At 39.8% G+C, this 115,343-nt stretch carries 110 protein-coding genes, 4 tRNA genes and 3 rRNA genes (2 of these 117 only partly in view); 39 read left to right on the plus strand and 78 right to left on the minus strand.

Translation table 11 applies throughout. From position 1 onward, the window contains the following. Positions 1-1,372 carry the 5' portion of a choice-of-anchor I family protein gene (locus AC0JIQ_RS15370; RefSeq protein ID WP_474202139.1) on the minus strand. 473 nt of this gene lie to the left of the window's left edge, so only the first 1,372 of its 1,845 coding nucleotides appear in the window; the start codon lies at positions 1,370-1,372; its stop codon lies beyond the left edge, outside the window. A 163-nt stretch (positions 1,373-1,535) separates the two neighbouring features. Between AC0JIQ_RS15370 and mdtD the strand changes: the two genes are divergently transcribed. The 5 genes from mdtD (at position 1,536) to creB (ending at position 6,782) form a co-directional block, all read left to right on the plus strand. Further along, positions 1,536-2,930: a multidrug transporter subunit MdtD gene (gene mdtD, locus AC0JIQ_RS15375; RefSeq protein ID WP_474202140.1), complete on the plus strand. Its 1,395-nt coding sequence runs from the start codon at positions 1,536-1,538 to the stop codon at positions 2,928-2,930. 37 nt (positions 2,931-2,967) lie between these two features. Beyond that, the gene (locus AC0JIQ_RS15380; RefSeq protein ID WP_474202141.1) at positions 2,968-3,936 is read left to right on the plus strand and encodes a hypothetical protein; all 969 of its coding nucleotides are present in this window, start codon (positions 2,968-2,970) and stop codon (positions 3,934-3,936) included. A gap of 14 nt (positions 3,937-3,950) precedes the next feature. Continuing rightward, on the plus strand, positions 3,951-4,712 hold the full coding sequence (locus tag AC0JIQ_RS15385) for a glycoside hydrolase family 25 protein (protein WP_474202142.1): 762 nt from the start codon (positions 3,951-3,953) through the stop codon (positions 4,710-4,712). Between the two features lies 1 nt (position 4,713). Next, on the plus strand, positions 4,714-5,769 hold the full coding sequence (dinB, locus tag AC0JIQ_RS15390; RefSeq protein ID WP_474203278.1) for a DNA polymerase IV: 1,056 nt from the start codon (positions 4,714-4,716) through the stop codon (positions 5,767-5,769). A 296-nt stretch (positions 5,770-6,065) separates the two neighbouring features. Continuing rightward, complete coding sequence (creB, locus tag AC0JIQ_RS15395) at positions 6,066-6,782, plus strand: two-component system response regulator CreB (RefSeq protein WP_474203279.1); 717 nt, start codon at positions 6,066-6,068, stop codon at positions 6,780-6,782. Here the strand turns inward: creB and AC0JIQ_RS15400 are convergent, their stop codons facing one another. Further along, positions 6,783-7,640: a hypothetical protein gene (locus AC0JIQ_RS15400; protein WP_474202143.1), complete on the minus strand. Its 858-nt coding sequence runs from the start codon at positions 7,638-7,640 to the stop codon at positions 6,783-6,785. An 80-nt stretch (positions 7,641-7,720) separates the two neighbouring features. On the opposite strand from AC0JIQ_RS15400, the gene creC reads away from it, so the two are divergent. The 4 genes from creC to AC0JIQ_RS15420 all read left to right on the plus strand — a co-directional run bounded on the left by creC (position 7,721) and on the right by AC0JIQ_RS15420 (position 11,370). Then, on the plus strand, positions 7,721-9,187 hold the full coding sequence (gene creC, locus AC0JIQ_RS15405; RefSeq protein ID WP_474202145.1) for a two-component system sensor histidine kinase CreC: 1,467 nt from the start codon (positions 7,721-7,723) through the stop codon (positions 9,185-9,187). Between the two features lie 75 nt (positions 9,188-9,262). Further along, complete coding sequence (gene creD, locus AC0JIQ_RS15410; RefSeq protein WP_474202146.1) at positions 9,263-10,675, plus strand: cell envelope integrity protein CreD; 1,413 nt, start codon at positions 9,263-9,265, stop codon at positions 10,673-10,675. Positions 10,676-10,737: 62 nt separating this feature from the next. Then, on the plus strand, positions 10,738-10,935 hold the full coding sequence (locus AC0JIQ_RS15415) for a hypothetical protein (RefSeq protein ID WP_034600758.1): 198 nt from the start codon (positions 10,738-10,740) through the stop codon (positions 10,933-10,935). An 81-nt stretch (positions 10,936-11,016) separates the two neighbouring features. Continuing rightward, complete coding sequence (locus tag AC0JIQ_RS15420) at positions 11,017-11,370, plus strand: RidA family protein (RefSeq protein ID WP_005218802.1); 354 nt, start codon at positions 11,017-11,019, stop codon at positions 11,368-11,370. A gap of 4 nt (positions 11,371-11,374) precedes the next feature. On the opposite strand, the gene AC0JIQ_RS15425 is transcribed toward AC0JIQ_RS15420, so the two are convergent. The 6 genes from AC0JIQ_RS15425 to AC0JIQ_RS15450 all read right to left on the minus strand — a co-directional run bounded on the left by AC0JIQ_RS15425 (position 11,375) and on the right by AC0JIQ_RS15450 (position 18,426). Continuing rightward, a complete protein-coding gene (locus AC0JIQ_RS15425; RefSeq protein WP_004659496.1) occupies positions 11,375-11,908 on the minus strand; it encodes a DUF2726 domain-containing protein in 534 nt (177 codons plus the stop codon). A gap of 305 nt (positions 11,909-12,213) precedes the next feature. After that, on the minus strand, positions 12,214-14,595 hold the full coding sequence (locus AC0JIQ_RS15430; RefSeq protein ID WP_346511822.1) for a YgiQ family radical SAM protein: 2,382 nt from the start codon (positions 14,593-14,595) through the stop codon (positions 12,214-12,216). A 166-nt stretch (positions 14,596-14,761) separates the two neighbouring features. Next, positions 14,762-15,271: a hypothetical protein gene (locus AC0JIQ_RS15435; RefSeq protein WP_474202147.1), complete on the minus strand. Its 510-nt coding sequence runs from the start codon at positions 15,269-15,271 to the stop codon at positions 14,762-14,764. Between the two features lie 65 nt (positions 15,272-15,336). Beyond that, positions 15,337-16,572 carry an MFS transporter gene (locus AC0JIQ_RS15440; RefSeq protein WP_474202148.1) on the minus strand — a complete coding sequence of 412 codons (1,236 nt, stop codon included), beginning with the start codon at positions 16,570-16,572 and terminating at the stop codon, positions 15,337-15,339. A gap of 78 nt (positions 16,573-16,650) precedes the next feature. Further along, entirely contained in the window at positions 16,651-17,904 is a 1,254-nt protein-coding gene (locus tag AC0JIQ_RS15445) for an esterase-like activity of phytase family protein (RefSeq protein ID WP_474202149.1), read from the minus strand. Positions 17,905-18,021: 117 nt separating this feature from the next. Next, complete coding sequence (locus tag AC0JIQ_RS15450) at positions 18,022-18,426, minus strand: helix-turn-helix domain-containing protein (RefSeq protein WP_005218810.1); 405 nt, start codon at positions 18,424-18,426, stop codon at positions 18,022-18,024. A gap of 81 nt (positions 18,427-18,507) precedes the next feature. Here AC0JIQ_RS15450 and AC0JIQ_RS15455 point away from each other — a divergent pair, with 81 nt between their 5' ends. From AC0JIQ_RS15455 to AC0JIQ_RS15475, 5 genes are all read left to right on the plus strand, one after another. Then, complete coding sequence (locus tag AC0JIQ_RS15455; protein WP_474202150.1) at positions 18,508-19,005, plus strand: DUF2938 domain-containing protein; 498 nt, start codon at positions 18,508-18,510, stop codon at positions 19,003-19,005. Between the two features lie 3 nt (positions 19,006-19,008). Continuing rightward, positions 19,009-19,572: a flavodoxin family protein gene (locus tag AC0JIQ_RS15460; protein WP_005218812.1), complete on the plus strand. Its 564-nt coding sequence runs from the start codon at positions 19,009-19,011 to the stop codon at positions 19,570-19,572. Between the two features lie 4 nt (positions 19,573-19,576). Then, complete coding sequence (locus AC0JIQ_RS15465) at positions 19,577-19,807, plus strand: DUF2798 domain-containing protein (RefSeq protein WP_004659510.1); 231 nt, start codon at positions 19,577-19,579, stop codon at positions 19,805-19,807. Between the two features lie 188 nt (positions 19,808-19,995). Continuing rightward, positions 19,996-20,559, plus strand: a complete 564-nt coding sequence (locus AC0JIQ_RS15470; RefSeq protein WP_474202151.1) for a lytic transglycosylase domain-containing protein — start codon at positions 19,996-19,998, stop codon at positions 20,557-20,559. A 399-nt stretch (positions 20,560-20,958) separates the two neighbouring features. Then, positions 20,959-21,438, plus strand: coding sequence for a lytic transglycosylase domain-containing protein (locus AC0JIQ_RS15475; protein ID WP_474203280.1), 480 nt, complete (start codon positions 20,959-20,961; stop codon positions 21,436-21,438). A gap of 61 nt (positions 21,439-21,499) precedes the next feature. Here the strand turns inward: AC0JIQ_RS15475 and cysK are convergent, their stop codons facing one another. From cysK to AC0JIQ_RS15530, 11 genes are all read right to left on the minus strand, one after another. After that, complete coding sequence (cysK, locus tag AC0JIQ_RS15480) at positions 21,500-22,501, minus strand: cysteine synthase A (RefSeq protein ID WP_474202152.1); 1,002 nt, start codon at positions 22,499-22,501, stop codon at positions 21,500-21,502. 109 nt (positions 22,502-22,610) lie between these two features. Further along, positions 22,611-23,270, minus strand: a complete 660-nt coding sequence (locus AC0JIQ_RS15485) for a hypothetical protein (RefSeq protein WP_474202153.1) — start codon at positions 23,268-23,270, stop codon at positions 22,611-22,613. A 112-nt stretch (positions 23,271-23,382) separates the two neighbouring features. Continuing rightward, positions 23,383-23,883, minus strand: coding sequence for a hypothetical protein (locus tag AC0JIQ_RS15490; protein ID WP_346511831.1), 501 nt, complete (start codon positions 23,881-23,883; stop codon positions 23,383-23,385). Positions 23,884-24,026: 143 nt separating this feature from the next. Further along, a 5S ribosomal RNA gene (rrf, locus tag AC0JIQ_RS15495) occupies positions 24,027-24,141 on the minus strand. A gap of 159 nt (positions 24,142-24,300) precedes the next feature. Then, a 23S ribosomal RNA gene (locus AC0JIQ_RS15500) occupies positions 24,301-27,191 on the minus strand. 359 nt (positions 27,192-27,550) lie between these two features. Further along, positions 27,551-27,626: transfer RNA gene (locus AC0JIQ_RS15505), tRNA-Ala, on the minus strand. A gap of 55 nt (positions 27,627-27,681) precedes the next feature. Further along, positions 27,682-27,758 (minus strand) — tRNA-Ile (locus AC0JIQ_RS15510). Positions 27,759-27,817: 59 nt separating this feature from the next. Next, positions 27,818-29,354: ribosomal RNA gene (locus tag AC0JIQ_RS15515) — 16S ribosomal RNA — on the minus strand. Together the 16S, 23S and 5S rRNA genes with 2 tRNA genes alongside form the textbook arrangement of a ribosomal RNA operon. 702 nt (positions 29,355-30,056) lie before the next feature. Continuing rightward, positions 30,057-32,033, minus strand: a complete 1,977-nt coding sequence (locus AC0JIQ_RS15520; RefSeq protein WP_474202154.1) for a BCCT family transporter — start codon at positions 32,031-32,033, stop codon at positions 30,057-30,059. A gap of 153 nt (positions 32,034-32,186) precedes the next feature. Next, complete coding sequence (locus AC0JIQ_RS15525) at positions 32,187-32,882, minus strand: ion channel (RefSeq protein ID WP_046739247.1); 696 nt, start codon at positions 32,880-32,882, stop codon at positions 32,187-32,189. A gap of 45 nt (positions 32,883-32,927) precedes the next feature. Then, the gene (locus AC0JIQ_RS15530) at positions 32,928-33,524 is read right to left on the minus strand and encodes a TetR/AcrR family transcriptional regulator (RefSeq protein WP_241307767.1); all 597 of its coding nucleotides are present in this window, start codon (positions 33,522-33,524) and stop codon (positions 32,928-32,930) included. Between the two features lie 85 nt (positions 33,525-33,609). Here AC0JIQ_RS15530 and AC0JIQ_RS15535 point away from each other — a divergent pair, with 85 nt between their 5' ends. Continuing rightward, positions 33,610-34,818 carry an oxygenase MpaB family protein gene (locus tag AC0JIQ_RS15535; protein ID WP_474202155.1) on the plus strand — a complete coding sequence of 403 codons (1,209 nt, stop codon included), beginning with the start codon at positions 33,610-33,612 and terminating at the stop codon, positions 34,816-34,818. 51 nt (positions 34,819-34,869) lie between these two features. Here AC0JIQ_RS15535 and AC0JIQ_RS15540 read toward each other — a convergent pair whose 3' ends face one another. Together AC0JIQ_RS15540 and AC0JIQ_RS15545 are read right to left on the minus strand one after the other, a co-directional pair. Next, entirely contained in the window at positions 34,870-36,585 is a 1,716-nt protein-coding gene (locus AC0JIQ_RS15540; protein WP_034602099.1) for a cation acetate symporter, read from the minus strand. Between the two features lies 1 nt (position 36,586). Further along, positions 36,587-36,919 carry a DUF485 domain-containing protein gene (locus AC0JIQ_RS15545; protein WP_050041932.1) on the minus strand — a complete coding sequence of 111 codons (333 nt, stop codon included), beginning with the start codon at positions 36,917-36,919 and terminating at the stop codon, positions 36,587-36,589. Positions 36,920-37,103: 184 nt separating this feature from the next. On the opposite strand from AC0JIQ_RS15545, the gene AC0JIQ_RS15550 reads away from it, so the two are divergent. Further along, complete coding sequence (locus AC0JIQ_RS15550) at positions 37,104-40,598, plus strand: hybrid sensor histidine kinase/response regulator (RefSeq protein ID WP_474203281.1); 3,495 nt, start codon at positions 37,104-37,106, stop codon at positions 40,596-40,598. A 314-nt stretch (positions 40,599-40,912) separates the two neighbouring features. Next, the gene (locus tag AC0JIQ_RS15555) at positions 40,913-41,674 is read left to right on the plus strand and encodes a hypothetical protein (RefSeq protein WP_288401017.1); all 762 of its coding nucleotides are present in this window, start codon (positions 40,913-40,915) and stop codon (positions 41,672-41,674) included. A gap of 47 nt (positions 41,675-41,721) precedes the next feature. Here AC0JIQ_RS15555 and AC0JIQ_RS15560 read toward each other — a convergent pair whose 3' ends face one another. From AC0JIQ_RS15560 to def, 3 genes are all read right to left on the minus strand, one after another. Then, on the minus strand, positions 41,722-43,809 hold the full coding sequence (locus AC0JIQ_RS15560; protein WP_474202156.1) for a TonB-dependent copper receptor: 2,088 nt from the start codon (positions 43,807-43,809) through the stop codon (positions 41,722-41,724). A 73-nt stretch (positions 43,810-43,882) separates the two neighbouring features. Continuing rightward, the gene (locus AC0JIQ_RS15565) at positions 43,883-44,293 is read right to left on the minus strand and encodes a DUF2946 domain-containing protein (RefSeq protein WP_474203282.1); all 411 of its coding nucleotides are present in this window, start codon (positions 44,291-44,293) and stop codon (positions 43,883-43,885) included. Between the two features lie 50 nt (positions 44,294-44,343). After that, the gene (gene def / locus AC0JIQ_RS15570; RefSeq protein WP_004665178.1) at positions 44,344-44,874 is read right to left on the minus strand and encodes a peptide deformylase; all 531 of its coding nucleotides are present in this window, start codon (positions 44,872-44,874) and stop codon (positions 44,344-44,346) included. A gap of 120 nt (positions 44,875-44,994) precedes the next feature. Here def and AC0JIQ_RS15575 point away from each other — a divergent pair, with 120 nt between their 5' ends. The 3 genes from AC0JIQ_RS15575 to tsaC are packed head-to-tail and all read left to right on the plus strand — an operon-like array spanning position 44,995 to position 47,893. Beyond that, positions 44,995-46,146, plus strand: coding sequence for a LysM peptidoglycan-binding domain-containing protein (locus AC0JIQ_RS15575; RefSeq protein ID WP_474202157.1), 1,152 nt, complete (start codon positions 44,995-44,997; stop codon positions 46,144-46,146). Positions 46,147-46,159: 13 nt separating this feature from the next. Further along, complete coding sequence (dprA, locus tag AC0JIQ_RS15580; RefSeq protein ID WP_474202158.1) at positions 46,160-47,290, plus strand: DNA-processing protein DprA; 1,131 nt, start codon at positions 46,160-46,162, stop codon at positions 47,288-47,290. Between the two features lie 33 nt (positions 47,291-47,323). Then, positions 47,324-47,893, plus strand: a complete 570-nt coding sequence (tsaC, locus tag AC0JIQ_RS15585; protein WP_474202159.1) for an L-threonylcarbamoyladenylate synthase type 1 TsaC — start codon at positions 47,324-47,326, stop codon at positions 47,891-47,893. Between the two features lie 392 nt (positions 47,894-48,285). Here tsaC and AC0JIQ_RS15590 read toward each other — a convergent pair whose 3' ends face one another. Both AC0JIQ_RS15590 and AC0JIQ_RS15595 read right to left on the minus strand, forming a co-directional pair. Next, positions 48,286-49,206 carry a DMT family transporter gene (locus AC0JIQ_RS15590; RefSeq protein ID WP_474202160.1) on the minus strand — a complete coding sequence of 307 codons (921 nt, stop codon included), beginning with the start codon at positions 49,204-49,206 and terminating at the stop codon, positions 48,286-48,288. Between the two features lie 97 nt (positions 49,207-49,303). After that, positions 49,304-49,975 carry a TetR/AcrR family transcriptional regulator gene (locus AC0JIQ_RS15595; RefSeq protein WP_474202161.1) on the minus strand — a complete coding sequence of 224 codons (672 nt, stop codon included), beginning with the start codon at positions 49,973-49,975 and terminating at the stop codon, positions 49,304-49,306. A 129-nt stretch (positions 49,976-50,104) separates the two neighbouring features. Here AC0JIQ_RS15595 and AC0JIQ_RS15600 point away from each other — a divergent pair, with 129 nt between their 5' ends. The 4 genes from AC0JIQ_RS15600 (at position 50,105) to AC0JIQ_RS15615 (ending at position 53,561) form a co-directional block, all read left to right on the plus strand. Next, positions 50,105-51,325, plus strand: a complete 1,221-nt coding sequence (locus AC0JIQ_RS15600) for an MFS transporter (protein WP_474202162.1) — start codon at positions 50,105-50,107, stop codon at positions 51,323-51,325. Between the two features lie 13 nt (positions 51,326-51,338). Continuing rightward, positions 51,339-52,112, plus strand: a complete 774-nt coding sequence (locus tag AC0JIQ_RS15605; RefSeq protein ID WP_474202163.1) for an AraC family transcriptional regulator — start codon at positions 51,339-51,341, stop codon at positions 52,110-52,112. Positions 52,113-52,230: 118 nt separating this feature from the next. Next, entirely contained in the window at positions 52,231-52,776 is a 546-nt protein-coding gene (locus AC0JIQ_RS15610) for a glutathione peroxidase (protein WP_005218837.1), read from the plus strand. 173 nt (positions 52,777-52,949) lie between these two features. Beyond that, positions 52,950-53,561 (plus strand): hypothetical protein, encoded by a 612-nt coding sequence (locus AC0JIQ_RS15615; protein WP_474202164.1) that lies wholly within the window; start codon positions 52,950-52,952, stop codon positions 53,559-53,561. Positions 53,562-53,592: 31 nt separating this feature from the next. Here the strand turns inward: AC0JIQ_RS15615 and AC0JIQ_RS15620 are convergent, their stop codons facing one another. From AC0JIQ_RS15620 to AC0JIQ_RS15680, 13 genes are all read right to left on the minus strand, one after another. Further along, complete coding sequence (locus AC0JIQ_RS15620; RefSeq protein WP_474202165.1) at positions 53,593-55,737, minus strand: hypothetical protein; 2,145 nt, start codon at positions 55,735-55,737, stop codon at positions 53,593-53,595. 41 nt (positions 55,738-55,778) lie between these two features. After that, entirely contained in the window at positions 55,779-56,360 is a 582-nt protein-coding gene (locus tag AC0JIQ_RS15625; protein ID WP_474202166.1) for a hypothetical protein, read from the minus strand. 53 nt (positions 56,361-56,413) lie between these two features. Beyond that, positions 56,414-56,893, minus strand: coding sequence for a DUF2846 domain-containing protein (locus AC0JIQ_RS15630; protein WP_474202167.1), 480 nt, complete (start codon positions 56,891-56,893; stop codon positions 56,414-56,416). Positions 56,894-57,027: 134 nt separating this feature from the next. Continuing rightward, a complete protein-coding gene (locus tag AC0JIQ_RS15635) occupies positions 57,028-57,447 on the minus strand; it encodes a F0F1 ATP synthase subunit epsilon (protein ID WP_004665198.1) in 420 nt (139 codons plus the stop codon). A gap of 17 nt (positions 57,448-57,464) precedes the next feature. After that, on the minus strand, positions 57,465-58,859 hold the full coding sequence (gene atpD, locus AC0JIQ_RS15640; protein ID WP_004665200.1) for a F0F1 ATP synthase subunit beta: 1,395 nt from the start codon (positions 58,857-58,859) through the stop codon (positions 57,465-57,467). A gap of 30 nt (positions 58,860-58,889) precedes the next feature. Further along, complete coding sequence (gene atpG / locus AC0JIQ_RS15645) at positions 58,890-59,759, minus strand: F0F1 ATP synthase subunit gamma (protein ID WP_004665202.1); 870 nt, start codon at positions 59,757-59,759, stop codon at positions 58,890-58,892. Positions 59,760-59,836: 77 nt separating this feature from the next. Then, positions 59,837-61,381 carry a F0F1 ATP synthase subunit alpha gene (gene atpA / locus AC0JIQ_RS15650; protein WP_004773229.1) on the minus strand — a complete coding sequence of 515 codons (1,545 nt, stop codon included), beginning with the start codon at positions 61,379-61,381 and terminating at the stop codon, positions 59,837-59,839. 42 nt (positions 61,382-61,423) lie between these two features. Beyond that, on the minus strand, positions 61,424-61,960 hold the full coding sequence (locus tag AC0JIQ_RS15655; protein WP_474202168.1) for a F0F1 ATP synthase subunit delta: 537 nt from the start codon (positions 61,958-61,960) through the stop codon (positions 61,424-61,426). A gap of 12 nt (positions 61,961-61,972) precedes the next feature. Next, the gene (locus AC0JIQ_RS15660) at positions 61,973-62,443 is read right to left on the minus strand and encodes a F0F1 ATP synthase subunit B (RefSeq protein ID WP_004665208.1); all 471 of its coding nucleotides are present in this window, start codon (positions 62,441-62,443) and stop codon (positions 61,973-61,975) included. A 39-nt stretch (positions 62,444-62,482) separates the two neighbouring features. Next, positions 62,483-62,728, minus strand: a complete 246-nt coding sequence (atpE, locus tag AC0JIQ_RS15665; RefSeq protein ID WP_000424060.1) for a F0F1 ATP synthase subunit C — start codon at positions 62,726-62,728, stop codon at positions 62,483-62,485. An 82-nt stretch (positions 62,729-62,810) separates the two neighbouring features. Continuing rightward, complete coding sequence (gene atpB, locus AC0JIQ_RS15670) at positions 62,811-63,686, minus strand: F0F1 ATP synthase subunit A (protein ID WP_004665210.1); 876 nt, start codon at positions 63,684-63,686, stop codon at positions 62,811-62,813. Between the two features lie 99 nt (positions 63,687-63,785). Further along, positions 63,786-64,184, minus strand: coding sequence for an ATP synthase subunit I (locus AC0JIQ_RS15675; protein WP_004665211.1), 399 nt, complete (start codon positions 64,182-64,184; stop codon positions 63,786-63,788). A gap of 170 nt (positions 64,185-64,354) precedes the next feature. Then, a complete protein-coding gene (locus AC0JIQ_RS15680) occupies positions 64,355-65,194 on the minus strand; it encodes a metal ABC transporter substrate-binding protein (protein WP_005155299.1) in 840 nt (279 codons plus the stop codon). Between the two features lie 215 nt (positions 65,195-65,409). On the opposite strand from AC0JIQ_RS15680, the gene AC0JIQ_RS15685 reads away from it, so the two are divergent. From AC0JIQ_RS15685 to AC0JIQ_RS15715, 7 genes are all read left to right on the plus strand, one after another. Further along, positions 65,410-65,907, plus strand: coding sequence for a transcriptional repressor (locus AC0JIQ_RS15685; protein WP_474202169.1), 498 nt, complete (start codon positions 65,410-65,412; stop codon positions 65,905-65,907). Next, the gene (znuC, locus tag AC0JIQ_RS15690; protein ID WP_474202170.1) at positions 65,880-66,668 is read left to right on the plus strand and encodes a zinc ABC transporter ATP-binding protein ZnuC; all 789 of its coding nucleotides are present in this window, start codon (positions 65,880-65,882) and stop codon (positions 66,666-66,668) included. The genes AC0JIQ_RS15685 and znuC overlap by 28 nt, the downstream gene beginning before the upstream one ends. 3 nt (positions 66,669-66,671) lie before the next feature. Further along, positions 66,672-67,481: a zinc ABC transporter permease subunit ZnuB gene (znuB, locus tag AC0JIQ_RS15695; protein WP_474202171.1), complete on the plus strand. Its 810-nt coding sequence runs from the start codon at positions 66,672-66,674 to the stop codon at positions 67,479-67,481. 164 nt (positions 67,482-67,645) lie between these two features. After that, the gene (locus AC0JIQ_RS15700) at positions 67,646-68,566 is read left to right on the plus strand and encodes a Dyp-type peroxidase (protein WP_474202172.1); all 921 of its coding nucleotides are present in this window, start codon (positions 67,646-67,648) and stop codon (positions 68,564-68,566) included. Positions 68,567-68,695: 129 nt separating this feature from the next. Beyond that, positions 68,696-70,573: a M48 family metalloprotease gene (locus AC0JIQ_RS15705; protein ID WP_474202173.1), complete on the plus strand. Its 1,878-nt coding sequence runs from the start codon at positions 68,696-68,698 to the stop codon at positions 70,571-70,573. Between the two features lie 159 nt (positions 70,574-70,732). Continuing rightward, on the plus strand, positions 70,733-72,538 hold the full coding sequence (gene argS, locus AC0JIQ_RS15710) for an arginine--tRNA ligase (RefSeq protein ID WP_474202174.1): 1,806 nt from the start codon (positions 70,733-70,735) through the stop codon (positions 72,536-72,538). A gap of 193 nt (positions 72,539-72,731) precedes the next feature. After that, positions 72,732-73,337, plus strand: coding sequence for an SPOR domain-containing protein (locus tag AC0JIQ_RS15715; protein WP_004756646.1), 606 nt, complete (start codon positions 72,732-72,734; stop codon positions 73,335-73,337). Between the two features lie 56 nt (positions 73,338-73,393). Here AC0JIQ_RS15715 and AC0JIQ_RS15720 read toward each other — a convergent pair whose 3' ends face one another. From AC0JIQ_RS15720 to guaA, 9 genes are all read right to left on the minus strand, one after another. Continuing rightward, the gene (locus AC0JIQ_RS15720) at positions 73,394-74,047 is read right to left on the minus strand and encodes a glutathione S-transferase family protein (protein WP_474202175.1); all 654 of its coding nucleotides are present in this window, start codon (positions 74,045-74,047) and stop codon (positions 73,394-73,396) included. 97 nt (positions 74,048-74,144) lie between these two features. Beyond that, entirely contained in the window at positions 74,145-74,543 is a 399-nt protein-coding gene (locus tag AC0JIQ_RS15725) for an OsmC family protein (protein ID WP_287690729.1), read from the minus strand. Beyond that, on the minus strand, positions 74,540-75,487 hold the full coding sequence (locus tag AC0JIQ_RS15730) for a pirin family protein (protein ID WP_474202176.1): 948 nt from the start codon (positions 75,485-75,487) through the stop codon (positions 74,540-74,542). Before AC0JIQ_RS15730 ends, AC0JIQ_RS15725 begins: the two co-directional genes overlap by 4 nt. Before the next feature lie 144 nt (positions 75,488-75,631). Next, positions 75,632-75,910, minus strand: coding sequence for a DUF2798 domain-containing protein (locus AC0JIQ_RS15735; RefSeq protein ID WP_474203283.1), 279 nt, complete (start codon positions 75,908-75,910; stop codon positions 75,632-75,634). 2 nt (positions 75,911-75,912) lie between these two features. After that, a complete protein-coding gene (locus tag AC0JIQ_RS15740; RefSeq protein ID WP_004665235.1) occupies positions 75,913-76,218 on the minus strand; it encodes a DUF3861 domain-containing protein in 306 nt (101 codons plus the stop codon). Between the two features lie 23 nt (positions 76,219-76,241). Further along, a complete protein-coding gene (locus AC0JIQ_RS15745; RefSeq protein WP_474202177.1) occupies positions 76,242-76,631 on the minus strand; it encodes a Fur family transcriptional regulator in 390 nt (129 codons plus the stop codon). Between the two features lie 14 nt (positions 76,632-76,645). Then, the gene (locus AC0JIQ_RS15750) at positions 76,646-77,173 is read right to left on the minus strand and encodes a PadR family transcriptional regulator (RefSeq protein WP_474202178.1); all 528 of its coding nucleotides are present in this window, start codon (positions 77,171-77,173) and stop codon (positions 76,646-76,648) included. A 172-nt stretch (positions 77,174-77,345) separates the two neighbouring features. Next, positions 77,346-78,263: a restriction endonuclease gene (locus AC0JIQ_RS15755; RefSeq protein ID WP_474202179.1), complete on the minus strand. Its 918-nt coding sequence runs from the start codon at positions 78,261-78,263 to the stop codon at positions 77,346-77,348. A gap of 147 nt (positions 78,264-78,410) precedes the next feature. Next, the gene (guaA, locus tag AC0JIQ_RS15760; RefSeq protein ID WP_004665243.1) at positions 78,411-79,979 is read right to left on the minus strand and encodes a glutamine-hydrolyzing GMP synthase; all 1,569 of its coding nucleotides are present in this window, start codon (positions 79,977-79,979) and stop codon (positions 78,411-78,413) included. A 443-nt stretch (positions 79,980-80,422) separates the two neighbouring features. On the opposite strand from guaA, the gene AC0JIQ_RS15765 reads away from it, so the two are divergent. Then, positions 80,423-81,649: a DUF445 domain-containing protein gene (locus AC0JIQ_RS15765; RefSeq protein ID WP_171062483.1), complete on the plus strand. Its 1,227-nt coding sequence runs from the start codon at positions 80,423-80,425 to the stop codon at positions 81,647-81,649. 46 nt (positions 81,650-81,695) lie between these two features. On the opposite strand, the gene AC0JIQ_RS15770 is transcribed toward AC0JIQ_RS15765, so the two are convergent. Further along, the gene (locus AC0JIQ_RS15770; RefSeq protein WP_474202180.1) at positions 81,696-82,064 is read right to left on the minus strand and encodes a NirD/YgiW/YdeI family stress tolerance protein; all 369 of its coding nucleotides are present in this window, start codon (positions 82,062-82,064) and stop codon (positions 81,696-81,698) included. Positions 82,065-82,210: 146 nt separating this feature from the next. Next, on the minus strand, positions 82,211-82,633 hold the full coding sequence (locus AC0JIQ_RS15775) for a DoxX family protein (RefSeq protein ID WP_004665250.1): 423 nt from the start codon (positions 82,631-82,633) through the stop codon (positions 82,211-82,213). Positions 82,634-82,869: 236 nt separating this feature from the next. On the opposite strand from AC0JIQ_RS15775, the gene AC0JIQ_RS15780 reads away from it, so the two are divergent. Then, positions 82,870-83,508, plus strand: a complete 639-nt coding sequence (locus AC0JIQ_RS15780) for a DedA family protein (RefSeq protein ID WP_474202181.1) — start codon at positions 82,870-82,872, stop codon at positions 83,506-83,508. A gap of 1 nt (position 83,509) precedes the next feature. Here AC0JIQ_RS15780 and AC0JIQ_RS15785 read toward each other — a convergent pair whose 3' ends face one another. The 5 genes from AC0JIQ_RS15785 to AC0JIQ_RS15805 form a co-directional block, all read right to left on the minus strand. Further along, a complete protein-coding gene (locus AC0JIQ_RS15785) occupies positions 83,510-84,100 on the minus strand; it encodes a threonine transporter RhtB (RefSeq protein ID WP_042862441.1) in 591 nt (196 codons plus the stop codon). Positions 84,101-84,309: 209 nt separating this feature from the next. After that, positions 84,310-84,702: a hypothetical protein gene (locus tag AC0JIQ_RS15790; RefSeq protein ID WP_004665256.1), complete on the minus strand. Its 393-nt coding sequence runs from the start codon at positions 84,700-84,702 to the stop codon at positions 84,310-84,312. A 9-nt stretch (positions 84,703-84,711) separates the two neighbouring features. Then, positions 84,712-85,554, minus strand: a complete 843-nt coding sequence (locus tag AC0JIQ_RS15795; protein WP_004665257.1) for a ParA family protein — start codon at positions 85,552-85,554, stop codon at positions 84,712-84,714. 80 nt (positions 85,555-85,634) lie between these two features. Further along, positions 85,635-86,027, minus strand: a complete 393-nt coding sequence (locus AC0JIQ_RS15800; protein ID WP_005155351.1) for a SirB2 family protein — start codon at positions 86,025-86,027, stop codon at positions 85,635-85,637. Positions 86,028-86,036: 9 nt separating this feature from the next. Then, a complete protein-coding gene (locus AC0JIQ_RS15805; protein ID WP_004665260.1) occupies positions 86,037-86,345 on the minus strand; it encodes a BolA family protein in 309 nt (102 codons plus the stop codon). A 189-nt stretch (positions 86,346-86,534) separates the two neighbouring features. Between AC0JIQ_RS15805 and AC0JIQ_RS15810 the strand changes: the two genes are divergently transcribed. Together AC0JIQ_RS15810 and AC0JIQ_RS15815 are read left to right on the plus strand one after the other, a co-directional pair. After that, positions 86,535-86,610: transfer RNA gene (locus tag AC0JIQ_RS15810), tRNA-Gly, on the plus strand. Between the two features lie 44 nt (positions 86,611-86,654). Further along, a tRNA-Gly gene (locus AC0JIQ_RS15815) sits at positions 86,655-86,730 on the plus strand. A gap of 133 nt (positions 86,731-86,863) precedes the next feature. On the opposite strand, the gene AC0JIQ_RS15820 is transcribed toward AC0JIQ_RS15815, so the two are convergent. From AC0JIQ_RS15820 to AC0JIQ_RS15835, 4 genes are all read right to left on the minus strand, one after another. Then, positions 86,864-88,300: an amino acid permease gene (locus tag AC0JIQ_RS15820; protein ID WP_046739275.1), complete on the minus strand. Its 1,437-nt coding sequence runs from the start codon at positions 88,298-88,300 to the stop codon at positions 86,864-86,866. A 190-nt stretch (positions 88,301-88,490) separates the two neighbouring features. Beyond that, on the minus strand, positions 88,491-88,850 hold the full coding sequence (locus AC0JIQ_RS15825; RefSeq protein ID WP_474202182.1) for a RidA family protein: 360 nt from the start codon (positions 88,848-88,850) through the stop codon (positions 88,491-88,493). A gap of 10 nt (positions 88,851-88,860) precedes the next feature. Beyond that, the gene (gene alr, locus AC0JIQ_RS15830; protein ID WP_474202183.1) at positions 88,861-89,964 is read right to left on the minus strand and encodes an alanine racemase; all 1,104 of its coding nucleotides are present in this window, start codon (positions 89,962-89,964) and stop codon (positions 88,861-88,863) included. Between the two features lie 24 nt (positions 89,965-89,988). After that, entirely contained in the window at positions 89,989-91,245 is a 1,257-nt protein-coding gene (locus AC0JIQ_RS15835; RefSeq protein WP_474202184.1) for a D-amino acid dehydrogenase, read from the minus strand. 136 nt (positions 91,246-91,381) lie between these two features. Here AC0JIQ_RS15835 and AC0JIQ_RS15840 point away from each other — a divergent pair, with 136 nt between their 5' ends. Beyond that, positions 91,382-91,849, plus strand: coding sequence for an Lrp/AsnC ligand binding domain-containing protein (locus AC0JIQ_RS15840; protein WP_005218880.1), 468 nt, complete (start codon positions 91,382-91,384; stop codon positions 91,847-91,849). Positions 91,850-91,916: 67 nt separating this feature from the next. On the opposite strand, the gene AC0JIQ_RS15845 is transcribed toward AC0JIQ_RS15840, so the two are convergent. The 7 genes from AC0JIQ_RS15845 to AC0JIQ_RS15875 all read right to left on the minus strand — a co-directional run bounded on the left by AC0JIQ_RS15845 (position 91,917) and on the right by AC0JIQ_RS15875 (position 97,300). Beyond that, positions 91,917-92,285 carry a ribonuclease E inhibitor RraB gene (locus AC0JIQ_RS15845; RefSeq protein WP_004665271.1) on the minus strand — a complete coding sequence of 123 codons (369 nt, stop codon included), beginning with the start codon at positions 92,283-92,285 and terminating at the stop codon, positions 91,917-91,919. Positions 92,286-92,396: 111 nt separating this feature from the next. After that, positions 92,397-92,897: a GNAT family N-acetyltransferase gene (locus AC0JIQ_RS15850; protein ID WP_474202185.1), complete on the minus strand. Its 501-nt coding sequence runs from the start codon at positions 92,895-92,897 to the stop codon at positions 92,397-92,399. Between the two features lie 238 nt (positions 92,898-93,135). Then, positions 93,136-93,441, minus strand: coding sequence for a class I SAM-dependent methyltransferase (locus AC0JIQ_RS15855; protein WP_474202186.1), 306 nt, complete (start codon positions 93,439-93,441; stop codon positions 93,136-93,138). A gap of 194 nt (positions 93,442-93,635) precedes the next feature. Next, a complete protein-coding gene (locus AC0JIQ_RS15860; protein WP_474202187.1) occupies positions 93,636-94,301 on the minus strand; it encodes an RluA family pseudouridine synthase in 666 nt (221 codons plus the stop codon). Between the two features lie 177 nt (positions 94,302-94,478). Continuing rightward, positions 94,479-94,931: a hypothetical protein gene (locus AC0JIQ_RS15865; protein WP_474202188.1), complete on the minus strand. Its 453-nt coding sequence runs from the start codon at positions 94,929-94,931 to the stop codon at positions 94,479-94,481. Between the two features lie 561 nt (positions 94,932-95,492). After that, positions 95,493-96,380 (minus strand): DMT family transporter, encoded by an 888-nt coding sequence (locus tag AC0JIQ_RS15870; RefSeq protein WP_346511629.1) that lies wholly within the window; start codon positions 96,378-96,380, stop codon positions 95,493-95,495. A 119-nt stretch (positions 96,381-96,499) separates the two neighbouring features. Further along, positions 96,500-97,300 (minus strand): helix-turn-helix transcriptional regulator, encoded by an 801-nt coding sequence (locus AC0JIQ_RS15875; protein ID WP_474202189.1) that lies wholly within the window; start codon positions 97,298-97,300, stop codon positions 96,500-96,502. A gap of 68 nt (positions 97,301-97,368) precedes the next feature. Here AC0JIQ_RS15875 and AC0JIQ_RS15880 point away from each other — a divergent pair, with 68 nt between their 5' ends. After that, positions 97,369-97,728, plus strand: a complete 360-nt coding sequence (locus AC0JIQ_RS15880) for an Mpo1-like protein (RefSeq protein WP_099949383.1) — start codon at positions 97,369-97,371, stop codon at positions 97,726-97,728. A gap of 65 nt (positions 97,729-97,793) precedes the next feature. On the opposite strand, the gene AC0JIQ_RS15885 is transcribed toward AC0JIQ_RS15880, so the two are convergent. From AC0JIQ_RS15885 to AC0JIQ_RS15915, 7 genes are all read right to left on the minus strand, one after another. After that, the gene (locus AC0JIQ_RS15885; RefSeq protein WP_004956784.1) at positions 97,794-98,372 is read right to left on the minus strand and encodes a DUF4126 domain-containing protein; all 579 of its coding nucleotides are present in this window, start codon (positions 98,370-98,372) and stop codon (positions 97,794-97,796) included. 125 nt (positions 98,373-98,497) lie between these two features. Then, positions 98,498-98,641, minus strand: a complete 144-nt coding sequence (locus AC0JIQ_RS15890) for a zinc ribbon-containing protein (protein WP_004665293.1) — start codon at positions 98,639-98,641, stop codon at positions 98,498-98,500. A gap of 111 nt (positions 98,642-98,752) precedes the next feature. Next, complete coding sequence (locus AC0JIQ_RS15895; RefSeq protein ID WP_474202190.1) at positions 98,753-100,162, minus strand: hypothetical protein; 1,410 nt, start codon at positions 100,160-100,162, stop codon at positions 98,753-98,755. 82 nt (positions 100,163-100,244) lie between these two features. After that, positions 100,245-102,851 carry a Fe/S-dependent 2-methylisocitrate dehydratase AcnD gene (gene acnD / locus AC0JIQ_RS15900; RefSeq protein WP_474202191.1) on the minus strand — a complete coding sequence of 869 codons (2,607 nt, stop codon included), beginning with the start codon at positions 102,849-102,851 and terminating at the stop codon, positions 100,245-100,247. Next, on the minus strand, positions 102,851-104,008 hold the full coding sequence (gene prpC, locus AC0JIQ_RS15905; RefSeq protein WP_474202192.1) for a bifunctional 2-methylcitrate synthase/citrate synthase: 1,158 nt from the start codon (positions 104,006-104,008) through the stop codon (positions 102,851-102,853). The genes acnD and prpC overlap by 1 nt, the downstream gene beginning before the upstream one ends. A 98-nt stretch (positions 104,009-104,106) precedes the next feature. After that, positions 104,107-104,988, minus strand: a complete 882-nt coding sequence (gene prpB / locus AC0JIQ_RS15910) for a methylisocitrate lyase (RefSeq protein ID WP_004956800.1) — start codon at positions 104,986-104,988, stop codon at positions 104,107-104,109. Next, the gene (locus AC0JIQ_RS15915; protein WP_004665303.1) at positions 104,981-105,691 is read right to left on the minus strand and encodes a GntR family transcriptional regulator; all 711 of its coding nucleotides are present in this window, start codon (positions 105,689-105,691) and stop codon (positions 104,981-104,983) included. Before AC0JIQ_RS15915 ends, prpB begins: the two co-directional genes overlap by 8 nt. Positions 105,692-106,134: 443 nt before the next feature. Here AC0JIQ_RS15915 and AC0JIQ_RS15920 point away from each other — a divergent pair, with 443 nt between their 5' ends. Both AC0JIQ_RS15920 and AC0JIQ_RS15925 read left to right on the plus strand, forming a co-directional pair. After that, positions 106,135-107,340, plus strand: a complete 1,206-nt coding sequence (locus AC0JIQ_RS15920; protein ID WP_474202193.1) for an amino acid aminotransferase — start codon at positions 106,135-106,137, stop codon at positions 107,338-107,340. 254 nt (positions 107,341-107,594) lie between these two features. Beyond that, entirely contained in the window at positions 107,595-108,965 is a 1,371-nt protein-coding gene (locus AC0JIQ_RS15925; RefSeq protein WP_474202194.1) for a phosphohexomutase domain-containing protein, read from the plus strand. A gap of 62 nt (positions 108,966-109,027) precedes the next feature. On the opposite strand, the gene pgi is transcribed toward AC0JIQ_RS15925, so the two are convergent. The 5 genes from pgi to AC0JIQ_RS15950 all read right to left on the minus strand — a co-directional run. Next, positions 109,028-110,698: a glucose-6-phosphate isomerase gene (gene pgi, locus AC0JIQ_RS15930; RefSeq protein ID WP_474202195.1), complete on the minus strand. Its 1,671-nt coding sequence runs from the start codon at positions 110,696-110,698 to the stop codon at positions 109,028-109,030. 2 nt (positions 110,699-110,700) lie between these two features. Continuing rightward, entirely contained in the window at positions 110,701-111,960 is a 1,260-nt protein-coding gene (locus tag AC0JIQ_RS15935; RefSeq protein WP_474202196.1) for a UDP binding domain-containing protein, read from the minus strand. A gap of 17 nt (positions 111,961-111,977) precedes the next feature. Continuing rightward, complete coding sequence (galU, locus tag AC0JIQ_RS15940; protein WP_474202197.1) at positions 111,978-112,853, minus strand: UTP--glucose-1-phosphate uridylyltransferase GalU; 876 nt, start codon at positions 112,851-112,853, stop codon at positions 111,978-111,980. 11 nt (positions 112,854-112,864) lie between these two features. After that, entirely contained in the window at positions 112,865-114,739 is a 1,875-nt protein-coding gene (locus AC0JIQ_RS15945) for a polysaccharide biosynthesis protein (protein WP_474202198.1), read from the minus strand. A 148-nt stretch (positions 114,740-114,887) separates the two neighbouring features. Next, a protein-coding gene (locus AC0JIQ_RS15950; protein WP_474202199.1) for a DegT/DnrJ/EryC1/StrS family aminotransferase crosses the window boundary here: on the minus strand, positions 114,888-115,343 show its end. The gene runs 720 nt beyond the window's last position; 456 of the gene's 1,176 nt are visible here — the last part of the coding sequence; its start codon lies off the right edge, out of view; its stop codon occupies positions 114,888-114,890.

Consider the following 115,343-nt stretch of genomic DNA (forward strand, 5'->3'; position numbering starts at 1 on the left):
CCAGATAACCATCTGCATCCAGTTTTGGTGTACCGTCTTGATTCATTTGGTATCCTTTGGTCCACGTCACTTTTAAACGACCTAATTGACTATCTTCACGACAGCCTTTTGCATCTGTTGTCGTTGCGCCACAATAACCAAAAGTTGATGCATTTAATCGTGCACCTTTTACGCCTACAGCTATTTTCTGTAAATGCGCTGGATACTCATCTTTGACTTTATTGGTAAAGCCACTACTCTTAAACAGATCTTTAACGCGAATTTCTTCTACAAAGCCCTTACTGGTATCACCACCAAAATATGCCTCAGCGTCTTTTAACCAAGCTCGTGAATCCCCTTCATTGGCAGTCACCAAATAAGTTTGGCCATTCACCTGATAATTCGCAATCGAATCTGGTTGATACATTCCCACTAAACCTGCCCACGGTTTGATATTAATAATTCCCTTATCTTTATCTTTGGTATCAATAACACCATCACCATTACAATCTGTTTTTGGATCACAATCCCGATCACTCACATCTAAAGCATTCTCAACCAAACTATGGTCTTTATAGCCTAATGGATAAATATCGGTGACTTTCTGTTGCGCGATATCTATTCTCGCAATTGCATTATTTTCTTGTAACGTGACCCAAGCGGTTTTGCTATCTGCTGAAATGGTTATATATTCAGGTTCTAAATCTTGAGCAACGCTGGCATTTGGACCAAAGATACGTACTCCTTTGGCCAATAAATCTGACTTTTGATTATTCCATGCACTAAAACCTGCCACACTGGCTTTAGGTTGTTGAATATTGCTGATATCAATAATGCTGATTGAACCTTCAGGATCAACCGAATAATCATCATTCGGTTCTGCTTCATTTGCGACTAAAACCGTTTTAGCATCTGGACTAAAAGTCAGCATATCAGGTAAAGCACCCACACTCACTTTGCTAATAAAACTGAGATCTTTGGCATTAAAAAATACCACCATTCCTGCATCCGTTTTATTCTCAGCTTGTACTGCAATCGCAACAATGCCATTTTTCACAGCAACACTATTTACTTCAGAATTTGCTAAATACGTTCGTGCTGAAAGCTCTGCAATGTGTACAGGCTGTGCTGGTTTAGATGCATCTAAAACATCGACTAAACCTTTTTGTGCATTGACTACAAATAAGCGTTTACTTGCCGCATCATACGCAGGAATCTCAGCTGCACTTTTAACAAACACCTTGGTTTCATAACGCCCTAACAAACTTAACTTAATTGTTTCAGGCGTTGCTTCTACAACCTCTGTTGAGCTCGTAGCGTTATCATTCTCATTACAGGCAACCAACCCGACAGACAACAATGTTGTCAATAAAACTGAAATCTTAAATTTCATCATCAAATTCCATACCCTTATTTTGTATGGTTAATTTAGTGATTTGAGATGCAAGTTCGATGACACTTTAATGTCAGTTACATGACCACTCTTTGACAATTTTGGTCTTTATTTCCAATAGGGTTGCATTAAACTAGAACCGATTTCTTATGTGTCAGAACTCATGACAACGACAACACACCAAGCTGTACAGCCCGAATTTCGATGGTTGGTCATATTGGTTTCGATTGGCTTTTTTATGCAAGCCTTAGACACCACCATCGTGAATACTGCAATACCAGCAATGGCGATTCAACTGAATGAAAATCCATTACAAATGCATAGTGTGATTGTCGCCTATGTATTATCTGTTGCAGCCTGTATTCCCTTAAGTGGCTGGTTAGCCGATCGTTTTGGGATTCGTAATATTTATCTCAGCTCTATGGTGGTTTTCAGCCTGGCCTCATTAGGATGTGGCTTATCGCAAAACCTAGAACAACTGTTGTTTTTTCGTGTGATTCAAGGTATCGGCGGTGCATTACTGATGCCTGTAGGTCGTTTGGCATTATTAAAGCTGATTCCACGCTCCCAATTTCTTTCAGCCATGAGTCTCATGAGTTTGGCAGGGCTAATCGGTCCACTGATGGGACCTACATTAGGCGGTTGGTTAGTTGAAGTCGCAACATGGCATTGGATTTTTCTGATTAATCTTCCGATGGGTATTCTCGGTATGATCATGACATTTAAAATCATGCCCAATCAAAAAGAGCCGACGGTGAAAACTTTCGATTTCAGCGGTTTTATCTTATTAATGGTCGCGATGGTCGGCTTATCCTTAGGCATTGAAAATATGGCCTCCTCACAATATTCAAATCTTGTGAGTATCAGCCTATTGTTGATTGGTATAATTGCCACAGTTAGCTATGCCTATCATGCGCATACCCATCAAAATGCGCTATTTCATGGACGGTTATTCCGTTACAAAATCTTCTCGATCGGTGTATTAGGTAATTTCTTCGCACGTTTGGGCAGCAATGCTATTCCTTTTATTTTACCTTTGATGTTACAAGTTGCCTTTGGCTTTGAACCTTTCATTACAGGATTAATGATGATTCCATTGGTCTTGGGTTCATTATTTTCGAAACCAATTATTCGTCCATTAATTCAACGTGTAGGGTATCGTCGTTTTCTACTCACCAATACCATCTTGGTCGGATTATGTATTGCGAGCTTCTCATTAATGACAGCAGTTACCCCACTGTGGTTGAAAGTCTTACACTTGTTTATTTTTGGTACATTAAATTCGCTACAGTTTGTAGGCATGAATACGCTCACCCTCAAAGACTTGCCTCAACACGATGCTAGCAGTGGCAATAGTTTTTTATCAATGATTATGATGCTGTCTATGAGTATTGGTGTCGCAATGGCAGGCACATTGATTAATCTATTCAGTCAGCACTTTTCAACGACATCGATTAGCAGTGCTTTCCATACCACATTGATTACACTGGGTTGTATTAACATCATTACTGCGATCATCTTTTGGCAGATCCCGAAAGAAACTACGGATGAGAGCTAAAATTTTAATAAGATGAAAAAGAATAAGGAAACATGAGATGATTATTCCAAAGTATTGGGCTGAAGCGAAAACAAAAACAAAATTTGAAGGAAAACAGTACACCATCAAACGCTTTGGTTGGTCAGATCAAAGCCTTGAGGCAGCGCAAATACATGCTGAACAACGTGTTATAGCAGCGATTGAGCAAATAAAAGTAGATCAAAATATTCGCAGAATCGATCATAAAGTTGCCTATAACGGTGCTGAAGGTCTCCCGATCCGAGAAGAGATTGTTGCACAACATAATGATGTGATTATCACGCGCAACACCTATGGGGCTTTATGTTTAAATACACCTGATGTGTTATTTGCAGATATTGATTTTATCTATCATCCTAGCTCTAAACTTTACATGACGGTATTTTTTCTATTACTGGTTATCTCAAGCTTGTGCGCTGTCTATTTTAGTTCGTGGCTCATCTTTGGGCTTGGGTTCGTAGTATCACTATTATTGCCGCCCTGGATCAGTAAATGTTTGTTCAAACTGCAATCGAAATTCACTGGAACGCCAGAGCAACAGGCCTTAGAGAAAATTAAAACTTTTTCTCAACATCATCCTACATGGCATTTACGTGTTTATCGCACACCAAAAGGTTATCGTGTTTTGGTGATGCATCAAACCTTTGAACCTCGAGGTGAGGATGCGCAGACCTTATTTCATGCTATTTATGCCGATCCGCATTATGATCTGATGTGTCGCAATCAAAATTGCTTCCGTGCACGAATTAGCCCTAAACCGTGGCGCATTGGGGTTGAGCGTTTACGCCAAGGTGTTTGGCCTGTCAAGGATGAACGCTTAGCACAACGAGAAAGTTGGGTACGGCACTACGAGCAACATGCTAGACATTACGCTTCATGTAGATTTATAAAACAATTCGGTAGTCAAACGATTCATGAGAAAGCAAAACGAGTACAATCGCTGCATGACGAATACTGTAAATCTAGCACTCAACTCGATATTGCATAGTACAAAACCTCATTATGGCAAAGAAAATACCGAAGTATCCTGTCTCTCAGCATTATCCAGCACTGACTAGTATTGCTTTAACAGTGATGCTCGGTATCGTCAGTTATTTTGGATTGTTCTATCAACAAAAAGCCGTAGCACAAGACTATTCAATCCGTGGATTTGATGTATCACATCATCAAGGTGAGATTAACTGGAAAAAGATCTCTCCGATGCAATACCAATTCGTGTATCTCAAAGCCACCGAAGGTGGCGATTTCAAAGATCAAAATTTTCAGCAGAATTGGCTCAAAGCACGTGAAAGAGGTTTACATGTCGGTGCGTATCATTTCTACCGTCTCTGCCGTGATGGCACCGTTCAGGCTGAAAATTTTATCGCTACTGTGCCAAAGAAAGCAGATGCCTTACCGCCTGTGATTGATCTTGAATATGATAGTAATTGCATTAATACCTATACCAAAGAGCAGTTACTCAAAGAAATTCAGATCATGAGTGATCAACTCCATAAACATTATGGCAAACAACCTATTTTTTATATTTCCAAGACTTTTTACCACATTGTCTTGATGGGTAATTTTAGCAATACCCCATTATGGGTGAGAGATTATGAGGGTAAACCTGAATTAAAAGATGGACGACAATGGCTCTTTTGGCAACATAGCCAAAGTGGAAACATAGATGGAATTCCCAAACCTGTTGATCTGAATGTCTATGCAGAGTCACCGAAACAGTGGAGAATCTTTTTAAAACAACAAGGCATCGTAGATGCCAAGTGAACTGCGCAAAATCATCCACATTGATATGGATGCCTTTTATGCATCGGTCGAACTCAGAGAACGCCCTGATCTCAAAAACTTGCCTGTAGTGATTTCATCACACCACCCTCGTGCTGTAATTGCTGCAGCATCCTACCCCGCTCGCGTATTTGGCCTACGCTCGGCGATGTCGATGGGACAAGCCAAAAAACTCTGCCCACAGGTTATCGTGATTGAGCCTAATTTTGAAAAATATCGTGACGTCTCAGCACAAGTTCATCAGATATTCCAACAATACACCCCTCTGATTGAACCACTTTCATTAGATGAAGCTTATTTAGACGTGACTGAGAATCTAAAAAACATTCCGAGTGCGACTGAGGTCGCTGCACACATTCGTGCTGATATTTTTGCGGTGACAGGACTCACTGCGTCCGCTGGTGTAGCTCCCAATAAATTTTTGGCAAAGATCGCCTCTGATTGGAACAAACCTAATGGTTTATTTGTGATAAAACCCCATCAGGTACTCAATTTTATTCAGGATTTAGCCCTCAATAAAATTCCAGGGGTCGGTAAAGTCACTCAAGAAAAATTAAGTCAACTAAATTTACACACGCTCGGTGACCTACAAAAAATAGAAGAAAATATACTTATTCATCATTTTGGCAAATACGGAAAACAACTGTATTTATATGCTCAAGGGATTGACCATCGTCCCGTCAAAGCTGAGCGAGAACGCCAACAAATATCAAAAGAGATCACTTTTGATGATGATTATACACTTGAACAATGTCATCACACTTGGCAACCCCTAGCTGGGCAAGTATGGCGTAGTCTAAATAAAAAACAATTAACTGCTCGAGGAGTCAATGTAAAACTTAAACTTAAAAACTTTCAGGTTTTACAACACAGTAAAAGCTTCAAACAAGCACTACAATCTGAACAAGACTTAGCACAAGTCATCTTTCAACTACTGAATGAAATGCATATTGACCCGACTTTTCAATTCCGCTTAGTCGGTGTTGGCGTCTATCAATTACAACTCATGCAACAAGAATCTCAACTTTCTTTATGGTAGTGGCGTTTTTTTACACAAAAGCATATCCCAAACTAAAATTTATGTTTGCTTTTTATGCGGTTTTCAGTACTCTAGGCGGCGCGGTAACATTATCCTTGTTGCTTGCCCTTGCTAAAGAAATCCTCGCTTTTAGCATTTGCTCCTGTGGTTAGCGTGACGATCAAATCCGAATATTACAGGGCACTTCAGGTGTCCTTTTCTTATTTATCTTTTATAAAAATTCTCAACATTAGTTCTCTCGATCCAGACTTCAGTTAAACTAACATCATAAAATTAGAAAATATTGATTACTGATTATTATGAATCAAAAACAAATTCTCTGTATTGAAGACGAAGCCGCAATTGTGTTGCCACTACGTTATGCGCTTGAACGTGAAGGATGGAGTGTCAGTTGGGCAAATACAGGAACGCAAGCACTCGATTTACTCTCTCAACAGACTTTTGATTTTATTATTTTAGATGTAGGTTTACCTGATCTCAATGGTTTTGAAGTCTGCAAACAACTGCGTAAAAAATATCAAACACCTTTATTATTTTTAACCGCTCGCGATGATGAAATTGATCGAGTTGTCGGTTTAGAAATTGGTGCTGATGATTATTGTACCAAACCTTTTAGCGCACGTGAAATTGTGGCAAGAATTAAAGCAATATGGCGCAGAATGGAAGTGCAAACGCAAAATATTCCACCACAACCACCAACCATTCAAACAGAAATTAGTCTACACTCAGCTACATGGATATGTAATCCACAATCTCTACAAATTCAATATCATGGGCAAATGCTGCAACTGACGCGATATGAATATCGTTTGTTATTTTTACTGATTCAGCATCCAGAACAAGTGTTTAGCCGTCAGCAACTCATGGATCATATTTGGGAACATCCTGAGCATAGTTTGGAACGAACAGTGGATACGCATATTAAAAGTTTAAGGCAAAAGCTTAAACAGATTACCCCCGATGATCCTATTCGAACGCATCGAGGGTTTGGGTATAGTTTAGTTCAAAGTTGATTAAATACTACAGTCATTCCTATTTAATTTTATTTTAGTTGCTTCAGTATTATCTGAATAATAATATTTAAGATTGATTTCACCGCCTTTATCTAAAAGGTCTTTCATTTTTGTATCAGCGCAGACACCTTTTATAATTTGTGGAACACCATTAACTTCTATCCAATTAGAAGGTAGATCATTCGATGTAAAATGGATTAATCGATAGATAAAAGTTAGTTGTTTATCTTTCGCAATTACATCTTCTAAACTTGTTTCTCTATCTACCTTCATAGGTAGTTTATTTTTCATCATATTAGCACCTAAAGATAATTGTAAAGCCAAATCATCTTTAATGCCTTTCTCACATAAGTTCTTTGGTGAAACTGTAAAATATTCTTCTGTAATATAAAGTTTTTTATCAGCTTTTCTTGAAACAACCATATAATAATCTGCATCAGAGTAACAATCTTTATTACTATATTTCGTTGCTAATATTTTTGCAGAATCTGTATTTCTAATAATTTTCACATTACTAAAATTCGTTTGATAGGCCATATTTCTTAGAATATCTATATTTTGATTCACTAGTTCTTTTAATTTTTTACCAGACATGCTCATTGTCCGCTCTATACCATCGGCTGAAATTTCTTTTGAATGAACTTTTGCATCATCTGCATACATTTCTAGCCCGTCAAGATTCATCATATTAGATAATTGCTCATACTTTTTTAAAAACATCATATATTCTTGGTCTGGGTTAATTGCAAAGCAGCCTGAGCTACATAAGAAACTAAAAATAAAGATTATCTTATTCAAAATTATTTCCTTAGCTTTATCATTTGTAAAAATTATAGTAATAAATATTAATGTGCTCACAATTATTTTTCAATTTAGCAACGCTATTTATTTTTAATAAGATTAAAATAACGCACAGCAATTAGAACCACACTTTTATTATGTCCATCTTTATCCGCATTTGGTTTTTCTTTAGCTTGGTGGTGGTACTGAGTCTCAGTTTTATTGCTTATACCCTCACCCAACAAGTCAAACCCAATGTACGACAAGTGGTTGAAGATACACTGGCTGAAAATGCCAATATTATTGCGCAACTCATTGCCGAAGATGTTCATCAACAACAAGTAAATACCCTAGAGTTTGATCAGAAGATTCAAGCTGCATTATCGCGTCAACTTGATGCGACGATTTGGCAACATAAAAAAAATCAAATTAACCAACAGCTTTATATTACTGATCAGCATGGTATTGTGATTTATGATTCCGAAGGGAAAGCGGTTGGACAAGATTACTCTAAATGGAATGACGTTTATTTAACCTTACGTGGCAAATATGGCGCACGTTCTACCGCAACCAACCCCAATGATCGCAATAGTAGTGTCATGCACATTGCCGCACCGATTATTTATCAGCAACAGTTGCTCGGTGTGTTGAGTATCGGGAAGCCTAATCAATCCGTACAACCTTATATTGAACGTGCCGAACAACAACTCATTCATCAAGCACTTTGGATCGCAGCACTCAGCTTATTACTTGCCAGCATGGTGGCTTATTGGCTTAAACATAGTATTGATAGAGTACGACGCTATGCCCAAGCACTTGCGCCTGTGAATCAAGCACCGTTTTTCTATTCTGCCAAAGAACTAAATCAAGTGACCCAAGCCCTAAGTGACATGCGGGAAAAGTTGGAAGATCGTGCCTACGTCGAAAATTATGTCAATACGCTTACTCATGAGTTGAAAAGCCCACTAACTGCCATTCAAGCCAGTGCAGAATTATTACAGGATGATCTACCTTTAGAAGATCAACAGCAATTTGCAACACATATTGTGCAACAAGGTCAGCGTCTACAGTCCCTAATTGAACGCATGCTATTACTGACACGACTTGAAAAAAATCAGCATGTTTTAGAATTTCAAATGCTCAATCTAAGCGCACTGATTCAACAATGTTTTCAGCAACAACAAAGTGTATTACAGCGTAAACGAATACAGCTAAGGCTTGATCTTCCTGAATATTGCTCAATTTTTGCTGACCCATTTTGGTTAAAACAAGCCCTCAACAATCTATTGGATAATGCGAGAGATTTCTGCCCTGAACAAGGTTTGATTGCCGTTCAATTGAAAGAGCATAGCATTACGAACAGTATTGAAATTTCCTTGTTTAATGAAGCTGAAGCGATTCCTGAATACGCCTTAAAGCGTGTTTTTGAGACTTATTTTTCGCTGCCACGTCCACATAATCAACAACGAAGTACAGGAATTGGTCTTAGTATCGTGCAGCAAATTATTCAACAACATCAAGGCAAAATTAGCATTCAAAATATCTCAGCTAACGCTCCCAATTTCTTAGAAAATCATCGTTCTGGCGTACTGGTCACTCTGAAACTTCATACAAACTTCACATAAGCTTCAAGCGAAACTCATCCGAAGCGCATCTCGATTCAGGATACTTGTCATATCACAATGACAATGGATTCCACCATGCGCCATAATTTTATTTATCTGAAAATAGCAGCAATTCTGTTCCTAATTTTGGTTTTTTATATTGGTCTTTTCTTTATTTCAAATTTGGTAAACGAACGCCAAAGCTATCAACAACAAGTAATTCGGGACATTGCCAATGAACAAATTCGACCACAGCAAGTCATTGCACCTTATTTAAAACTTCCTTATCAAGTTCAAACCACATGTACCAATCAAGAAAAGAAGACCTATGATTGTACTCAAACCGTTTTTGTTAGTTTAGGGGCAGAAACAGCAGACTGGACAGCACAATTTGACGTATCAGACAGTACTTACAAACGTAATATTTATAAAGCCATCAGCTATCAGAATACGATGTCTGGTAAAGGGGTATTTAAAGCGGTCGGCAATGAATCTCAACGCAACTATCTCTGGGATCAGGCTGAAATTATTTTCCCAATTCAGGATGCACGTGGGTTAAATGCCAAACCCATGTTTAATATTGATGGCAAAGCCTATAAATTCGATTTTGCTGAACAAAGCCAAGGTCAGCAAGGTTTTGATTTGATGCATATCACAGCAAAGCAATATCCTGAGTTAATCCAAAAATTTCAACAAGGGTTTAAATTTAATCTACAATTCAAGCTAGAAGGACTCAATAAATTTACATTTCTCCCCACCAGTAATGAAATGACCTATCAAGCCGCAGGTAACTGGGGCGATGTCAAATATGATGGACAAAGTTTGCCGTTTCAAAAACCCCGTAAAAAACAACAATTCCAAGCAAACTGGAAGAATATCGCTTTAGGCAAACGCAATTTAGACAGAATTTCCATGTGTGAAAACAGCCAATGCTTTTATCAACTTCTCAACAATCAAAGCTATCCTGTCAGTGCTGTAGATGCTGCCTATGCTGCCTATGCTGCTAAAGATACATCTACAGCCAATGTTTCAGGAATTTCTGCTCAGTTTTTGGAACCCATTAATATATATACCCAAACTGATCGTGCCATTAAATACGGCATCATGATCATTATTATTACCTTTGGGTGCTTCTTCTTATTTGAGGTCTTAAAAAGCCTTAAAATTCACCCTGTCCAATATGCGTTAGTTGCTATGGCACAAGGCGTGTTCTTTGTATTGTTACTTTCAATCAGCGAATACTATGCTTTTGCATGGGCTTATCTGGTCGCTGCAATTGCCTGTATCAGTTTAATTACATGGTATTTGTACTTTGTTGTTCAAGGTTATAAAGCAGCATTTCTATTTGGTCTTTTGCTGAGTACGCTATACGGCATGATGTATCTACTTCTGCAATCTAGCGGTAAAACCTTTTTATTTGGTTCTATTCTTTCCTTCATTCTTATCGCCTGCGTCATGTTTATTACTCGTCATGTCAATTGGTATCAATCAGAACAACAAACCATATAAATCGAGTTGGGTGAAATTCTCATTTCGCCCAAGCACTAAATCATATTGATAGGAATAAAATGATGTACCAAACTACTTATTCAGCATTAAGCCAAATAAAACAGCTCTGCCCAATGCACAGTTCTATCGCAACTTGTCTAAATCGGCTACGCCAAGCCAAAATCCAATTTCTTAACCTCGGTAATATGATTATTTGTCCACAACAACATTGTATTTTGTTTTTTCAACAGCGGAATTTGATGGAAATAGAAACTTATTGAGTTGGGTTTAAACAAAATTACACAGCAACAAAATGTCATCAAGTACAATTCTAGTTATCCATTTTAATTAGGTAATTCTTTATGACTGTGCAAAGACTGCATGTCACTTCACGTTATTGCGAAGTCGCAATTTCAGGAAATTTAGTTCATTTAGCAGGTCAACTAGCAGATGATACCAGTGTCGATGTTACTGCACAAACACAACAAACTTTAGATAATATCGATCGTTTACTCGCAGAAGCAGGTACAGACAAAACGCATATTTTATCTGTACTTATTTTTCTAAAAGACATTGAACAAGATTATGCAGCAATGAATGCGGTTTGGGATGCATGGATTGCTGAAGGTCATCCCCCAGCACGTACCTGCGTAGAATCTAAACTGTATGCACCTGATGTTTTAGTTGAAATGACCGTAACAGCAGTACGTCCATAATCAATTAAGATGATTTTGCTGCTAGAACATTATATTTCATAACTCGTTCCGTGTGCGGCATTGTGGTTGCTGTGATTGAAACAGGCATGATCGGTTCAAATAGATCAGGAACTAAGTTCTCACGTAACTCTTGCTCCGTTGGAATACTGCTATAGCGCAATACTCGATAACCCGCTAATTCTAATAAGCTGTCTTGATAATGCTTTTGATGCAGACGATTCACATATGACTCGTCTGCAATCTCAATAATTGCAAGCACTTGATGTTGCTGATCGAGTACGACAAAATCAGCAACTAAACCTTGATATTTACGGCGCGTATGCGCAAATTTTGTTGTTAATAGCGCATCAAAAGAAACATGCGCCAAAATGGTATGACGAGGTAATACAGCTTGTAAACGCATCAAGGTAATTTGCTCAGAAATATTGAGAATACCACGGCGTTTTAATGGACTATCTTGACGCCGATTAGGATGTAGGCGTCGAAACACAAGTGCTGTAATCAACAGCAATCCAACTATTGTTATGAAATAATACATTTCTAACGAATCCCTTTAGATTTTTTATAATCATTTTGGCTTTGAGCCATTTTTTTAATCAGTAACAACGATAGTTAAAGTCATTTTAGCAGTGTAACTTAAATTTTTTTAATCGTGTTTCCCTCGTCGACCAAAGTCGTAAAAGCATCGTGCATCTATATTTATAATCATCAGTAGGCAAATATTCAAGCAGATATTGTCAGTATATGTTTCGATAAATTGTACTTTTATAACTAGATTGTGACTACCCTAGCATTTATGTATAAAAAAGAAGGCATCATGAATGATGCCTTCTTTTTATTCATTTAACGCTTTGACTTCACTTTAGGTTTTGGTTTTCCTGAGAATGGTTTTTTGTCGCCCGTTTCACGTGGTGGTAAACCTGTATGTTGCGTTAAGATCTGCCCTTTTTGTGGACGTTTCTGACCTGATTGTGGCTGAGATTGCGCTTGACCACGTTTCGCTGAATCACCTGCAACAGTTGAGTTCTTTTTACGTGCCGATTTATATTCACCTTCAGCCGTACCTTGTGGCTGATAGGTTGGGATCAGATGCTGCTTCGAATTACCAATTAAATCCGAACGTCCCATCTCTTTCAGTGCTTCACGTAACAAAGGCCAGTTATTTGGATCATGATAACGCAGGAATGCTTTATGCAGACGGCGACGCTTTTCACCTTTCACGATATCGACATTTTCAGTATAACGTGCCACTTTAGACAATGGATTTTTGCCTGTGTAGTACATCGTGGTCGCAGTGGCCATTGGTGATGGGTAGAAGGTTTGTACCTGATCAGCACGGAAACCATTTTTCTTCAACCAAATCGCCAAGTTCATCATGTCATAATCGGTGGTACCCGGATGCGCTGCAATGAAATATGGAATGAGATATTGTTCCTTACCTGCTTCCTTACTGAAACGCTCAAACATTTGTTTAAAGCGGTCATACGTCCCAATTCCAGGTTTCATCATCTTCGACAATGGACCTTGTTCAGTATGCTCAGGTGCAATTTTTAAATAGCCACCAACATGATGCTGTACTAATTCTTTCACATATTCAGGGTTCAATACCGCAAGGTCATAACGTAGACCAGAACCAATCAAAATCTTCTTCACACCTTTGATTTCACGCGCTTTACGATAAAGCTGAACAAGAGGTGCATGATCAGTATGTAGGTTTTGACAAACCCCTGGATAAACACAAGATGGCTTACGACAGTTCTTTTCAATTTCAGGATCATTACAGTGCAAACGATACATGTTTGCCGTTGGGCCACCTAAATCCGAAATAATTCCGGTAAAGTTTGGCGCAGTATCACGGATTTTTTCAATTTCACGTAAAATTGAATCTTCAGAACGGTTTTGAATAATACGACCCTCATGTTCAGTAATTGAACAGAAGGTACATCCACCAAAACAACCACGCATGATATTGACCGAGAATTTGATCATATCAAAGGCTGGGAAACGTGCATTTCCATAAGAAGGATGCGGTAAACGTGCATAGGGTAAATCAAACACATAATCCATTTCCTCAGTGGTCAGAGGAATTGGTGGTGGGTTGATCCAGACGTCCCGCTCACCATGACGCTGCACCAAGGCACGTGCATTACCCGGATTGGTTTCAAGATGCAAGATACGGTTGGCATGGGCATAAAGCACCTGATCATCAGCAACGGCTTCAAAAGAAGGTAAACGAATCACTGCCAATTCACGTGGAGGTAATTTATGTTTAATCGCTTTTGATGGCGCAGGCTTTAACTGCACAATCTGTGTATCTGGATCGAGCTGATCGCCTTCACGCACGATTGGATTGGCAACGATTTCTTTTTGGAAGTTTTGATACTGCGCTAGCGAGTTACCTTTTTCTTTTTCAACTTCACAGCCATCAATATCTTCAGTCATGACATAAGGATTAATAATTGGATCGACACGTCCAATGGTATCCACGTCATTACTGGCAATTTCAACGAATTTGGCTTTAGATGCTTTATTATGCTTATTAATAATAAATGCTGTACCACGAACATCTGTAATTTCGTGGATTTTCTCACCTTTGGCTAAACGATGCATCACATCGATAATCGCACGCTCGCCATTACCATACATCAATAGATCAGCTTTTGAGTCCATCAAAATAGAGCGGCGAACTTTGTCAGACCAATAATCATAATGTGCAATACGGCGCAAGCTTCCTTCAATACCACCGAGTAAGACAGGAACGTCAGGAAAAGCTTCACGGCAACGCTGACAGTAAACTGTTGCTGCACGATCTGGGCGCTTATTTGCTTCATTGTTTGGCGAATAGGCATCATCGGAACGAATTTTACGATCTGCCGTATAACGGTTGATCATTGAATCCATATTCCCTGCGGTCACGCCCCATGCAATGGTTGGCTTGCCTAGAACGCGGAAGCTCTCTGCGTTGGTCCAGTCTGGTTGCGCGATGATGCCGACACGAAAACCTTGTGCTTCAAGTACACGCCCAATTACGCCCGAGACAAAAGATGGATGGTCAATATAGGCATCACCACAAACCAAAATAAAGTCACACGCATCCCAGCCGAGTTGATCCATTTCTTCTCGTGACATCGGCAAAAATGGTGCGGGTTCAAAACACGACGCCCAATATTTGTCGTAATCAAACAGCGCTTTTGGCGCGGTCTGCATAGTGTAGGCAGTAGACATGGCTTGCGAATCTCGGCTAGCAGATGGAGGAGAGACATCTAAAGATGAAAGCCGATCATTTTAGCATGAATTCAATTCATTTTTATAGATCAAAAAACAAACAGAAGCGTTTCCCCAAAAAGTATTTGTAACTTATTGAGGAAATAGCATCATAAGATGTTGATAATTACTCTTCTTCGTTCAAGAAGCCTTCTTTAATTCCAGAAGGTAAATCTTGATGCCACCACGTATAAATAGAAGCTTTAATTTCTTCATCTTCATCAGGATCATTCAATGGTTCATCATCTTCACGGATAAGCTCATCGCCATTAAATTTGAACCAAAACTCCCATGGATCATCATCACCACAACCCCAAGCTTGTGCATGAATATCAGGTAATAATCCTTTTAAAAATAATAAAATATTTTCAATGTTTTCATCGCCATTTGAGCCATGTGTAAAATCTAGTACAGCAAACCCATCAACATAGTGCAATGTCTCTGGCGCAAGATCATGTTCAATCGAATCAATCAAATCAACTAGCTGTTGAGTAATCTCATCCGCTTGCGGATTAATGAGTAAAGCTGTCTGAATGAACTTTTCTTCATCTCCGTGATGTGTCGTAAATAAGACCTCTAATTGTCCCATGATTGTTGAGTCAGGATGTTTATAATAAACACGACTATGTAATTCCATCTTATTTTCCCCAATTTTAAGATGATATATATGCCCAATGATGCACTTGCTTAACCTACTAAATTTCAATGACTTTTATCAAGTTTATGCGACTTTAGTTGTCGTTTTATTTTCATTAAATGTATCGCGAGCGCAAAACCAATCACTAAAACGATACCTACGCTCAAATTAATCCCCACCCAACCAAAGTTTTCCCAAATCAAGCCGCCACTACTGCCCAGCAAACTTGAGCCCATGTAATAGCAAAAGAGATAAAGTGAAGAGGCAACTGCGCGATATTGTACCGCCTGAACGGATACCCAACTACTGGCTGTCGAATGTGCCGCAAAAAATGAAAAGGTAAAAATGGTAAGACCCAACAGAATTGCCCATATTGATGAGATAAGTGTAATAAATAAACCTATAATCATACTAAACAATAAAACAGGTAATACTTTAGCGCGTCCATACTGAAAGCCCCATTGTGCGGCTTTAGGTGAACTATAAATCCCTGCCAGATAAGCAATTGAAATCAAACCGATCCATGTTTGCGATAGATGAAACGGAGCTTCTAATAAGTGATAACTGATATAGTTAAAGACCGTGACTAAGCAGCCCATTAAAATAAAGCCTTGGGCAAATAAAATTTGTAATTTGGAGTCTTTTAAATTCTGCTCAAAAGCAGCTTTAAAACGTGAAAATCGGAATGGAAATGGCTTGAAATGCTGTGATTTGGGCAACAATAAATAAAATAGACAAGCAATAATAAAATTTAGAAAACCAATGATATAGGTAGCAGATTGCCAAGAAATGAAGTCAACCAATACCCCTGCAATTAAACGTCCGCCCATGCCGCCAATCGCTGTGCCAGAGATATACAATCCCATCGCAAAACCGATATCTTTCTGCGCAATTTCTTCGCCGATATAAGTCATTGCAACGGCTGCGACCCCACTCACGGCTAAACCAATGAGAATACGAGTACTGAGAAAAATCTCCCAAATTGGAAACGAAGCACTAATCAATAAGAGAATCGAAACGAGGAATAAGGCACAAACCATGATCGGTTTACGTCCAAAACGATCAGAAATAAAGCCGGTGAACAGTAAACCTATTGCTAATGCAATGGTCGAAAAAGAGAGTGGAAAACTACTGTGGGTCGGGCTAACATGAAAGAAGTCTGCAAAAATCGGCATCATCGGTTGTACACAGTACAACGATGAAAAGGATGCAAAACCAGCAAAAAATAAAGACCATAAAATCGCAGTAAACGATTTTGAACCATATTCGATATGGGTTGGACGTGTAACTGATTCAGACATGAGGACTCCTTATGCCTGAACAGTATACGCTTTCAGCCAAAATGCGGAATGATCATTTCGGCTAATTTTACCCGACGTTTAAAATAATGCTTTTGGTAAACGGATTTGAATAATTTCATTATCATCAGCTTGTTTCGCATTGCGTCCTGATGATCCTGGGAAGTTATTGTCATTCAATACAGTCAACGTTGTACCATTTTCAATAATCACATCTTCAATGGTTTCAAATGGGAAAGCAAATACAGAACCTGTGCCAATATCTCCTTCTCGTACTGTACCAAAAAGAGCATTCGGATTAGATATTTTGATTAAATCGACGAGATCTTCACGTGCAACCGCTTGTTTCGGTTCGTTAAATTTCATACGAATCAGCTTCTTATAACCGCCTAAATTATTTTGACTTGCATCACGTTCAATGATGATACCTTCTTTGTCATTAAATAATTGGAAATCACCAATGTTAGTGGCTTTACTGTTCAAAGCAAACCAATAGTATTGTCCAGTATATGCTTTTTTCTGTAGATCAAATTGAGAGATTAAAAGTTGTCCTGTAGCATCATTCACCAAGGGTTTTTCAAGCAATGGATATAAATATTTACCATCAGGTGAAATCGCCATACCTTCAAAACCACCACTTCGTTGGACTAAAGGTTCAACATAGTTGATATTGGCTTTATTGAACTGATTTTGTGGTGAACGCAATTCTTGCGTTGAATTTAATGGATTTGGTAGTGGAATAGGTGCATCTAACAATATTCCCTGTGCAGAAAAATGTAACAGATAAGGACCAAATTCATCCCCAATCCAATACGTCCCATCGGCCGCACGTTGCATCGATTCAGGATCAAAATCCGCTCCCGTCAATAAGCGGTCTGCGGTATTTCCATTCACGATCTCAAAAGAAATACGTTTATTAGGATCACGTAACTGAATAAAGCTTTGTACAGTAACCTGCCCTGTGCCCTTGGTTTTGGTTCTAAAGTCAGCTTTTATCTTATAAATGCGTAATAAGAAATCAGCGGAATTGTCTTGTGTACCAAAGCCATTATCTGCCATCGCCATATAACTATCATCATCATTTTTTAAAGCAGCAGAGAAGCCTTGCACAGGTTGCCCTTTAAATGGAGGATAAATACCATTCGCGCCACTCGCTGCTTTACCAGAATCAGGTCCTACCGCATAAGTTGCTACAGGAAGTTTGGCAAAAGCGATAAGCGTTGGTTCAGTAACTTTATCTGTAGAAGCCGTTTGATCTTGATGATTATCATCATTACAAGCGCTTAAACCCAAAGCACTACAACACAAAAGCATCACTAAAATTTTCTTGTTCATAATTTTATACGTTTGGTAAAATTAGAAAAAATTTAACCAAGCTTTGATGACGCTTTGACTGCAATAAAATGAAATCTTTATGGCGAAATAATGACATTTCCTTAGAGTGTGTCCTCCCTATAACTTAGTGGGTTGATATTCGCCTGAAATCGCTGCTTTTAAAAAATTTTGAAAGGTTGGACACTGCATATGATTCTCTGCAGGGCATACAGCAGCATGCTTTAGCCCCTCACTGATAAAATGTAAACGTCTTGTCATTTGTTCCAATTGTTCCGCTTTGTCTTTCAACATTTTCCGATCAAGTTCAGGTTTCCCATCTTGTCCAAACATGCTTGCAATCTCATCCAGAGAAAAACCAGCTGCTCGACCTAATGCAATTAAAGCCAATTGATCTAATACCTGTTTTCCATATTGTCGCCGCAAACCATGTCGTCCTATCGATTTGATCAATCCTTTCTCTTCATAAAAGCGCAATGCAGATGTTGTGACATGTGCTCTTTTTGAAACTTCACCAATATCCATAAATACCTCTTGACTTAAAGTTGACTTGAACTTGCACAATAAATTTATCAACTTTTATTTGGAAAAGATCAAGGTGGTGAAATGAATATTTTTAAAATATTGCTCTGCATTTTGAGTCTCGGAATTGGCGCAACACTGATCATGGATCTTTGGTTATTGATATTAAAAAAATTCAATATCCCAAGCTTAAATTTTGCCTTACTCGGTCGATGGGTCGGGTGGATTTTTCGTGGAAAAATTCAACACAAATCAATTGCTCATAGTCCTGAAATTCGACATGAAGCTCTAATCGGTTGGGTTGCACACTACAGTGTTGGAATTATTTTTGCTTTCAGCTTTATTTTGATCGTTGGACAAAACTGGCTCTCACAACCGCAATTATTACCTGCACTCTTATTTGGTGTCATTACGGTTTTGATTCCTTTCTTGATTATGCAACCCGCAATAGGTTCTGGTGTGGCTGCATCTAAAACACCACACCCTTTTATCAATCGTATTAAGAGTTTGATTAATCACAGTATCTTCGGATTTGGATTATTCCTCACCGCTAAATTATTAAATTTTTTAATTGAGAACTGAATCATGAAAACGATTGCAATTATTTATCATAGCCGTCAGGGACATACGCAATTTATCGCCGAACAAATCCAAATCGGCGCTGCACAAATCAAGGGTATAGAAATCGATTTATTTACTGCTGAATCATTAATGTCTAAACCAGAGCTTCTCATACAATATGATGGACTCATTTGGGGGAGCCCGACATATTTAGGCGGCGTTTCAGGCACATTAAAACAATTAATGGATATGACAGGAGGTTTATGGAAAAAACAGAGTCTTACAGGCAAACTAGCAGCAGGATTCACCGTTTCATCACTCCCAGCAGGCGATAAACAATCAACGTTGATTTCACTTTTTACATTTTGTATGCAACACGGAATGTTATGGATGGGTAATCCGATTTTACCTGAACAGCATCAAGGAATCGCTTACACCGAAGCTGCAAATCGTCTAGGATCATGGTCTGGACTTATGGCACAAGCAGAGCATGCTAGCGCAGCAAATGCTTTTGATTTCGGTGATATTAAAACCGCTCGGTTATTCGGGCAAAACTTTGCTTTGCAGTTAAATACAATTCAGAGGTGATCCAGTGAAAGCAGCCACATTACTATTTCCACTTATTTTGTCTTGTATGATGTCATTCATCATCTCAGGCATCACCACCTTTAAAGCAGTGGGATTGGTCAATCATTTCTTTTCGATGTGGATGTCAGCATGGATCATCGCATGGATGTTTGCCTTCCCAAGTGTATTAATCTGTGCGCCTATCGCCCAAAAACTGGTTGCTTGGATTATTAAAACTGCAAAATTAAGGCACTAATCTAAAGAGAGTTGATGAATCTAATCAAATAGACAAGCTTTGACTTAATGTTGAAGCTTGCTCTAAAGGATTGAGTCAAGTCTGAGATATAAAAAGCAAACCTTTTTGCCAACTAAGCATTATTGATCTAAAACAACGTGTTTTCTATTATCCGCTAGCTTTTATATGCTGGATCACTTTTCCTCTCAATGATGACTCAAAATTTCTTTCATTTTTCTTTATCTAAAACCACCTTCATTAACTTGTGTATTATTCTATTTAGCAGCTGTATAACTGCGGCTTGTACAAATACAAAAGTAGCCACCATCAATCACACCCAGCAATTTTCAAAAGGCATTCAAAATGCTTTTTCAGTTCATCCGACAACTGCAAATCGTGTTGCTCCAATGATTTTACAAAGTGCTGAATCTTATAATATTTCCCCACATTTACTTGCCGCATTAATTCGACAAGAATCAAGCTATATTACACATGCGACATCTTCAGCCAATGCTGTTGGCTTGACCCAAGTTCGTCCCAAGTTTTGGCAACAAACTTGTTTAGGCAATCTTTATGATGAACAAATTAATATTAATTGTGGAGCTTATATTCTCGCCAAATACTATCAAGCAACTGGAGATTGGATGACGGCATTAGGCTACTATAATGTTGGCCCTACAGGTTACAAAAACAGTGTTTATATGAGGAATCAAGCACATCGATATGCAAATTCAGTAAAACGCCATGAAAAAACATTAAAGGAAGCACTATAGTTACATCATGTACGTTTAAACGTACGCGAGTTGGGGTAATTAGCGAATATACGACTAAAGTTTAATTATCTATGATATGAATCATAAAGAGATAGGATGTCTCATTCAGAACAACAAGAAACACAGGATGTGGTCGTTGACAGGAGTTAACGGCAAGAAACCAAATATGAAAAAGCCTCGACAGGATGTCGGGGCTTTTTCTATTGATAAAGAGATATTCACATGATCATAAAGTAACTGTTATTGACTCATTTATTCGTGGTTAATACCATCCATCTAACTTCATCGGAACGGTTCATTATTTTGCAACGCATATTCATTCATAAAGACCACAACAAACTTATAAAAAATCTATATGGATTTACTTTAAAGCTAGGGTTGATCGTGATTGCAATCAGTATGGCTGCGTGTAGCAGTTTAAGCGGATCATTCGCCAATCGCTCTACTCAGTTGTCATCTGGACTACAAACAGCCTATTCTGTTTCTCCAAATACAGCAAATCGCTTATCCCCAATGATCGTGCAAAATGCAGAGCGTTATGATGTATCACCCACTTTACTCGCTGCGCTCATTCGCCAAGAATCAAATTATAATAGTTCAGCACGCTCCCCTACAGGTGCGATCGGTTTAACTCAAATAGTTTCGACTCATTGGCGCCAGTCTTGTCCAGGCAATCTTTATGATGAAAATACTAATATTAATTGCGGTGCATATATCCTATCGACCTATTATAAATCAGCTGGCAGTTGGTCAAAAGCCGTAGCGTATTATAATGTTGGGCCATCAGGTTATGAACGAAGTTTCTGGACACGCCATAAAGGTAAAAAGTATGCTCGTTCAGTAAAACGTCATGAAAAAACCTTAAAAAAAGCCCTATAAAATAAAGAGTAAATAAAAAACCATGCTCTTAGGCATGGTTTTTATTGGCTGAATAATGAAATTACGCTTCGTCAAACAAACCTTCAAATAACACTGAAGACAAATAACGCTCACCACTATCAGGTAAAATTACAACAATCGTTTTGCCTGCATTTTCAGGACGTTCAGCAATTTGTGCTGCCGCCGCCAATGCTGCACCGCTTGAAATACCCACTAAAATTCCTTCTTGCGTTGCACATTTTCTTGCCCACTCAATCGCATCCGCACTATTCACTGGCAACACTTCATCGACCAAGTCTAGGTCTAGGTTTTTAGGAATAAAATTCGCACCAATCCCCTGAATTTTATGCGGTGCTGGTGTGATGCTTTCACCATTTTTAGTTTGGGTAATGATTGGTGATTCCGCTGGTTCAACCGCAACTGAATACAGTGGCTTATTCTGAATTTGCTCAAAATAACGAGAAATCCCTGTAATCGTACCACCTGTACCTACACCAGCAACCAAGATATCCACTTGACCATTAGTTGCCTGCCAAATTTCAGGACCAGTGGTGTCTGTATGAATTTGTGGATTGGCTGGGTTTTCAAACTGTTGTGGTAGGAAATAAAGCTCAGGATTTTCAGTCGCTAAACGGACGGCTTCGTCAACAGCACCTTTCATACCCTTAGCAGGCTCGGTCAAAACCAAATTCGCCCCTAAAGCTTTTAATACTTTTCTGCGCTCTAAGCTCATACTTGCTGGCATAGTTAAAGTAATAGGATAACCTTTTGCTGCTGCAACAAATGCTAAAGCAATACCTGTATTACCACTAGTCGGTTCAACAATATGCATACCCGTTTTAAGTACACCACGTTTTTCCGCATCCGCAATCAACGCTGCACCAATACGGCATTTTACTGAAAATGCAGGATTGCGGCTTTCAACTTTTGCCAATACTGTAGCATCTGATTTAATCAAACGATTGATACGAACTAAGGGTGTATTGCCTATGGCTTCTGCATTATTCGAGTAAACTGCTATACCTAAGTTGGCAGGCGTTGGAAATTGTTGATCGGTAGACATGTTATTTCCTTATTAGATTTGGAATGATTCTTAAGCATTATAAAACTGGCTACACTCATGATGATAGTGGAAAAACTTTAGTACTTCAGATTAAGTACTTAGCTTTATTCTAATGCTTAAAATTATTCACAATATTATTAAGTTTCTCTCGCATACTAGATATCACCTTGTGATGACGTACTAAAACTGTTTTAGAGCCATGAAAATCTTCAGGGTCGAGAAAAATTTTTGGTAGATCTCTAACTAAAACACCTCTTTCTCTAGGTGTAAGTATCTCTAAAGCATGGTTTTTTATTGCTTCAACCATTTGGTGCATTCTTGGATTAGCTCCTTGCTCTAATAGTAAATCTAGAGTTAATTCAAACTCCTCCAACGAGGGAGCACCTTCAAGTACTGGAGCTATAATTTGTGTCAGTGGTGCCATATTCTGAGCTGGTAATCTATATGTATATAAAGTATCTAAAGCCATTATCTTTTTGTTTTTATCAGAACCTAACCACTCTTTTACTTTACTCCAGGGCACTCCTAATAAAGCAGCACCCTCTCCCCAATGAGTTGACAATGGAGATTCAATATTATTTTCAATCCAATCAATAGCTTCAGAACAACCTGTATATGCTAATAATTTAGAGTTAGATGATCTAAGGGCTGTACTTTGTTGGATTAAAATATCAATTAACCAATTAAACGTTTCCTTAGCTCCCTGCTTCCTTAACATCTCAGCCATTGGCTCTGACAAATCACTTAAATCTGCTTGCAGTAGGTCCATAGTTTTAATTATTTCTCTCTTAATTATAAATAATCCAAATCTTGAGATTGATCAGCTTTTCAATCATAAGATACTGTCTGCTTTAAATACAAATAAATAGCTTTCTCAATTTTTATAGCTCTTCCCAAGTAGCAATTAAGTCTTTTGCTGTAATAGACCAGACATATTTCCCTACCCATTCAATATTATGAGTGAACATTTTCTCATTATGTTCATAACCACTCCATGGATCAAAAAATAAAAACTCATCATAACGCCACATAAAGGGATTTACTGAGATATCTTTTTGATGGGGAATATTAAGTTCTAGCAAACCTTGATAAATCAATTTAAGTCGAAAAGGCTTTTCTTTATAGTCTCGATGGTCTTTCTTAATTAATGTAAGGATAAGGTGAGCTGTTTCTTTTCCAAAATCAATGATCTCAATATTCTGTAACTCACAATAATATGGAGCCGTTGAGCCACTTCCGCCATGCCAATGCTCGGAAGCAATAAGATCTAGAACACTCGTTGGTAATTTATTTCGATTTTCTCTTAAATATTTATTATAAGCTTCAAAAATATACTGGGAATTACCCATATGATCTAACTGATCACTTAATTTATAAACCATATTTGCTCTTTAAATACTATTTGTTTCATATATGGGCGAAATATACTACAACTATGTACAATATTTTTTCTTATTCCACTATATTTCTCCCCACGATAAAAAACACCCCCTCAGCATTAGCGGAGGGGGTGTTTGAATTTAAAAGCTGGCGATGACTTACTCTCACATGGCAAACGCCACACTACCATCAGCGCTAAGAGGTTTCACTTCTGAGTTCGGGAAGGGATCAGGTGGTTCACTCTTGCTATTGTCGCCAGCAAACTGTTTTGGCTTTCGGTGGTCTTACGTTTTTTGCCACTTATTACCGAAAGAGTTATTAACGGATTAGATTATTGGGTCTGTATTGTAACTAGTTTTCACACTAAATCAAGTTATGTATTGAATTTATCTTGAATACAACAACTGTTTGGGTGTTGTATAGTCAAGCCTCACGAGCAATTAGTATTGGTCAGCTTCACACGTCACCGTGCTTCCACACCCAACCTATCAACGTCCTAGTCTCGAACGGCTCTTTAGAGGAATAAATTCCTAGGGAAATCTTATCTTGAGGTAGGCTTCCCGCTTAGATGCTTTCAGCGGTTATCCCTTCCGAACATAGCTACCCGGCGATGCGACTGGCGTCACAACCGGTACACCAGAGGTTCGTCCACTCTGGTCCTCTCGTACTAGGAGCAGATCCTCTCAAATTTCCAGCGCCCACGGTAGATAGGGACCGAACTGTCTCACGACGTTCTAAACCCAGCTCGCGTACCTCTTTAAATGGCGAACAGCCATACCCTTGGGACCTGCTTCAGCCCCAGGATGAGATGAGCCGACATCGAGGTGCCAAACACCGCCGTCGATATGAACTCTTGGGCGGTATCAGCCTGTTATCCCCAGAGTACCTTTTATCCGTTGAGCGATGGCCCTTCCATACAGAACCACCGGATCACTAAGACCTACTTTCGTACCTGCTCGACTTGTGGGTCTCGCAGTTAAGCGCGCTTTTGCCTTTATACTCTACGCGTGATTTCCGACCACGCTGAGCGCACCTTCGTACTCCTCCGTTACTCTTTAGGAGGAGACCGCCCCAGTCAAACTACCCACCAGACATGGTCCTCGCCCCGGATTACGGGGCAGAGTTAGAACCTCAACATTACCAGGGTGGTATTTCAAGGACGGCTCCATTGGAACTAGCGTTCCAACTTCAAAGCCTCCCACCTATCCTACACAAGTAAGGTCAAAGTTCAATGTCAAGCTGCAGTAAAGGTTCACGGGGTCTTTCCGTCTAGCCGCGGGTACACTGCATCTTCACAGCGATTTCGATTTCACTGAGCCTCTGCTGGAGACAGCGCCGCCATCATTATGCCATTCGTGCAGGTCGGAACTTACCCGACAAGGAATTTCGCTACCTTAGGACCGTTATAGTTACGGCCGCCGTTTACTGGGGCTTCGATCAAGAGCTTCGCTTACGCTAACCCCATCAATTAACCTTCCAGCACCGGGCAGGCATCACACCCTATACGTCCACTTTCGTGTTTGCAGAGTGCTATGTTTTTAATAAACAGTTGCAGCGGCCTGGTTTCTGTGGCTGCCAATAGCTCAGGGAGCAAGTCCCATCACCGTCAGCAGCGTACCTTCTCCCGAAGTTACGGTACCATTTTGCCTAGTTCCTTCAGCAGAGTTCTCTCAAGCGCTTTGGTCTACTCGACCTGACCACCTGTGTCGGTTTCGGGTACGATTCCTGTGTAACTGAAGCTTAGAGACTTTTCCTGGAAGCATGGTATCAGCCACTTCACTGTACAAGTACAGCTTGCTATCAGTTCTCAGCATAGAGTACCCCGGATTTGCCTAAGATACATGCCTACAACCTTCCACCTGGACAACCAACGCCAGGCTGACTTAACCTTCTCCGTCCTCTCATCGCATTACACAGAAGTATTGGAATATTAACCAATTTCCCATCGACTACGCCTCTCGGCCTCGCCTTAGGGGTCGACTCACCCAGCCCCGATTAACGTTGGACTGGAACCCTTGGTCTTTCAGCGAACGGGTTTTTCACCCGTTTTGTCGTTACTCACGTCAGCATTCGCACTTCTGATACCTCCAGCATACTTCTCAATACACCTTCATCGGCTTACAGAACGCTCCCCTACCACTTGACTAATGTCAAATCCGCAGCTTCGGCACATAGTTTTAGCCCCGTTACATCTTCCGCGCAGGCCGACTCGACTAGTGAGCTATTACGCTTTCTTTAAAGGGTGGCTGCTTCTAAGCCAACCTCCTAGCTGTCTATGCCTTCCCACATCGTTTCCCACTTAACTATGATTTTGGGGCCTTAGCTGGCGGTCTGGATTGTTTTCCTCTTGACTACGGACGTTAGCACCCGCAGTCTGTCTCCCGGATAGTACTCATTGGTATTCGGAGTTTGCATCGGTTTGGTAAGTCGGGATGACCCCCTAGCCGAAACAGTGCTCTACCCCCAATGGTATTCGTCCGAGGCGCTACCTAAATAGCTTTCGGGGAGAACCAGCTATCACCAGGCTTGATTAGCCTTTCACCCCTATCCACAAGTCATCCCCTGGCTTTTCAACGACAGTGGGTTCGGTCCTCCAGTTAGTGTTACCCAACCTTCAACCTGCTCATGGATAGATCGCCTGGTTTCGGGTCTATACCCAGCAACTAAACGCCCTATTAAGACTCGATTTCTCTACGGCTCCCCTATACGGTTAACCTCGCTACTGAATATAAGTCGCTGACCCATTATACAAAAGGTACGCAGTCACCGAACAAGTCGGCTCCCACTGCTTGTATGCATGCGGTTTCAGGATCTATTTCACTCCCCTCACAGGGGTTCTTTTCGCCTTTCCCTCACGGTACTGGTTCACTATCGGTCAGTCAGGAGTATTTAGCCTTGGAGGATGGTCCCCCCATATTCAGACAAGGTTTCACGTGCCTCGCCCTACTCGTCATCATTGTGTGTGCCCTTTCGTGTACGGGAATATCACCCTCTACGTTCGCACTTCCCAGAGCGTTCCACTAGAACACACACAACTTAATGGGCTGCTCCCCGTTCGCTCGCCGCTACTAAGGGAATCTCAATTGATTTCTTTTCCTAAGGGTACTGAGATGTTTCACTTCCCCTCGTTCGCTTCATAAGCCTATGTATTCAGCTTATGATACCCGCCTTATAGCGGGTGGGTTCCCCCATTCAGAAATCTCCGGATCAAAGGATATTTGCCGCCTCCCCGGAGCTTATCGCAGGCTATTACGTCTTTCATCGCCTCTGACTGCCAAGGCATCCACCACATGCACTTAATTACTTGACTATACAACCCCAAACAGTCGTTAACACATACAAGTGAGTGTTAGCGTTGCAAACTTAATTGCTACTATTCGTTGTCTGTGAACTTAATCACCATACAGCTTCAATCTAAATTCATATACCAAAACGCTTGATTCAGTGTTTTTGCTAGTTCTCATTTTGTTCTTTCGAACAAATGAGTGAACAATTTATTTCAGACTCAATTTTCTAATCTGTTAATGATTAACTACCACCTCGTCGGTGAGCAGTAAACTGTGATAAATCACAGAGATTAATAAACCAGTCAACTTGGACTGTATTCACTAAACTCTATAATCTTCTTAGCTTTGAATTAAGTTCGTTTTTACAAACTCTTTTAATTCATGGTGGAGACTAGGAGAGTCGAACTCCTGACCTCCTGCGTGCAAAGCAGGCGCTCTACCAACTAAGCTAAGTCCCCAGCTTATCACTTAATGAACGACATATCTTTCAATCTAAGCTACTACAATCAGATTTGGTGGGTCTGACAAGACTTGAACTTGTGACCCCACGCTTATCAAGCGTGTGCTCTAACCAACTGAGCTACAGACCCTCAGATACATCTTCGAAGAACAACTTGTTGTGGATTCTTACCAGTCACCAATCTTTCGTTAAGGAGGTGATCCAGCCGCAGGTTCCCCTACGGCTACCTTGTTACGACTTCACCCCAGTCATCGGCCACACCGTGGTAAGCGTCCTCCTTGCGGTTAGACTACCTACTTCTGGTGCAACAAACTCCCATGGTGTGACGGGCGGTGTGTACAAGGCCCGGGAACGTATTCACCGCGGCATTCTGATCCGCGATTACTAGCGATTCCGACTTCATGGAGTCGAGTTGCAGACTCCAATCCGGACTACGATCGGCTTTTTGAGATTAGCATCCTATCGCTAGGTAGCAACCCTTTGTACCGACCATTGTAGCACGTGTGTAGCCCTGGCCGTAAGGGCCATGATGACTTGACGTCGTCCCCGCCTTCCTCCAGTTTGTCACTGGCAGTATCCTTAAAGTTCCCATCCGAAATGCTGGCAAGTAAGGAAAAGGGTTGCGCTCGTTGCGGGACTTAACCCAACATCTCACGACACGAGCTGACGACAGCCATGCAGCACCTGTATCTAGATTCCCGAAGGCACCAATCCATCTCTGGAAAGTTTCTAGTATGTCAAGGCCAGGTAAGGTTCTTCGCGTTGCATCGAATTAAACCACATGCTCCACCGCTTGTGCGGGCCCCCGTCAATTCATTTGAGTTTTAGTCTTGCGACCGTACTCCCCAGGCGGTCTACTTATCGCGTTAGCTGCGCCACTAAAGCCTCAAAGGCCCCAACGGCTAGTAGACATCGTTTACGGCATGGACTACCAGGGTATCTAATCCTGTTTGCTCCCCATGCTTTCGTACCTCAGCGTCAGTATTAGGCCAGATGGCTGCCTTCGCCATCGGTATTCCTCCAGATCTCTACGCATTTCACCGCTACACCTGGAATTCTACCATCCTCTCCCATACTCTAGCTTCCCAGTATCGAATGCAATTCCCAAGTTAAGCTCGGGGATTTCACATCCGACTTAAAAAGCCGCCTACGCACGCTTTACGCCCAGTAAATCCGATTAACGCTCGCACCCTCTGTATTACCGCGGCTGCTGGCACAGAGTTAGCCGGTGCTTATTCTGCGAGTAACGTCCACTATCCAGTAGTATTAGTACTAGTAGCCTCCTCCTCGCTTAAAGTGCTTTACAACCAAAAGGCCTTCTTCACACACGCGGCATGGCTGGATCAGGCTTCCGCCCATTGTCCAATATTCCCCACTGCTGCCTCCCGTAGGAGTCTGGGCCGTGTCTCAGTCCCAGTGTGGCGGATCATCCTCTCAGACCCGCTACAGATCGTCGCCTTGGTAGGCCTTTACCCCACCAACTAGCTAATCCGACTTAGGCTCATCATTTAGCGCAAGGTCCGAAGATCCCCTGCTTTCTCCCGTAGGACGTATGCGGTATTAGCATTCCTTTCGGAATGTTGTCCCCCACTAAATGGCAGATTCCTAAGCATTACTCACCCGTCCGCCGCTAAGATAAGGTGCAAGCACCTCATCTCCGCTCGACTTGCATGTGTTAAGCCTGCCGCCAGCGTTCAATCTGAGCCATGATCAAACTCTTCAGTTTAAAATCATTAGTAGCTTATGGCTACAAATCTTGGCTCATCAATTTTCTGACTAAAAATTCGCTCAAATAAACTTCGAGAAATTTCTACCATTCAATCAATGAAATATTTTCGATCGATCAACCAGTAAAAATCCACACAAGTTGTTCTTCTATTCTCTTAATGATCTTCTTGATGATTCGTCATCATCAAGCTAGGTCGGCTATGTTACTCTAATTTATCTTAAAGTCAACAGGTAATTTAGATATTTTTAAAACCTATCAATCAATCCAAGAACCCAACCAATCTAGCCAAATCCTTGTTTCTCAACAAGTTTTTATCTGCATCACCGCCGATGGATGTGCATTCTACAGCATTTCAGACTAGGTGCAAGCATTTTTAAAAATTAAATTATTCGGTTGTTTTATTTTTAAACTTTAACTCATCTAATTCACTGATTTATATAATTTAAAATTTATTAATTATCTTAAAAATGAATTTAAACAACGTAAACATCTGTAATTTAATGATTTTTTAATAAACACGCTTTAATTATCAGCGGAAAAACAACTTTATTTTTATATTTAGCTTTTATTTTAGCCACCCCACTTCGCTAAAAGCCTTTCCTGCATCCTCTTCATGCTTAAAATACACTCATCCAAATAAAAACAACGGCTTTGATACGCTCAAAACCGTTGTTTTCAATATTGCAGTCAGCATTTCGATTAAGAAGTTGTGCCTCTCACAATATTTAGGAAGTATAGATGACGTTCATATTGATCAATAATGTCTTGGATTAAATCTTCTTGCGTCCAATCCATCACATCATAGTTTTGTCCACCTTCTCTTAAAAAGACTTCTGCTTGGAAGTAATTGGCCTCATCTTCCTCTGCCCGCCCTAACATAAAGCTAGGTGGGACAGTGGCATGCGAAACCACTTTATAGGTAAAGTTAATTTCATGGTGATGATCGACATGCAATTGCAGACCATTTTCGATTTCACGAATCTCCACTTCCAAGTGACGGCGTTTGAATTCACGCTGAATACTTTCAAAAGCCTTACGAACTTGCGTGTCGATATAGTGCTGAACTTCAGTTTCAGTATGCGGATAATGCATGATTAAACCTAAACGCTGCTGCCAACTCCTTGGATTATTAATGGCACGCGGGGTAATACGCGCTTCCTGAATGGCTTTCATCTTAGTGACATCTAGCTTTAAGGCTTTGAGTAAGCCCCAACTCATCAGCAACATAATAAAAGTAAAAGGCAATGCACTCATAATAATAGAAGATTGCAATGCCGATAGACCACCAACCAACAATAGGATAATGGCCAATGCTGCCATCAACACCGTCCAAAACAGTCTTTGCCATGTTGGAGAGTTTTCGGTTTTAGCGGTGAGATAATCGGTAACCAAAGCACCCGAATCTGCTGAGGTCACAAAGAAAAGCATCACCAATACGGTCGCCATTAAACTCATCACACCCGAAAATGGCAAATGATTCAAAAACTCAAATAAAGCAACTGATGAATCCGTTTGCACGGCATGAAGCAAACTTACATTATGCTCCTGCATAATGCTAAACAGTGCAGCATTACCTAAAAAGCCCATCCAGATGATGGTAAAACCTGTCGGGATCAATAACACACCGACAATAAACTCACGGATGGTTCGGCCGCGCGATACACGGGCAATAAACATACCTACAAATGGCGACCATGAAATCCACCAAGCCCAATACATAATGGTCCAACCGCCAATCCAACCATTCGGTTGGTAGGCGTAGAGATTAAAAGTCATGCCAAATAGATTCGACATGTACGACCCCATATTTTGAATGGTGGTTTGCAGCAAATAAATACTTGGACCCGCAATAAACACAAAGGCCAATAACACCAAAGCTAGAATCAAATTCAGTTCGGAGAGACGTTTTACCCCTTTATCTAGACCTAAAAATACCGACATGGATGCCAAAGCACTGACAAAAATAATCAGGATCACCTGAACATTGCTGCTTTGTTCAATCCCAAAGAGATAATGCAAACCTGAATTGATTTGCGTCACACCAAAACCTAAAGAGGTCGCTACCCCAAAAACCGTACCAATGGTGGCAAAGGTATCAATACTATCGCCCCAAGGACCATAAATCTTCTTACCAATAATAGGGTATAAGGCTGAACGGGTTTTTAACGGCAGATTATGACGATAAGCAAAATAGGCCAAAGCCAATCCGACCACGGCGTAAATTGCCCATGCATGTAAACCCCAGTGGAAAAAGGTAATCCTTAAGGCTTGTTGTGCAGATGCGATACTTTCAGGATCACCACTCGGTGGGCTGACATAGTGCATCACAGGTTCAGCCACACCGAAGAACATCAAACCGATGCCCATACCTGCAGTAAACAGCATAGCAAACCACGAACCATTGCTATATTCAGGTTGGCTATGATCGGGTCCTAACTTGATTTTTCCACTGGCAGAACAGGCAATATAAATGAGTAAAAGCAGAAAAATAGCGACAGATAAAACATAAAACCAGCTAAAAGAATCTGTAATCGATTGCTTTAACTGTTGGGTGAGAAATTCAAATGAACTGGGTGCGATTACAACGATTGCGATAAAAATTGCAATGATAATCACCGTGCTTAAAAACACGTTTGGATTCACATTCGCAAATTGTGAAGACGGCTTGGAAGGCATAATTCCCCCATATTTTTTTAATGATAATGACAGACCCTAAGGGTCAAATAAGACATTCACAATGTGAACAAAAGCGAGTTTAAATTTTGCAAAAACTCGATATAAATTATAAAAAATGTGAAAAATATAGCAGTTGTAATGCTGTAACTGTATTTATTCTTTATCGCTCGATTGCTTAGGCAAATGGGCAATATATTGCAATGCAATTAATCGAGAAACCACGACAGCGAGATACATCACCCCACCAAACATTTGTAGCATGGTTAATACTCTAGCGGCTGGACTAATTGGCATCAAATCAGATAAACCCGTTGCTGATTGCAGACTAAAACTCAGAAATAATAAATCGAGCCAAACTTGTAAATCTTGTGGCTGATTTGGGTTTTGAAAACTATTGGGTAAAAGCAACTGGCAAATACTATATAAAAAGGCGAATGCCCAAGCGATGAGAGTAAAAACTGCGCCTGCAGCAAATAATTCATCTTTGGTGAGATAACGATCTGCAAACATATAACGTAATAATCCATAAGCCGCATAAAAATATGCTAATGCTTCAAAACTATAAGCGATGATTTGGATTGTCGAATTGTCATAGCCAATAAAAATTAAAATTGAAAACAGAAAAGCGCCACTGACAAAGATTAAGCCCCAAAATGTGAATACTGGTGTTTGGCGAATGACCTTAGCAATAATTAAGAGAGCTAAAACCCCTAGGGACCAAGTTAAGGCGCGATATTCACTATCTCCATAAGTCAACATCGCCATAACTAATAATGCCAATTGCACCAACAACAACCACGCAGAAGGTAATAAACGAAAACTGCCCCAAAATTGTTTTAAGCTTTGCATGTTGTTTTCCTTGTGATTGTTATGATTTTCATTAAGTTAATGGCATCACACCGTATCTAAAAAGGCAACAATCATTTTAGAGAGTTCTTGTTGCAAACGTTGTTCTTCAATTAAAAAGGTATTTTTACTGGCATAACGCATCATGGTAAATAAAGTACTGTTAATAATCACAAAAGACTTATGTTTTAAAGTCTCAAAATCCCAATGGGGGTAGTAACGTCCAAATAAGTACATACCCACTTCTAAGAAATGCTGCTCTAATACTTGTGCCGCTTCTGAATCACTATAGGCATGCCAATTTTTTAAGATTTCGATAAAGAAACCATGATCCGATTTCAATGATTCAAAACCAAAAGCGATACATAATGTGATGATGTCTTGAATAGCTGTTTGTTGTTGGAGCATCACTAACTGCTTTAGTGCTTGCCCTAAATTTTCGCTTTTACGTAACAATAGTTCAGCAACAATCTGTTCTTTATTTTCAAAATATTGATAAATTGATCCGACACTTACCCCTGATTTTTCAGAAATTTTAGGTGTTGTTAATTGTAATACACCATATTCAGAAATACATTTTTGCGTTCCCTCCAGAATACTTTCGACGATCATTTTTGCACGTTGCTGCTGGGGTCTTTTTCTCATGTTCAGCCTTTATTAAAACGCGAATTGAATACGAATATTTATTCATATTAAGCTTTGATTAAATAACATTCAAAGGCTTTCTACAATGCAAAGCATCATTAAACCTAAACGCTTAGCAGCGTTTGAAGACATGATTCAATCAAATATCAAAACCAAAATTCTGAGTTATATGACCCATCAACAGGTACAACCAAGCTATGAAGAGTATCAGACACTGAATACCGCCCTGCAAAGTGGTGATGAACCCATGGATCAATTGCTGCTATGGGTGCTCCAGAATCCAAAACAGCATCGTAAGTACTTTGAAACCGCTCTCTATGAAGGCCTTGAGAAATTACCACATGAGATTGCTGAACTGACTGCCTTCTTCCAGTTAGTGGAACAAAAACCTGATTGGTATGAGCAAGCCAAAGTCGATCAAGCACTTAAATTTACCTATCGCCTAGGCATCAATAACGGACTGATTCTACGAGATCTATCGCTAATGACAGGTTATTTGTACCCTGGTTTTAATCAACCTCTAGTCCTGACAGGTGCATTAAAAAAACAGGCAGGAACACGCTTAGCCGAAACAACTAAATGGTGGGTCGATATCACTGAGCAAGATGGTTTTGAACGTTTTAGCAAAGGCTTCACCTCTACTATTTTTGTGCGCTTCATTCATTCACTCGTACGCTATCAATTACAAAAATCTGAGAAATGGGATACCGAGACTTGGGGGCTACCTATTAACCAATATGATCAAGCAATGACCAATATTGCCTTTAGTGGTGTGGTATTGATTGGTATCAGGGCATTGGGAATTTTCCCTAGCGCACAAGAGATTGATAGTTTTTTACATTTTTGGAAATATGCGGGCTGGTTGATGGGCGTTGATGAAAAATGGTTAGTGGATAATGAAGCTGATGGCTGGAAACTCATGTACTGGATGCAGTTTGCACATCCTCAATCTGATGAGAGCAGTATTTCTCTGGGATCTAGTCTTTCCAAAGAACCCTTTGAACGGAAATATCGTTATCTACGCTCTTTTCAGCAAAAACTCGCCTATAAGCAACACCTCGAAATTACCCAGTTCTTTATTGGTCGTAAGAAAATGCAGAAATTGGGTTTAGCACCACAGTCAGCCTCATGGTTTGCTTATTATTTAATTGGCCGAAATCTCGCGCTCTATACAGGTGCCAAACATATCCCCAAATTAAATCAACTGCTTGAAGAAAAAGGGCGGCATTTGCAACGAATCGGTTTGTCACTCTATCGTAATCAAGCGCAACAACTGGCCAGTATGCATCAATAATAGAAAAAGCCCTCAAATGTTGAGGGCTTTAATTTTTAGGATTCGATCTACTTAGTGATCAGATGCACCAGAGATACCAATACCTGTTTGTGAACGAACAAACTGAGCATCGAACGCTTTACGCTCTTTCTCTGCACGCGCAGTTTTATCAGTTACTGAGAAGAACCAACAGCAAAGGAAAGATAATGGCATCGCGAAAATTGCAGGACCATTGAATGGATTCACTGCGGTATCTGAAATTTTCAACGTGTCAACCCAAACTGCTTTAGAAAGAATGATCAAGGTTACAGCAGTCACTAGACCAACAATACCACCAATTACTGCACCACGAGTCGTTAAACCTTTCCAGAACATAGACAATACGAGTACCGGGAAGTTTGCACAACATGCAACTGAGAATGCCAAACCAACCATGAACGCAACGTTTTGTTTTTCGAACAAAATCCCTAGAATCATGGCAAAGATTGCTAGACCTAAAGTCGCAATTTTTGACATACGTAATTCGGATTGAGGCGTAGTTTGACCTTTTTTGAATACGTTTGCATATAAGTCATGTGAAATCGCTGAAGCACCTGAAAGTGTTAAGCCAGCCACTACAGCAAGGATTGTTGCAAATGCAACTGCTGAAATGAAGCCCATGAACAAGTCGCCACCAACTGCATCACTTAAGTGAACCGCAGCCATGTTGTTACCACCAACCAACTCTAATTTACCTGTTACCGCTGCTTTAGCAACATCAAGGAACTGAGGGTTGTTTGAAACGAATAAGATCGCACCGAAACCAATGATGAAAGTTAATAGATAGAAGTAACCAATGAAACCTGTTGCAACTACAACTGATTTACGAGCTTCTTTAGCATCTTTAACAGTGAAGAAGCGCATTAAGATATGTGGTAAGCCTGCTGTACCAAACATTAATGCAAGACCAAGTGATAACGCATCAATCGGGTTTGCAGCCAATTTACCCGGCCCCATAATTTTTGCAGCTTCATCCCAGCTAATGCTGTGAGATTGGCTATACACACCAATCGCTTGATTGAACATGTTTGAGAAACTAAAGCCAACAGCTTTCATCACCATGAATGCCATGAATGTTGCGCCACTGAGTAACATTACGGCTTTAATGATTTGTACCCAAGTGGTTGCTAACATACCACCAAAAATTACGTATGCCATCATCAACAAACCGACGATTACCACCGCAATATTATAGTTCAAACCAAAAAGTAATTTGATTAACTGACCTGCTCCTACCATTTGAGCAATCAGATAAAATGCAACCACAACTAAAGAACTTAATGCAGCTAAGGTACGAACTGGTTTTTCTTCCAAACGGAAAGAAACTACATCAGAAAGATTATATTTACCTAAGTTACGTAAACGTTCAGCAACAAGGAAAAGTACGATTGGCCAACCGACCATGAAACCAAGTGAATAGAGCAAACCATCAAAGCCTGAACTGAACACAAGTGCTGAAATACCGAGGAACGATGCGGCTGACATATAGTCACCAGCAATCGCTAAACCATTTTGGAAGCCACTAATTCCACCACCTGCGGTATAGAAATCAGCTGTATTCGTGGTTTGTTTTGCTGCCCACTTAGTAATAAACAAAGTGAAACCAACAAAAATGGTGAACATGATGATTGCATGCCAGTTTGTTGCCTGTTGCTCTGCTGCACCTAAATCAGGGCTAGCAAATGCAACGTGAGAACAACATAGGCTTGCAAGCGCGAACAGTTTCGCTTTGAATGACGTCCCTTTCATCTCAGTGCATCCCTTTTTCATGTGTGATTGCCTCAACTTCCTTGAGAGCCTCTTCATTCAGCTGATCAAGTGTATTATTGGCGATGTATGAATAGACACCACACAATAAAAATGACAGCACGATAATGCCTAAACCGAGGGGCATGCCCCAAGTTGTTACACCACCACTAAAAGAACTTGCTAGGAACTCTTTGTTATAGCCAACTAAAAGCATAAATCCGACATAGATAAACAACATGATTGCTGTTAATGTCCAACTTAATGTACGTTTTTTGCTGACCATTTCTTGAAACTTTGGATTGTGTAGAATGCGTTCTACCTGTGAGTCATCCATAATTAACTCCTTATTTTTGTGTCCAGCCGTGGACCCCTTTTTACTAGGGATTTTTCATTATTTAAATTAACAAGATTATGCTTGACTCGTAACTTAGACTTTGGTCTCTAAATACAAATCTCTGCTCATAACCCTTTCGATGCTTCGGGTATGATAGAAAATGGAGTTTGATCACGTGAGCAATATGAACAATTGGCTTATTATTGGGGTACTTGCCCTATATATCGCGCTGTTATTCGGCTGTGCTTTTTTTGGAGAAAAACATGCCAGTCGCTTAAGCACACGTGGTCGTATGTTGATGTTCAGCTTAACTTTAGGCGTATATTGCTCATCTTGGACATTTTACGGCGCAACAGGTGCAGCTGTCCGTGAAGGTATTATTTTCTTACCAATTTATTTAGGGCCATTACTTTTTATTTGGTTTGGTTATGACATTTGGAAACGGTTAGGACGGATTCGTCAGCATCATGCCATTTCTTCAATTGCCGATTTCGTTGCTGCACGATACGGCAAAAGCGGTAGTCTCGCAGCCTTAGTCACTATTCTCGCAGTTATTGCAATTATCCCTTATCTCGCTTTGCAATTAAGAGCGATTGCATTGAGTGCCTCCGTTGTACTCGAACAGAATGCACATGTTCATACCACCACAAATAGTGTGTTATTACTTACAGCAGTACTTGCGATTTTGGCTATGATTTTTGGCACGCGGCATATTGCACATACTGAACAGCACGGCGGCTTAATGCTTGCAGTCGCTTTTGAATCTTTTGTGAAACTGTTTGCGTTACTCAGTGTTGCCGTTTTTTTCTTATTTCAATCCCCCGAAAATATCAAACAAGTCAGCAATGATGTCACTCAACATTTTCAAGATTTGCAACAATTAGGGGTTCCTGAAACCTTCTGGGTACAAACCTTACTTGCTGCGCTAGCTATGATTTGTTTACCACGACAGTTTCATGTTGCCGTAGTCGAATTACGTGATGAAAAACATATTCGTGGGGCCAGACGCTGGTTTGCAGCTTATTTAATTTTAACAATTATGGCGATTATTCCTATCGCCAGTTGGGCCTTACACTCGCTTCCTGATACATTAGGTACACCTGATATTGCGGTATTGGCTCTCCCTCTAAGTTATCAGCAAGATTGGTTGGCATTACTCGCTTTTTTAGGTGGTTTCTCTGCTTCAACAGGTATGTTACTGGTTGCCTCAGTCGCACTTTCTATCATGCTCAGTAATGATTTAATTATGCCTGCTTTATGGCACTTTAAGATTATCTCTCGACACGATCAACAATTACCAAAAGTACTCAAACTGACTCGAAGAATTAGTATTATCAGTGTGATGTTACTGGGTTTTTTATTCTTCCACTTTTTTAATGACATTAATCAATTATCAGTATTTGGCCTATTGGCTTTTAGCGCAGTTGCGCAATTTTCGCCAGCCCTCATCGGTGGTTTATATTGGCGTGGTGCAAGCCGTCAAGGTGTCTACGTCGGTCTGATTGTAGGCTTTATAATGTGGAGCTACACACTATTATTTCCTACTTTGTTACGTAGTCTCCCAGAACAATATCAAGCGTTCGCACAACATTTATTATTGTTTGGACCTTTCGATATTAATAGCTTACGTCCAGAAGCTTTACTTGGTTTTGAATCTTTTGCACCATTGACCCATGGTGTCATGTGGTCTTTGGGGCTGAATATTATTTGCTATATTTGGGGTTCTCGTTTGTATCGCCCAAGTGTTGCTGAACAGATTCAGGCTGAAAGCTTTTTCTACTATGAAAGTAAACCTTTACCCTCTACCCAGACAAACCTTGATTTAACCGATTTACCGCAAAATGCAGCGCGGCTCAAAGTTGGCGATTTATTGGCTCTGGCTAAACGTATTACAGGTGATCGTCCTACCACACAAGCGTTCCAGCAATTTTGTGAACAAAATCATGTCGTGCTCAATGAAAATCATGTTGCAAATGGCATGTGGTGGCGCTTCACTGAACAATACTTGGCAGGCATTATTGGTGCTGCATCAGCACGTACTTTGCTCACCACCGCCATGATTAATAATGGATTAGCATTAGGACAAGTCGCGAATATTCTCGATCAAGCTTCACAATGGCAACGCTTTAACCAAAACCTGTTGATGACCATGATCGACCACATGACTCAAGGGGTAAGTGTTGTTGATAAGAATATGTGTTTGGTTGCATGGAATAATCAATATCTTACCTTATTTGATTATCCTAAAGACCTCGTTTATGTCGGTTGTCCAATTGCAGATTTAATTCGATATAACGCAGAACGTGGAGAATGTGGACCCGGTTCAGTTGAAGAACATGTCCGTAAACGAATTCACTGGATGAAAGTCGGTAGCGCCCATGAATTTGAACGTATTCGTAAAGATGGCTTGGTCATTCAAATGCGCGGTAATCCTATTGAGGGTGGAGGATTCGTCACAACCTTCGCCGATATTACTGCGTTCCGCGAAAATGAAGCGATTCTTGAAGAAAGAGTGAGTGATCGAACTCAACAGCTTGCAAATGCACTGACTGAACAGCAACTTGCCCGTGAACAAGCCGATAAAGCCAATCAATCTAAAAGTCGATTTTTGGCAGCGGCCAGTCACGATTTACTGCAACCGATGCATGCAGCACGTTTGTTCAGTACAGCATTAGAACAGAGTGTCAGCTCAGCTGAAGATCAACAAACCTTACAACAACTTGATCGTGCACTTTATGGTGCTGAAAGCATGCTTTCTGCCCTACTCGATATTGCCCGTTTAGAAGGTGGAACGATCCAACCAAAACGCCAAGCGTATTCATTACATGACTTATTGAGTGATCTTGAACTTCAATTCAAATCAATTGCAGCGCAGCGTAATATTCAACTGTCTGTACACGATACTCAGTTCTGGGTTGATACCGACCCACAATGGATGCGACGAATTATTCAGAATTTCGTTAGTAATGCATTGCGTTATACAGCACAAGGTCGTGTCGTTGTTGGTGTTTTACGTTCTGCACAAAGACCAAACCATATTCGAATCGGTGTTTGGGATACAGGACCTGGCATCAATGAACAACAACGGGTGAAATTATTCCAAGAATTTGAGCGTTGCGGGCATACCTCTCCTTGGGGTGAACAAGGACTTGGTCTTGGTCTCGCGATTGTTCAACGTATGACGAGCCTGCTCGATTTCCCAGTGCATGTCTATTCAGAATTAGGCAAAGGTTCTTGCTTTATGATCGAAGTACCGCTCGCCGAAGCACCAAAAGTTCAAGCGACTACACCGCATGTGACCGCACTGCAACATACAGCATATAAAGTGCTTTGCTTAGACAATGATGAAACTATTTTACAAGGTATGCGAACCTTATTAAGTAAGTGGGGCTATCAAATTTTTACAGCAACTGAGCCATCGGAAGCACTAAAACTAATTGAACAAGAAGATATTCAAGTGTGGTTAATCGATCAGCATTTAAATCATGATCAACGCGGCTTAGATTTTATTGAACAATATCGCCCTGCACATATTCCAGTCGCATTAATTACAGCAGATTCTGATCCTGAATTGCCTCAATATTTAAAACAGCAAAATATTGTTCTATTGAAAAAACCGCTCAAACCTGCGGGATTACGTGCTTGGCTTTCTGGTTTAAAAATTATGCCAATGAGCTAAGTGGCAAAATATTTTGAAACATAGGCAAAAACCATCAAAAAAAGAGTGCTGAAATGCCAAAAAATTGACCAAAATGCTCAAAAATTTATTGGCTATGGCAAAAACGTTCACTTACACTAGTGAACGTTTGTACACTTACTTACAATTAATTAAGGTATTGTTTTTATTAATAAATATTACCATAAGAACCGCATATACAACTTTAGTCGTATTCTAGTTGTTTTCTGAATAACGCATAAATTGATCAAAATGATAAGAACCTATGTCTTTGCTGTTTTAGGTTTCTAACACAATCGCCATTAAAGGACATGATCATGAATAGCAATCAAGCCACTTCAGAGCATAACGAGTTACAGTTTTATCGCCAATACAGTGCAAATGCATTATTACCAGAGCTTAACTGGCAGAATATTTTTGTACAGAGCAACTTAGATGATACTCATCTAAAAGCATTGAATACACTTTATCAAGCAGCCGTCCCCCTTGCCCTCAATGTATTCCATGAGCTGAATTTTGATGTATTTGCACCAGCAGCTTATCAGCCACAAGGTCTAGGACTATTTGAAAAGCTAGCGTTACAAGAACAAAAATTCTTGGATGTATTAGAAACAGAATCCGCTCATTTGGATCATGAAACTCGTCATCAAATGTGGAGTATGCTACTTCGTGGTGGTGCCGTGCTGGTCTTTAAAGCATGGTTAGGTCATGTCAAAGATGGTGAAAATCAACTGGATAAAAGTCAGTTCGATGAACTATCAGATTTATTATTTATAAAAACTCGCCCAGAACAATTAGCTCAACGATTAAATATAGATTCAACTGCTAATCTAACCCATATCTTTTTGATGCACGAAAATGATGTTTTTCTTGATCATTTTAATAGCCTTGAAACAGCAGCTTTATTTGTAGATTTAGGTGTGTATGACGCTGCTTTCTTAAGTTTACGTGATGATCGCGTCGCCGAATATCTCATCGCCAAAAACTATGTAACTCAAGAACAAATTGATGATTTGCAGTGTGCATTAAATCCATTGTACTGCGATAGCTTAATGCCAAAACAAGATTGTTTAGCTTAAATTTATAAAAAACAAGGTGGAATTTACCACCTTGTTTTTATTGTCTACTAGAACTTCATGCTCATCCGCATCCAGTAGTTACGTCCAATATTATTAAACTGCTCACTTGCAGCATAACCAAACATAGACGCACCTGCTTTATTTAAGTGCTCTGTATAAGCCTTATCTAAAACGTTATCAATCCCTACTGAAACATCGACTGCATCAGTTAGCTTATAAGTTCCATTTACAGCTAGGGTATCGAATGCTTTACTTTCATTCATGTCATAACCAACCACATTACCCTCATTCAAACTGATACGATTTTGTTTTGCAACAGCACGCCACAATAGACCTAAACTATATTTTTCATCAACATAGCGTAAATTTAGTCGACCCTCTAAGGGTGCAATTTGTGGTAATGCGCGATGATCCGAAGTATTTTCTCCCCAAGCGTACATAGTTGAAATATCCGTTTGAAAATGATCAGTGAATTGATAACCTAAACCTGCTTCAGCACCCGCAATCGTAGCATCAACATTACGTGCCAATGGCTGTCTCATCGTTGGCGTATTGTATTCCAACAAAATAAAATCTTTGATTAAACCTGCATAAGCTGATGCCCACGCACTCCAAGCACCATGTTCAGCTTGGAAGCCAAGATCAAGTTGTGCCGTACGCTCAGTTTTGAGATTGTCTAAGTTATCAAGCATACGATAGGTCGTTACACCCTTGGTTGTTGAACTGATGCCTCGATCTGTCGACGTACTATACAACTCCCAAAAATCAGGAGTTCGTTCTACATAACCTATACCTGCATAAGTTTTTAATCCATGCTCAGGTAGATTTTTCTCTAGACGTATAAAACCGCTTGGTACAGTATCTTTACGATTTTTCGCATTTTGCAGATTGTCTATTTTGACTTGATCGACACGCGCTCCTGCTACGACTTTTTGATCTTGATCAATCGCATAAGTCCACTCACTAAATGCACCATAAGATTGAAACTTCAAGTCTTTCGCATAAGGCATGTTCATCTTCGGCATGGCATACATCACCATATCGCCACCATGCTTATTCTGCTGCGTATCTACGCCTGAAATGACGCTAAATTTATCCCAATCTGTCGTTACAGCTAAACGGGTATTAAAAGTACGACGATCAACCCGCATCGACCTTTTATCCGGCACAGTCATATTCATTCCGTGCATATTCATGGTCGTCATTGGCGGCGTACGTAAGCTAAAATTATCCATTACATGATCGTTATAGCTGTAGTCCACTTGGGCTTCAACTTTCTTGATCACCTCTGTAATATTTTTCTGTTCAGCGTGTAGTCCAAGGCTTTCTCGTTTAAATTGCGAACCATCCATGCTACGACCAGCGTAGGCAGCCTCACCATCACCTTTACCAGCACGCAATTCTAACCAAGAATCATCTGTTGGCTTCCAACCCAATGCCAAGTCAGTATTCCAGCGCTCCCAATTTGAATGAATACTTTTATCGTTGCCATCTTTGTAATCATCTGCAACAGAACGATTGGCATTTAAACGAGCATATTTGGTTTCATCGCCAATTGCCGCTTCAATATTATGATCTAGACGACCATATGAACCCATCAAAACACTGGCTTGGCCACGATAAGGCTGTTCTTTGCTAAGATTTTCAGGTTGACGCTGAAAAATGACAGTTGCAGCCGAACCAGGCGTTGCATACTGAACAGTTTGCGGTCCTTTAATCACCGTAATTTTATCGAAGCTTTCTGGCTGAATATAAGAAGTTGGTGCATCCATACGATTCGGGCACGCACCTAAATTTTCACTACCATCAACCAACATTTTAATCCGTGAACCAAACATGCCACGGAATGTCACATCACCATTCGTTCCACCATTTTTAATGGCACTAAATCCCATAATATTTTGTAAATAGTCTGCACCGTCCGTTGCAGGAATAGGTTGAATTGCTTGCTTAGGATCAGCGTGAATAATCAATCCATTTGCATCATTTGGCTGCTGTGCTGTAACGACAATAGGTGCTAATACAACAGGGGTTTTATCGGACTGAACATCCATATTTGCCCATAATAATGTGCTATTCGAGGCAGCAAGAATCGCAACCGTAAGGGGCTGTAATAAAAATTTAGTTTGAGCCATGATTGCTCTCTCTTAAAACATAAGTAAAACTAGGCTAGAGTTTTGAAAACCCTAATAAAATTGACGTTTTAATTTATGCAAAGAGTGGCGGTGCTCGCCCTTGAGGTAATAAGAATAGCCGTTGCAGTGCAAAATAAACATGCTTAAATGCCTGTTGATACGCGACCAAACGGATTTGGATTCGGACTAAAACCTCTTTCACACCGAATTCAGGTGGTAGTACCAAATTGGCATGCACCGTACAGTATTGACACTGATGATTTGGATCGTGATGGTCATGTTTCGACATCAAGCTTTGATGTTGTTCAAGCTGATGTGAATGATGATACATATTGAGCGATACAGACTGCTGTTCAGCTTTTAATTTAGGCAACAATGACGCTTGGGTAATCGTTTCACAGACGGGTGCAATCTGATATTGCATCGGGAGCAGCGGCTGCAAAAACACCGCAATCTGTAAACAGACTGCGGTGAATGCAAGCATTAAACCACTACGAAACAATAAGGGCACTTTTAATAACCGAAAAATATTTGTTAACGTTTAACCGCAACTTTTTCTTTATCGCGTTGACGTACAACTTTTTCAACTTTTTCACGTGCGCGTTGACGTTTCAATGGCGATAAATAGTCTACAAACAGTTTTCCATTTAAGTGATCCATTTCATGTTGGATACAAACTGCGAGAAGTTCGTCAGCTTCTATTTCAAATGCTTGACCTTCAAGGTTAATTGCCTCGATTTTTACGCGTGACGGACGCTCAACTTTATCGTATATTTGAGGCACAGAGAGACAGCCTTCTTCGTACGGCTGTGTCTCTACGGTCAGTGGAGTGACTTTGGGGTTAATGAACACCATCGGTTGGTTTTTCTCTTCAGAGATGTCCATAACAATAAGCTGAATATGATGATCAACCTGAGTTGCCGCTAAACCTATACCCGGTGCCTCGTACATGGTTTCAAACATATCTGCTGCAAGCTGACGAATATCATCAGTGACTTCTTCGACTGGCTTAGCAATGGTACGAAGACGGGGATCAGGAAAACTTAAAATAGGTAATAAGGCCATACCGTTCCTCATTTATGCCATTGATCAGAAAACCAACTGAAGGGAATGCTTGATCAAAAAATTGTGTGTAAAGTCGTTATTATAACGCAACTACACACATAATTTTTAGGAATTATGATAATGAAAAAGGTTTTAAACGGCATACCATCATTTCATGCCTTGGGGTTAAAAAAACAACTGATTGCTGCTGCAATTTGTGCAGGATTAGGCATGAGCATAAACCTTACTCATGCAGCAAGCCCTAACGCAAACCCACCATCCGTAAAAGCGGGTGCACCACATGTCTATGTGGTGAAAAAAGGGGATACGCTTTGGGATATTTCAGGCAAATTTTTAAGCAAGCCTTGGCGCTGGCCTGAAATTTGGGCAAGCAATAAACATGTCAAGAATCCACATTGGATTTATCCTGGTGATCGCTTGCTACTTTGTAGTTTGAACGGTAAACCACTGATTGGTAAAGATGAAGGTGATGGTTGTGACGGTATTATTCGTCGTTACTCTGGCAATACTTCTACTTTACGTCCAAAAGTTCGTATTGAAGCTCTAAATAATAGCGTCCCTGTTATTCCATTAGCTGATATTCAACAATGGTTAGAACGAACTTCGGTACTTCCAGCGAGTGCGATTAGCAACACACCTTATGTCTTGGGTACAGCAGATAATCGTGTACTTGCAGGCAAAGGTCAGAGCATTTATGTGCGTGGTCAAGGTATCGAAAATGGTCAACGTTATGGCGTATACCGTGAAGGTGAACCATATATCGTGCTTGATGAAAAAGGGAAGAAACAGAATCTAGGTGTTGAGCTCACGCAAGTCGCTTCTGGTGTTGCGATTACCAATGAAAAAGACATTACAACCTTTGAATTAACTGATAGTTATAATGGTGAAGTACGTCGTGGTGATCGTATCATGCTTGAACAAGAGGCCATGTTACCTACGTTATTCTACCCAACTGAACCAAATCAGGTGAAAGATGGCGGTAAAGTCATCCGTGTCATGGGGTCGATAGGTACAGCTGCGAAAAATGGTGTAGTCACTGTTGACCGTGGTACAGCAGATGGCATTGAAATCGGACAAGTTTTTAGTACGTACCAAGATGGCGAAACTGTTCGTGATCCAAAGACCAAAGAAAGTATAAAATTACCAGGTCAATATGTTGGTAGTATTATGATTTTCAAAAGTTTTGATCGCATCAGCTACGGCTATGTTTTAGAGAGTGAGTTGCCAATTAAAATTGGTTCAAATATCAAGCCGCCTCGTCTTGATAACTAAACGCTAATTAGAAATGTTGAATCAGTTACTACCCCATCATTATCATACTGTGTTGGTGTGGTATCTGGTTCAACACTCGCTTTCTAGTTTTCAAAAAATTCGAAACTATTTCGGTAGTTGTGCGGAAGCAGTCCAAACACATCGACTTTCTGAATGGCAACAGCTCGGTTTACACAAAAATCATTTAAAACGTCTAGAAGAATTCCAAACCCCAAATGGGAAACAGCAATTTGACCATATGGTTCAATTAATTTGTAAGCACACTGATTTTATTTTAACCCCTGAAGATATCGACTACCCTACTCAACTTTTACCTTATTCTGATCATCCTCCTATTTTATTTGGTCAAGGTCAGCCACAAACATTATTACAGCCCCAGATTGCTATGGTTGGAAGTCGAAAGCCGAGCCCTCATGGACGACAAGTTGCTTATGATTTTGCGTATTATTTAAGTGAAAAAGGTTTTTATATTAGCAGCGGTTTAGCCCACGGAATTGATGAAGCGGCTCATCGTGGCGGTTTAGCCCATCATCGGACAATCGCGGTGACTGGAACAGGTTTAGACACAGTTTATCCATCGCAAAATAGCAAACTAGCCCAAGAAATTATTGAAACAGGCGCTCTTGTAACTGAGTTTCTTCCGACTACCCTACCTTTACAGCAGCATTTTCCACGCCGTAATCGTATCGTTAGTGGTTTAAGTCTTGGTGTTTTGGTTGTAGAAGCCGCTTTGAAAAGTGGTTCACTGATCACAGCAAATGAAGCAGCCAATCAAGGGAAAATGGTATTTGCCATTCCCGGACATATTTACAGTGAGTATCATCAAGGCTGTCATCAATTAATTCGTGAAGGTGCAACTTTAGTTGATCATCCAGAACAAATTATTGAAGATCTAGCCTTACCTACTCAATGGCAAGTACAACAACAAATTCCAGAAGAACCTCTAGCCATCACACCAAGCTTACCAACACATTTGATTGCTCTTTATCAAAGTCTCGACTGGATTGGACAAGACTTGGATGAACTTGCTCAACATCATCCAATTCCGATCGCAGAACTCACAGCTCAATTGATGGAATTAGAATTACTCGGTTTCTGTATACAACAGGGCGGTCGCTATTTACGTTGTCGCCCAATTCATTAAAATAAGCCTATCTTTGTCGCTAAACATAATCCCATGATTACCTCATCAATTTCGGAAGCAGCACAGCTTTTGAAGCAAGGACAAGTTCTTGCTTATCCAACAGAAGCTGTTTGGGGCTTAGGCTGCGATCCATTCAATCAACAAGCTTTTCAAAACATTCTTAAGCTAAAACATCGTCCAATTGAAAAAGGAGTCATTTTATTAGCAGGTCACTTAGGGCAAGTTGAGCATTTACTACAAAGCTTAGCTCCAAAGATACGTAAGCAAGTGATTGATAGTTGGACGGATCGTGTAGTAACTGAACGAGCGACCACATGGTTACTCCCCGCTGATAAGCACATTCCAATTTGGATTAAAGGTCAACATCCATTGGTTGCTGTACGTGTAACCACCCATCCTTTGTGCGTCGAACTCTGTAATGCTTTTGGCGGCTTTATTGTATCGACCAGTGCCAATCCCGCGGGACTAAACCCAGCACAAAATTTAGAACAAGCTCAAGGCTATTTTGGTCCATCCCTGAATTATTTAGAGGGTGATTTAGGACTTAGCCAAGAACCTAGTCGAATTCTCAACGCTTTAACAGGTGAAGTAATTCGCGCTTAATTATGTAAATAGTGAATAAAAAAAAGCTCAGTTATATAGGGATAACTGAGCATAAAAAGGATGTGTATAATCACATCCAGAGGGTCTGCAAATTGGTTGAGTATATTCATCGTTAAAAATGAATCTAGCTACTCTGAAAGCTATTATGGATCAATCATTTGATTTATACAAATATATTATTTATCTAACAAAAAATGTGAAAAGCGTACCATTTTTGTCAGTTTTAAAATTTCAATAAAATTATATTTCTATTTTTATTGAAATTTTTTTTGATCACAAACTTGATAAATATCTAAAATATATTTGAAAATCATATAGAAAGAATTTTCATTAAATAAAAATTTTGATGTGTTTGTCGCTATTTCAAACAATTTTATACCATCATTTCATATTTAAGTGGAGCTTTCAATCAATTCTACAGGTGCTTTTGCCGTTTTCTTTTGCGCTAAAATGATACCGACAAAAATCGTCACACCGCCTAAGGTATGGTAGATCGTCCAATGCTCAGATAGCCATACACTTGCAATAATTGCAGTAAATACAGGCATCAAATTCATAAAAATACTAGTACGGTTTGGACCAATGGTTTGTACAGCAATCATCCATAATAAAGGTGCAATCAACGATGGGAAAATGCCTGCATACAATACACTTGCTGCATTATCTACATTAATTGCATCTAAGCCTAACCAAAGTATAAATGGAAGATGGTATAGCAACGCAAAAGCGATTTGGATATAGAGACTGGTCATCAATGGCAATTGTACTTGCCATTTTTTTAGAAAGACGCCATAAAATGCATAAAAACCTACAGCCAAGACCATAACAGCATCTCCCCAATGCCCTCCTTGGTCAAATAAGCGAGAGAAATGCCCTTGGCTCATTACATAAAGTAGGCCGAAAAATGATAAGAAACTGCCAAAAATCGCAAATCGATTTGGCTTATCTTTTAAAATAATATAAGAGATAAAAATGGTAAAAACTGGAACAAAGGCATTTACAATACCCATATTTGTTGCAGTGGTATAATGTGCTGCTGTATAAGAAAGTCCTTGATACAACACCATTCCAAAAGCGCTAAGAACTGCTAATTTAGGAATATATGGGCGAATCAAAGCTCGCTGTTTCCATACTTTAGGCAACATAAATGGTGTCAAAATGAGAAAGGCAACAAACCAACGATAAAAACTAATACTGACGGGTGAAATATAGTCCGCAACATAACGAGTCACTGCGATATTTAACGACCAAATTAAGACTGCTATCAATGGCAGTACAAATGCCCATTTTTGGTATCTACTTAACTGAGTCATCAGCTATCTCACAATATTTCTAGATTAGGAATATTCTGAAAGATGTCTAAAATAATTAAAATATCGTATTTCAGACATTTATATCGCGGTTAGGACATCAGAACTCAAACAACTCCCAGCTACGCATCGCATGTTCTACTACTTTATGCAGTTGTTCAACAGTAGCACCATCACGTGCTTGAATGGTCAGCCCTTGTAATACCGTTGTATAGAAATCTGCTATTTCTTGAAGTGGCGCAGTTCTATTAATGTCTCCATTTTCAACGCCTTGCTGTAAACGTTCCAACATTTTTTGCTTAGTCTTCAACCTTTTTTCAAGAATATTATGCTGCACCACCTGAGCATTATCTGAACAGTTCATCGTTGCAACCACTAACATACAACCTGCTGGTTTATTGGGTTGTGCTAAACGCTGGACATTTTCATAAAGAAAGAGCTCAAATGCGACTTTAGCTGTTTTTGCTTCTAAAAATATTGCTTCAATCGGACATGCCTCATGCGCCAGATAATAATCAATACACTGATAAAAAAGCCCCGTTTTATCACCAAAACTACTGTATAAACTCGGTGCGGTCAGTTGTAAAGCATGTGTTAAATCACTGATTGAAGTTGCTTCATAACCATGTTCCCAAAACAGTAACATTGCCTTTTCTAAAGCTTGTTGCTCATTAAAACATTTAGGACGACCACGCTTTTTTTTTGTATTGTCATCGCATGGTATGGCGATGGACTCATGGGTATTTTTCATAAATGCCGCAGATATTTTCATAACGATCACTATTAAATTAATTGACGCATCGATTTTTATCAACTATTTTATTTAATAACGATCGTTATAAAAAACTAAATGCTATTCAAAATTTTATTGTTATCCTTATAACAATAAAGGGAATTTCTTATGCAAAACCCTAACTCTCCCAAAATATATCCCAGTACATCAACAGAAGCTCAAGGCAGTTGGTATGCCATTTTAGCTGTTGCAATTGGTGCATTTGCTCTCGTCACTAGTGAGTTCTTACCTGTGGGGGTACTCAATAGTGTTGCAACTGACTTGCATATTTCTGTTGGTACGGCTGGCTTAATCATTACTTTACCCGGTGTCATGGCCGCATTTGCTGCACCTCTGCTGCCTATTTTTGTTAAACAACTTGATCGACGCTATGTTTTAATCTTTCTCACCGCAATTATGGTCATTGCAAATACGATTACTGCATTTGCGGATAGTTTTAATCTACTCTTATTGAGTCGTTTGGTACTCGGAATTGCGATTGGTGGATTTTGGGCAACAGCAATTGCCCTAAGTGGCAAGCTTGCGCCTGCAAAACTTCCTATTGCCAAAGCAACGGCGGTGGTCATGGCAGGTGTAACATTTGCAACGGTATTAGGTGTTCCTATCGGCACTTGGCTCAGTGAGTTTTATGGCTGGCGTAGCGCATTTGGCATTACCGCAGCAATTGGCTTGATCGTGCTGTTATTACAAATCATCTTCTTGCCAAAGTTAATTCCCGACGCTGCCATTCATTTACGTGATCTACCGGCTTTACTCAGAATTCCGAAAGCACGTAGTGGCATGTTGATCGTACTTTTAATTGGTCTTGCCCATTTTTGTGCTTATAGTTATCTAGCACCTTTTTTCAAAAATATCGCAGGATTTGATGGCACAACCATCAGTTCGTTACTACTACTATATGGCATTGCAGGTATTTTCGGGAATGCTTTTGCAGGCTACAGTGGTAACTTAAATGTTCGTTACACACTCGCCTTTGTCGGCATCTGTTTCGCAATCGTATTCTTTGGTTTCCCCCTCTTTGCAATTCACGAATTTGGTGCGATTGTATTAACCGCCCTATGGGGCTTTGCTTTTGGCGCATTTCCAACTTCAGCAAATATTTGGATGTTTGTTCACGCACCGAATGCGGTCGAGAAAGGTATGCCGCTATTTGTGTGCATGTTCCAAGTTATGATTGCTATTGGGTCATTATTAGGGGGATATGTAGTTGATCACTTCAATGAAAATATCTTAATTTATGGTGTGATCAGCTTTGTTGTCTTAGCATTAATCAGTATTTTCACCTTAGCAAAAGGTTTGAACAATCCTAAAGTCACTTGTGAAAATTAAATGAGAACCCCGAATGAAGTATGATGAGACTGAAAAATTCTCTTTTTTAAATGGTATCGAAGTACATGAATTTCTTTATCAGAAAGATGATGTTGTCAGTCCACACTCTTCTCTTTGGGGTGATTTTAATTTTAGTTTAAATGGTACTTTAGAGTTCGATATTGAAGGTAAATATTATTTATCTCCGCCTAGCTATGGATTATGGTTACCGCCACACACTGAGCATCAATCGCTACCTGTTGAACATGAAATTCATTATATCTGCATTCGATTACATCCCAAATTTGGAAGATTTCTAGGAGACGTTTGTCGTTGTTTTAGTATTGAACCTTTTTTCCGTGCGTTGGTTATTCAAATTTTAGAACAACAAAAGCGTAAGAGTTCTCCTGAATATCTCGAGCATCTACTGCAAGTTTTATTTGACCAATTGAAGCAAGCGCCAGCACATTCTCACTATTTACCTCAAAGCAACCACCCAATCTTAGCACCGATCTTAGAAAAACTTGCGGATCCTGAACAATTCAATATGAGCCTACAACAAGTGTTGTATAACTTTACGGTCAGTGAGCGCCATGTGTTACGGCTGAGCCAACAAGAATTGCAACTCTCTCTATCAGAATGGCGCAATCGAGCCAAAATTATTTTTGCAATCAATCAAATTCGTCAAGGAATGACCATTAAACAATTGGCATATACTTTAGGTTATAACCATAGCTCTAGTTTTATTGAATTCTTCAAACGCTATACAGGACAGACCCCTATTCAACTCAAAAATGCCTCGATATAAATCCAAGATGTGTTTTTGCTCATAATTTGTATGGATTCATATCAAGAGGATTGCACTCTACGAAATTAGCAGTTAAAACAAACAAGTCTTTTCACAACAACAAATTAGGACGTATTCCATGAGCCAGTCGGTTTATCACATTCCAGTTAAAGATATTAAAGGTCAAGACGTTGATCTTGATCAATATCAAGGTAAAGTTCTACTGATTGTTAACGTAGCCTCAAAATGTGGCTTAACACCACAGTACGAAGGCCTAGAAAAACTTTATCAAGCGAAGAAAGATCAGGGCTTAGAAATTTTAGGCTTCCCTGCAAATAACTTCTTAGAGCAAGAACCAGGGACAAATGATGAAATCGAACAATTCTGTTCACTCAACTATGACGTCCACTTCCCTTTATTTGCAAAAATCTCTGTTGCAGGTGAAGACAAACATCCTTTATATCAAACACTCACACAAGCAATCCCAGAACGTCTTGGTGAAGGGCCTTGGTGGAAAGACCTCGTTGATTATGGCTTAACACCAAACAATCCACCTGAAGTATTATGGAATTTTGAGAAATTCTTAGTCAATAAAAATGGGGAAATCGTGGCGCGTTTTGCACCAGATATCACCGCAGATGATGAGCGCATCGTGACTGCAATTGAAGCTGAATTAGCAAAATAAATTTTATAAGTTTATAGAAAAGAATAGCTTATCTATTCTTTTCTATTTTAAATATTAAATCCAATTTCTATAGATTTCATCTCGCAAAAATGTTGGTGAATTGCAACAATCACTTTTTTCTTCATTTTTTATCATTATAGTGCTCGCTTCTCAGAATCTAGTATCCTTTTGCCATGATGGAAAATTTATCTATCAACGCCACTCTCTCATCCATAACACTTTTGGCAGCATCGTTTTTACTTACAGCTTGCGATCAGACTCCACCAGAAAATAGCTATTTAGAAAAAAATAGTGAATTCGAGCAACCATCAGCGCGAGATGGAGAAAAAGAGATGATGAGTAAGACTACAATTTCAGAAGAGGAAAATTTAAGTAATGGCAATATGCTGAATATTGCTCGAGATATCGCAAAATTACAGCTCGAAACAGATGATTATGTGACTTTATTAAAGCAATCACAGAATAACCTTGAGCAAGCAATTCAAGATAAAAACACCCGTCAATTACAACATGCTGCGGGCGATTTAAAACAAGAACTGCATGGCCTGCATGATACTTTATTGTCTCTTAATTTAAAAAGTCATGAAGTTAATCAAATCCGTCAGAGCCTACTTTCCGCAAATCAACAGTTATTGACGATGCCACTGTTACATGGTCAAACAGATCTTAGTAAAATCGACTTTGCTAAAATTGAAAAACAATTCAATACGATTCAAATGGATATGGTAAAACTTGCTAGCCTAGTACTCAATAACAGTGCTGTATCAAACAATACAACGGCCTAACCCCAAATCTGTTTTTTAAATGAAGGGTGAGTTATATCAGCATATTTTGGATCGCGCGGTTCTGAATTACATCATTCTGATCCTCTTGCGGCAACTGCTCACGTTGCATACCATACTGAGTCATCTGTTTATATTTTTCGAGCTCAGCATTTATCAAACTGACCCGTTGTTTTAATTCGACTGACATAAACTGATTGGATTGCGCTAAAGCAACCCAACCTGCTTGTACTCTGCGCTTGGGATTTTCATCTGCTAACTGTTTTTGCATCCAAATATGTAATTGGTATGCACGTTGATGCGCTTCAAATTTATAAGCAAACAACGCCGTAGAAATCACTGCTTCAGACATCCGTCCCATCAATTTCATTTCAATTTGGCGCAGTTGATACGCATATATATCAACACGATATTTTAATAAATACTGATTAAACCACTCAGCAAAATCAATCAATAAATCCATAAGTTGATTTCGTTGCATCAATAATTGTTGTTTTTGTTGTAAAGGTTTACGTCTTTCAATTTTTTGTACTCGCCAAGTCCGATATAACGCCAGACTTCCCACTACAAAAGCACCAATTGAGCCCGTTACAACACCACCAATTGCAGCACCGATTGCTAAACTATTTTTCATTATTGACTGAGGCTGTGAGTAAGGACGGATTTGTTTCCCTTGTATGGAATTAAAATTACGATATACCGCAAACCCAGTGTTCATGAGAGGAATAGGTAAATAGCCATCCTCGCCGACTGGATAATTCAAGCTTACTTGTGCTGTCCGTTGTACCGCTTCAAAACTGAGTGCTAAGTCTGCAAAAATTGAAGAATACTTCTCCTGCAAATGTGCTAATTCAATATTCACAATAATGGCGATATGTGGATATTGCTGCGCAAATTGTTCAATCGCACCAACATCTAAACTACACTTCACCTGCATTGGTGTTCCATCAACAATCAAATCGAAACCAGATAAATGTGAATGTTCAGCAAATTCAATCGTATGGCCTTGTTGACTTAAATTATAAGCCACTTGTTGTTTTGCTAAATAGGAAGACAAATGCTTTAAAGCTGCATCGTGATCATAATCAGGAGCGGGAATTTGTTTTAAATTATAAAATGTATCTACATCGTTCTCTGATGCAGCAACTAAAGCATCTAGAATCAATGGATTAATCTGTAGATAATTCCAAATAAAACCAAGCGTATAATTTGCAGTATCGATACCACTAACAATTTTTAAATCCCGATTTGTTAGAATTGTCTTTAAAACGGTATTGGCAGATTTATGACGATCAAGATTAACGATAATTTCTTGATTACTTAGAAGCTTAGGTGCATCTTCAATAATATTTTTAGAATAAGGAAGAATAAAATCATCAGTGATTAACCAATCATTGAGAGAATTCCCAGCTTGCTTTAAACGTTTCTGCAAATCAAAAAATGGGGTTGCGTGCATCAAATCAGATTGCATAGACTCAGGCAACATCAATGAAACAGCCCATTGGGTAAAATGCTCATGTTTACTTTGTTGCTGTATCTGATCTACGCCCCCTAAGTATTGTAATGCTTCAATGGCATCACTATTTTTCAGTTGGCTAGATGAATGATTTCGATTTAATAAACAATAAATAAAATCATAGCGGACTTCTTCCAATTGCACCGCTTGTTGTTTGAATACTTTCTGATAGATCTCAATTGCAGAAGACCAATCTTCTAAAGCTTGATAAGACTTTGCCAGCACAAGTTGAATATCAACTTGATGATATTGCTCATGTAATTGTTTTAAAATATTAAGTTTTTGAGGGCTTTCTTTACATTTTTCTAAATGAATCGCTATATCATGTAAATCTTCTTGATTAAAAGATTGATCTGCATACTGCAAACGAAATGCTAGACACTGTTCAAACCATGCAAAACGATGAGCATGTTGCTTATATTTAGGAATAAAAGTACGAATAATTAGCTCGATCAAGCGTAATGAACATACTATCTCATCCGTTGTATGATGCTGAAAATGCCATATTTTAGGCAGAGTCAGCTGAAGCAGGTGGGAATAAAAGCCTGCTGTTAATTCTGGCTGAGCTAATGTAACAAGCTTCAGTTGATCTCTAACTGATAAATGATGCCCTTGTTGCTCAATGCGATCTAAACGCAACTTTAAGACATTACTTGCTAACATACGCTTCCCAAACCTATTTCTTCTATCAGATTGATGAGTTTCTATTCTGGATTTAAACTAGTAACCCAATCCTCATAAATCTTTCGACAATCTTTGTCCTTAAATATATCCTTATTTCGAGTATCTCGCACATAGAACCAAATAAAAAACTTTAAGTGACCAAACTCTTGAATTTGCTTTTTTTTGAGTTGACGGCCTTTATCACGAGTATCTTTTTCTTCTACTAATCTTGTTGTGCCCTCAATAAAAAACCACGTTTCTTCTGTATTTTTACGTTTAACTCTTATCTTATACATATCGATAGAACGATAATAACTCTCTCCTGTACTAACTGCCGAATAGCCATGAACTAATTGAACCTCTCCCAAATATTCACCTGTTTGCTTTATTACAACCTGATTCTTTGATTTCTTAAAAAGTTTCTTCAATTGCTCAATAGATACTGCAATATTAAAACAAGGACATCCTTCATCAACTAATCCATTATCATGTATATATACAATAGACAGCTCTCTCTCATTCCAATATGGTAACATCCGATAAGGTTTTAATAATCGCGCAGTACCTAAGTTCCCCTCAATTTCAACATGACCGTCAATATAATAATAATTTTCGTATTTCATTATTGTTTTCTCAAGTTTATCAATAAAAAAACCACCTTTCAGCGGCTCTATGATTACTTTGAGTCTAAGCTAATAGTTTGTTTACTACACTTACCAGACTGTGCAAGCTGATATTCACTAATTGCTTTTTTACCTGTCTCATCATCAACTTGTGCTACGTTTGCCCCACCAACAAAAGCTCCAAGCTTAATCGACTGCTGAACAAAATATTTCTTACCCGCTTGTGTTTTAAGTACTAAATGATTCGGAGAAAACTCAGATTCAGTAGAAACTGTGTGTTCCTTATCACCTACTACTTCCTTAAAGAAAAACGTCCCACGCGCAGTTTCACCTAAACACTCACCATCAATCCATACATCTTTCTTTAACGCAGCTCCAAAAGGACTATTGGAACGATAAACATAAATTGCAGCATTTCCTGCTGAAGGTGCTTCTAATTTTTTTGCTTGTTGAGACAATTGTGGATTTGCTTGTGGAACTGAAGCACAGCCTACAAATGCAAAAGTAAGAATCATTGGAAGTAAAATTTTCATTATGATGTTTCTCATATGTTTATATAATGCGGAATGTAATTTATATAAAAAATTTAATTAGTTAAAGAGTAAATCAAGATTTTTTGCATTAAAAAAGCCACCTTTCGGTGGCTTTCTCAATCTTAAATCTGCAATTACATTGCACGATTCTTGATTTTACGGATGGTTTCAAGCTGAGCCGCAGTTTCTGCAAGCGCAGCAAGAGCAGCAGCCGAGTCCAAATCACTCTTTTGATTTGCTAACAATTGTTCAGCTTGTTTACGAGCTTCCATAATTGCAGCTTCATCTAAGTTGTCAGCACGGATTGCAGTATCTGCAAGCACCGTAACAACATGAGGTTGAACTTCTAACACACCGCCTGATACATACACGATTTCTTCTGTACCATTTTCCAACTGAACCCGAATCGGTCCCGGTTGGAGTAAAGTTACAAGTGGCGCATGCCCTGGTAAAATACCTAGCTCACCACCCGCACCTTTTGCGATTAACATCGTAACTTGTCCAGAGTAAATAGACTCTTTAACACTTACGACATCACATTGCATAGTCGCCATGAGATGATCTCCTTAAATTAGAGTTTCTCAGCTTTAGCAATCACTTCGTCAATACCACCAACCATATAGAACGCTTGTTCTGGGATGTGATCGTATTCACCAGCTAATAGACCTTTAAAGCCACGAATCGTTTCTTTAAGTGGTACTAATTTACCAGGAGCACCAGTAAACACTTCAGCTACGTGGAATGGTTGAGAGAAGAAACGTTGGATTTTACGCGCACGGTAAACAACCAATTTATCTTCTTCTGCTAACTCATCCATACCCAAGATTGCGATGATGTCTTTAAGCTCTTTATAACGCTGCAATACGTTCTGTACAGAACGTGCAATTTCATAATGCTCAGTACCAACAACCAATGGGTCTAACTGACGTGAAGTTGAGTCAAGTGGATCGATCGCTGGGTAAATACCAGAAGATGCGATGTCACGGCTCAATACTACTGTTGCATCTAAGTGAGCAAACGTTGTTGCAGGTGATGGGTCAGTCAAGTCATCCGCAGGTACGTATACAGCTTGGATCGATGTGATCGAACCAGACTTAGTAGACGTAATACGCTCTTGAAGAACACCCATTTCTTCTGCAAGTGTCGGTTGGTAACCTACCGCAGATGGCATACGACCTAACAATGCTGATACTTCAGTACCTGCAAGTGTATAACGGTAGATGTTGTCGACGAATAATAATACGTCACGACCTTTACCATTTTCGTCTTTTTCATCACGGAAGTATTCAGCCATAGTCAAACCAGTTAACGCTACGCGTAAACGGTTACCTGGTGGCTCGTTCATCTGACCGTAGACCATTGCTACTTTGTCAAGAACGTTAGAATCTTTCATTTCGTGATAGAAGTCGTTACCTTCACGAGTACGCTCACCAACACCAGCAAACACAGATAAACCTGAGTGTGCTTTCGCGATGTTGTTGATTAACTCCATCATGTTAACGGTTTTACCAACACCCGCACCACCGAATAAACCAACTTTACCACCTTTTGCAAACGGGCAAAGTAAGTCGATGACTTTAATACCTGTTTCTAAAAGATCAGTAGAAGCTGCTTGTTCAGCATAAGAAGGCGCTTGACGGTGAATTGGCAAACGCGCTTCAGTCGCTACAGGACCTGCTTCATCAATAGGGCGACCTAAAACGTCCATGATACGACCAAGCGTAGCTGGGCCAACTGGAACAGAAATCGGTGCATTTGTACTGGTTACATTAAGACCACGTTTAAGACCTTCTGTAGAACCCATTGCGATGGTACGAACAACACCATCGCCAAGCTGTTGCTGAACTTCTAATGTAGTTTCAGTACCGTCAACTTGGAGAGCGTCATAGATCTTAGGAACGCTATTGCGCTCAAACTCGACGTCGATAACCGCGCCGATGATCTGAATGATACGACCGCTACTCATTGCTGTCTCCTCAATTCAAACTTAATAATGTTAAACGGCAGCGGCACCGCCAACGATCTCGGAAATTTCCTGAGTAATCGCGGCTTGACGCAGCTTGTTGTAAATGAGTTGTAGGTCTTTAATCAATTGTCCTGCGTTGTCCGTCGCTGCTTTCATCGCGACCATACGAGCAGATTGCTCACATGCAACGTTTTCAATCACACCTTGATAAACCATAGACTCGATATAGCGAACCAACAAACCATTTAACAATTCTTCTGCTTCTGGTTCGTAGATATAGTCCCAACCATAAGTACGGTTGAGATCATCGCCTGCTTGCGCTGGTGCTAAAGGAACAAGTTGTTCTACTTTAGGCTGTTGAGTCATTGCATTGACGAAACCATTTGATACGAGATAGATACGATCTAATTCGCCTTTATCAAATGCATCAAGCATAACTTGTACAGAGCCAGTTAACTGTTCCAAACTCGGCGCATCGCCAAGTTGGGTCGTTGCACCAAGCACTTTACCGCCGTAATTCTTAAAAAACGAAACCGCTTTTTGACCAATCAAAGCAAATTCAACTTCAATTGACTGCTGTTGTTGTGCTTTGACATGCTGCACAACTTTCTTGAACAAGTTAATGTTCAAGCCACCCGCCAAGCCACGATCTGAAGACACTACGATATAGCCAACACGCTTAACTGGGCGGTCAACCATATAACGGTGTTTGTATTCAGGGTTTGCTTGAACTAAGTGAGCAATTACACGGCGCATATTATCGGCATACGGACGGCCCTGAGCCATGCGCTCTTGCGCACGACGCATTTTAGAAGCAGCTACCATTTGCATCGCGCGAGTAATCTTTTGCGTGCTCTTGATACTAGCTACTTTGGCGCGAATTTCTTTTAAATTTGCCATACGCTTAACCTAGTATTCGAAAGCCCTTTCGAGCTTTCGAAGGTTGATCCGTGAACCAAACTTAACTAAAGGTAAACTTAGTAAGTTTGAGTCGCTTTGAAGCTCTCAATACCTGATTTGATTGCTGCTTCGATGTCTTTGTTATAATCACCAGTTTCATCGATCTGTTGCATTAACGCAGCATATTCAGAACGGAAGTAAGAAATTAACGCAGCATCAAAGTCTACGATTTTCTTCACTTCTACGTCAGCCATATAGCCTTCGTTAGATGCATAAACAGAAACAGCTTGGTCAGCAATTGAGTAAGGAGCATATTGTTTTTGCTTCATTAACTCAGTTACACGTTGACCATGCTCAAGTTGCTTACGCGTTGCTTCATCAAGATCAGAAGCGAACTGAGCAAACGCAGCCAATTCACGGTATTGTGCTAGAGCAGTACGGATACCACCAGACAATTTTTTGATGATCTTAGTTTGAGCAGAACCACCAACACGCGATACAGAGATACCCGCGTTCACAGCAGGACGAATACCTGCGTTGAATAATGATGTTTCTAAGAAGATCTGACCGTCAGTAATCGAAATTACGTTGGTTGGTACGAATGCAGATACGTCACCCGCTTGAGTTTCAATGATCGGTAATGCAGTTAAAGAACCAGTTTGACCAGTTACTGCACCGTTCGTGAACTTCTCAACATAGTCAGCTGAAACGCGCGAAGCACGCTCAAGAAGACGTGAGTGAAGATAGAATACGTCACCTGGATACGCTTCACGACCTGGTGGACGACGTAATAACAATGAAATTTGACGGTAAGCAACAGCTTGCTTAGACAAATCATCATAAATAATTAACGCATCTTCACCGCGGTCACGGAAGTATTCACCCATTGTACAACCAGAGTACGGAGCTAAATACTGCATTGCTGCAGGATCAGCTGCCGCAGCTGCGACAACAGTTGTATACGCCATAGCGCCAGTTTCTTCTAGCTTACGTACCACGTTTGCAATTGTTGATTGTTTTTGACCAATCGCAACGTATACACATTTAATGCCAGAATTTTTCTGAGCGATGATCGCATCGATCGCCATTGCTGTTTTACCAGTTTGACGGTCACCAATAATCAACTCACGCTGACCACGACCTACAGGGATCATGGTATCAACTGATTTATAACCAGTTTGAACAGGTTCGTCGACTGATTGACGCCAAATTACGCCTGGTGCTACTTTTTCAACAGCATCAGTTAATTTTGCATCAATTGGGCCTTTACCATCAATTGGGTTACCTAAAGCATCTACGACACGGCCTAGAAGTTCTGGACCAACCGGAACTTCTAATACACGACCTGTACAACGAGCTTTTTGACCTTCTTGCAGGCTTAGGTAGTTACCTAAAACAACGGCACCCACTGAATCCTGTTCTAGGTTCAGTGCCATACCAAATAAGCCGCCGTCGAATTCGATCATTTCACCGTACATTGCATCCGCAAGACCGTGAATACGCACGATACCGTCAGATACCATGACGATGGTACCTTCATTCTTCGCGGTCGCGCTGGTGTCCAGATCGCCGATACGCTGTTTAATGAGCGCACTGATCTCGGATGGATTCAGTTGTTGCATTGCGCTATTCCTCAATCTTTTTTAAGTTCAGTCTTTTTGCTATTACGCAAGAAGACGAGTCCGCATTTTTTCAAGCTTGTTAAGCGCAGAGTCATCTATCACTTGGTCGCCTGCATGAATCACAACACCTGCGATTAACGCTGGATTAACGCTAACAGTCACATGAACAGTTCTGTTAAAACGTTTTTCAAGCGCATGAGCTAAAATATGCTCTTGTGTCGCATCTAATGGAAAAGCAGATTCAATCTCTACTTCCAAAGTGTTGTTGTTCTGCGATTTAAGTAATTCGTATTCTGCTGCAATTTCAGGCAATAAAACTAAACGATCATTATCTGCAAGTAATGTCAAAAAGTTCGACACAGCTTGTGATTGATTTTCACCTAAAACTTTCGCAAAAAGACTTACCTGCTCCGCAGGAGTCAACTCAGGGCGATTTAAATAAGCGGAAAATGCTTCATCTTGCACCGCAGCACTGAGCAGTTGTAATGCATTTGACCAAGAGTCAGTTGCATTTTGCTCAGATGCATAAGCAAATGCTGCCTTAGCGTATGGGCGTGCCAACGTCAAGAGTTCAGCCATATTTCGCCTCGCTTAAAGTTTAGCAGCCAGCTGAGTCAGCATGGCATTATGAGCTTCTGCGTCAACTTGTTGGTTCAGAATTTTTTCTGCGCCAGCAACTGCCAAAGCAGCAACTTGTTGACGTAATTCTTCGCGAGCAGCATTGATATCTTGATCAACAGTTTCTTTCGCCTGTTGACGAATACGCTCACCTTCAGCAGATGCTTGGGTACGCGCTTCTTCTACCAATTGTGCTGCACGACGGTTCGCTTGTTCGATCAATTGAGCCGCTTGTGCTTTTGCTGCGTCTAATTCTGCCTTAACTTGTGCTTGCGCATCAGCAAGGTCAGCTTTTGCTTTTTCAGCAGCATTTAAGCCATCAGCGATTTTACGCTGACGCTCACTAATCGCATTGATTAGTGGTGGCCAAACGAACTTCATGCAGAATGCGACAAAGAACGCAAATGCAATCGCTTGACCAATCAATGTGAGGTTGATATTCATTTCGCTATTCCTCAATATGTGGATTTAGGAATTAAGCTATTAACCTACAAATGGATTAGCGAAGATGAAGAACAAGCCAATACCAACACCGATCATAGGCACAGCATCAAGAAGACCCGCAATTAAGAACATACGAGTTTGAAGTTGTGGAGCCAATTCTGGTTGACGAGCAACAGCTTCTAAGAAGCGGCCACCTAAAAGACCGAAGCCAATCGCAGTACCTAAAGCACCAAAAGCGATCAAGATAGCAGATGCAATTGCAACTAGACCTAAAGTGAGTTCCATGAAAAATTCCTCAGAGGTTAGGTTATTACCAAATTAAACTAAAATTTAAGCCTAACCATCGATTGATAATTAGGCAATACCATTAATGCTTTTCGCTTGCCATGCTCAAGTAAACGATAGTCAGCATCATAAAGATGAATGCTTGCAACGTGATTACAAGAATGTGGAAAATAGCCCAAGGCACAGATAACGCCCATTGAATCCAGAACGGTAATAACGCGATTAAGATGAAGATTAACTCACCCGCATACATGTTACCGAACAGTCGTAGAGCCAACGAAACTGGTCGAGCAAGAAAAGTTACTAATTCCAAAATCAAGTTCACTGGAATCAATAACGCTTTTGCAACTGGGTTACTTGGGTTAAATGGGTTAAGTGCCAATTCACCGACGAAACCGCCGATCCCTTTTTCACGAATACTATAGAACAAGATCAGTGCAAATACAGACAATGACATACCAAGGGTAATGTTAGGATCTGTAGATGGAACAACCTTGAAATAAACGTGGTGAGGGTCCATACCAAACACGCTTGCGCCAATCTTTTGAGCTAGGAAAGGAATCCAGTCAACAGGAATCAAGTCCATTGCGTTCATGAGGAAAATCCACACGAAAATGGTCAATGATAAAGGAGCAATTAAACGCGATTTGCCGTGGAAAGTATCACGAACACTTGAGTCCACAAACTCGATAATCATTTCGATTGCAGATTGGAATTTAGTTGGAACGCCAGCATTTGCAGCTTTCGCAACTGTCCAAAATAACAAACAGAAAATAACACCAAGTCCGATAGACCAACCCATTGAATCCAAGTGAATTGCAGTGAACCCCATCGAATGAGCTTCTTCAGCAGTCTCAGCCAACTTCCATGTACCATCAGGCATTTTGCCATAGGTCATATTGGTCAAGTGATGCTTGATATACTCGGTCGAAGTAAGGGCATGTTCTTCAGCAGCCATAAATCACACCTGGTCAATGTCAATCATTAAAAAGAAGCGAAGCGAATTCTGCGAACTGCAATAATCTCACTCACACTTCCAAAAAATCTTAAATGTGTTTTAAACTCGTTTTTGTAGACGTGACACCCAAAATGGCGCGACCCACGACATCGTTTGAACGAGGATAAATCCACAAAACAACGCAACCGGTGACAGCGGTTTAACATTGCTCAAAATTAAAATAAAACCCACGATCACGATTGCAAACTTACCGAGCATCCCTCGATACATGTTCAGCATGACTTGTTTTGATGCTCTTGCGCCTGCCGTTCTAAACGACTGCCAAGCAAAATAACAATGTGCCAACCAACATACCAAAGCCCCAAGCGCAGCACTTAGAGCAGCAGTGGTGTCTTTCATCATCCATGCAAGCAAAGCTGCAACAGGAATCATACACGCTTGTAAGAAGACCAAAGCTTTTGCTAATCGTCGGTCAATCAAGCGACTAGTTTGGCTCATTTTTTATCCACTCACAACATAACTGCTTGACAAGTTTTATTGATGATCGTTTCGAATCGCAGGCATTATAGAGTTACACCCCTGAACATGCAATCTTTTCTCGACTTAAGTCTGTTTTTTTCGTTAGCATATTTTCTGACGATAGAGTCAACTCATTTTTATTTTTTTCATCATTTTTGAGTACTTAATACGCATTTATCGGTTTTTGAAGCCAATTTTTTCCATGCAGCAACAAAATTATCTTCACCACGCATACTTTCATCAACTGGTTGGAACACGACTGGATTTAGCTTTTGATATTGACCACTACTTGCTGATGTTTCAGCCAACAAGCACATTTGTGTTTTAGGGCGACTATCTTTTAAGAATTTAATTTGAGCTACTGTGGGTGCAATATGAGGATCATCAGTCAATGCTCCAGCAAATTTCAAATTGAGTGCTCTTTCTAAATATTGATAGGCATCATGATAAGACCAATAAGGTTTTGCTTTATTGGAACTTTCATATTGCTGTGAAACCTGCAGCATTTGTTGCGAAAACTCTTTTGCATTGGCCATGTATTTGGCTTTATTTTCTGGATATTGTTGTGAACGTAAAGTTGCAATAAAGAAAGCGATTCGCACTGCATTGTTTGGCTCTAACCACACATGGCTATCTACAGTGTTTGCTAATGCAGCACCGCGTAAACTACGTTGAGGCAAAATCGTTAAAATACCAGAATCTAAAAGTGCAATTGCTTTAGGGTTTTGATTAAGCAACTTATCTAAAGGTGCTTCATGTACTTTACCTAACCACAATACTAGCGAAGCATCTTGAATCGCCTTACGATGAGCGGGTGTGAGTTGCACATCATGCCCAGTTTGATCGCCAAGTAACAGAACAGGCTCTTCTATGCCTGCTGTAACCTCTTTAGCAATTAAATAAATCGGATGTGTTGAAACAACTAAACTTTGAGTCCATCCCCATGTACTTAACATTGAAAAGAAAACAAATACAATTAGGCGGGACATCACAACATTACTCAATTCAGCGAACTGTGTTATAATATAACAAAAGTTAAAAAACACCTATGTCTTTTTTAGATTTGTAGCACTCGCCTGCCGAGGTTCAACTTATATAGATAGTTATATTGAATTGCATGTTATGATAATGAGTCTATTGCAATATCATAAAGGCGATGAGCGAATGAAAAGCAATAGGTTCTACAAAAACAATGAGGTCTACTATGAGTTCTTGTTCACATGAACATGACAATGCTTTACATGGTGTTCACGGTCATCACGATATTAAGGCTCGCATTGCTGAAGCAGAAATTTTGTGTACTGCAGTTGGCGCTCGCTTAACACCTTTACGTAAAGAAGTGCTTGAACTCATTCTAAATGCTTCTGCTCCAATGGGCGCTTACGACTTATTGGCTAAAATAAAAGGTCAAACAGACCGTCCTGCTGCCCCACCTACAGTTTATAGAACTTTAGACTTCTTATTAGAAAAAGGTTTGATTCATCGACTGACCTCAATTAATGCCTATATTCCATGTTGCCACCCACGTGAAGGGCATCAAGCTGCTTTTCTGATTTGCACTGAATGTCATTCAGTGAAAGAGGCTTCAGCACAAGGATTAATTCAACAGCTCGATCAACTTGCTGCTTCTGACCAATTTGCTGCCCAACACAGCATTATTGAAATTTCTGGAAAATGTCATCAGTGCAACACTCGCCAATAAGCGCTCCACTTATTCAGTTGGAGAATATTTCTGTTCGACGCGACGAACGAGATATTTTAAGAAATATTGATTTTGCATTACAGGCAAAAGAAATTGTGACGCTAATTGGTCCAAATGGTGCAGGTAAATCAACTTTAATTAAAGTACTGCTTGGCATCATGGCACCCAATAAAGGCAAGGTGCACTTTTCCAAGAAATTAAAACTCGCTTACGTTCCACAGAAATTTAATCCGTCTGCCAGTCTTCCATTACGGGTTCAAGATTTACTGGATCTAGAAATTTGTGCCACTGATTTACGCGAAGAAATTATCCGAGATACGGGCATTCAAAAGTTACAAGCCTCTAAAGTACAACAACTCTCAGGTGGCGAACGACAACGGGTTTTATTGGCACGTGCACTACTCCGCCAACCCGATATTCTAGTGCTTGATGAACCCATGCAAGGTTTGGATATTCAATCCGAAGCTGAGCTTTACGACTATGTTAGAAGCCTACCTGAACGCTACGGTTGCGCGGTATTAATGGTTTCACATGATTTACAATGGGTGATGCAAGGTACACATCGCGTTGTTTGTCTGAACAAACACATTTGTTGTAGTGGTTTACCTGAAAGTATTCAGCAGCATCCCGAATACCAAGCGATTTTTGGTACGCAACGGATGTTCTATCAACATCATCACAATCATTGTGGACATAGTGATCATGCGGAACCCTGTTCCCATGATCCACGCCCGCATATTCACCCCGAACCGAAGGTCTAAGTAATGATGGAATGGTTACAACTACTATTACCTGCTTGGATTATGGGGTCGCTTTTGGTATTTCTGACAGCACCACTCGGCTGTCTGATGCTTTGGCGTAGAATGTCTTTTTTTGCTGACACCATGGCACATGGCACACTATTAGGCGTCGCTATTGCAGCCTTACTACATCTACCCTTTTGGTTAGGAGTCGCCTTTCTGGCTGCTTTACTGGTTGGTATTTTATGGGTACTGCATGACTCTCGCCTTCCTAATGATGCCCTACTCGCATTAAGTTCAGCGACATTACTGTGTTCTGGTTTGTTATTAATTCAGCATATTCCGAGTTTACGTCCCGAATTATTAAGCTACTTATTTGGCGATCTTCTTAGTATTGAATGGTCTGATTTACCCATGTTTGCGGTCGTGATTGTGGGTTCACTTATCGTTTTGTATCGCTCGTGGTCTGCACAAATTCAAATTGCAATTGATCCCGATATTGCAATGAGTGAAGGGGTGAAAGCCAATTGGCAACGCTTGATTTTCATGCTGTTATTGGCGCTATTTACGGTCCTTGCGCTCCGTGCTGTCGGCTCACTCCTTATGGGTGCATTACTGGTGATTCCTGCACTAAGCGCACGCTTGCTTGCACACTCACCGAAACAAATGGTGATTTGGGCATTTTTACTGGCTCAATTGGGTGTGACAGTTGGCTTATGGTCTAGTGCGGCATTAAATATTGCCACAGGTCTCAGTATCGTTTTATGTATGGCGCTTTGCTTCGCAGTTATTTTTGCAATACAAAAATTCTTACCGAATTTTAAAACCAATTAAATGTTTCCAATCTTAGCATCCAATACTTGGATGCTATGTCGACTATTATTTTAACGATCACCAATATCGCAAAAATCGTCAAAAAATAAGCTATTAAGCACTGCTCACATCGGGCAAAATCATATCTTTGTATCATTTAAAAATAACGAACTAAGGAGAGCTTCATGACTGCTCAATCCGTCATTCTTCCATTACCTTCTGATCATGCCCGTTTTATTGTTTTGCGTTTAAAAGATTTAAGCATCTCAGAACTCAAACAGCAGATTGAAGCTCTGCTCTCAACCCGTGATCGTCTTATTACCCAACACCCTAACGATCAAATTAAAACAGCGATTGCCTTTGGTCCTGAGCTTTGGTCAAAGCTTTATTCTCAGACACCTAAAGACTTTAAACAGCTCGACCCGCAACATGGGGCTTTTGACATGCCTGTGGTTCCCGCGGATGTATTTATACACATTGCGAGTGCTCGTGCTGATATCTGCTTTGCGATCAGTCAAGCTTTCTTCAATGGTATTCAAAGCAAAGTTGATGTTTTAGATGAGCGTGCTTGCTTCCGTTTCTTTGATGGTCGCGATATGACAGGCTTTATTGATGGTACAGAAAATCCTCAATTCCCAGATGACCGTGCTGAAGCTGCCCTCCTTGCAGAAACAGCAGGGGCTTTTGCAGATGGCAGCTTTATTTTCGCACAGCGCTATATTCATAATTTAGCAAAATGGCAACAACTCAAAGTCGATGCTCAAGAACATGTTTTTGGACGTACCAAACTTGAATCTATTGAACTTGATGATGACATCAAACCCCAAAATTCGCATGTCGCACGTACTGTGGTAGAAGATGAGGATGGCGAAGAAATGGAAATCTTGCGTCACAGTTTGCCTTATGGTGATGGTAAAGGTGAACAAGGTCTATTTTTTGTTGCCTATACCAATAATTTGAGCATTATTGATGCCATGTTAAAACGAATGTTTGGTACTACAGGTGACGGTATTCATGACCGTTTATTGCATTTCACTACTGCGATTGATGGGGCATATTATTTCGCACCAAGTGATGAATTACTCGAAGAAGTTATTGAATTATAAAATTTAAATTTGAAAAGAATAAAATTTCTTCAATATAATAAAAAAACTTTGCAGCATAAATAGCATCCAACTCGATCTAATATGCTGCAAAGAGAATTATTTAAATCATAATCAGTTTAAAGAAAAAATATGAACAATACGCAATATTCAGAAAATGAAAGATTTGAAAAGCTCATTCTCCTGCTACAAGAGAAAATCAAAAAAAATCCTAAAGCCTATCAATTAAAAGTATTTATGTTGGCTATTTTAGGAAATTTATATATAGGAATCATGATCTTATTCTTATTATCCCTCATTCCCTTATTACTGATGTCGATTCTATTTTTAAAAGCTTTTGCAATTAAACTCATTCTAATCGTTGGTTTTTTTATTTGGGTCATTTTACGATCTTTGTGGGTTAAGCAAATGCCACCTCAGGGTTATGCAATTACTGCTACAGATTCTCCTGAATTATTTGAGATTATTCATAAATTACAACAACAGCTCAATGCACCTGATTTTCATAAAGTGCTTATCGTAGAAGACTTAAATGCTGGCGTTGTACAAATTCCTCATTTTCTAGGTTTAGGCTCTTCTCAAAATTATTTATTGTTAGGGTTGCCATTACTTAAGTCCTTAACCGTAGCGCAATTTACTGCGGTTCTAGCTCATGAATTTGGTCATCTCGCGAAAAATCATGCACAATTTTCAAACTGGATTTATCGTCAACGTATTCGTTGGACGCAGTTAGTCGAGGTATTAGAACAGAATCAAAGCCGCGGAGACTTTTTATTTAGACCTTTTCTCAATCGCTTTGTCCCGTACTTTACGGCTTATTCTTTCCCTCTTGCACAGGCAAATGAATATGAAGCAGATGCCATCGCGGTTCAACTAACCTCTTCGCAATCTACAGCCGAGGCATTAACCACTGTGAGTATTATTAGCCAATATCTTGATGAAAAATATTGGACTGAAATTTATAAACATGCGGATGATATGCCACAACCAGTGATGACACCGTTCTTTAATCTCACCCATGCCCTGACACATGAATTAGAGAAAGAAAATACCGCAGCTTGGTTATCAGTGTCGATGCAACAAATGACAACGCATCTTGATACTCATCCATCATTACAAGATCGTTTAAAAGCAATCGGGGTAGTTCCTGAGTTTAAATATCCTTCTGCTGAACAACGTGCAGATCGCCTACTTGGCAGGCAACTCGAAAAAGTGACCGCTACTTTTGATCAAATGTGGCAGAGTAATATTTCTTCTTCGTGGCAAGAAAGATACCAGTTCATTCAAGGTGGCAAACAGCGCCTTATCGAACTTGATCAAAAACAACAGACTGATGATTTGAGTATTGATGAAGCATTTGAACGCGCTCAACTCACGCTATTTATTGCCAAACAAACAGAGCAAGCATGTCAACAATTGGCAGCACTTCATAAAAAAGCACCAGAACATGCTGAAATTTGTTTGGAATATGGCAGAGCATTATTAGAAAAAAATGATGACCAAGGTTGTGTCTACATGATTCGTGCCGCAGAACTCAATGAATTCATGATGACAACTTGCTATGAAAGACTACGTGATTTTTATTGGCAACAAGGACAACCAGATCAAGCACAACTTTATCACCACTTACTTGTAGAACGTCTTGAATTACAGAGTTTTGCACAACAAGAGCGAAATCAACTTCACTTAAACAATAAGTTCACTCCACATGATTTAAGCTCAATCGAGTTACAGCAGCTCACAGATGCGTTGAGCAAAATTAAGGATTTAAAGAAAGCATATTTCGTCAAAAAGAAAGTTGATTATTTGACACATCTACCCTGTTATGTCTTGGCATTTTCAACGACTCGTTGGTACCAACTGACCAATAAAAAGAGAATTGAGGATGTTTTACAACAAATTCAAAATGATATGCCATTAGAACAAGCCGTCTTAATTTTAAGTATTGAAGGTGATAATTATAAATTTGGTCGCAAAATGCCATGGATTAAAGGTTCTCGTATTCTTTAGTCTATAACACAAGAGAAGAGGTGTTGTAAGCACGGCATCTCTAATCAATAAACTCGAAAGATTTATAGGAATATGTTAATTCAGCTGCAATGACTCTCCCCTTAAGCCACTAAAATTTGCTATATTTGACGTTTTTCCGCGACATTTATTTCGGTAACTATGAATACGGCAATACAAGCAGCTCTTGATCATGCGGTGCAATCCCTTCAACAACAAGGGGTACTTCCTTCAGATTGGACAAACACGAGCCATTTAACCCGTACTAAAGACCGAAGTCACGGTGACTTTGCATCCAATATTGCCATGATCGGCTCTAAAGCTGCTGGTATGAAACCACGCGATCTAGCTGAAAAAATCTTAGCAGCACTGCCTGAAGTCGCTGACATTACAAAAGCAGAAATCGCAGGCCCTGGTTTTATTAACTTCTTTTTAAATGCAGACCAACGCTTCGCTGTACTTGATCAAATTCAAGCACAAAAAGACCAATATGGACGCAGCCAAGCCAATGCAGCTAAAAAAATCCAAGTCGAATTTGTTTCTGCAAACCCAACATCTAGTCTGCATGTGGGACATGGTCGTGGTGCAGCTTACGGCATGACTGTTGCCAACCTTTTAGAAGCAACAGGTGCACAAGTTGACCGTGAATACTATGTCAATGATGCAGGTCGCCAAATGGATATTTTGGCAACATCAACTTATTTACGTTATTTAGAATTGACTGGGCAAACGCTTGTTTTCCCTAAAAATGCCTATCAAGGCGACTATGTTAAAGAAATCGCACAAAGCATTATTGATAAAGATGGCAATGCACACGTTCGTCCAGTTGCTGACATTTACAACGATGTGCCTGAAGATGTTCAATATGCTGAAGAACTCGATGCTGAAGGCAATAAAGTTATTCTGTCTGGTGATAAAGAAAAACACATTGATGGCTTAATCGCCAATTCACAACAACAGTTAGGTGCGGGTTATCGCGTATTTCACCAAGCGGCTTTACATGCCATTTTGGATGATATCAAAGATGACCTTGCTGACTTTGGCGTGACTTTTGATGAATGGTTTAGCGAAGCTTCGCTAACCGAAAAAATTGATGAAGCACTTGCGACGCTTGATCAACGTGGCTTTCTCTATGAAAAAGATGGCAATATTTGGTTTAAATCAACTGAATTTGGCGATGAGAAAGACCGTGTGGTCAAACGTCGTAATGGCCAAACCACTTATTTTGCATCTGACATTGCTTACCATTTGAATAAACTACAACGTGGTTATACTGACCTGATTGATATTTGGGGTTCAGATCACCACGGTTATATTTCACGTGTAAAAGCTGCGATTGATGCAATGGGTTACGACTCTAAAAAACTGACTGTTCTTTTAGTTCAATTCGTGAGTTTATGGCGTGGTGGTGAGATGGTACAAATGTCATCTCGTTCAGGTCAATTCGTGACTTTACGTGATCTACGTAAAGAAGTCGGCAACGATGCGGCACGTTTCTACTACGTGATGCGTAAATCTGAACAACATATCGACTTTGATTTAGACCTTGCCGTTTCTCAAAGCAAAGACAATGCGGTGTACTACATTCAGTATGCCCATGCACGTGTAAACCGTATGGTAGATATTCGTGCACCTGAAAAGAATATTCCATTTGATCGCACTGCTCTACAAAATTACGATGCAAAATTGCTGACTTTAGAGGCAGAGTTTGAAATATTAGCTAAGCTCGCAGCTTATCCAGATATTTTAGTACGTGCAGCCAATGCGTATGAACCGCATCAAATCGGTAACTATCTGAAAGAATTAGCTGCGTTGTTCCATGGTTGGTATAACTTGGATAATGTAAAAATTCTAGATGAAGCAAATGTTCCTTTATCACAAGCGCGTTTATTACTTTCAATTAATGTACAGCAAGTTTTACGTAATGGCTTAGAGTTACTGGGTGTATCTGCTCCTGAAGCGATGTAATCAATACACACAGTTGCAATAAAAAGTTTGAATCTGAAATATTGTTGTTAACAACGCTATACAGATCTACTTTTAAACTTAGCCTATCATTGGTCGGCAATATCTTAAACAAAGCATTATTTTCAAACATAATGCTTTGTTTTTAACCAGATTCAAGTTACAAATAATCTAATAGGATCAAGAGGAATTTCAGGTGTTTGGAAAAACGCAACGTGGTGTATCTGAACGACCAAACAAGCCGAAAAAACCACTTATTCCAAAGTGGTTGGGAATGCTTGTCGCGATTCTTGCGATTCTATGTGTTGGTGTCATGCTCATGCTATGGCAACCATGGCAACCTGTTCCAGCAAAAAATCAGGTAACATCCGATCATTATCAAGAAGAAGATACCAACAAAGATTATCGTTTCTATGATTTGTTGCCACAACAACAAGTTACTCCAATCCCCGAACAAGCTGTACCTGAAACCAAACAACAAGGTAATGTCGTGATTATTGAATCACCAAAACCTGAAACTACGACAGAAGATCCAACAGCGATTACTTCGACTGAACCAGCAGTGCCAGCTCAAGCAAGCTATATTTTACAAGTACGTAGCTATCCTGATCCTGACAGTGCTGATGCACGTCGTGCAGAAATTATTCTGAATGGCTTATCTGCTGATGTCGTGAAAACTGTTGAAAATGGTCAAACATGGTATCGTGTGTTTTCTGGTCCTTATGATAGTCAAGATGCCGCTCTTGCTGCTCAGCAAACGCTACAACATAGTGGTATTGATTCAATCGTCATCAAGCGCTAAACCATATCTAATAAAAAAGGGGAACGATTGGTTCCCCTTTTTTATTTCCTTTCATGCTATGCACACTGAGAATGTAAACTTTTTTGCTCAGCGCGTTGAAATGCTGAACGTTGTTGCACACGCTGTACAAAAGCCTGAATATTGGGATATTTTCCATGTAAACGCTTTTGAATTGCAATCAATGGAAAAGCCATCTGAATATCTGCAAAAGAAAAATCTCCAGCAAAATAATCATGCTCACCTAAATATTGTTCAAGATATAGCATGTGTTCTTTGATGCGAGGACGAACAAATCCAGCTTTTACACCATCCGTTACTTTTTCAGCGATAGGTCGAATTACCCAAGGAACATGCTTGCTGACATTATTCATCACCAAAGTCATGACTAATAAAGGCATTAAAGAACCCTCAGCATAGTGCATCCAATAGGAATATTGCCGCTGGTCTTTTGCTTGTTGTGGTTTAAATTTTTGCTGCCCATCATACTGCTGTTGCAAATAATCCAAAATAACAGCAGATTCTACAATAACCTCTTTATCATCAACCAGAATTGGTGCTTTTCCTAAAGGATGAATTTGTTTAAGACTCTCAGGGGCTGCATAACTGGACGATCTTTGATAATACTCAACTTGATAATCCATACCAAGTTCTTCTAATGCCCACAATATACGGAACGAACGTGAACATTGTAGGTAGTGTAAGGTAATCATTTTTGTGCCTGCTTTTTTGCTGTGCAACTGCGATATGAATCCCTCTGACAGTTGCACTTAGAATTATGTTTTGCCCAAGCACAATAGCACTTTAGTCTTAAAGAATCACGGTCTCTATGTCTAAACTGCGTAACAAAGTTTTAGTAACTGGTGTTTTGCTACATACATTGAGAAGTTTTTCTTGTAAGTCTTGTGAAATAGGTTGTTTAAATATTACTCGACGTTCGATTCGTTCCTGTTGTTCACGATTGGTGTGAAAGTCCACCTCAACCGTAAATTCACCCAAATCAATTTCTTTATGCTGTGCATACATACGCAAGGTGATCATCGTACATGATGCCAAACTTGCAGTGAGGAAATCATAAGGTGCTGGTCCCGTGTCATGTCCACCAAAAGATTCGGGTTTATCGGTTAGAAATTGGTGTGTTCCACTCATTACTTCCCCTTTCCACGGTTCAGGTAAAGTTAGAACTTTTGCACTCGCTATTATACTCATTTCGATGCCCTCATTTGCTCAGGAAGTACAGGTGCTTCGAGACGCTTGCCTTGATAATCAGGAATTTCACCAAAACGGGCATCATGATTGATCCAGTCTTCTCGTGCTTGTTGCAAATCTTGCATCGTACGCCCAACAAAATTCCACCACAGCAAAATTGGTGATTCAAACGGTTCGCCACCGATGAGTAACACACGATGGCCTTGTGTCAGCTCAACCTCGATTTCGGTCAAGCCTGTTTCCAAGATCACCATATTGTCAGCATTTAACTCATGTCCATTAACACGAGCAACACCCTCTAATGCCATAAAAGCATATTCAAATTTTGGATTCAGCGGAATACGAGTTTTCGTATTGGCTTGCGCAGTGAGGTCTACACCAACTAAAGGCGTATGTACTTGAACAGGAGAGACCGTCTCTAGAAAATCCCCAACCAAAACGGTAAATTCAACTTGATCTTTGCTTACCATAGGCAATTCTGGATAGTGCTCAAACTTTGGCTCCATATTGCGCTTATCATCTGGGAGTGCAATCCAAAGTTGTGCCGCATGCATTTTAGTTTCAGTATCAGGTGCAACTTCAGTATGAGAAATTCCATGACCTGCCGTCATTAAATTCACTTGCTTTGGACGAATCAGTTGTTTTGAACCAAGACTATCGGTGTGCATCATGGTGCCTTCAATCATCCATGTAAATGTCTGCAAACCAATATGTGGATGCGGTCCTACATCCAAACCATCTCCAGCGGGGAAACTCACTGGCCCTGCATGATCCAGAAAACACCATGCCCCCACCAAACGTTTTTGGCGGCTAGGTAAGGCACGTTTAATGATTGTACCCTTGCCAATCTCAGCTGAGCGAATAGTGAACTCTTGAATAAATTGATTGATATAAGTTTCACAATCTTTTGAATCAGAAATATCGTAATCGTTATTATTACTCATGATATTACTCTCTTTTACCTATGCTATTGCAATGAGTTGTTTTATTGATCTTAACAATATCAACAGTATTCAATATAGTCTTTTGGTAATACGCAGAGTGCTATGCATGAGACAATCTGTATTGTTATTCAACAGCCTGATGTATCAATGTGGTGGCATTTCCACAATAAAGCTTGTTAAGCGTCGAACAATAGGCAAAAACATGAGAACGACAGGATAGGCAATCAACCATGAAAACAGCCATGTTGACAGCCACTTCGTTGCGAATCCATCTATTAGCCCAACATTCATTAGTAAGTTCACCAATGATAATGTTGCGCTCATCAGCCCTGATAATAATAATGGCATAATCCAAGCAGCATATTTTGCAGGTAATTTAGTAAAGAAAGTCTTCTTTGTTTGTTGCATGCCATTTGCCCCCATACTCATTCAGCCTGTTTCTTTACATGTTGCTTTAGATTCTTCATAAATTGACCGAACTGCGGCAAGAATTCTTCGAATAGTGGATGATCTTTATTTTCTAGCATCACTTCGCTGAAAAGTTTTAAACCCACCGCAAAAGCTTTCGTGGTTTGATCATCAAAAAATTCAGCGCTATTTAAACGTTCAACGATCTGAAAAATATCATCATGATTTCCAGTATAAAACTCTAAACGTTCGGTATAAGTCGAGGCTTGTCCTTTCGCATCTTTTAAATGTTGTACGGTGACATGGTATTGATGTTGTTTCATCATTTGCTCCAATCAATTTTTAATTAAGGATTTTCTTTGATTTCGATCTGCATCAAATCAATTTGAAATTGGGTAAATATGGTTTCTAAAGACTGTAAAAATCGTGCTTGTTTTGCTGTGGTTAAATCGGCACAGCGAATTTGTAGTAATTGATTTTTAGGAACTCGTGGAAGACTAAATTTCGTTTCAGCACGATGGAATTGATAACTCACCAACACCCCTACCAAAACGAGATCACTCACCACACGATATACGGTTGCCAAATTTAGCTGCTGTTTTTGCATATTCAAATTTTGGTAAATTTGCTTCACAGTAAGATCTTCCGACTGCTGCGCCAATAATGCCAAAACAGCCATACGTGGATGCGTTACTCTCAATCCAGCCTGTTTAATTTTCTGTTGTAGCACTAACATCTTTTGCTCCCAACTTATAAACGTCCAATCGCAATCGCGGCTTGATCAATCTTTTCAGCAATTTGATAAATTTGTTCTTGCTGTAGATCAGCAATATTGAGTTTTAATCGCAATGCTGTTTTTAGATTTTCCATTGCTCGATGGATCTCTATCAGTTGATCGTTGTTATGGATTTCACGTCTAATACGTAGTTTTTCCAATAAAGCTGTCAACATTTCTTGCTGATCTTTCAGGTACGTTTCGCCATATTCGGTGACTTGATATTGTTTACGCTCGGCATCGAGCAAAGAAATACAGTTCATTTCTTCCAAACTGGTGAGAGTTGGGTAAATTGTCCCTGCACTTGGTGTATAGCCATCACCAACAAGATCACTAATTTCTTTAATAATTTCATAACCATGTTTGGGATTTTGCTGAATCAAATGCAGCACTAACAATTTCATTCGCCCTGATTCAAATAAACGACCGCGACGACCTGAACGGTGATGCTCTCGATGATGTGTATCATGTTCATTTTCACGATGATCTGATTGATGTCTCATCTTTATTTTTCTCACACTGCTTAATTTACGATTAATAAGATATATCTTAATTATTCTTATAGCAAGTTAAGATATATCTTTAAATTTTATAATTTTGATATTTAATGATTTATTAATTTTTTATAGAGAAATTTTATAAAGTTAAGTAATAAAAAAGAGCGACTGAGCGCTCTTAAAAACTATCTTCATCAAACCGATCTTGATCTATTTTATAAATATAAAAACTTCGCTCAACTTGCACACCTAAACCGAACTCGATCATTAAAGAAGTTAGCTTTTCTCCATCAATTAATACAATTCCAGATTTTTTTGCAGATTCGACTGCTTCTTTGCTAAAACTTGAGGTCGTAATAAATACACCTTTCTTAGCAACCTGATCGGCTAATGCACCTTTGAACTGTTGTATATCTGGGCGACCAACGGTATTTTCCCAGCGCTTTGCTTGAATATAAATTTTGTCTAAACCCAAGCGATCTTCACTGATGATTCCATCAATACCACCATCACTTGTTTTACCTATTGCTTGTGCAGCATCTTGATGTGAACCCCCATAGCCCATAGCAACAAGCAAATCTACAACTAATCGTTCAAAGAATGAAGGGTGCTTTGCTTTTACAAGATTCAGCAAATCATCTTTCAAACTAGATAATAAAATTTCATTTATTCTTTGAAGTGACTCTCCTGGTGTTTCTAAATCAGATTTTTCTAAAGTAGAGGTGATTTGTTTATCGCCTTTAATATTTGGTGGCATTTTAAAATTACGAAAGCTCTCATATTGCATTAAAAAATCATTATCTATTTTATTTAATAACTCTAAATCTAACTTCTTAGCTTCCTTAGATAATTCACATAATCCCCAATCTGGTTGATGAATTAATCCTGCCTTCACTAAATATGTTTTTGCCCACCCAACACGATCATAAAAAACTGTTCTCTTACCACTAGGAATCATTTTAGTTAATTCTTCTGACGTTAAATTTGACTGTTCAGCCAATAATTTTCCAGCTTGACTAATTTGAATCGGTTGGCTTTGTTTTTTTAAAACCTTTAACAACGGTAACATCAATTCTTGATGGTTAGGCAAAGCCATACTCTTTCTCTTATAAATTTAATCTTTAAAAATTATAAATCAAAAAAAGAGCACCTAAGCGCTCTTTTTTAAAGGTAATTTTATCTTGATATAAGGATGGCTCTTAGCATAAAACCGGCAAACAGCTTTATTACTTGAAGTTCCAGTTTATTCCCACTCAATCGTTGCTGGTGGTTTAGATGACACATCGTAAACAACACGAGAAACATCTTTGATTTCGTTCATGATACGCGTTGAGATTTTATCAACTAAGTCATACGGTAAATGAGCGAAACGCGCTGTCATAAAGTCAACCGTTTCAACCGCACGAAGCGCAATCACCCATGCATAACGGCGACCATCACCGACAACACCCACCGATTTTACAGGTTGGAATACTGCAAATGCTTGCGCAGTTTTGTCGTACCAACCACTTGCACGAAGCTCTTGCATAAAGATGTCATCCGCAAGACGAAGAATATCCGCATATTCTTTTTTCACTTCACCCAAAATACGCACGCCTAAACCTGGACCTGGGAATGGGTGACGATAAAGCATTTCATGTGGTAAACCTAAAGTTGTACCTAGACGGCGTACTTCATCTTTAAACAAATCACGAATCGGCTCAACTAACTCAAATGCCAAATCATCAGGTAAACCACCCACGTTATGGTGTGATTTAATCACATGTGCTTTACCATTTTTGGTTGCAGCAGATTCGATCACGTCTGGGTAAATCGTACCTTGTGCAAGGAAATTTACGCCATCAAGTTTACGTGCTTCTTCAGCAAATACTTCGATGAATTCACGACCAATAATTTTACGTTTTTTCTCAGGATCAACTTCACCCGCTAACGCCGTTAAGAAACGCTGTTCAGCATCAGCACGAATCACACGGATACCCATGTTTTTCGCGAACATGTCCATCACTTGTTCACCTTCGTTTAAACGAAGTAAGCCATTGTCTACAAATACACATGTCAATTGATCGCCAATTGCTTTGTGAAGCAATGCAGCAACAACCGAAGAATCCACACCACCAGAAAGACCTAACAGAACTTTTTGATCGCCAATTTGCTCACGCAATTGTTCAACACGCAAGTCAATGATGTTTTCAGAATTCCAGAGATTACGGCATCCACAAATCCCATGCACAAAGTTCGATAATAACTCTGCGCCTTTCGCTGTATGGGTCACTTCAGGGTGGAATTGAACACCATAGAAACGACGTGCTTCATCACTTACTGCGGCAAATGGACAGCTTGGTGTGCTTGCAGTAACAGAGAAACCTTCTGGAATCACACTGACTTTATCGCCATGACTCATCCAAACATTAAGCTTGTCGTCACCATCATTCAGATCACCCAATAATTGATCACGTACCAACACATCAACAGCAGCATAACCAAATTCGTGAACTGTACCTGGTTCTACTTTACCACCAAGCTGTTCAGACATGGTTTGCAAGCCATAGCAAATACCCAATACTGGCACACCAAGTTCAAATACAACTTGTGGCGCACGTGGACTACCTTCTTCATGTACGCTCTCAGGACCACCTGACAAAATAATCCCGTTCGGATTAAACGCACGAATGTCTTCTTCAGACATATCGAAAGCATACATTTCAGAATAAACACCCGCTTCACGTACGCGACGTGCAATCAGCTGGCTATATTGAGAGCCGAAATCCAAAATAAGGATACGATCTTCAGTAATTTGAGTATTGGTCGTCATGGCTAAACATTAAAGGCAAATGAATTAAGCGCCATATTCTAACATTTTTCACGCTTTGGCGCACCGCAATTCATCATCTATCTTATTTTTTAGTACGTATGATCAATTGCGACTGATATTTAAACTAAAATTCCCCAAGCACGTGTTGGAAAAGAGAATTAAATCAACAATTCTTGCTGATTCCGATCAACAAAAAGCAAAAATTGGTGCTAAGATGATGAGTCGAAAATAGGCATTACCACGGAAAGGTATGCTGTCGGCATCATCGTTTCCTTTTTGTGCGACTGCACTATCCTTGGAAAGAGGAAAAATAAAAAGGTAACTAAAAGCCTAAAAGATATTGGCTCAGTCAATATTGTAAAATATTTCACTATCATCTATGGCTTGCCCTATCACGAGCAACAATTAGGACTTGAAGGACCAATAAAATAATGTTTCAAGAAATGATTGCGGATTTTCAACAGAATTTCTGGTTATATATTTCGATCCCATTTATTAGTGGCTTTATTGGCTATGTAACTAAAGTTATTGCCATTCAAATGATGTTTGCACCACTTGAATTTAAGGGACTAAGGTTATTTGGTCTTCCAATCGGATGGCAAGGCATCGTCCCGCGAAAAGCTGAAAAAATGGCGACCATAGCCGTTGAGTTAATGACCTCGAAGTTAATTCAACCCCAAGAAATTTTTGCCAGACTGGATCCGAAAAGGATTGCTCAAGAAATTGAAAAACCATTAATGGCTGCTGCCGAAGACATTACTCGTGAAGTTGCACAACAATATCAACCGGGTTTATGGGAAGGTATGCCTGAGTTCGCACGAAAGAAATTAATTAAGCGAGTTCAAGCCAAAGCCCCTGAGATTGTTGAACATATCATGGGTGAAGTGCAAAAAGATGTGATCAAATACTTTGACATCAAGCACATGGTGATTAGCAATCTCCTCAAAGATAAGCGTCTTCTCAACGAAATTTTCAAAAAAGTCGGCAAACAAGAATTCAAATTCTTTAGTAATGTCGGCTTTATTTTTGGTTTCGCCATTGGTGTAGTGCAAATGTTGTGTTGGGTGGTCACTCAAGGAAAATATCCTTGGATGCTGCCAATGTTCGGAGGCTTTGTCGGCTTTTTCAGTGACTGGATGGCTTTACAAATGATGTTTAGACCATTGTACCCAAAGAAGATTTTGGGCTACACATGGCAAGGTTTGTTCATCAAACGTCAAAATGAAGTCGCGGCAGACTATGCAGCGCTCATTTCTAAACAATTACTCACATCCCGTAATATGATGGAAGAGCTTTTTTCTGGAACCAATTCAGATAAAGTGATCGAACTCGTCAGTCGCCATGTGAAACAAGAAATTGATCTACAAGCAGGTATTGTTCGTCCATTGGTTGTTTATGCGATTGGTGGTGAAAAATATCAGAATTTAAAAGCTGAAGTTGCGGAACGCATTTTACAACAGCTTCCTGAAACAATGCGTTATGTAGAGTCTTATGCTGAAGATGCGATGAATGTCCGCAATACTTTGGTCGAAAGAATGCAGCAGTTAAGCCCTGAAGAATTTGAAGGTATGCTCCGCCCTGCATTTAAAGAAGATGAATGGTCATTAATTATTGTTGGTGCTGTATTAGGTTTCCTTGTAGGGGAAATGCAGATCCACTTTATGCTTTAAAAAATATGATTAGAAAAGGAAGCTAAGGCTTCCTTTTTTATGCTTCTTAATGTGAGTGCTTTTCTATTCTAATCACTTCAATGTCAGTGGGTTTATAGCGGTGGGTATCCACCTCGCCCACTAGCCGAACATGATCACCCACTTTCAAACCTGCTTTACGCCAAATATCATCATCAACTTCAATGCCAATCGTACCACTCTGATCTTTAAATTCGTAATGATCACTTCGCAAATGTTTCGTAATTTGGCCTGTCAAAGTAACACCCGTTTCATCAGCCAGTTGAGCAATCTGATTCACCGTTACCACATTTTTTGCTGCTTCTTGCACAAGCACATGATCATCTTTACCTGCCCAAGTTGATGTTGATAAGCCAATTAAAATTGCTATTCCACAAGGCATCAAGATTTGTTTCATTGAATACTTCCTCCAGCTTTTCTCTTTATTATTATCTAAAAAGAGATAAGCCCTTGTTTCAGCTTCTGTTTGTAATTAAGCATTAACTTTATGTGTATAAAAACCGATCCCCACTCACTAACGTGGGGATTGTTTTAAATGGCTCATTATTTCTCAATCACATGATCTAAACTCAAACGACCTGCACCATGCAACATTAAATAAAATAAACCACCAGACATAGCTAAGTTTTTCATAAAGTTGATTTGTTGCATTTGATCATCTGCGCCATGGAAAATGAATGCGGTAATAATGCTAAAAATACCTAAACCAAATGCAGCTAAACGGGCTTGAAAACCAAATAACAGCGCAAGTCCACCACCAAACTCAACCAAGATAGTTACTGGTAACAATGCGGCAGGCACACCCATCGATTCCATATAACCTGCTGTAGCGCCATAAGCACTGAGCTTGCCCCATCCTGCAATAATAAAAATATAGGCCATGAGGATCCGAGCAACAAGCGTAACGATATTCTCTACACCTGACTGCGTTACGATATTTTTTACGATAACATTTGGATTAAACATAATTGATTCCACACTGATTGTTTTTTACTATAGAAACAGTTTATGTGTGTTTTATTTTGCAATAAACATTATATTAGTTAATGCATCGTTCTATATTTGCAACAAAAACCATTATTCCAGATCAAAATTAATCATGTCGCTACTCAATGAATGTTACCAATTAAATTGGTTTTTATACTGACATTCTATAGTTGCACTGCTAGGATTTAGCTCAAATTCATACTGTTAACAGCTTCATGGAACTTATTGATTTTATTCTGCACGTTGATGAACACCTTTTAGAATTTATTACCAATTATGGCGTATGGATTTATGCCATTTTATTTTTAATTATCTTCGTTGAAACGGGTCTCGTAGTGATGCCTTTTTTACCCGGAGATAGCTTATTATTTGCTGCGGGTGCGCTAGCAGCATCAACTGGTGCGATGGATCCGTGGGTACTCGGTATTTTATTATTTATTGCCGCAGTATTAGGTGATACCGTAAATTACCATATTGGGCGTTATATCGGCCCGCGTGTATTCGAAATGAATTCACGATTTATCAATCAACAACATTTACTCAAAACACAGCAGTTCTTCCAACGTCATGGCGGTAAAACTATTATTTTTGCCCGCTTTGTTCCGTTTGCACGTACCTTTGCACCATTTGTCGCAGGTGCAGGCAGTATGAATTATAAATTTTTCCTCACCTATAACGTAATTGGTGCTTTTTGTTGGATCGCATCATTTATTACGTTAGGTTATATCTTTGGTAATATGCCAATCGTTAAAGATAACTTCACCTATTTAATTTTTGGCATTATTATCATCAGTATCTTGCCGGGCGTTATCGGTTTTGTTCGGCAAAAGCTAAATGAGCGTAAAACTCAATAAATTAAAATAATCGAAAAATCATAGGCAACATACAGATCAGTAATAACATTGCCGACCCTTTATATAAATGGTCGGCTGTAATTCCATTAAAACTCCCAACCAAAAGTGCTCGTCCGAAGTACATCCAAAAAATACTTACAGGGATTAAAATCACACTAAAAATCGCAAAAACTAGCACTGCATTTTCAATCGAATTCCATGTTTCAACAGGAAAAATACCTGCCGCTAAAAGCACTGTTTTTGGATTTTTTAAGGTCGCGCTAAATAATTTTGTCTTACGTATCTTCTGATGGCGTTGATCATATTTTTGCAAATGCGCACTTTTCCAAAGATGAAATGCCATCCAAAGTACCAATGCTAAACTCACCGTATGTAAAATCACATCTAAAGCTGGCCAAATCGGCTCAAAGAGATGAATAAATAATGCCCACAAACTTATGCCATATACATATCCCAACCATTCAATTGGAATGAAGATTATCGTCTTAAAAGCCCCTTGTTGATGAGTTGCACTGGCGAGCAATGCATTGGTTGGACCGGGTATTAATAACACCGCCAACATCGCCAAAACAAAAAACCAACTCTCAATCATAGACAGACCAGATGACAAAATATGCTCGCCACCTTAAACGAATTTGAAGCAAAAAAACAAATTTAGGGGAGAAAATTAGGCTATAAAAATTAAAGAAATGAATATAAATATTAATAAGATATTGTTTTATATATTTTTATCTTGAAACATTTTGCTAAAATTTAGTTATTTATCACTGTAATAAATTACAGTGATAAATGAATTTCAACTTATGATTTTGAACGTGGCTTGACCACAATTGCACAACCTTTGAACTGTGCAGCTTGCACAATTGCATCCTGCTGACCTAATAAGTTAGCGAGCTCTGTGTTCTTGGTATTCATCGACTGTCCCATATTTAATGAGATTGTTGGCGAAATTCCCCAACCACCGCCTCTTGCCCAACCACCACCAAGTCCAACACCGACACCAACTCCAGTCCGCTTAGGTGTCTGCACACCATTATCGATGTACTGTTGAATACGATTATATTCAGCTTGCAACTGTTGGCAGTTTAAAGCTTGGTACTGAGTTGGTGAAACATAAGACGGCTTAACCGTTGATGCGCAAGCACCTAATAACATACTGAGTGCTAACACAGGCATCCAATATAAGCGTTTCATAAGATTCTCTTATTTTTTTGATTCAATCTCACCAAATAAAGTGACGTAAGCTAAGGTCAACTTATGTTCTGATGCCAAGTGAATCAAGGGTAAATTCTTTTGATGTGATTCTTTCATCAACACGGATGGCGGTAACATGCTTTCTAAAACAGGCAAACCTTCATCTTTTAATTGCTGAACCACTTCACGCGGTAACTTTGCTTGAGATTGGAATTGATTGACGACAATTCCTTCAATCTCCAAGCGATCATTATGATCATCTTGGGTTTCGAGTACATTTTCAATCAAAGTTTGTAACGCGCGTTTCGAGAAGACATCACAATCGAAAGGAATCAATACTCGGTCTGCTGAAATTAATGCTGATAACGTAAAAAAGTTAAACGCTGGAGGAGTATCAATAAAAATACGGTCATAACGCGCACTCAGGGACTGAATCGAGTCGCGTAACTTATAAATTTTGTGCTTACTTTCTAATGCATGCTCCAAAGCACCAAGACTTGGGCTTGCAGGAATCACATCTAAGTTTTCAAAAGATGAGCGATGAACGTAACTTTCTAAACCCTTACCACGTGGTGCTTTCAAAATTGAACCAATTGCATTACCAATCAGGCCCTTTTGCTGCGTGCTTCCCAAAATATCTTCAAAGAAATTTTCAATGTTTGGCTCTAATGCTGCTTTGTCAGCAGAATATGTTGCATCTTCACCTAAAAGGTACTGGCTTGAATTTGCTTGTGGATCAAGATCAATCACCAAAGTTCTTAAACCTTGCTTAGCACTAATTGCAGCTAAGTTGACTGTAATACTTGATTTCCCTACACCACCTTTTTGGTTAAATACCACACGAGTTAACATGATTTCCCTCTACAAGATTTTTGTAAACTGCACGCAGTTTAACCTAGTGCAAAAACAATTACTAAAACAATGTCAAACAATTACGCAAAAACAGGTTTAATGATGACTAAGCCAATAATACCAACCAATGCCACTGTACCAACCAACAAACCTGCACGGCGCTGCTGTAACAACACGCTGTTATCTTTTTTATAAATTTTGATTAAAGATGACCAAAGTACAAAAAAGAGAATCACTTTGGCATAAAACCAAGGCGCGACCTCAAAGTTTTTCATCACCACTAAAATAGCACCTGTCACAATAATCAGCGTCAGTGATAAATGTTGTAAGCCAACGAGTGCTTTAAATCCCTTTGGATTTGGCTGCTGATCCTGAACACCAACAAATAAAGTTGCTGCACGAAAAACAAAAGCAATAATTAGCAAACTCACAGCGGACATATGAATAATTTTGGTGAGTAAATGTGCGTCCATGATCCATCCTTAACTTTTAGGTGCGTGTGCACATTCAGGACTGGCTGGCGCTTGACCTTGCCATTCACTAGGAACGTAAGCATGAATTGCTAAAGCATGAATTTTACCAGGACTCATCAGTTCAGCAGCCACAGCATAGATTTTTTGATGACGCTGTACTAAACGTAAACCCTGAAACTCCTCACTCACCACAATCACTTTAAAATGCGATTCTTTTCCTGGGAAATAGCCTCCATGTCCAGCCGACTCATTCAATACCTCCAAATGGGTCGGTGTTAAGGTTTGCAAACGCTCAATCAACTGTTGCTCTAATTTCATCAGCCACTCTATAAAGTCAGATTGTGATAGCGCCTTAGTATACATGACCCTAGATGAAGAGAAAATTTTGTACAAAATTTTGCCTTTTAACTTTTTTAATCGCAGAAATGCTTTAATTTTATGCAATTAATTAATTTATTTGCATAAAGTTGTTGACCCTTGTTTTGCTTAATGTATTATAAGCGGCACGCGGGAATAGCTCAGTTGGTAGAGCATAACCTTGCCAAGGTTGGGGTCGCGAGTTCGAGTCTCGTTTCCCGCTCCAGTTTGGTTTTTTAAGTGTAAGTTTTAGTAAAAACTGCTCAATATGCGGGAATAGCTCAGTTGGTAGAGCATAACCTTGCCAAGGTTGGGGTCGCGAGTTCGAGTCTCGTTTCCCGCTCCAAATTTAAAAAGCCCTAATCGAAAGATTAGGGCTTTTTTCTTGCTGAGATTTCTTTAATACATCATCTTGTCAATAAAAAAGGCGCCTCATTGAGATAGAGACACCCGTGTTTTAGTTCGGTCAATCTATCTGACTAAGCGACTGACTTTTCATCTAATCGGCGCATTCTCGGTTTATATAGCACACGATAAGTCACGCTTAAAATTAAAATCCATAACGGACTAATGTATAAGGCTTTCAAGGTATCGGGTTCAAGCGCCAAAATCACTAAAGTAAACATCAAGAACGCAATCACGACATAAGACATGAACACCCCACCCGGCATTTTGAATGTTGATTGGGCATGTAATTCAGGACGTAACTTACGGTAGCGGATATAACACACCATAATCAGACTCCAGACGCTGATAAATAGAATCACGCATAAAGAGCTTGCTAAGGTAAATGCTTCAATCGTGTTTGGCACGAAGTATTGTAGTACCGCGCCTCCCATGATGAATACACAAGAGAAGATTAAACCATTGGCTGGAACAGCGCTCTTTGATAACCGACCAAAAGCATTAGGCGCCTGACCATCTTTCGATAAACCAAATAACATCCGACTTGTTGAGAACACACCACTATTCATGGATGACATCACCGAAGATAACACAACAAGATTCATGATAATCGCAGAAGTCACAATCCCTGCATTTAAGAATAATTCAACAAAAGGACTTTTATCCGCACGAATATGATCCCAAGGCGTCACAGACATCACCACGAGTAAAGCCAAGACATAGAACAAAATAATACGAATCGGAATCGCATTAATCGCCTTGGGTAAGTTCTTGTGAGGATCTTTGGTTTCAGCGGCTGTTGTTCCGATTAACTCCACACCAACAAAAGCAAAAACTGCGATTTGGAATCCTGCTAAGAAGCCATCTAAACCTTTGGGGAACATCCCACCATGCGACCAAATATTACTAAATGAAGCAACGGTGCCATGTGGCGCAACAAAGTGGCTGAAAATCATATAACCGCCAACAGCGATTAATCCCATAATTGCCAAAATTTTGATTAAAGCAAACCAAAATTCGACTTCACCAAACAATTTGACCGTAAGCAAATTCAACGCTAAGACAAATAAGACACAGCCAGCACTAATCATCGCTTGGCCAATTGGTGTAAAGGTTGTGCCGTCAGGCAACCAAAAGCCAAGATAATTAATCACAGCCGCTAAGTCAGCGATACCGACCAAAACCCAACCTAGCCAATAAGTCCAACCCAAGTAATAACCTGCCCATGGACCAATTAGATCATGTGCCATATCTACAAAAGATTTGTACTGTAAGTTTGCAAGTAATAACTCTCCTAATGCACGCATCAGGAAAAAGAACATCCCACCAATGATCATATAAATGAACAGAATAGATGGGCCTGCAAGGGAGATCGTTTTACCTGAACCCATAAAGAGTCCTGTACCAATCGCACCACCGATCGCAATCAATTGCAAATGGCGATTGGAAAGTTTCCGTTGTAAGTCTTGAGGCGCTTGTTCGTCCTCTGACTGATTTTGAATCACCGTCATAATAAAAGTTCCTTTTTACTATTTCCTAAAATAAATCCGCCGATAATTTATGAGCTTAGCCAGCTGTCTTTTTAAATAACGGATCTATTTTGATTACTCGAAAATACGTATCTGAACCCATTTTGGCGATTACAAATACGTGAATTTTCTTGTTTTTAAGCCTATTTAAACAAAAATAAAGCTGATCGCTTTATTTTTGTGCTGCAATAACTGCAATTTCAATCAGCCATTTTGGATTGACCAAATCGGCTTGAATGGTGGCACGCGATGGTGCAACACTGTCTTTTAACCAATCCACATAAATCGCATTAACCTTTGGAAAATCAGCAAGGTCTTTGAGAAAAAGTTGAACCGAAAGTAAACGCGATTTATCACTATTTGCTAAAGCAAGTAACTGTTCGATCGTTGCAAGAATATCTCTCGTTTGCCCCTCAATATCTAAATCGGGGTTTTTAGGGACTTGTCCTGATAAATACACCACTTGATTAAAGATGGTGACAGCACTCATCACTTCGGTGCTATTGATTTTCTGGATATCTAAATCTGACATGATGACTTCCTTAGTCTTGAGTGATAAATGGAACTCGTGCAGTTACACCACACATGAGTTCATAGCCAACTGTGCCTGAGGCTGCTGCAACATCATCAATGGATAGAATTTGTCCTGTTTTGGAGGTTCCCCAAAGTACAACTTCACTGCCAATCTCAGCATTCGGTACTGGCGTTAAATAAACTGCCAACATATCCATACTGACTCGTCCAATAGTTCGAGTACGAATTCCATTGACTAAAACAGGGGTGCCTGTAGGAGAAATACGCTGATAACCATCTGCATAACCACATGCCACAATACCAATGGTCATCGCATGCGCAGCGACAAAATTCGAGCCATAGCCCACACTTTCATTGGCATTTAACTGTTGGATTGCAATCAGTTCACTTCGCAAACTCATGGTCGGGGCAAGCCCCCAATCTTGAATACTATGCTGAGGGTAATCGGGAGAGCTTCCATACAGCATGATGCCACCACGGACATAATCGGAGTGTAGTTGAGATGAATATCTGAGGATGGCGGCACTATTGCTCACCGATCTTTCCCCAGGTAAATCTTGAATGGTGCTTTCAAATTCTGTGAGTTGATAGTCCACGCCAGCTTGATCAAAACGCTCCCCATCTGCATCAGAGAAATGCGTCATATGGGTGATTTTAGCAACATGATTAAGGCGTTGCAGATGCTGCCAGACTTTGCGGTATTGTTGTGGCTTGAAACCTAATCGGTTCATACCACTGTTCATTTTTAAGAAAATATCAAACTGTGCGGGGTAAATGTGCTGCTGCACCCACTCAACTTGTTGCTCATTGTGAATGGTAAAACTGAGTTGATACTGGACACAATCAAATAAATCTTGAGGAGCGAAAATCCCTTCGAGCAATAGAATAGGCCCTGTCCAACCGAGTGCACGTAGTCGTTTTGCTTCTTCAACATCCAGTAAAGCAAAACCATCTGCTGTTTTAAATGATTCATAAACACGTTCAATACCATGTCCGTAAGCATTGGCTTTGACTACAGCAAACACCTTACTATCTGGAACACTAGCTCTCACAATCTCGAGGTTTTGACGCAAAGCCTGAGTATGGATGACCGCAGTAATTGGGCGAGGCATAATAAACTTCCTTGTACGCTGTAATTATGCTGCGTGTGAATAGCGCTGAATGGACAAACCATCCGTACTAATGTCTGGGCGATGATTCATCACCAGATCACTAATTAATTTTCCTGAACCACATGCCATCGTCCAACCTAAAGTGCCATGTCCAGTATTCAAGAATAAATTCTTATACTGAGTCGCACCGATAATCGGGGTACTATCAGGTGTCATTGGACGTAAGCCCGTCCAGAACGAAGCTTGCTGTAAATCACCGCCAGGGAATAAATCTTGAGTCACCATTTCTAAAGTGGCACGACGGTCTTCATTCAAGCCCAGATTAAAACCACTCAATTCCGCCATACCACCAACACGAATACGTTGATCAAAACGTGTAATCGCAACTTTGTAAGTTTCATCTAAAACGGTGGATTGTGGTGCAAGTGCAGTATCAACAATTGGAATTGTTAATGAATAGCCCTTCACTGGATATACAGGCAAATTGAGCGCCAATGGTTTGAGGAAGTCACGAGAATAACTACCAAAAGCAAGAACAAAACGGTCGGCTGTTAAAACTGCTCCATTGACCATGACGCCTTTGATTTCATCACCTTCAACAATTAAGTTTTCAACATTCTGATCAAACTTAAACTCCACACCCAAATCTTGTGCCAGTTTTGCCAAGGCATTGGTGAATAAATAACAATCACCTGTCTCATCATTTGGCAAATGTAAACCACCCACTAACTTATCGGTATGCGCTAAAGCAGGCTCTACGCGTGCTAACTCTTGTGCATTAAGTAAATCGAAATCCACACCACATTCTTTGAGCACTTGAATATCACGTTGCACCGCCTCTAGCTGAGCGTCATTACGGAATACTTGCAACGTACCTCTAGAACGATTTTCGTAATTAATGCCGGTTTTTGTTCTTAGATCACGCAGACAGTCACGGCTATATTCCGCAACACGCATCATGCGCTCTTTGTTCACTGCATAGCTTTGTGGATTACAGTTTTTCAGCATTTGAGCCATCCACTGTAACTGCCACATACTGCCGTCAATATTAATGGCTAGTGGTGCATGATGTTGAAACATCCATTTAACTGCTTTAAAAGGAATTCCTGGCGCTGCCCACGGTGTCGAATATCCTGGGGAAATTTGCCCTGCATTACCAAAGCTGGTTTCCTTGGCAGGACCCGATTGACGATCAAGCACAGTCACTTGAGCACCTTGCTGTGCAAGGTAATAAGCACTTGCTACACCAATAACACCACTTCCTAAGACGATGACGCGCATAACAATCCCTCACGCACACTAGTTTATTTAACTAGTATATTTTTGCATCAATAGTTTTTTTCACTATTTTTAGGCTTATAATCTAGGTAATTTCATGTTTTCGTCGTGAAAAAATTAAAATAAAAGGGAATAATCTATGCGTAAATTAGACCGTATTGATCGCCTGATTTTAGATATTCTGCAACGTGAAGGTCGGATTGCAATTAGTGAGCTGGCTTTACGTGTCAATTTGTCCACCACCCCGTGTTCAGAACGTGTTAAACGCTTAGAGCGCGAAGGGATCATCATGGGCTATTACGCACGGCTCAATCCTGCCCATGTTGACCGCAGTCTTTTGGTCTTTTTAGAAATTAAACTTTCAGCCAAATCTGGTGATGTTTTTGATCAAGTTGCACGTGACCTTGTTGATATTCCCGAAGTTTTGGAATGTCATTTGATCTCAGGAGAGTTTGATTATTTAGTCAAAGCAAGACTAAAAGAAATGAGTGCCTATCGACGATTATTAGGTGATTTACTAAAAAAGCTGCCTGCTTCGGCATCTTCACATAGCTATGTCGTGATGGAAGAAGTCAAAGAAAGTCTTTATTTGGATGTGAGTAAATAAGATTAAATTGCGTCCTAGCAACGATTAAAAATGTTTCAGCCTGCAGATGCAGGCTGAATAGGTATGATTATTCGTCTTCATCATCGTAGATATAGCTCATACAACCCCAACCGTCATATTCACCATCAAACTCTTGTGCAATACGTGTCATCCACTCTTCTAAGTCTGCAATATCATCGTATTCAAGCATCATATTAATATGGATATTCAACACCCACATATCTGAGCCATCTGAGTGTAACTCTTCTTGATAAAGTGAGATCTTTTGTTCTTGGTGCAACAGATGGAGTGCACATTTTTCAACTTGCTCTTGTTTTTCAAACACAATCGAAAATTCAACTTCATGTGGTTCAGTGAGATCATTGCCATCTTCAACCATCTGCCACAAGACATTACCATTATCATTGTCTGGAAATTGTTCATAGTCGCGTGTCATATCAATATCCTTTGTTATGTTTTGATATCATTATTGGCTATAGATTAACCTATTTTTATGTCAGTTTTTAGACGCAACAATTATATTATCATCAAAAAAGGATAGAAATTTTTAACTACTCGTATCCATCACATCCAATTGAATTGACAGCACCACCTGATCAATACAGCGAATACCCTGCTCATAAATCGGTTCAGGATAGGATTTAAATGCATCTCGTTGAATATGCGACATACGAAAACCACATTTTTGATAAAGCGCTAGTTGATTAAGGCTAGAATTTCCAGTTTTAACCCAGACCTTGCTCCCAAAAGTTTTTTTCACATATTCAATTGCTTGACTGATTAATAATTTGGCTAAACCCAAACCTTGATGATCTTGTCTGACACTTAAATTTTTAATTTCAAACTCATCGTGATTACACTGCAATAAACAAAGTTCTGCAATCATATCCTGCTGCCGATTGAACATGATAAATAAGCTGACATCTGGCAGATAGTTAAGAACCTGTTGCCAATCTGGGTCAGCGTTAAGTAATAATTCTTTTAATTGTTTTTGGTTTAAATCTGATAGCTCAGACCATTGCAATATGTCTATGCTAGAAAAGATCATCAAGATACGACTCCTTATTTTTTTCGCAAAAGCACATAACTAAATTTTTGCTGATTTCCTGCTGGTGTCATATGAAGTGCTTTGCCTTGATGAATCACGTCAAATTCAATTGATCCAAAAAAACAATGAGCTGCTGCGGACTATAGCGCTGTAGATCTAAGCCACTACATTTTAATGCGCTATCTTCTGCAAAAGTGGAGATTGCTAGATAAGCACCTGATTTCAACGCATGTAACATCTATGCTAAATATTGCTGTCTATCCTGATCCGTAATTAAGAAATGGAAAACTGCACGATCATGCCATAAGCCAAACTGCGCTGCGCTAAAGTTAACATCTAATACATTTGCTACAAGCCAATTTACTTGATCTGCATTTACGCCTAGACGTTGCTGACTTCGCTGGAGAGCAGCCTCAGCTAAATCTAAAACGGTGATGTGTGCAAATCCTTGTATCAGCAAATGGTCAACCAACACAGAAGCCCCACCACCCACATCAATGATCTGTGCATTGGCATTTAGATGTGCAGATTCAATTAATTGCAACGAAGTTTCTGCTTGAGCCTAAAACCAACTGAGTTCAGTGGGTTGTTTAGCGGTGTAAATATTTTCCAATGTCTTACTAATTCTTGATTCATTCAAAGGCTCAAAACATTATATGATTTTATAATCTATTATAGATCTTCAAATTTGACTAGCCATACTATGCTTTTCTTTGAGAATGTTGGTGTGAGCATACTTTAAAAAGGAACTACCGACTCAAGCTCGATTGCAGATTGTTTTAATGGATGTTGGAAAGCAAGATAGGTGGCATGCAATGCCATACGTTTAAAATGGAATTTGGCAGGTTCAGGATGATAAAGTTTATCGCCCATAATGGGATGTCCGATATGCATCATATGTACACGAAGCTGATGTGAGCGTCCTGTCACTGGTTCTAAACGCACTCTGCTTTGATCTGTTGTCACATCATACTCAATCGATTGGAATAGCGTTTTGGCAGGCTTTCCCAATTCAAAATGCACCATCTGACGAGGACGATTTTCCCAATCTGTTATCAAGGGCACTTCCACACTGCCGTCTTGCTGAATCTGTCCTTGCACAAGTGCCACATAATATTTTTTAACCGTTCGTGCTTGGAACATTTTGCTAACCGCAACTTCAGCATCTCTATGCTTCGCGAACATCAACAATCCTGATGTTGCCATATCTAAACGATGTGTCACTTTAGCAGAAGGATATTGTGCTAAAACGCGCAAATACGCACTATCTTGATGTTCAGGCAAACGCCCCATGACCGACAATAGCCCTGCTGGCTTATTAATCACCACTAAATCTTCATCCTCATAGATCATCTCAAGAGGATCTTGTGGCGGTAGATAAATAAAGTTGTCATTTAGGGGCATGAGCAGTAAAGGTTCTAAATAAAGCGTGGCAATTATAGCGACTTCTCAGCCAAAAACGAATTTTGAGATGAAATCCTGAACAGAGAACTTGTTTTATTGAAATGCTATTGAAGATGTCTAGAGTTAATGCCGTTGTCTGTTTTGATTATTATTGTTGCGACATTAACTCGTATATTTTTATGATGCTGTTTTTATGGCTTTATTTAAACTGTCTTTATACAGCTGCTCTAAAGTTGCAATGTCTCGATTTAAAAAAGTAATCAAATATTCTTTCGCACGACTCAACGTTAAATGATTAAAAGAAATTGTGTCTTTGCTCTTACGTGTCACCAATCCGAATAAATCTTTTTTAGGAATAAACACAGGAATATCGCTTTCTAATTTAAATTCAAGCTGCTGTGTTTGTGAAAAGGCATCTATTGTGATGCGTAAGGTTTGTTCAGTGTAATCATCTCGTACAATAAAACTGGTACTTGCACCATCTAGCTGTAACTGACGAACCAATTGCTGACGCCATCCCATCTCATCGAAACGAGAAACGATCGTTTCTAAATCAAAAGCACCCAAATGATCAGCTTCATTTCGATTAGTTTGATGCGGATAACGTATTTTAAGATCGAATTCTTTCATTATTTTTATGACCTCTTCCAATATGATCAATTTTCTAGTTTCAATTATATCATTTTGTTTTTTATTATAAAAACAGGAGTTTATATTCAAAAAATAAATATTCTAAGACATATTTCACACTTATATTTAAATTCATTGATCGGGTTTTTATTATTTATATCTGATTGGTCATATTCTGTTTATATTAAATTTTTTAGGGTATCAAGGGAAAACATGTTGTTTACTTCAACACCTATGACTTTGTAAGCCATAACCTTTGCCTATAGACTTTTGATCTATAGCGTCCTAAGCCGAATCGAGACCTTTTGGGTTTGTACACACTTGCTTTATAAGCATCGGTGCATGCTACTCTTTTCGATCCCTTTCACACCCTTGAGACATAGTTTAGGCAGATCAGTGCGGGATTGTTTTCCTAAAAACTGGTATTTTTCGCCACTAATGAAATAATTTCGCATATCTCATCCCACAATGAGAATTATTTTCCATTTCAATAAAAAATAGCTCATTTAAATTTCAATATATTCCAATTTAGATGTGTATTTTTTCATTTAAAACCTAAATTTATGCCCAGATGACCATAATGGCTGCCACAATTACCAGCCATAATCCTAAATGATCCGTCTTTGCTAACTTTTCTTTAAAGAAAAATGCAGAGATCAGTAAACTAAATAGAATTTCGACCTGACCCAGTGTTTTCACAATCGCCACAGTTTGCATACTCATGGCACTGAACCACCCCACAGATGCTAAAAAACTGCAAACACTCACACGAAAAGTCAGACCAAGACGTTGCCACATGTTATACAGCGTACTGCGACTAAAGATTCCCAAATACAGTAATAATGCGATGCACTGAAAACTAATCAAACTGCACAACACCCATCCTGCACGATGCAAAAATGGCAACATGCTCAGCTCTAAACTGGCTTCACGTACCAGAAGTGAAGTAATGGCGAAACATAAACCACTGCCTAAACCAATGATTAAAGTATTGAAGGAAAGTTGCGTACTATGTCGACCTTTACTCAATAAAAAAACTGCGATTGCCCCAATCAATACACCAACCCAGCCCCAAGTAGTCAACCGTTCCTGTAGAAAAACCACTGCAATCAAGGCTGCCAAAATCGCTTCACTTTTAGCCAACCCGATACCAATCGCATAATTCTTTTGTTGAAATAGTTTCACCATCAACGCTGTCGCAAAAATTTGGCTGATTCCTGCAATCACTACATAAAGCCAGAATGTATTGGAAAAATGGACTTGAGCAGTGACAGGTTGATGCAGATAAAGGAATGCTAAATAACTAAACGCAAAAATCGGAGAAAAGATAAATCGGGCCAATGTCGTACCATAAGCATCGACTGTGGTACTGAGCTGTTTTTGAAATGCGTTGCGCCACGCCTGCATAAATGCAGCCATGATCGTGAATAGAATCCAAGTAAAAGCCATAAACGCCAACGCACTATCAAAATGTGTGTGTAATTTACTCGTTTCATTGTGATTTTTCGAGCATCGCTTTGGAAAAATAGATTCTTTTCAACTTGAAAAAGTGCTTTCTACTTAAATCATCAAGCACTCATAAATACGGTATTGGCTTTCAACATCGATGGGGCAAAATCCACCATACGACGTAAAGTTCGGGTGAAATGTGCTTGATCTGAAAAGCCTGATTCAACCGCTATCTCAATCAAAGTTTTGCCCTGCATCCACAGCTTGATGGCATAGCGGATACGCAACCACAAGATATATTGCCGCATGGAAAGTCCGAGTTGCTGACTAAACAGATGCATCAAACGTGACTCTGATAGCCCAACCTGTAGCGCAACATCTGCGATAGTTGGAATTTGATGAGGCACACAGCATTTAATGTATTCACAAGCGAGTTGAATTCGTTGATCCCATGGTAAAGCCAATAATGGCTGAGGATTGAGTGCCAATAACACATCCATCAGCAATTGCTTTACTTGTTCTAAGCAGAGTTGAGCGGTCATCAATTGCTGAAACTGTTTTTGATAAGATTTAAGTCGAGCAGCAGGCAAAGAACAAAATGCTTGTCCATTCAATAAAGGATGCAGATAAGCATAAAGCTCATGATCAGGATCAATCAAAATCGCAATATAAGGTTGATTCTGTGAATCGGTACTGTGGCTAATATTAGGTGCCATCACCACAATTTCATAATAGCGGGCAGGTTGATCTTCAACAGCCAACGTAAAAGCAGTGCCCAAACCGATTTGTAATAGTGCTGGAAAATGTGCATGTGCTTTATTCAAATGATCTTGAGTCACATAAACAATCACGCCATCCCATGCATAGACCAAGCTTTTATGCGGTGTGGGCGAGTCTAATTCGGTGTGTGGAGATAGCATATTCGTTCAAGACCATTTCGGGTGGAATGTTCAAAATGAAGACGACTTTAAAAGAAAGGAATAGTCGTATGTCTCACAATACTCAAGAACTGATGAAAAACAATACTGTGCAGATGGAAGCCAGTGAAGTTCGTTATAAAACCCTTGCTGAATTTTATCCTTTTTATCTTTCGCAACATGAAAATGCGACTTGTCGTCGTCTACATTTCGTGGGGACAAGTTGCGTGATTGGTATCGCTGCTGCATCTATTGCAACTGGAAATGCCAAATTACTTTGGGCTTTGCCTGTAGTGGGATATGGCTTTGCGTGGGTAGGTCATTTTTTTTATGAGCATAATAAACCTGCAACCTTTAAGCAGCCATTCTTTAGCCTCGCTTGCGATTTTATTATGTATAAAGATATCTTATTAAAACGTGTGAAGTGGTAATAAATATAGGAAACTTAGGTTATAAAATTAGGGCTAAGTTTCCTGATTGTACTGAATTTAAAAACTCACGATGTTGAATGACTGATCTTTTCTTGTTTTTTTTGGCTCACCCAACGTGCGACCACAATCACGAGAATAATCACAAATACCGTAATCACAACAGGCATCACAAATGCCAAGATCGACAAGACAATCGAGCCAATCAACTCACCTGTTGCCACCACGAAATTACCCAGTCCACCAGTGGTTGCTGTTGAAACGCCACGAGCAGCTACCGTACTCATTTGCACCACACCTGCTGTTCCACCACCCACGATCAGCGCGGCTGCCCACGTCGCAAACTGTGACATTTCTCCACTACTGACCGCCATCGTACTGAGTGTGCCTGCCACTACAGCAGCAGGCGTGGCAATGGTATCCAAGAGATTATCGACCCACGGCACATAATAAGCTGCGATTTCACAGATGGTTGCAAATCCAAGTGCAGCGCATACGGCAGGGATCGCTAACCATTCAAAGCCTTTTGCAGGTTCATACCAGCCCATCAGGGTTGCAATGCTCATCACCAATAAAGGAACAAAGACACGAAAACCACAGGCTGCGCTTAATCCTACGCCAATACAAAGTCCTAAAATTGTTTCCATCTGGGTTTTCCTTATTTTTGTCAGATATCGCTATCTTGTTATTTCATATTTTACAGTAACAAAAAAGCCCTATCGAGTGACAGGGCTTTCATCAAAACAGTGGGTAACTGTTTGGTGTTTGCGGCTTAGGCATTCTTGCTGTTGAATTGATTGCCAAGGCATTTGGTACACGGAGGTAAACGATCAGTACCAATTTCTAAATAGGTGCGATGTCCGCATTGGACACAAAAATAGAAGCCAGTTCCAGGTCTTTCGCCAGCAGTAACCATCTTTGTTCTCCATAGATTTTAGAAATGGTTCATATACTATAGCGTGATAGTTTTGATTATTTATTGACCTTTCTGACAAATGGTGATGGCAAATTTACTAATCCTATAAATTCAATAGCTTCTTATAAGTTGTTGATATTGAGTATCAGAAATTAGTATTGGCAATTGTTGTTGTGTCGCTTTTGAAAGTCGATTTAATGCTTGTAAAGTAATTTGATTAGAACTTTTTGATGTAAGCACCCCAATTAAATGTTTAAAATTATTCGCACAGGATGAAAGGTGTAGTCTAGCTGAAAACTCAGTATTTAATACCAACCTCACAAGATCTTTTAACTCAGGTTCACCAAATTTACTAATCATCTCATCATAATAAGTTTCTGCCATATTTGATGTTCCATATCCGTTACCAATTTTTGCCATAACAACTGTTTTAACATAATTATATCGAACAGAATCTGGAACAGTACCTGTATCTGAAACATAAGAAGACAAAGATTTAGCATGTGCAGGCTCATTATAAAAATTATTTATTCCATGATGAGCTATATATAGATTCTGAATTTTTTCAGAAATTTCCAAAGCTAATGTATCTGATGGCAAATATGGAAGACCATGTACTACTGTTAAAAAGCTCTTAGCTAGCTCTTTCCTTCCCAGCTCACCATTTGCAGCAAAAGTACTATATTTCAATCCGCATTCGTATTTAGCTTCATCTGGTGCAAGAATCCAACATTTTGCAGCTATTAAGTGAATATTCGCTCTAACATTTGCTGCAGTTTTTTCAGTCGTATACATACCAAATAACGTTCTCAATAACGATGATACCAAGTCCAAAGGCAGATACTCAAATCCTGCTTTTATTGGTTCTGCATCAGACGAAGTAAGAGTATTGTTACGAATGCTTGTTAAAACTCTCTTAACCTCAACAGCGGCTGCCTCAGGTTCTTTGGCAATAACCTCATTGATACATGTTTCTAACCATGCTATCAATTGAAAACCAGTTAATTGATTCTGGTTTGGGTGAGCAGCACTTGCCCAATTTCTCATATCACGAATATAGTCTAAATGCTTGAAACCGATATCAGATAAAATACCAGTTACATGACAACCTCGAATTAACTCCCACTCTTCTATTTTTACTAGGTCTGATTCATCTTTTAACTTAGCTCTTCTCGTTGGTTCAGTTACTACGCTGTCATAAAAATATTCTAAATCAAAACGAATAATTTTAACTCTAAGATTAACAACTGTTTCATCCCAAATAAAATTTAAAGCAGCATCAAATAATCCTGCTCCACAGGCAGCAATAAATTTCGATAGATATAATGAGTTCTGTCTTTTTGTAGATTCAATACCATTAATAACATCAGGTAAGTTATTAATTATTTTTCTTCTTTCAGGTAAATCTACTAATACATTTTCTGTAGGAAGTCCTAATTCTGATAGATAAGTATTCAGCGCAGTACTTAATCCATCTACAACACTAATTACACTATTCGTTATTGTTAACTGATTTGTCATAATATTCTCAATAAAAAGCAAAAAACCCCATCATCAAGATAGGGTCTTTTTTTAACAATATCAATTACTTTTAGCTAAAGTCTTAGGCCACTTGACCTTCTAAAAAGTCTTGCGCAAAACGCTGTAATACACCACCCGCTTCATACACAGAAACTTCTTCTTCTGTATCTAAACGGCAAGTTACAGGCACTTCAAGAATTTCTTCTTTACCATCAGCAGTTGAACGCTCAATCACTAAAGTCAAAGTCGAACGCGGTGAGATATTACCAATCACGCTATACAACTCTGTACCATCTAACTTCAACGTCTTACGGTTCACACCTGGTTTAAACTCAAGCGGTAACACGCCCATACCCACTAAGTTAGTACGGTGAATACGCTCAAAGCCTTCAGCCACGATCGCTTCAACACCTGCAAGACGAACACCTTTGGCTGCCCAGTCACGGCTTGAACCTTGACCATAATCCGCACCTGCAACAATGATCAACGGTTGCTTACGGTTCATGTAAGTTTCAATCGCTTCCCACATACGCATCACTTCGCCTTCAGGCTCTACACGCGCTTTTGAACCTTGTTTAATCGTGCCGTCTGAACGAACCACCATTTCATTAAACAATTTCGGGTTGGCAAATGTTGCACGTTGTGCAGTCAAATGGTCACCACGGTGTGTCGCGTATGAGTTGAAGTCTTCTTCAGGTACGCCCATTTTGTGTAGGTATTCACCCGCAGCCGAATCCATCATGATCGCATTTGAAGGCGACAAATGGTCAGTCGTGATGTTATCACCCAAGATCGCAAGTGGACGCATGTTAGTCAAAGTACGTGGTGCAGCCAATGCGCCTTCCCAATACGGTGGACGACGAATATAGGTACTCATTGGACGCCAGTCATACAATGGGCTTGCCGCTTCTTCATTCACACCCAAATCAAACATTGGAATGTAGATTTTACGGAACTGCTCAGGCTTGACTGATTCTTTAACTAAAGCATCAATTTCAGCATCCGATGGCCAAATATCTTTCAGGTAAATTGGATTACCATCTTTGTCATTTCCAAGAGAATCAGTTTCGATGTCAAAGCGAATCGTTCCTGCAATCGCATACGCCACTACCAGTGGAGGCGATGCCAAGAACGCTTGTTTTGCATAAGGATGGATACGACCATCGAAGTTACGGTTCCCCGAAAGTACCGCTGTCGCATACAAATCACGGTCAATGATTTCTTGTTGAATCACGGGATCAAGCGCACCTGACATACCGTTACAGGTGGTACATGCATAAGCCACGATACCAAAACCAAGTTTCTCAAGATCACCCAACACGCCTGCTTCTTCAAGATACAGCGCAGCTGCCTTCGAACCTGGTGCAAATGATGATTTCACCCAAGGTTTACGTACCAACCCGAGTTCATTGGCTTTACGTGCCAATAGACCTGCTGCCACCGTGTTACGTGGGTTAGAGGTATTGGTACATGAGGTAATTGCAGCAATGATGATCGCGCCATCAGGCATTAAACCATCAGTACGGTTTTCAACAACGCCAGCGATACCTTTTTCTTTCAAGTCAGCAGTAGATACACGTGCATGTGGGTTTGATGGACCTGCAATGTTACGAGTGACTGTTGAAAGATCGAAACGAAGTACACGTGGGTACTGCGCTTTGGTCATATCCGATGCCCAAAGGCCGATTTCTTTGGCATATTGCTCAACCAATGCCACTTGTGCATCTTCACGACCTGTCAGGCGTAAATAATCAATCGTATTTTGGTCGATGTAGAACATCGCAGCCGTTGCACCGTATTCAGGTGTCATGTTCGAGATGGTTGCACGGTCACCAATCGACATGGTGTCTGCGCCTTCACCGAAGAACTCAAGATATGCACCAACGACACGTTCTTTACGTAAGAATTCAGTGAGTGCCAATACGATATCCGTAGCCGTGATGCCTGCTTGACGCTGACCGACTAGCTCAACACCGATAATGTCTGGAAGACGCATCCAAGATGCACGACCCAACATCACGTTTTCAGCTTCTAAACCACCCACGCCAATTGAAATTACACCAAGTGCATCAGTATGTGGTGTATGTGAATCTGTACCCACACAGGTATCAGGGAAAGCCAAGCCATCACGGTTTTGAATCACTGGAGACATTTTCTCCAAGTTGATCTGATGCATGATGCCGTTGCCTGCAGGGATCACGTCAACATTTTTAAATGCAGTCTTGGTCCACTCGATAAAGTGGAAACGGTCTTCGTTGCGACGATCTTCAATTGCGCGGTTTTTCTCAAACGCGTCAGGATCAAAACCACCAAATTCCACCGCCAAAGAGTGATCGACGATCAATTGAGTTGGAACCACTGGATTGACTTTAGAAGGATCGCCACCTTTGTCAGCAATCGCATCACGTAAGCCAGCAAGGTCGACGAGTGCGGTTTGACCTAAGATGTCATGACATACCACACGTGCAGGATACCAAGGAAAATCCATGTCCTGACGGCGTTCAATCAATTGCTTTAAATAATCAGTTAAGTTTTCTGCATCAGCTTTACGTACAAGCTGCTCTGCCAACACTTTAGATGTGTATGGCAAAGTTTCATATGCGCCTGGCTGAATATCTTCAACGGCTTGACGCACGTCATAGTATTCGAGCTGGGTACCTGCCAGCGGTTTACGGTATTGATTTGACATTAACCACGCTCCGCCAATGGTTTGAATTCTAAGTTTTCAGGACCAGTGTAGTTCGCGCTTGGGCGAATGATCTTACCGTCTTGACGTTGTTCAATCACGTGTGCTGACCAACCCGCTGTACGAGCGATTACGAATAATGGAGTGAACATTGCAGTTGGAACACCCATCAAGTGATAGCTCACCGCGCTGAACCAATCGAGGTTCGGGAACATATTTTTCACTTCTTTCATTACTGACTCTAAACGCTCAGCGATGAGGTACATCTTGTTGTTCTCTTGCGCTTCAGCAAGGTCATACGCAACTTTTTTGATCACTTCGTTACGTGGATCAGAGATGGTATAAACAGGGTGACCAAAACCAATGATCACTTCTTTTTTCTCTACACGGCTACGGATGTCTGCTTCTGCTTCATCAGCGTTGTCATAACGCTGTTGAATCACAAATGCAACTTCGTTCGCACCACCATGTTTTGGACCACGCAACGCACCAATACCACCTGTAATTGCTGAGTACATGTCTGAACCTGTACCTGCAACAACACGTGAAGTAAATGTAGAAGCGTTGAATTCATGCTCAGCATACAGAATCAAAGACGTATGCATTGCTTGAATCCATTCTTCAGATGGCGCTTCGCCATGCAGTAAATGGAGGAAATGCGCAGCGATTGAATCATCATTCGTTTCAACTTCGATACGACGACCGTTGTTGCTGAAGTGGTACCAATACAACAACATTGAACCCAAGCTTGCCATCAATTTATCAGCGATATCTTTCGCACCTGCTTCATTGTGGTCTTCATGTTCAGGCGTTAAACAACCTAGAACTGAAACGCCCGTACGCATCACATCCATTGGGTGTGCAGATGGCGGTAACTGCTCAAGTGCAGTTTTCAATGCTGCTGGTAAGCCACGAAGTGCTTTCAGTTTTGCTTTATAGGCTTTCAGCTCAGCTTTGTTGGGCAGTTTGCCATGTACAAGCAAGTGCGCAACTTCTTCAAATTCGCTACCCACTGCAAGGTCTAGAATGTCATAACCACGGTAGTGCAAGTCATTACCACTACGACCTACGGTACAAAGTGCTGTATTACCTGCAACTTGACCACTTAACGCAACTGATTTTTTTGGCTTGAAGCCTGTTGGAGTTTCATTACTGCTCATAAGATTGTCCTTTTTTATATCTTTGGGGTAAAACTTATAAAGTTCTTAATCTCCCTAAATCCCTCTTTCCAAAGAGGGCGTAGGGGAGATTGTTTGACTTATTTATTCTTCGCGAAAGTTCCATCTAGGTATTGTTCAAATGCATGGTAGTTAATGCGTTCATACAATTCTTGACGGGTTTGCATGGTGTCAACAACGTTCTTCTGTGTGCCTTCTTGACGCAAAGTCACATACACATTTTCTGCCGCTTTATTCATCGCACGGAATGCTGAAAGTGGATACAACGCAATGCTTACATCCGCAGAAGCCAACTCTTCAGTCGTGAATAATGGTGTAGAACCAAATTCAGTAATGTTTGCTAATACTGGAACTTTAGTCAGATCAGCAAACTGCTTGTACATTGCCAATTCAGTGATCGCTTCAGGAAATAACATATCCGCACCTGCTTCAATGTAAGCACCTGCACGATCAATCGCTGCTTGTAGGCCTTCTACCGCTAAAGCATCGGTACGCGCCATAATCACAAAACTTTCATCGGTACGAGCATCAACCGCAGCTTTAATACGATCAACCATTTCTTGTTGGGTCACGATTGCTTTGTTTGGACGGTGTCCACAACGCTTTGCACCCACTTGGTCTTCGATGTGCATTGCTGCTGCACCGAACTTAATCATTGATTTAGTGGTACGTGCAATGTTGAATGCTGAAGCACCAAAACCTGTATCCACATCAACCAATAATGGGAGATCACAGACATCAGTAATACGGCGTACATCCGTCAATACATCATCAAGGTTACTAATCCCTAAATCAGGTAAACCTAACGAACCTGCGGCAACACCACCACCTGACAAATAAATTGCTTTATAGCCTGCACGTTTTGCTAACAATGCATGGTTGGCGTTAATCGCACCGACCACTTGTAATGGTTTTTCATTTGCGACCGCGTCGCGGAATAGCTGACCAGCAGATTTAGCCATGTTGATGTTCTCCTTGGGTTTGCAGCAATGTTTGCTCAACAATTTTGTAGGATGCATTGATGTGACGGTGCATTAGCATTTCAGCAAGCTCACCGTCACCTTCTGCGATCGCATCTAAAATGCGGATATGTTCATCCCAAGCTTTGCTTGGTCGATCAGGGGTATTTGAAAATTGAATTCGATACATACGGATGAGGTGATACAGCTCATCACATAACATTTTTTCGAGGGTTTTATTGCCACTGCTTTTAATAATGCAGTAATGGAAATCGTCTTGGCCTTCTTGCAGATAATAGCCCTTACCTGCTTTAAAATTTTCATCTTCAGCATGCATTCGCAGTACATCACGCAATGCTAAAATTTGTTTTTTATCAATATGCTGTGCAGCCAACTTACAGGCTAAACCCTCAAGCGAAGCGCGAATCTGATAGAGTTCTTGAAACTGTTGTAGTGACAGTGACACCACGCGTGCACCGACATGTGCCGTACGCTCAACCAATCTCTGCCCTTCAAGACGATGAATCGCCTCGCGTAATGGACCACGACTAATCCCGTAAATACGTGCCAACTCGGGTTCTGAAATCTTGCTGCCCGCAGGAATTTGTCCTAACACGATTGCTGATTGAATTTGCTTAAATACATGTTCCGTCAGGGTAATACTCTGACTTGTGCTGATGGCTTGAGGAACAAGGGTATCTTGCATATTGTCGACAATCTCTACAGTTTTGATGATTTTATAACGAGATAGAAGAAAAAATGCAATAGGATTGTCGACAATAAAATAGACTGATCCAGTCAATACTATTCGCTTGACTCACAATAGAATGTTCTGAAAAAGGTACTAAAAATATAAAATAATTATATATAAAACATATTCTTACTAAAATTTAAGTACTTTATTTCGATTGATTCAAGGCATTTTTCCCAGTATTTATATTACGTATGCTACGACCATGGTATGACAGCTTGATTGTAGACAATCCTTATAATCGATCGATTTTATACGAATTTTTGTAAGTAAATACTGCACCAGAAATGTAAATAACAGCGTGCTTCATAGACGCTTTATTGGTACATTATTGGGCATCTGGAGTCATGCTCCGCAAGACACATCCATGCACCTTGTTGAATAAAAGGACATTGTTAATGTTTCAACATATCCCACCTTATGCAGGCGACCCAATTCTCTCTTTAATGGAACAGTTTAATGCTGATCCACGCGCTGAAAAGGTTAATCTAAGTATTGGTTTGTACTATAACGAAGACAGTATCGTTCCTCAGCTTGATACCATTATCGAAGCGCAAAAACGTATTGCACCTAAAAATGATAAAACCAAACTTTATCTTCCAATGGAAGGCTTTAAGCCTTACCGTGACGCAATTCAAGCTCTATTGTTTGGCACAAACAGCCCTGCTATTCAACAAGGTCGTGTTGCAACGATTCAAACATTGGGTGGTTCAGGTGCATTAAAAGTCGGTGCAGATTTCTTAAAAACTTATTTCCCAAATTCAGAAGTTTGGGTGAGCCAGCCAACGTGGGATAACCATGTTGCGATCTTCAATGGTGCTGGCATCAAGAGCAACTACTATCCATATTTCGATGCTGAAACACGTGGCGTTGATTTTGATGGCATGTTGTCGACATTAAAAACTTTGCCAGAGCAAAGCATCGTGTTGTTACACCCTTGCTGTCATAACCCGACAGGTGCGGATCTAAACCCAGCACAGTGGGATCAAGTGATTGCGGTATTAAAAGAGCGTAACTTGATTCCATTCCTCGACATCGCTTACCAAGGATTTGGCGATAGCATGGAACAAGATGCTTATGCAATTCGTGCTTTAGACCAAGCTGGTTTGAACTTCATCGTAAGCAACTCGTTCTCTAAAATCTTCTCTCTTTATGGTGAGCGTGTTGGTGGTTTAACTTTCGTGTGTGATGATGCTGAAGCAGCAAAATGCACATTCGGTCAGTTAAAAGCAACGGTACGTCGTATATACTCTAGTCCACCAACAACTGGTGCATGGTTGGTTGATCAAGTGTTAAATGACGCTGATCTGAATCAACAATGGCAAGGCGAAGTCAAAGAGATGCGTGAGCGTATTATCAAAATGCGTAGCATCTTAAAAGATGAACTGACTAAAGCACTCCCTGACCGTGACTTTAGCTACCTTGTAAACCAAAAAGGTATGTTCAGCTACACAGGTTTGACAGGTGAGCAAGTCGACACCTTACGTGAAGAATATGCAATTTACCTTGTACGTAGTGGTCGTATCTGTGTTGCTGGTTTAAATATGAATAATATTTATAAAGTTGCTTCAGCAATGGCTGAAGTTCTAGCAAAATCAGCTTAAAATCCCCTTGCGGAGCTATATTCGCTCCTCATCTCCCTTTTAAAAGGGAGGCATTATGGATCAAAAAGGTTGTTTCACGTGAAACAACTTTTTTTATTTTTTATAAAATCGAAGCGATCTAACTTAAAAATTGACCATTAAACCCAAGCATATAGAAACCTCTTCCTCATTAAATGTGTATCTATGAATGTTCAACTCCTCTATCTCTTTGTATACTGCAAAACATTAACAAACTACAAATAGCTCTTCTCAAAATGACTCAACTGACTTGCTTTAAAGCCTACGATATTCGCGGAAAATTAGGCACAGAATTGAATGAAGAAATCGCGTATAAAATTGGTCGTGCATACGGACAAATCTACCAACCTAAAAAAGTGGTGATTGGTTGTGACATCCGTCTGAGTAGTGAAGGTTTAAAACAAGCAACCATTCAAGGTCTCAATGATGCGGGTGTCAATGTTCTAGATTTAGGCATGACGGGTACTGAAGAAGTCTATTTCGGCGCTTTTCATCTTGATGTTCAGGGCGGCATTGAAGTCACGGCGAGCCATAATCCAATGGACTATAATGGCATGAAATTGGTTCGTGAAAATGCACGTCCAATCAGTGCTGATACAGGCTTAAAAGACATCCAAGCTCTCGCTGAATCAGGTACTTTTATCGAAGTTGAGCAGAAAGGTTCAACTGAAAACTATAATGTTTTGCCTGAGTTTATCGATCACCTATTAACATATATTGTTCCACAAAAAATTAAACCCCTTAAGCTGGTGGTAAATGCTGGCAATGGTGCAGCAGGTCATGTGATTGATGCCATTGAACAGAAATTTCAAGAACTCAATATTCCAGTTGAATTTATTAAAATTCATCATGAAGCAGATGGCACTTTTCCAAATGGTATTCCAAATCCAATCTTAATTGAAAATCGTGACAGTACCCGTGATGCAGTAGTTGCTCATCATGCAGATATGGGGATTGCATGGGATGGTGACTTTGACCGTTGCTTCCTGTTTGATGAAAAAGGTCAATTCATCGAGGGCTATTACATCGTTGGTTTATTGGCACAAGCTTTCCTGATCAAACAATCAGGTGAAAAGATTGTGCATGACCCACGTTTAGTCTGGAATACTTTTGACATCGTCGATCAATATCAAGGCATCGCAGTACAGTCAAAATCTGGACATGCTTTCATTAAAGATGTCATGCGTGAACACAATGCCGTGTACGGCGGGGAAATGAGTGCACATCACTATTTCCGTGATTTTGCTTACTGTGACAGTGGTATGATCCCTTGGTTACTCACCATCGCCCTGCTCTCGGAAACAGGCCAATCGCTTTCAACACTGGTTGAAAAGATGATCGCTAAGTTCCCATGCAGTGGTGAAATCAACTTTAAGGTGGCAGATACACAGACCACAGTACAAAAGATCTTTGATCATTATGCCGATCAAAATCCGCAAGTCGACCGTACCGATGGTGTCAGCCTTGATTTTGGTGCATGGCGTTTGAATGTCCGCGCGTCAAATACAGAACCATTACTTCGTTTAAATATTGAAAGCCGCGCTGATAAGAATCCACAATCGATGCAAAGTTATGTGGATGAGTTAACTGTACTGATTCAATCTTAAGCTATAAAAAGCAGATCTATATTTACGCTTCAGTTGTAAATATAGATCTGCTCAACGCATTACTATTCTTTTTGATTCAACAAAATTTTTAACAAACCTTGGGTCGATGTATCAAAACTCGATAGATCATCTTGCTCGCGGTTTAAAATCGGTAACAGCTGATTGGCAATTTCTTTGCCTTTTTCAACCCCCCATTGATCAAAAGGGTTAATATTCCACAATACCGACTGCACAAAAACCTTATGTTCGTACATCGCAATTAACATCCCTAAGCTATAAGGATTCAGCTCTTTGAGTAGAATAGTGGAGCTAGGTTGATTCCCTTCATATTGTTTATAAGCTGGTAAGTTTTCCAGTTCATTGGCTGCCAATGCTTGATTACCAAAAGCCAATAGACGTGACTGTGCCAAACAATTTGATAAGGCTAAATGATGCTGTTCTACCAAAGCTTCAGCACTTTCAGCATAAGTGAATTGATTGGCATTATAACGCTTCACAGGTGCAATAAAGTCACAACTAACCGAATGTGTACCTTGATGCAACAACTGATAGAACGCATGCTGTGCATTAGGTCCAACCTCCCCCCAGACAATTGGGCAAGTGGCTGAACTGACCTTTTCTCCATTGCGTTGAATCGATTTACCATTAGATTCCATTTCAAGCTGCTGCAAATAAGCTGCAAAATATTTGAGACGGCCATCATAGGGTAAAACTGCATGGGTCTGGATATCTAGAAAATTATTATTCCACGCGCCTAAAAGCCCCATCAAAACAGGAATATTCTGCTGAAATGGCGCTGATTGAAAATGCTGGTCAATCGCATAAGCACCTGCCAGCAGTTGCTTAAATCCTTCAACCCCAATGGTCAGTGCAATCGGTAAACCAATACATGACCACAACGAATAACGCCCCCCGACCCAATCCCAGAGCAACAGCTGTTTATCAGCAGCAATGCCCCACTCTGTCATCTTGTCAGGCTTAGTCGAAACCCCGATAAAATGATTTTGCAGAATCTTGTCATTATGCCCCAATGCCTTTTCTAACCATTGACGCACGGTTTGCGCATTAGAAAGTGTATCAATGGTACCGAATGACTTTGATGAAATAATAAATAGAGTTGTTTCAGGACGGAGTTGATGCAGTAACTCAGACAGTTGACTACCATCCATAGTCGAAACAAAATGTACATTTAAAGGTTTTGTAGTTGCGATCTTAAAGTCAGACAGCGCATGCGTCACCATGAGTGGACCAAGATCAGAACCCCCGACTCCAATATTGACCACATCTTGAATCACCTCACCAGTCGCACCACGATACTGTCCAGCATGGATTTTATCTACCAAAGCGTACATTCTCTCCAGCTGTTGCTGTACCAGTTGATTGACTTCGGAAAAATCTGAACCCGATTGAGGTAAACGCAAAGCCCAATGCATCGCTGCACGATGTTCGGTATAATTAATCTGCTCAGATGAAAACAGTTTTTTGATCCACCGTTTTAAATCTTGTGCCTGAGCTAAGTCTACTAAGCCATTTAAAATAGTTTGATCAATACGATGCTTACTAAAGTCCAAAACAATTTGGTCATACTCAACCGAAAAACGTTTAAAGCGTGCAGAATCTGCTGCAAATAATGTATTTAGATGAACCTCTTTAAATTGCTGTTGTAAAGATATCAGGTGCTCCTCGACGGAAGTCTGCTCTTTTACAGCATAAGGCTGAATCTGCTCGATCATCTTTAACGTCCCACACCCATATATGCAAAACCTTGTGCTTTGACATAGTCAGGATCATAAATATTGCGACCATCCAAAATTAAAGGATGCCTCATCAACTGTTCAAGCTGTTTGAATGCTGGACTCCAGTATTGTTTCCATGCAGTGAGTACACAAAGACCATACACATTTTTTACCGCATCATACTGATTTTCACAAAGAATCAGATCGTCACGTTGACCATACATTAGCTTTATTTCATCTAAAGCTTGAGGATCATGCAGATAAACCGTTACGCCTTGCGCCCACAGTGCCGCAAGCATTTGGTGAATAGGTGATTGCTGAATACTTGAGGTATTTTCTTTAAAAGAAGCACCCCAAATTGCAACAGATTTTCCCTGTAAATCCCCATGATAATAGTTCCAAAACTTACGGAACAAGATTTCTTTTTGTTGCTCATTAATTTCCCATACTTGTGCAAGCAATTGGCTTTTAACACCTGTATTTGCAACTGTATTAGAGAGTGTCAGAATATCATGAGAAAAATTTTCACCGCCAAAACCAGCACCAGGGGCTAAGTAAGCTGAACCAATACGGTTATCCGCTGCCATACCCTGACGTACTGATACAATATCAATCCCAAGTTTCTCAGCAACCACGGCCAAATCATTAATATAGCTGATCCGTGTTGCCAACATGCCTGAGATACTGAGTTTGGTAAACTCAGCATCTAAAATCGGCATAAATAGATATTGCTGTGCCAAAGGGAAAAAAGGGCGAAGTAATTCTTTGACTTTAGTCTGAACATTAGCTTGAGTACATCCGACTATGAGCTGCTTGGCTTGAGTCAGACTCTGTAACGCATTTCCCTCTTGAATGGTATCTGGTAAATAGACCCAGTCATCTTCAGAAAGGATTTGTTGAAAATGCTCAGTCCCATGTAAACCAAAGGTGGATGCATTGATCATCAGTTTAGGATGAATAATCGGACGCTGTTTTAGTAATGCTAACAGTTGAAAAACTTGTTGCTCTTGGGTTTGATTGAAACTAAATAAGTAGGTGTCAATATCTAAAGGAATACCATCCAAATCACGATAAATCAGAAATCCACTACTAAGTTGTTTTTCTAGTAAGTGACTGACATTTTCATCATGAAAAGAATATTGCTGACCATTTTCACTTGGGTTGAGGTGGGAACACCAATATACAAAATGTCCAGATTCAGACAATAATGCAGACATCACGCCTGCATATAATGTATTACCAAAGATTGCAACTTTCATAACTACATGCCCTAAGACTATAGGGCTAATTCTTGGATTAAGCCCTTAAACTCTACGCCCAATTTTGGATGCTCGATACCATAGTGTAATACAGCTTTTAAATATCCAAGCTTACTACCACAATCAAAGGTTTGTCCCTTCATACGGTAGGCTTCCACAGTTTCTGATCGCTGCAATGCTGCAATCGCATCCGTGAGTTGGATTTCATTCCCTGCCCCACGGGGTGTATCTGCTAATAGACCCATAATCTGAGCGGGTAAAATATAACGTCCCACCACCGATAAATTTGAAGGAGCTGTGCCGACAGCAGGCTTTTCAACAATTCCCTGCATCGTAATACTTTCACCTTCGTTCGGTGTAACTGCAACATCCACAATACCATATTGATCGACTAGATGATCAGGCACAGCTTCTACCATGACCTGTGCTGCTTGGGACTGTTCAAAACGCTGAATCATTAATGACAAATCATTATCACAGCTTTGGTTCTTAACCAATACATCAGGCAATAACACCGCAAAGGCTTCATCGCCCACGATATCTTTCGCACACAATACCGCATGACCTAGTCCTAGGGGTTGTGGTTGGCGTACACTGACCACACTGACATGCTTCGGTAAAATATCGGTAATTTCTTTCAGCAGGTCAAATTTCTTTTTTTGTTCTAAAGTTGTTTCAAGCTCAAAATTACGATCAAAATAGTTTTCAATTGAAGCCTTTGAGGAATGAGTGACCAAAATAATTTGTTCTATACCTGCCTCAACTGCCTCACGTACCACATACTCAATTGCGGGGCGATCGACAACCGTCACCATTTCCTTTGGAATGGATTTACTTGCTGGTAAAAAACGGGTGCCTAAACCTGCGACGGGTAAAATTGCTTTTTTGATCATACTATGCTCTCTTAATTAACTCGTACTTCGCCGCTACGTTTATAGCCATCAACATAATATTCTAACTGACTTAAAGCCCAATCTACATCATGATCCACTGCAGTCATTTGATTGATTCGACTGAATACCGATTGAATCTCTTGTAACGGATAATGCTTTTCAAAAGAACGTAAAATACGAGTATGCTCTGTATAACCTGTGTTATCTTGATCGATGAGTAGTTCCTCGTAAAGTTTTTCTCCCGGACGTAAACCACTATAAGCGATTTCAATATCACCATCCGTTGTATTTGCTTCTCGAACTTTTAAACCACTTAAAGCGATCATTTGTCGTGCTAAATCCTGAATTCGAACAGGTTCGCCCATATCGAGCAAGAACACATCACCTCCTGAACCTAATGCCCCAGCTTGGATGACTAACTGAGAGGCTTCAGGAATCGTCATAAAATAACGCGTTACATCAGGATGAGTCACCGTAATTGGACCACCTTTTGCAATCTGCTGTCTAAATAAAGGTACAACCGACCCAGACGAGCCCAATACATTTCCGAAACGTACAATGCTAATCTGAGTATTTGGTTTCGTTTCAGCCACGGCTTGGCAATACAGTTCAGCCATCCGTTTCGATGCACCCATGACATTAGTCGGTCTAACTGCTTTATCAGTTGAAATCAGTACAAAGGTTTCCACGCCTTTTTTTACAGCGGCATTTAAACTATTTGCAGTTCCGATTGCATTATTTTTTAATCCAGCAATTGGATTACATTCAACCAATGGAACATGTTTATATGCTGCAGCATGATAGACCGTTTGCACATGATATTGTTCAATGATACGTTCTAATTTTTGTTGATCTTGTACAGTCCCTAAAATGGGAACAATTTCGCAACTGGCAGTTTGCCTTAACTCTTTATCAATATCATATAATGCAAATTCAGTTAATTCATATAAAACCAGCATTTTAGGTTGATTTTTTATGATTTGTCGACAAAGCTCTGAACCAATCGATCCACCAGCACCTGTCACCATAACAATTTTATTTTGAATATTTTTAGCCAATAAATGAGCAATAGGTGGAACAGGATCTCGTCCTAAAAGGTCGATGATATCAACCTCACGGATATCTGAAACTCGAATATCACCATCAACAAGTTTAGTTAGCCCTGGCAGTTCTGTGACTTTCACAAACGCTGGTTCTAGTTGTTGAATAATTTCACTTTTTCGTACACGCCCCACAGAAGGTAAAGCAAGTAAGATTTCATCTATCTTATATTTTTTAAAATTCCGTAGTGCTTTCGCAGTAGAATAAACTTTTAAGCCACCTACAATTTGATCTTGTAATGAAACTTTATCATCAATAAAGAAAACTGGCGTATGGTCATCTGAGCGATGTAAAGCTGCTGCGATTTGCTGACCAGCATCACCTGCACCATAGATTGCAACCCTTTTACAACCACCATGAGTGTGCAAGGTCGCTTTCACAATAAAACGAATAAATGCTCGACTACACCATATCCATGCAAACATCATAAAGCCGAACATAAATGGAATCGACATCGGGATATATGCATGACTAAATGCATTAATTCCATACAGTATTATCATCATACTGCATACAGCAAATGCTAGTTTGACAATAAAGACTTCATCAAATGTTCGAACAATAAAATGATAAACGCCTGTCAACAATAAGCTAATAATTGAAAAAAATGTGATTAAAATTACACCATGGTTAAGTCCAGGTACAACTTCTGCCCCTAAATCAAATAAGCGAATGACATAACACAACCATAAAATCACAGGAAATGCGAATAAGTCTAAAAATACCAATAGAGCTTGTTTTGCTAGCCTTGGTGCTGATGCAAGCTGATAAATAATCTTTTTCACAATAATCTTCTAATTATCCCACTAAGCATGCGCACGTTATACGCAATTCTTCCACAAGCTGAAATGACGATCTTGCATTAAAATACAACGATAAAGCAAAAAGCTAATTTATGAATACCTGCTTTAAGCTCTATCGCCTATTCTCTCATCAATGATCTAAAACTTTCTTTAGTTTTTCAATCACATCAACAGTTTTGTTAATATTATCTTCGCTCAGTGTTGGATGTACTAAAAACATAAGGCTAGTTTCACCAAGCTGCTGGGCATTTTTTAAACGTTCTTCCGGTCGCCAATTCGTATTATCAAAAGCGTGCTCTAAATACACTTCAGAACATGAACCACTATAACATGGTACGCCTTCTGCATTGATAAATTGCATGATTCGGTCACGAGACCAACCACTTGGTAACACATTTATATTGACTTGCACATAACATTTATATTGTGCATGTAGATAATCATCTGTTGGTCGATTTACAGTAAAATAAATAGAATTAGCAAATGCTTTTAATATTTTATCTGCATTTTCTATCCTATTTTTCGTCCAATCTGGCATATAAGTGAGTTGAATGCGACCAATAACAGCTTGCATTTCCATCATACG

The organism is Acinetobacter sp. FB (assembly GCF_056033405.1).

Bases quoted from the DNA above. Each gene is read 5' to 3' on its own strand.
- AC0JIQ_RS15450 (WP_005218810.1), bottom strand. From the start codon at position 18,426: ATGGATATTGGTGAAGTTTCAAAAAGAGCACATGTCACAACATCTGCA.
- guaA (WP_004665243.1), bottom strand. From the start codon at position 79,979: ATGACGACCAATACTCAAATTACTGAAGATCGTATCCTTATTTTGGAT.
- AC0JIQ_RS15685 (WP_474202169.1), top strand. From the start codon at position 65,410: ATGAGTTCTTGTTCACATGAACATGACAATGCTTTACATGGTGTTCAC.
- AC0JIQ_RS15795 (WP_004665257.1), bottom strand. From the start codon at position 85,554: ATGTTAACTCGTGTGGTATTTAACCAAAAAGGTGGTGTAGGGAAATCA.
- AC0JIQ_RS15840 (WP_005218880.1), top strand. From the start codon at position 91,382: ATGCGTAAATTAGACCGTATTGATCGCCTGATTTTAGATATTCTGCAA.
- AC0JIQ_RS15535 (WP_474202155.1), top strand. From the start codon at position 33,610: ATGCAAAGCATCATTAAACCTAAACGCTTAGCAGCGTTTGAAGACATG.
- atpA (WP_004773229.1), bottom strand. From the start codon at position 61,381: ATGCAACAACTGAATCCATCCGAGATCAGTGCGCTCATTAAACAGCGT.
- galU (WP_474202197.1), bottom strand. From the start codon at position 112,853: ATGATCAAAAAAGCAATTTTACCCGTCGCAGGTTTAGGCACCCGTTTT.
- AC0JIQ_RS15875 (WP_474202189.1), bottom strand. From the start codon at position 97,300: ATGCTATCTCCACACACCGAATTAGACTCGCCCACACCGCATAAAAGC.
- tsaC (WP_474202159.1), top strand. From the start codon at position 47,324: ATGATTACCTCATCAATTTCGGAAGCAGCACAGCTTTTGAAGCAAGGA.
- AC0JIQ_RS15885 (WP_004956784.1), bottom strand. From the start codon at position 98,372: ATGGAAACAATTTTAGGACTTTGTATTGGCGTAGGATTAAGCGCAGCC.
- AC0JIQ_RS15870 (WP_346511629.1), bottom strand. From the start codon at position 96,380: ATGGCTTTTACTTGGATTCTATTCACGATCATGGCTGCATTTATGCAG.
- AC0JIQ_RS15635 (WP_004665198.1), bottom strand. From the start codon at position 57,447: ATGGCGACTATGCAATGTGATGTCGTAAGTGTTAAAGAGTCTATTTAC.
- atpB (WP_004665210.1), bottom strand. From the start codon at position 63,686: ATGGCTGCTGAAGAACATGCCCTTACTTCGACCGAGTATATCAAGCAT.
- AC0JIQ_RS15470 (WP_474202151.1), top strand. From the start codon at position 19,996: ATGATGACTCAAAATTTCTTTCATTTTTCTTTATCTAAAACCACCTTC.
- AC0JIQ_RS15415 (WP_034600758.1), top strand. From the start codon at position 10,738: ATGTACCAAACTACTTATTCAGCATTAAGCCAAATAAAACAGCTCTGC.
- AC0JIQ_RS15790 (WP_004665256.1), bottom strand. From the start codon at position 84,702: ATGAAACGCTTATATTGGATGCCTGTGTTAGCACTCAGTATGTTATTA.
- pgi (WP_474202195.1), bottom strand. From the start codon at position 110,698: ATGATCGAGCAGATTCAGCCTTATGCTGTAAAAGAGCAGACTTCCGTC.
- cysK (WP_474202152.1), bottom strand. From the start codon at position 22,501: ATGTCTACCGATCAACAATTTCCAACGCCTGCCAACTTAGGTATAGCA.
- AC0JIQ_RS15525 (WP_046739247.1), bottom strand. From the start codon at position 32,882: ATGCAAAGCTTAAAACAATTTTGGGGCAGTTTTCGTTTATTACCTTCT.
- AC0JIQ_RS15680 (WP_005155299.1), bottom strand. From the start codon at position 65,194: ATGTCCCGCCTAATTGTATTTGTTTTCTTTTCAATGTTAAGTACATGG.
- acnD (WP_474202191.1), bottom strand. From the start codon at position 102,851: ATGTCAAATCAATACCGTAAACCGCTGGCAGGTACCCAGCTCGAATAC.
- AC0JIQ_RS15805 (WP_004665260.1), bottom strand. From the start codon at position 86,345: ATGAAATTAGAGCAACAGTTGATTGAGCGTTTGCAAACCTTAACACCG.
- AC0JIQ_RS15925 (WP_474202194.1), top strand. From the start codon at position 107,595: ATGACTCAACTGACTTGCTTTAAAGCCTACGATATTCGCGGAAAATTA.
- def (WP_004665178.1), bottom strand. From the start codon at position 44,874: ATGGCCTTATTACCTATTTTAAGTTTTCCTGATCCCCGTCTTCGTACC.
- AC0JIQ_RS15565 (WP_474203282.1), bottom strand. From the start codon at position 44,293: ATGCTTGCATTCACCGCAGTCTGTTTACAGATTGCGGTGTTTTTGCAG.
- dprA (WP_474202158.1), top strand. From the start codon at position 46,160: ATGTTGAATCAGTTACTACCCCATCATTATCATACTGTGTTGGTGTGG.
- AC0JIQ_RS15605 (WP_474202163.1), top strand. From the start codon at position 51,339: ATGAAGTATGATGAGACTGAAAAATTCTCTTTTTTAAATGGTATCGAA.
- AC0JIQ_RS15430 (WP_346511822.1), bottom strand. From the start codon at position 14,595: ATGTCTACTGCCTACACTATGCAGACCGCGCCAAAAGCGCTGTTTGAT.
- AC0JIQ_RS15600 (WP_474202162.1), top strand. From the start codon at position 50,105: ATGCAAAACCCTAACTCTCCCAAAATATATCCCAGTACATCAACAGAA.
- AC0JIQ_RS15655 (WP_474202168.1), bottom strand. From the start codon at position 61,960: ATGGCTGAACTCTTGACGTTGGCACGCCCATACGCTAAGGCAGCATTT.
- AC0JIQ_RS15520 (WP_474202154.1), bottom strand. From the start codon at position 32,033: ATGCCTTCCAAGCCGTCTTCACAATTTGCGAATGTGAATCCAAACGTG.
- AC0JIQ_RS15610 (WP_005218837.1), top strand. From the start codon at position 52,231: ATGAGCCAGTCGGTTTATCACATTCCAGTTAAAGATATTAAAGGTCAA.
- argS (WP_474202174.1), top strand. From the start codon at position 70,733: ATGAATACGGCAATACAAGCAGCTCTTGATCATGCGGTGCAATCCCTT.
- AC0JIQ_RS15920 (WP_474202193.1), top strand. From the start codon at position 106,135: ATGTTTCAACATATCCCACCTTATGCAGGCGACCCAATTCTCTCTTTA.
- AC0JIQ_RS15745 (WP_474202177.1), bottom strand. From the start codon at position 76,631: ATGTTAGTGCTACAACAGAAAATTAAACAGGCTGGATTGAGAGTAACG.
- AC0JIQ_RS15935 (WP_474202196.1), bottom strand. From the start codon at position 111,960: ATGAAAGTTGCAATCTTTGGTAATACATTATATGCAGGCGTGATGTCT.
- atpE (WP_000424060.1), bottom strand. From the start codon at position 62,728: ATGGAACTCACTTTAGGTCTAGTTGCAATTGCATCTGCTATCTTGATC.
- AC0JIQ_RS15630 (WP_474202167.1), bottom strand. From the start codon at position 56,893: ATGAAAATTTTACTTCCAATGATTCTTACTTTTGCATTTGTAGGCTGT.
- AC0JIQ_RS15380 (WP_474202141.1), top strand. From the start codon at position 2,968: ATGATTATTCCAAAGTATTGGGCTGAAGCGAAAACAAAAACAAAATTT.
- AC0JIQ_RS15425 (WP_004659496.1), bottom strand. From the start codon at position 11,908: ATGTATTATTTCATAACAATAGTTGGATTGCTGTTGATTACAGCACTT.
- AC0JIQ_RS15895 (WP_474202190.1), bottom strand. From the start codon at position 100,162: ATGACAAATCAGTTAACAATAACGAATAGTGTAATTAGTGTTGTAGAT.
- prpC (WP_474202192.1), bottom strand. From the start codon at position 104,008: ATGAGCAGTAATGAAACTCCAACAGGCTTCAAGCCAAAAAAATCAGTT.
- AC0JIQ_RS15735 (WP_474203283.1), bottom strand. From the start codon at position 75,910: ATGGGGGCAAATGGCATGCAACAAACAAAGAAGACTTTCTTTACTAAA.
- AC0JIQ_RS15445 (WP_474202149.1), bottom strand. From the start codon at position 17,904: ATGAACAAGAAAATTTTAGTGATGCTTTTGTGTTGTAGTGCTTTGGGT.
- AC0JIQ_RS15545 (WP_050041932.1), bottom strand. From the start codon at position 36,919: ATGGATGACTCACAGGTAGAACGCATTCTACACAATCCAAAGTTTCAA.
- AC0JIQ_RS15420 (WP_005218802.1), top strand. From the start codon at position 11,017: ATGACTGTGCAAAGACTGCATGTCACTTCACGTTATTGCGAAGTCGCA.
- AC0JIQ_RS15705 (WP_474202173.1), top strand. From the start codon at position 68,696: ATGAACAATACGCAATATTCAGAAAATGAAAGATTTGAAAAGCTCATT.
- AC0JIQ_RS15385 (WP_474202142.1), top strand. From the start codon at position 3,951: ATGGCAAAGAAAATACCGAAGTATCCTGTCTCTCAGCATTATCCAGCA.
- AC0JIQ_RS15850 (WP_474202185.1), bottom strand. From the start codon at position 92,897: ATGATCTTTTCTAGCATAGACATATTGCAATGGTCTGAGCTATCAGAT.
- AC0JIQ_RS15890 (WP_004665293.1), bottom strand. From the start codon at position 98,641: ATGGTTACTGCTGGCGAAAGACCTGGAACTGGCTTCTATTTTTGTGTC.
- prpB (WP_004956800.1), bottom strand. From the start codon at position 104,988: ATGGCTAAATCTGCTGGTCAGCTATTCCGCGACGCGGTCGCAAATGAA.
- AC0JIQ_RS15820 (WP_046739275.1), bottom strand. From the start codon at position 88,300: ATGACGGTGATTCAAAATCAGTCAGAGGACGAACAAGCGCCTCAAGAC.
- AC0JIQ_RS15590 (WP_474202160.1), bottom strand. From the start codon at position 49,206: ATGACTCAGTTAAGTAGATACCAAAAATGGGCATTTGTACTGCCATTG.
- AC0JIQ_RS15750 (WP_474202178.1), bottom strand. From the start codon at position 77,173: ATGAGACATCAATCAGATCATCGTGAAAATGAACATGATACACATCAT.
- AC0JIQ_RS15485 (WP_474202153.1), bottom strand. From the start codon at position 23,270: ATGGACCTACTGCAAGCAGATTTAAGTGATTTGTCAGAGCCAATGGCT.
- AC0JIQ_RS15540 (WP_034602099.1), bottom strand. From the start codon at position 36,585: ATGAAAGGGACGTCATTCAAAGCGAAACTGTTCGCGCTTGCAAGCCTA.
- AC0JIQ_RS15490 (WP_346511831.1), bottom strand. From the start codon at position 23,883: ATGGTTTATAAATTAAGTGATCAGTTAGATCATATGGGTAATTCCCAG.
- AC0JIQ_RS15435 (WP_474202147.1), bottom strand. From the start codon at position 15,271: ATGGAATTACATAGTCGTGTTTATTATAAACATCCTGACTCAACAATC.
- AC0JIQ_RS15765 (WP_171062483.1), top strand. From the start codon at position 80,423: ATGATTGCGGATTTTCAACAGAATTTCTGGTTATATATTTCGATCCCA.
- AC0JIQ_RS15460 (WP_005218812.1), top strand. From the start codon at position 19,009: ATGAAAACGATTGCAATTATTTATCATAGCCGTCAGGGACATACGCAA.
- AC0JIQ_RS15725 (WP_287690729.1), bottom strand. From the start codon at position 74,543: ATGAGTATAATAGCGAGTGCAAAAGTTCTAACTTTACCTGAACCGTGG.
- AC0JIQ_RS15620 (WP_474202165.1), bottom strand. From the start codon at position 55,737: ATGTTAGCAAGTAATGTCTTAAAGTTGCGTTTAGATCGCATTGAGCAA.
- AC0JIQ_RS15780 (WP_474202181.1), top strand. From the start codon at position 82,870: ATGGAACTTATTGATTTTATTCTGCACGTTGATGAACACCTTTTAGAA.
- creD (WP_474202146.1), top strand. From the start codon at position 9,263: ATGCGCCATAATTTTATTTATCTGAAAATAGCAGCAATTCTGTTCCTA.
- atpG (WP_004665202.1), bottom strand. From the start codon at position 59,759: ATGGCAAATTTAAAAGAAATTCGCGCCAAAGTAGCTAGTATCAAGAGC.
- AC0JIQ_RS15770 (WP_474202180.1), bottom strand. From the start codon at position 82,064: ATGAAACAAATCTTGATGCCTTGTGGAATAGCAATTTTAATTGGCTTA.
- AC0JIQ_RS15440 (WP_474202148.1), bottom strand. From the start codon at position 16,572: ATGTCTGAATCAGTTACACGTCCAACCCATATCGAATATGGTTCAAAA.
- AC0JIQ_RS15530 (WP_241307767.1), bottom strand. From the start codon at position 33,524: ATGAGAAAAAGACCCCAGCAGCAACGTGCAAAAATGATCGTCGAAAGT.
- AC0JIQ_RS15865 (WP_474202188.1), bottom strand. From the start codon at position 94,931: ATGAAAGAATTCGATCTTAAAATACGTTATCCGCATCAAACTAATCGA.
- AC0JIQ_RS15700 (WP_474202172.1), top strand. From the start codon at position 67,646: ATGACTGCTCAATCCGTCATTCTTCCATTACCTTCTGATCATGCCCGT.
- AC0JIQ_RS15550 (WP_474203281.1), top strand. From the start codon at position 37,104: ATGAACAATTGGCTTATTATTGGGGTACTTGCCCTATATATCGCGCTG.
- AC0JIQ_RS15560 (WP_474202156.1), bottom strand. From the start codon at position 43,809: ATGGCTCAAACTAAATTTTTATTACAGCCCCTTACGGTTGCGATTCTT.
- AC0JIQ_RS15475 (WP_474203280.1), top strand. From the start codon at position 20,959: ATGGCTGCGTGTAGCAGTTTAAGCGGATCATTCGCCAATCGCTCTACT.
- AC0JIQ_RS15915 (WP_004665303.1), bottom strand. From the start codon at position 105,691: ATGCAAGATACCCTTGTTCCTCAAGCCATCAGCACAAGTCAGAGTATT.
- AC0JIQ_RS15575 (WP_474202157.1), top strand. From the start codon at position 44,995: ATGAAAAAGGTTTTAAACGGCATACCATCATTTCATGCCTTGGGGTTA.
- AC0JIQ_RS15720 (WP_474202175.1), bottom strand. From the start codon at position 74,047: ATGATTACCTTACACTACCTACAATGTTCACGTTCGTTCCGTATATTG.
- AC0JIQ_RS15625 (WP_474202166.1), bottom strand. From the start codon at position 56,360: ATGAAATACGAAAATTATTATTATATTGACGGTCATGTTGAAATTGAG.
- AC0JIQ_RS15455 (WP_474202150.1), top strand. From the start codon at position 18,508: ATGAATATTTTTAAAATATTGCTCTGCATTTTGAGTCTCGGAATTGGC.
- AC0JIQ_RS15675 (WP_004665211.1), bottom strand. From the start codon at position 64,184: ATGAGCCAAACTAGTCGCTTGATTGACCGACGATTAGCAAAAGCTTTG.
- AC0JIQ_RS15845 (WP_004665271.1), bottom strand. From the start codon at position 92,285: ATGACACGCGACTATGAACAATTTCCAGACAATGATAATGGTAATGTC.
- AC0JIQ_RS15775 (WP_004665250.1), bottom strand. From the start codon at position 82,633: ATGTTTAATCCAAATGTTATCGTAAAAAATATCGTAACGCAGTCAGGT.
- alr (WP_474202183.1), bottom strand. From the start codon at position 89,964: ATGCCTCGCCCAATTACTGCGGTCATCCATACTCAGGCTTTGCGTCAA.
- AC0JIQ_RS15880 (WP_099949383.1), top strand. From the start codon at position 97,369: ATGTCTCACAATACTCAAGAACTGATGAAAAACAATACTGTGCAGATG.
- AC0JIQ_RS15555 (WP_288401017.1), top strand. From the start codon at position 40,913: ATGAATAGCAATCAAGCCACTTCAGAGCATAACGAGTTACAGTTTTAT.
- AC0JIQ_RS15825 (WP_474202182.1), bottom strand. From the start codon at position 88,850: ATGTCAGATTTAGATATCCAGAAAATCAATAGCACCGAAGTGATGAGT.
- mdtD (WP_474202140.1), top strand. From the start codon at position 1,536: ATGACAACGACAACACACCAAGCTGTACAGCCCGAATTTCGATGGTTG.
- creC (WP_474202145.1), top strand. From the start codon at position 7,721: ATGTCCATCTTTATCCGCATTTGGTTTTTCTTTAGCTTGGTGGTGGTA.
- AC0JIQ_RS15730 (WP_474202176.1), bottom strand. From the start codon at position 75,487: ATGAGTAATAATAACGATTACGATATTTCTGATTCAAAAGATTGTGAA.
- AC0JIQ_RS15755 (WP_474202179.1), bottom strand. From the start codon at position 78,263: ATGGCTTTGCCTAACCATCAAGAATTGATGTTACCGTTGTTAAAGGTT.
- AC0JIQ_RS15785 (WP_042862441.1), bottom strand. From the start codon at position 84,100: ATGATTGAGAGTTGGTTTTTTGTTTTGGCGATGTTGGCGGTGTTATTA.
- AC0JIQ_RS15740 (WP_004665235.1), bottom strand. From the start codon at position 76,218: ATGAAACAACATCAATACCATGTCACCGTACAACATTTAAAAGATGCG.
- AC0JIQ_RS15660 (WP_004665208.1), bottom strand. From the start codon at position 62,443: ATGAATATCAACCTCACATTGATTGGTCAAGCGATTGCATTTGCGTTC.
- znuB (WP_474202171.1), top strand. From the start codon at position 66,672: ATGATGGAATGGTTACAACTACTATTACCTGCTTGGATTATGGGGTCG.
- AC0JIQ_RS15835 (WP_474202184.1), bottom strand. From the start codon at position 91,245: ATGCGCGTCATCGTCTTAGGAAGTGGTGTTATTGGTGTAGCAAGTGCT.
- AC0JIQ_RS15800 (WP_005155351.1), bottom strand. From the start codon at position 86,027: ATGGACGCACATTTACTCACCAAAATTATTCATATGTCCGCTGTGAGT.
- AC0JIQ_RS15615 (WP_474202164.1), top strand. From the start codon at position 52,950: ATGATGGAAAATTTATCTATCAACGCCACTCTCTCATCCATAACACTT.
- AC0JIQ_RS15595 (WP_474202161.1), bottom strand. From the start codon at position 49,975: ATGAAAATATCTGCGGCATTTATGAAAAATACCCATGAGTCCATCGCC.
- AC0JIQ_RS15860 (WP_474202187.1), bottom strand. From the start codon at position 94,301: ATGCCCCTAAATGACAACTTTATTTATCTACCGCCACAAGATCCTCTT.
- atpD (WP_004665200.1), bottom strand. From the start codon at position 58,859: ATGAGTAGCGGTCGTATCATTCAGATCATCGGCGCGGTTATCGACGTC.
- znuC (WP_474202170.1), top strand. From the start codon at position 65,880: ATGTCATCAGTGCAACACTCGCCAATAAGCGCTCCACTTATTCAGTTG.